Annotated in this window: 109 protein-coding genes and 4 tRNA genes (2 of these 113 cut by a window edge); 76 read left to right on the top strand and 37 right to left on the bottom strand. The window is 61.6% G+C overall.

The genetic code is table 11. The features are described from left to right. The 10 genes from RAS12_RS14440 to RAS12_RS14395 form a co-directional block, all read left to right on the top strand. Nucleotides 1-363: the 3' portion of a peroxiredoxin gene (locus RAS12_RS14440; protein WP_306951052.1), read on the top strand. It extends 279 nt beyond the left edge of the window; 363 of the gene's 642 nt are visible here — the last part of the coding sequence; the start codon falls outside the window, past its left edge; it ends in the stop codon at nt 361-363. A gap of 211 nt (nt 364-574) precedes the next feature. Continuing rightward, the gene (locus RAS12_RS14435; protein ID WP_306951050.1) at nt 575-1603 is read left to right on the top strand and encodes a sulfate ABC transporter substrate-binding protein; all 1029 of its coding nucleotides are present in this window, start codon (nt 575-577) and stop codon (nt 1601-1603) included. Between the two features lie 24 nt (nt 1604-1627). Then, nucleotides 1628-2518: a sulfate ABC transporter permease subunit CysT gene (gene cysT, locus RAS12_RS14430; protein ID WP_306951048.1), complete on the top strand. Its 891-nt coding sequence runs from the start codon at nt 1628-1630 to the stop codon at nt 2516-2518. Continuing rightward, nucleotides 2515-3417: a sulfate ABC transporter permease subunit CysW gene (gene cysW, locus RAS12_RS14425; protein WP_306951047.1), complete on the top strand. Its 903-nt coding sequence runs from the start codon at nt 2515-2517 to the stop codon at nt 3415-3417. The genes cysT and cysW overlap by 4 nt, the downstream gene beginning before the upstream one ends. Before the next feature lie 26 nt (nt 3418-3443). Beyond that, nucleotides 3444-4508, top strand: a complete 1065-nt coding sequence (locus RAS12_RS14420) for a sulfate/molybdate ABC transporter ATP-binding protein (protein WP_306951045.1) — start codon at nt 3444-3446, stop codon at nt 4506-4508. Beyond that, the gene (locus RAS12_RS14415; RefSeq protein WP_306951043.1) at nt 4505-5245 is read left to right on the top strand and encodes a phosphoadenylyl-sulfate reductase; all 741 of its coding nucleotides are present in this window, start codon (nt 4505-4507) and stop codon (nt 5243-5245) included. Before RAS12_RS14420 ends, RAS12_RS14415 begins: the two co-directional genes overlap by 4 nt. Before the next feature lie 40 nt (nt 5246-5285). Beyond that, on the top strand, nt 5286-6194 hold the full coding sequence (gene cysD, locus RAS12_RS14410; protein WP_306951041.1) for a sulfate adenylyltransferase subunit CysD: 909 nt from the start codon (nt 5286-5288) through the stop codon (nt 6192-6194). Nucleotides 6195-6235: 41 nt separating this feature from the next. Further along, entirely contained in the window at nt 6236-7534 is a 1299-nt protein-coding gene (locus RAS12_RS14405; protein ID WP_306951039.1) for a sulfate adenylyltransferase subunit 1, read from the top strand. A gap of 224 nt (nt 7535-7758) precedes the next feature. Further along, nucleotides 7759-9123 (top strand): PA0069 family radical SAM protein, encoded by a 1365-nt coding sequence (locus RAS12_RS14400; RefSeq protein ID WP_306951038.1) that lies wholly within the window; start codon nt 7759-7761, stop codon nt 9121-9123. Between the two features lie 104 nt (nt 9124-9227). After that, complete coding sequence (locus RAS12_RS14395) at nt 9228-9707, top strand: hypothetical protein (RefSeq protein ID WP_306951037.1); 480 nt, start codon at nt 9228-9230, stop codon at nt 9705-9707. Nucleotides 9708-9739: 32 nt separating this feature from the next. On the opposite strand, the gene RAS12_RS14390 is transcribed toward RAS12_RS14395, so the two are convergent. Continuing rightward, nucleotides 9740-10612, bottom strand: coding sequence for an EamA family transporter (locus RAS12_RS14390; RefSeq protein ID WP_306951036.1), 873 nt, complete (start codon nt 10610-10612; stop codon nt 9740-9742). A 330-nt stretch (nt 10613-10942) separates the two neighbouring features. Between RAS12_RS14390 and rplS the strand changes: the two genes are divergently transcribed. Both rplS and RAS12_RS14380 read left to right on the top strand, forming a co-directional pair. Further along, nucleotides 10943-11323 (top strand): 50S ribosomal protein L19, encoded by a 381-nt coding sequence (gene rplS, locus RAS12_RS14385; RefSeq protein ID WP_057284957.1) that lies wholly within the window; start codon nt 10943-10945, stop codon nt 11321-11323. Between the two features lie 123 nt (nt 11324-11446). Then, nucleotides 11447-12178, top strand: a complete 732-nt coding sequence (locus RAS12_RS14380) for a CoA pyrophosphatase (protein WP_306951031.1) — start codon at nt 11447-11449, stop codon at nt 12176-12178. A 72-nt stretch (nt 12179-12250) separates the two neighbouring features. Here the strand turns inward: RAS12_RS14380 and rsgA are convergent, their stop codons facing one another. Both rsgA and RAS12_RS14370 read right to left on the bottom strand, forming a co-directional pair. Beyond that, the gene (rsgA, locus tag RAS12_RS14375; RefSeq protein ID WP_306951029.1) at nt 12251-13201 is read right to left on the bottom strand and encodes a ribosome small subunit-dependent GTPase A; all 951 of its coding nucleotides are present in this window, start codon (nt 13199-13201) and stop codon (nt 12251-12253) included. Next, nucleotides 13198-14448 carry a M48 family metallopeptidase gene (locus RAS12_RS14370; RefSeq protein ID WP_306951027.1) on the bottom strand — a complete coding sequence of 417 codons (1251 nt, stop codon included), beginning with the start codon at nt 14446-14448 and terminating at the stop codon, nt 13198-13200. Before RAS12_RS14370 ends, rsgA begins: the two co-directional genes overlap by 4 nt. Nucleotides 14449-14509: 61 nt before the next feature. Between RAS12_RS14370 and orn the strand changes: the two genes are divergently transcribed. Continuing rightward, entirely contained in the window at nt 14510-15055 is a 546-nt protein-coding gene (gene orn, locus RAS12_RS14365; protein WP_306951026.1) for an oligoribonuclease, read from the top strand. A 73-nt stretch (nt 15056-15128) separates the two neighbouring features. Then, on the top strand, nt 15129-15767 hold the full coding sequence (locus RAS12_RS14360) for an NAD(P)H-hydrate epimerase (protein ID WP_306951024.1): 639 nt from the start codon (nt 15129-15131) through the stop codon (nt 15765-15767). A gap of 27 nt (nt 15768-15794) precedes the next feature. Here RAS12_RS14360 and paaX read toward each other — a convergent pair whose 3' ends face one another. Beyond that, the gene (paaX, locus tag RAS12_RS14355; RefSeq protein ID WP_306951022.1) at nt 15795-16727 is read right to left on the bottom strand and encodes a phenylacetic acid degradation operon negative regulatory protein PaaX; all 933 of its coding nucleotides are present in this window, start codon (nt 16725-16727) and stop codon (nt 15795-15797) included. A 171-nt stretch (nt 16728-16898) separates the two neighbouring features. Here paaX and paaA point away from each other — a divergent pair, with 171 nt between their 5' ends. From paaA to paaK, 9 genes are all read left to right on the top strand, one after another. Further along, on the top strand, nt 16899-17888 hold the full coding sequence (gene paaA, locus RAS12_RS14350) for a 1,2-phenylacetyl-CoA epoxidase subunit PaaA (protein ID WP_306951020.1): 990 nt from the start codon (nt 16899-16901) through the stop codon (nt 17886-17888). An 82-nt stretch (nt 17889-17970) separates the two neighbouring features. Then, entirely contained in the window at nt 17971-18255 is a 285-nt protein-coding gene (gene paaB, locus RAS12_RS14345; RefSeq protein WP_025140200.1) for a 1,2-phenylacetyl-CoA epoxidase subunit PaaB, read from the top strand. A gap of 15 nt (nt 18256-18270) precedes the next feature. Continuing rightward, nucleotides 18271-19035: a 1,2-phenylacetyl-CoA epoxidase subunit PaaC gene (gene paaC, locus RAS12_RS14340; RefSeq protein ID WP_306951018.1), complete on the top strand. Its 765-nt coding sequence runs from the start codon at nt 18271-18273 to the stop codon at nt 19033-19035. Next, nucleotides 19032-19538: a 1,2-phenylacetyl-CoA epoxidase subunit PaaD gene (gene paaD, locus RAS12_RS14335; RefSeq protein WP_306951015.1), complete on the top strand. Its 507-nt coding sequence runs from the start codon at nt 19032-19034 to the stop codon at nt 19536-19538. Before paaC ends, paaD begins: the two co-directional genes overlap by 4 nt. A 13-nt stretch (nt 19539-19551) precedes the next feature. Continuing rightward, complete coding sequence (paaE, locus tag RAS12_RS14330; protein WP_306951013.1) at nt 19552-20640, top strand: 1,2-phenylacetyl-CoA epoxidase subunit PaaE; 1089 nt, start codon at nt 19552-19554, stop codon at nt 20638-20640. 46 nt (nt 20641-20686) lie between these two features. Continuing rightward, nucleotides 20687-22351: a phenylacetic acid degradation protein PaaN gene (gene paaN, locus RAS12_RS14325; protein WP_306951012.1), complete on the top strand. Its 1665-nt coding sequence runs from the start codon at nt 20687-20689 to the stop codon at nt 22349-22351. Nucleotides 22352-22364: 13 nt separating this feature from the next. Then, on the top strand, nt 22365-23153 hold the full coding sequence (paaG, locus tag RAS12_RS14320; RefSeq protein ID WP_306951011.1) for a 2-(1,2-epoxy-1,2-dihydrophenyl)acetyl-CoA isomerase PaaG: 789 nt from the start codon (nt 22365-22367) through the stop codon (nt 23151-23153). Then, entirely contained in the window at nt 23153-23623 is a 471-nt protein-coding gene (gene paaI / locus RAS12_RS14315; RefSeq protein ID WP_306951009.1) for a hydroxyphenylacetyl-CoA thioesterase PaaI, read from the top strand. Before paaG ends, paaI begins: the two co-directional genes overlap by 1 nt. Nucleotides 23624-23755: 132 nt before the next feature. Then, on the top strand, nt 23756-25075 hold the full coding sequence (paaK, locus tag RAS12_RS14310) for a phenylacetate--CoA ligase PaaK (RefSeq protein WP_306951007.1): 1320 nt from the start codon (nt 23756-23758) through the stop codon (nt 25073-25075). A gap of 61 nt (nt 25076-25136) precedes the next feature. Here paaK and RAS12_RS14305 read toward each other — a convergent pair whose 3' ends face one another. The 6 genes from RAS12_RS14305 to radC all read right to left on the bottom strand — a co-directional run bounded on the left by RAS12_RS14305 (nt 25137) and on the right by radC (nt 31285). Further along, nucleotides 25137-26549: an MATE family efflux transporter gene (locus RAS12_RS14305; RefSeq protein ID WP_306951005.1), complete on the bottom strand. Its 1413-nt coding sequence runs from the start codon at nt 26547-26549 to the stop codon at nt 25137-25139. Next, nucleotides 26546-28276 carry an ArnT family glycosyltransferase gene (locus tag RAS12_RS14300; RefSeq protein ID WP_306951002.1) on the bottom strand — a complete coding sequence of 577 codons (1731 nt, stop codon included), beginning with the start codon at nt 28274-28276 and terminating at the stop codon, nt 26546-26548. Before RAS12_RS14300 ends, RAS12_RS14305 begins: the two co-directional genes overlap by 4 nt. A gap of 123 nt (nt 28277-28399) precedes the next feature. Further along, complete coding sequence (locus tag RAS12_RS14295) at nt 28400-28666, bottom strand: type B 50S ribosomal protein L31 (RefSeq protein ID WP_306951000.1); 267 nt, start codon at nt 28664-28666, stop codon at nt 28400-28402. Between the two features lie 190 nt (nt 28667-28856). Beyond that, on the bottom strand, nt 28857-29705 hold the full coding sequence (gene kynA, locus RAS12_RS14290; protein WP_306950998.1) for a tryptophan 2,3-dioxygenase: 849 nt from the start codon (nt 29703-29705) through the stop codon (nt 28857-28859). A 181-nt stretch (nt 29706-29886) separates the two neighbouring features. Further along, complete coding sequence (gene kynB, locus RAS12_RS14285) at nt 29887-30513, bottom strand: arylformamidase (protein ID WP_306950997.1); 627 nt, start codon at nt 30511-30513, stop codon at nt 29887-29889. A gap of 94 nt (nt 30514-30607) precedes the next feature. Beyond that, nucleotides 30608-31285 carry a RadC family protein gene (gene radC, locus RAS12_RS14280; RefSeq protein ID WP_306950994.1) on the bottom strand — a complete coding sequence of 226 codons (678 nt, stop codon included), beginning with the start codon at nt 31283-31285 and terminating at the stop codon, nt 30608-30610. Between the two features lie 49 nt (nt 31286-31334). Between radC and RAS12_RS14275 the strand changes: the two genes are divergently transcribed. Genes RAS12_RS14275 through maiA form a run of 3 tightly spaced genes read left to right on the top strand, consistent with a single transcriptional unit; the run spans nt 31335 to nt 33476 of the window. Then, a complete protein-coding gene (locus RAS12_RS14275) occupies nt 31335-31811 on the top strand; it encodes an FKBP-type peptidyl-prolyl cis-trans isomerase (protein ID WP_306950993.1) in 477 nt (158 codons plus the stop codon). After that, on the top strand, nt 31811-32788 hold the full coding sequence (ispH, locus tag RAS12_RS14270; RefSeq protein ID WP_306950990.1) for a 4-hydroxy-3-methylbut-2-enyl diphosphate reductase: 978 nt from the start codon (nt 31811-31813) through the stop codon (nt 32786-32788). Before RAS12_RS14275 ends, ispH begins: the two co-directional genes overlap by 1 nt. Nucleotides 32789-32831: 43 nt before the next feature. Beyond that, the gene (maiA, locus tag RAS12_RS14265; protein ID WP_306950988.1) at nt 32832-33476 is read left to right on the top strand and encodes a maleylacetoacetate isomerase; all 645 of its coding nucleotides are present in this window, start codon (nt 32832-32834) and stop codon (nt 33474-33476) included. A gap of 16 nt (nt 33477-33492) precedes the next feature. Here maiA and RAS12_RS14260 read toward each other — a convergent pair whose 3' ends face one another. The 4 genes from RAS12_RS14260 to RAS12_RS14245 form a co-directional block, all read right to left on the bottom strand. Beyond that, entirely contained in the window at nt 33493-34935 is a 1443-nt protein-coding gene (locus RAS12_RS14260) for a DegQ family serine endoprotease (RefSeq protein WP_306950987.1), read from the bottom strand. A 97-nt stretch (nt 34936-35032) separates the two neighbouring features. After that, a complete protein-coding gene (locus RAS12_RS14255) occupies nt 35033-36373 on the bottom strand; it encodes an ATP-binding protein (RefSeq protein WP_306950986.1) in 1341 nt (446 codons plus the stop codon). After that, complete coding sequence (locus RAS12_RS14250; protein WP_306950984.1) at nt 36370-37029, bottom strand: response regulator; 660 nt, start codon at nt 37027-37029, stop codon at nt 36370-36372. Before RAS12_RS14250 ends, RAS12_RS14255 begins: the two co-directional genes overlap by 4 nt. A 154-nt stretch (nt 37030-37183) precedes the next feature. Next, nucleotides 37184-37259 (bottom strand) — tRNA-Thr (locus RAS12_RS14245). A gap of 221 nt (nt 37260-37480) precedes the next feature. Between RAS12_RS14245 and RAS12_RS14240 the strand changes: the two genes are divergently transcribed. The 4 genes from RAS12_RS14240 to RAS12_RS14225 all read left to right on the top strand — a co-directional run bounded on the left by RAS12_RS14240 (nt 37481) and on the right by RAS12_RS14225 (nt 41006). Beyond that, nucleotides 37481-37556: transfer RNA gene (locus RAS12_RS14240), tRNA-Asn, on the top strand. A gap of 161 nt (nt 37557-37717) precedes the next feature. After that, the gene (gene zigA / locus RAS12_RS14235; RefSeq protein ID WP_306950982.1) at nt 37718-38950 is read left to right on the top strand and encodes a zinc metallochaperone GTPase ZigA; all 1233 of its coding nucleotides are present in this window, start codon (nt 37718-37720) and stop codon (nt 38948-38950) included. A gap of 25 nt (nt 38951-38975) precedes the next feature. Next, nucleotides 38976-39977 carry a CobW family GTP-binding protein gene (locus tag RAS12_RS14230; RefSeq protein ID WP_306950980.1) on the top strand — a complete coding sequence of 334 codons (1002 nt, stop codon included), beginning with the start codon at nt 38976-38978 and terminating at the stop codon, nt 39975-39977. Nucleotides 39978-40100: 123 nt separating this feature from the next. Next, nucleotides 40101-41006 carry a LysR family transcriptional regulator gene (locus RAS12_RS14225; protein WP_306950978.1) on the top strand — a complete coding sequence of 302 codons (906 nt, stop codon included), beginning with the start codon at nt 40101-40103 and terminating at the stop codon, nt 41004-41006. Nucleotides 41007-41651: 645 nt separating this feature from the next. Here the strand turns inward: RAS12_RS14225 and RAS12_RS14220 are convergent. Next, nucleotides 41652-41728: transfer RNA gene (locus RAS12_RS14220), tRNA-Met, on the bottom strand. 62 nt (nt 41729-41790) lie between these two features. Here RAS12_RS14220 and scpB point away from each other — a divergent pair. The 8 genes from scpB to typA all read left to right on the top strand — a co-directional run bounded on the left by scpB (nt 41791) and on the right by typA (nt 53577). Then, nucleotides 41791-42996, top strand: coding sequence for an SMC-Scp complex subunit ScpB (gene scpB / locus RAS12_RS14215; RefSeq protein WP_371321281.1), 1206 nt, complete (start codon nt 41791-41793; stop codon nt 42994-42996). Nucleotides 42997-43031: 35 nt separating this feature from the next. Further along, nucleotides 43032-44858 carry a pseudouridine synthase gene (locus tag RAS12_RS14210; RefSeq protein WP_306950976.1) on the top strand — a complete coding sequence of 609 codons (1827 nt, stop codon included), beginning with the start codon at nt 43032-43034 and terminating at the stop codon, nt 44856-44858. 556 nt (nt 44859-45414) lie between these two features. Continuing rightward, the gene (gene rimP / locus RAS12_RS14205; protein ID WP_306950974.1) at nt 45415-45915 is read left to right on the top strand and encodes a ribosome maturation factor RimP; all 501 of its coding nucleotides are present in this window, start codon (nt 45415-45417) and stop codon (nt 45913-45915) included. Then, nucleotides 45912-47390 (top strand): transcription termination factor NusA, encoded by a 1479-nt coding sequence (nusA, locus tag RAS12_RS14200; protein WP_306950972.1) that lies wholly within the window; start codon nt 45912-45914, stop codon nt 47388-47390. Before rimP ends, nusA begins: the two co-directional genes overlap by 4 nt. A 95-nt stretch (nt 47391-47485) precedes the next feature. Continuing rightward, the gene (infB, locus tag RAS12_RS14195) at nt 47486-50539 is read left to right on the top strand and encodes a translation initiation factor IF-2 (protein WP_306950970.1); all 3054 of its coding nucleotides are present in this window, start codon (nt 47486-47488) and stop codon (nt 50537-50539) included. 24 nt (nt 50540-50563) lie between these two features. Beyond that, entirely contained in the window at nt 50564-50965 is a 402-nt protein-coding gene (rbfA, locus tag RAS12_RS14190; RefSeq protein ID WP_306950968.1) for a 30S ribosome-binding factor RbfA, read from the top strand. A gap of 39 nt (nt 50966-51004) precedes the next feature. Beyond that, nucleotides 51005-51757: a tRNA pseudouridine(55) synthase TruB gene (gene truB / locus RAS12_RS14185; RefSeq protein ID WP_306950967.1), complete on the top strand. Its 753-nt coding sequence runs from the start codon at nt 51005-51007 to the stop codon at nt 51755-51757. Then, complete coding sequence (gene typA, locus RAS12_RS14180) at nt 51754-53577, top strand: translational GTPase TypA (protein WP_306950966.1); 1824 nt, start codon at nt 51754-51756, stop codon at nt 53575-53577. Before truB ends, typA begins: the two co-directional genes overlap by 4 nt. Before the next feature lie 91 nt (nt 53578-53668). On the opposite strand, the gene RAS12_RS14175 is transcribed toward typA, so the two are convergent. Beyond that, nucleotides 53669-54067, bottom strand: a complete 399-nt coding sequence (locus RAS12_RS14175) for a tautomerase family protein (protein WP_306950965.1) — start codon at nt 54065-54067, stop codon at nt 53669-53671. A gap of 106 nt (nt 54068-54173) precedes the next feature. On the opposite strand from RAS12_RS14175, the gene RAS12_RS14170 reads away from it, so the two are divergent. Together RAS12_RS14170 and RAS12_RS14165 are read left to right on the top strand one after the other, a co-directional pair. Beyond that, nucleotides 54174-55037 (top strand): LysR family transcriptional regulator, encoded by an 864-nt coding sequence (locus tag RAS12_RS14170; RefSeq protein ID WP_306950963.1) that lies wholly within the window; start codon nt 54174-54176, stop codon nt 55035-55037. Nucleotides 55038-55076: 39 nt separating this feature from the next. Next, complete coding sequence (locus tag RAS12_RS14165) at nt 55077-56501, top strand: M20 family metallopeptidase (RefSeq protein ID WP_306950961.1); 1425 nt, start codon at nt 55077-55079, stop codon at nt 56499-56501. 24 nt (nt 56502-56525) lie between these two features. Here the strand turns inward: RAS12_RS14165 and RAS12_RS14160 are convergent, their stop codons facing one another. Next, complete coding sequence (locus RAS12_RS14160; RefSeq protein WP_503366821.1) at nt 56526-57218, bottom strand: LOG family protein; 693 nt, start codon at nt 57216-57218, stop codon at nt 56526-56528. Here RAS12_RS14160 and polA point away from each other — a divergent pair. From polA to RAS12_RS14145, 3 genes are all read left to right on the top strand, one after another. Continuing rightward, nucleotides 57217-59934 (top strand): DNA polymerase I, encoded by a 2718-nt coding sequence (gene polA, locus RAS12_RS14155; protein WP_306950959.1) that lies wholly within the window; start codon nt 57217-57219, stop codon nt 59932-59934. The two genes, RAS12_RS14160 and polA, sit on opposite strands and share 2 nt — an antisense overlap. A 119-nt stretch (nt 59935-60053) precedes the next feature. Beyond that, nucleotides 60054-60893: a ZIP family metal transporter gene (locus RAS12_RS14150; protein ID WP_306950957.1), complete on the top strand. Its 840-nt coding sequence runs from the start codon at nt 60054-60056 to the stop codon at nt 60891-60893. Nucleotides 60894-60948: 55 nt separating this feature from the next. Next, entirely contained in the window at nt 60949-61737 is a 789-nt protein-coding gene (locus tag RAS12_RS14145; RefSeq protein WP_306950955.1) for a dienelactone hydrolase family protein, read from the top strand. Between the two features lie 75 nt (nt 61738-61812). Here the strand turns inward: RAS12_RS14145 and RAS12_RS14140 are convergent, their stop codons facing one another. Then, nucleotides 61813-63474, bottom strand: coding sequence for a Na/Pi cotransporter family protein (locus tag RAS12_RS14140; RefSeq protein ID WP_306950954.1), 1662 nt, complete (start codon nt 63472-63474; stop codon nt 61813-61815). A 175-nt stretch (nt 63475-63649) separates the two neighbouring features. Between RAS12_RS14140 and RAS12_RS14135 the strand changes: the two genes are divergently transcribed. Next, the gene (locus tag RAS12_RS14135; protein ID WP_306950952.1) at nt 63650-65041 is read left to right on the top strand and encodes an L-serine ammonia-lyase; all 1392 of its coding nucleotides are present in this window, start codon (nt 63650-63652) and stop codon (nt 65039-65041) included. Between the two features lie 77 nt (nt 65042-65118). Here the strand turns inward: RAS12_RS14135 and htpX are convergent, their stop codons facing one another. Then, nucleotides 65119-66000: a protease HtpX gene (gene htpX / locus RAS12_RS14130; RefSeq protein ID WP_306950950.1), complete on the bottom strand. Its 882-nt coding sequence runs from the start codon at nt 65998-66000 to the stop codon at nt 65119-65121. A 154-nt stretch (nt 66001-66154) separates the two neighbouring features. Here htpX and RAS12_RS14125 point away from each other — a divergent pair, with 154 nt between their 5' ends. Further along, entirely contained in the window at nt 66155-67009 is an 855-nt protein-coding gene (locus tag RAS12_RS14125; protein WP_306950949.1) for a DMT family transporter, read from the top strand. Between the two features lie 30 nt (nt 67010-67039). Continuing rightward, nucleotides 67040-67891 (top strand): sulfurtransferase, encoded by an 852-nt coding sequence (locus RAS12_RS14120; protein WP_306950947.1) that lies wholly within the window; start codon nt 67040-67042, stop codon nt 67889-67891. Between the two features lie 63 nt (nt 67892-67954). Here the strand turns inward: RAS12_RS14120 and RAS12_RS14115 are convergent, their stop codons facing one another. Both RAS12_RS14115 and RAS12_RS14110 read right to left on the bottom strand, forming a co-directional pair. Beyond that, nucleotides 67955-68524, bottom strand: a complete 570-nt coding sequence (locus tag RAS12_RS14115; protein ID WP_306950945.1) for a phosphonate degradation HD-domain oxygenase — start codon at nt 68522-68524, stop codon at nt 67955-67957. A gap of 53 nt (nt 68525-68577) precedes the next feature. Continuing rightward, nucleotides 68578-69441, bottom strand: coding sequence for a LysR family transcriptional regulator (locus RAS12_RS14110; RefSeq protein WP_306950944.1), 864 nt, complete (start codon nt 69439-69441; stop codon nt 68578-68580). A 148-nt stretch (nt 69442-69589) separates the two neighbouring features. Here RAS12_RS14110 and RAS12_RS14105 point away from each other — a divergent pair, with 148 nt between their 5' ends. From RAS12_RS14105 to RAS12_RS14085, 5 genes are all read left to right on the top strand, one after another. After that, nucleotides 69590-70663 (top strand): putative 2-aminoethylphosphonate ABC transporter ATP-binding protein, encoded by a 1074-nt coding sequence (locus tag RAS12_RS14105; protein ID WP_306950941.1) that lies wholly within the window; start codon nt 69590-69592, stop codon nt 70661-70663. Further along, nucleotides 70641-72431, top strand: coding sequence for a putative 2-aminoethylphosphonate ABC transporter permease subunit (locus RAS12_RS14100; protein WP_306950939.1), 1791 nt, complete (start codon nt 70641-70643; stop codon nt 72429-72431). Before RAS12_RS14105 ends, RAS12_RS14100 begins: the two co-directional genes overlap by 23 nt. Nucleotides 72432-72446: 15 nt before the next feature. Next, nucleotides 72447-73277 carry a phosphonoacetaldehyde hydrolase gene (gene phnX / locus RAS12_RS14095; protein WP_306950937.1) on the top strand — a complete coding sequence of 277 codons (831 nt, stop codon included), beginning with the start codon at nt 72447-72449 and terminating at the stop codon, nt 73275-73277. Between the two features lie 125 nt (nt 73278-73402). Then, nucleotides 73403-74425: a putative 2-aminoethylphosphonate ABC transporter substrate-binding protein gene (locus tag RAS12_RS14090; protein WP_306950935.1), complete on the top strand. Its 1023-nt coding sequence runs from the start codon at nt 73403-73405 to the stop codon at nt 74423-74425. A gap of 96 nt (nt 74426-74521) precedes the next feature. Continuing rightward, entirely contained in the window at nt 74522-75652 is a 1131-nt protein-coding gene (locus RAS12_RS14085; protein ID WP_306950933.1) for a TIGR03364 family FAD-dependent oxidoreductase, read from the top strand. A 77-nt stretch (nt 75653-75729) separates the two neighbouring features. On the opposite strand, the gene RAS12_RS14080 is transcribed toward RAS12_RS14085, so the two are convergent. The 3 genes from RAS12_RS14080 to RAS12_RS14070 form a co-directional block, all read right to left on the bottom strand. Next, nucleotides 75730-76875 carry an aromatic ring-hydroxylating oxygenase subunit alpha gene (locus RAS12_RS14080; RefSeq protein WP_306950931.1) on the bottom strand — a complete coding sequence of 382 codons (1146 nt, stop codon included), beginning with the start codon at nt 76873-76875 and terminating at the stop codon, nt 75730-75732. A gap of 288 nt (nt 76876-77163) precedes the next feature. Continuing rightward, complete coding sequence (locus RAS12_RS14075) at nt 77164-78174, bottom strand: acyltransferase (protein ID WP_306950929.1); 1011 nt, start codon at nt 78172-78174, stop codon at nt 77164-77166. A gap of 215 nt (nt 78175-78389) precedes the next feature. Then, entirely contained in the window at nt 78390-79358 is a 969-nt protein-coding gene (locus RAS12_RS14070) for a Bug family tripartite tricarboxylate transporter substrate binding protein (RefSeq protein ID WP_306950927.1), read from the bottom strand. A 168-nt stretch (nt 79359-79526) separates the two neighbouring features. Here RAS12_RS14070 and RAS12_RS14065 point away from each other — a divergent pair, with 168 nt between their 5' ends. From RAS12_RS14065 to RAS12_RS14010, 12 genes are all read left to right on the top strand, one after another. Beyond that, nucleotides 79527-80381, top strand: coding sequence for an IclR family transcriptional regulator (locus RAS12_RS14065; protein ID WP_306950925.1), 855 nt, complete (start codon nt 79527-79529; stop codon nt 80379-80381). 82 nt (nt 80382-80463) lie between these two features. After that, a complete protein-coding gene (locus RAS12_RS14060) occupies nt 80464-80730 on the top strand; it encodes an exodeoxyribonuclease VII small subunit (protein WP_105554896.1) in 267 nt (88 codons plus the stop codon). Between the two features lie 7 nt (nt 80731-80737). Beyond that, nucleotides 80738-81649 carry a polyprenyl synthetase family protein gene (locus RAS12_RS14055; protein ID WP_306950924.1) on the top strand — a complete coding sequence of 304 codons (912 nt, stop codon included), beginning with the start codon at nt 80738-80740 and terminating at the stop codon, nt 81647-81649. Nucleotides 81650-81702: 53 nt separating this feature from the next. After that, the gene (dxs, locus tag RAS12_RS14050) at nt 81703-83565 is read left to right on the top strand and encodes a 1-deoxy-D-xylulose-5-phosphate synthase (RefSeq protein ID WP_306950922.1); all 1863 of its coding nucleotides are present in this window, start codon (nt 81703-81705) and stop codon (nt 83563-83565) included. A gap of 186 nt (nt 83566-83751) precedes the next feature. Further along, nucleotides 83752-84549 carry a GTP cyclohydrolase FolE2 gene (folE2, locus tag RAS12_RS14045; protein WP_306950921.1) on the top strand — a complete coding sequence of 266 codons (798 nt, stop codon included), beginning with the start codon at nt 83752-83754 and terminating at the stop codon, nt 84547-84549. A 7-nt stretch (nt 84550-84556) separates the two neighbouring features. Beyond that, nucleotides 84557-85480 carry a DUF817 domain-containing protein gene (locus tag RAS12_RS14040; protein WP_306950919.1) on the top strand — a complete coding sequence of 308 codons (924 nt, stop codon included), beginning with the start codon at nt 84557-84559 and terminating at the stop codon, nt 85478-85480. Nucleotides 85481-85693: 213 nt separating this feature from the next. After that, entirely contained in the window at nt 85694-86068 is a 375-nt protein-coding gene (gene rpsF, locus RAS12_RS14035; RefSeq protein ID WP_183016189.1) for a 30S ribosomal protein S6, read from the top strand. 51 nt (nt 86069-86119) lie between these two features. Next, nucleotides 86120-86443 carry a primosomal replication protein N gene (priB, locus tag RAS12_RS14030; protein ID WP_306950918.1) on the top strand — a complete coding sequence of 108 codons (324 nt, stop codon included), beginning with the start codon at nt 86120-86122 and terminating at the stop codon, nt 86441-86443. 99 nt (nt 86444-86542) lie between these two features. After that, nucleotides 86543-86815 carry a 30S ribosomal protein S18 gene (gene rpsR, locus RAS12_RS14025; RefSeq protein WP_006218308.1) on the top strand — a complete coding sequence of 91 codons (273 nt, stop codon included), beginning with the start codon at nt 86543-86545 and terminating at the stop codon, nt 86813-86815. A 15-nt stretch (nt 86816-86830) separates the two neighbouring features. Continuing rightward, nucleotides 86831-87286 (top strand): 50S ribosomal protein L9, encoded by a 456-nt coding sequence (rplI, locus tag RAS12_RS14020; protein WP_306950883.1) that lies wholly within the window; start codon nt 86831-86833, stop codon nt 87284-87286. Nucleotides 87287-87412: 126 nt separating this feature from the next. Next, a complete protein-coding gene (locus RAS12_RS14015) occupies nt 87413-88252 on the top strand; it encodes a BUD32 family EKC/KEOPS complex subunit (protein WP_306950881.1) in 840 nt (279 codons plus the stop codon). After that, complete coding sequence (locus tag RAS12_RS14010; RefSeq protein WP_306950878.1) at nt 88249-89631, top strand: replicative DNA helicase; 1383 nt, start codon at nt 88249-88251, stop codon at nt 89629-89631. The genes RAS12_RS14015 and RAS12_RS14010 overlap by 4 nt, the downstream gene beginning before the upstream one ends. 68 nt (nt 89632-89699) lie before the next feature. Here the strand turns inward: RAS12_RS14010 and RAS12_RS14005 are convergent, their stop codons facing one another. From RAS12_RS14005 to RAS12_RS13985, 5 genes are all read right to left on the bottom strand, one after another. Further along, nucleotides 89700-90677, bottom strand: a complete 978-nt coding sequence (locus tag RAS12_RS14005) for a bile acid:sodium symporter family protein (RefSeq protein WP_306950876.1) — start codon at nt 90675-90677, stop codon at nt 89700-89702. Nucleotides 90678-90827: 150 nt separating this feature from the next. Then, nucleotides 90828-91808, bottom strand: a complete 981-nt coding sequence (gene pdxA / locus RAS12_RS14000) for a 4-hydroxythreonine-4-phosphate dehydrogenase PdxA (protein WP_306950874.1) — start codon at nt 91806-91808, stop codon at nt 90828-90830. Nucleotides 91809-91881: 73 nt separating this feature from the next. Then, a complete protein-coding gene (locus RAS12_RS13995; protein ID WP_306950872.1) occupies nt 91882-92190 on the bottom strand; it encodes a hypothetical protein in 309 nt (102 codons plus the stop codon). An 83-nt stretch (nt 92191-92273) separates the two neighbouring features. Continuing rightward, nucleotides 92274-92732 (bottom strand): Lrp/AsnC family transcriptional regulator, encoded by a 459-nt coding sequence (locus RAS12_RS13990; RefSeq protein ID WP_306950871.1) that lies wholly within the window; start codon nt 92730-92732, stop codon nt 92274-92276. Between the two features lie 77 nt (nt 92733-92809). Next, nucleotides 92810-93415 carry a hypothetical protein gene (locus tag RAS12_RS13985; RefSeq protein ID WP_306950869.1) on the bottom strand — a complete coding sequence of 202 codons (606 nt, stop codon included), beginning with the start codon at nt 93413-93415 and terminating at the stop codon, nt 92810-92812. A 172-nt stretch (nt 93416-93587) separates the two neighbouring features. Here RAS12_RS13985 and RAS12_RS13980 point away from each other — a divergent pair, with 172 nt between their 5' ends. Continuing rightward, nucleotides 93588-93833, top strand: coding sequence for a hypothetical protein (locus RAS12_RS13980; RefSeq protein ID WP_306950867.1), 246 nt, complete (start codon nt 93588-93590; stop codon nt 93831-93833). Between the two features lie 255 nt (nt 93834-94088). Beyond that, nucleotides 94089-94322 carry a hypothetical protein gene (locus tag RAS12_RS13975; RefSeq protein WP_306950866.1) on the top strand — a complete coding sequence of 78 codons (234 nt, stop codon included), beginning with the start codon at nt 94089-94091 and terminating at the stop codon, nt 94320-94322. 8 nt (nt 94323-94330) lie between these two features. Here the strand turns inward: RAS12_RS13975 and RAS12_RS13970 are convergent, their stop codons facing one another. Both RAS12_RS13970 and RAS12_RS13965 read right to left on the bottom strand, forming a co-directional pair. Continuing rightward, a complete protein-coding gene (locus RAS12_RS13970; RefSeq protein WP_306950864.1) occupies nt 94331-94894 on the bottom strand; it encodes a DedA family protein in 564 nt (187 codons plus the stop codon). After that, entirely contained in the window at nt 94891-96330 is a 1440-nt protein-coding gene (locus tag RAS12_RS13965) for an aminotransferase-like domain-containing protein (protein ID WP_306950862.1), read from the bottom strand. Before RAS12_RS13965 ends, RAS12_RS13970 begins: the two co-directional genes overlap by 4 nt. 169 nt (nt 96331-96499) lie before the next feature. Here RAS12_RS13965 and RAS12_RS13960 point away from each other — a divergent pair, with 169 nt between their 5' ends. The 4 genes from RAS12_RS13960 to RAS12_RS13945 all read left to right on the top strand — a co-directional run bounded on the left by RAS12_RS13960 (nt 96500) and on the right by RAS12_RS13945 (nt 99099). Continuing rightward, nucleotides 96500-96874 (top strand): hypothetical protein, encoded by a 375-nt coding sequence (locus RAS12_RS13960; protein ID WP_306950860.1) that lies wholly within the window; start codon nt 96500-96502, stop codon nt 96872-96874. Between the two features lie 26 nt (nt 96875-96900). Further along, nucleotides 96901-96977 (top strand) — tRNA-Met (locus RAS12_RS13955). Nucleotides 96978-97204: 227 nt separating this feature from the next. Beyond that, nucleotides 97205-97549, top strand: a complete 345-nt coding sequence (locus RAS12_RS13950) for a hypothetical protein (RefSeq protein WP_306950858.1) — start codon at nt 97205-97207, stop codon at nt 97547-97549. A gap of 296 nt (nt 97550-97845) precedes the next feature. Beyond that, entirely contained in the window at nt 97846-99099 is a 1254-nt protein-coding gene (locus RAS12_RS13945; protein WP_306950856.1) for a TIGR03862 family flavoprotein, read from the top strand. Between the two features lie 37 nt (nt 99100-99136). On the opposite strand, the gene RAS12_RS13940 is transcribed toward RAS12_RS13945, so the two are convergent. Then, on the bottom strand, nt 99137-99541 hold the full coding sequence (locus tag RAS12_RS13940) for a hypothetical protein (protein ID WP_306950855.1): 405 nt from the start codon (nt 99539-99541) through the stop codon (nt 99137-99139). Between the two features lie 65 nt (nt 99542-99606). After that, nucleotides 99607-99966, bottom strand: a complete 360-nt coding sequence (locus tag RAS12_RS13935) for a hypothetical protein (RefSeq protein ID WP_306950853.1) — start codon at nt 99964-99966, stop codon at nt 99607-99609. A 421-nt stretch (nt 99967-100387) separates the two neighbouring features. On the opposite strand from RAS12_RS13935, the gene RAS12_RS13930 reads away from it, so the two are divergent. The 5 genes from RAS12_RS13930 (at nt 100388) to RAS12_RS13910 (ending at nt 104488) form a co-directional block, all read left to right on the top strand. Further along, the gene (locus RAS12_RS13930; protein ID WP_306950852.1) at nt 100388-100525 is read left to right on the top strand and encodes an entericidin A/B family lipoprotein; all 138 of its coding nucleotides are present in this window, start codon (nt 100388-100390) and stop codon (nt 100523-100525) included. 126 nt (nt 100526-100651) lie between these two features. After that, a complete protein-coding gene (locus tag RAS12_RS13925) occupies nt 100652-101086 on the top strand; it encodes a BPTD_2524 family lipoprotein (RefSeq protein WP_306950850.1) in 435 nt (144 codons plus the stop codon). A gap of 3 nt (nt 101087-101089) precedes the next feature. Next, on the top strand, nt 101090-101503 hold the full coding sequence (locus tag RAS12_RS13920) for a hypothetical protein (RefSeq protein WP_306950847.1): 414 nt from the start codon (nt 101090-101092) through the stop codon (nt 101501-101503). 99 nt (nt 101504-101602) lie between these two features. Continuing rightward, entirely contained in the window at nt 101603-102895 is a 1293-nt protein-coding gene (locus tag RAS12_RS13915; RefSeq protein WP_306950845.1) for an aspartate carbamoyltransferase, read from the top strand. Between the two features lie 171 nt (nt 102896-103066). Next, nucleotides 103067-104488, top strand: coding sequence for a diguanylate cyclase (locus RAS12_RS13910; protein WP_306950842.1), 1422 nt, complete (start codon nt 103067-103069; stop codon nt 104486-104488). Nucleotides 104489-104559: 71 nt separating this feature from the next. On the opposite strand, the gene RAS12_RS13905 is transcribed toward RAS12_RS13910, so the two are convergent. Continuing rightward, entirely contained in the window at nt 104560-105459 is a 900-nt protein-coding gene (locus RAS12_RS13905) for a recombination-associated protein RdgC (protein WP_306950841.1), read from the bottom strand. 151 nt (nt 105460-105610) lie between these two features. On the opposite strand from RAS12_RS13905, the gene RAS12_RS13900 reads away from it, so the two are divergent. Continuing rightward, complete coding sequence (locus RAS12_RS13900; RefSeq protein ID WP_306950840.1) at nt 105611-105820, top strand: hypothetical protein; 210 nt, start codon at nt 105611-105613, stop codon at nt 105818-105820. 572 nt (nt 105821-106392) lie between these two features. On the opposite strand, the gene RAS12_RS13895 is transcribed toward RAS12_RS13900, so the two are convergent. The 3 genes from RAS12_RS13895 to RAS12_RS13885 form a co-directional block, all read right to left on the bottom strand. Next, nucleotides 106393-108054: an MFS transporter gene (locus RAS12_RS13895; protein ID WP_371321300.1), complete on the bottom strand. Its 1662-nt coding sequence runs from the start codon at nt 108052-108054 to the stop codon at nt 106393-106395. A gap of 219 nt (nt 108055-108273) precedes the next feature. Then, nucleotides 108274-109650, bottom strand: coding sequence for a sensor histidine kinase (locus RAS12_RS13890; protein ID WP_306951446.1), 1377 nt, complete (start codon nt 109648-109650; stop codon nt 108274-108276). 115 nt (nt 109651-109765) lie between these two features. Then, nucleotides 109766-110455: a response regulator transcription factor gene (locus RAS12_RS13885; RefSeq protein WP_006225021.1), complete on the bottom strand. Its 690-nt coding sequence runs from the start codon at nt 110453-110455 to the stop codon at nt 109766-109768. A 347-nt stretch (nt 110456-110802) separates the two neighbouring features. Here RAS12_RS13885 and recA point away from each other — a divergent pair, with 347 nt between their 5' ends. Then, nucleotides 110803-111241, top strand: partial view of a recombinase RecA gene (gene recA / locus RAS12_RS13880; protein WP_306950829.1) — the 5' end (the start) only. The gene runs 623 nt beyond the window's last position; only the first 439 of its 1062 coding nucleotides appear in the window; its start codon is at nt 110803-110805; its stop codon lies beyond the right edge, outside the window.

Here is a 111241-nt window from a genome sequence, read left to right as displayed (position 1 = left end):
AACTTTCCGATCCTGGCCGACAAGGACCGCAAGGTTTCCGAGCTCTACGACATGATTCACCCGAATGCCAACGCCACCCTGACGGTGCGCTCGGTATTCATCGTGGACCCGAACAAGAAAGTCCGTCTGATCATCACGTATCCGGCCAGCACGGGCCGCAACTTCAACGAAATTCTGCGCGTCATCGACTCCCTGCAATTGACTGACAGCCACAGCGTGGCGACTCCGGTCAATTGGGAAGATGGCGATGATGTGATCATCGTTCCGTCCCTGCAAGACGAAGCCCTGATCAAGCAGAAATTCCCGAAGGGCTACAAGGCCGTGCGTCCCTACCTGCGTATTACGCCGCAACCGAATAAGTAAATTCGAAAAACGGGGATAGCTCCCCGTCGTGCCGGCGGTATTTCCGCCTTGCCAGCCGCCGCTTTCCCATAGGGGAATGCGGCGGTTTTTCGTTGTTGGGACGCCTGTCCTATATGCCTGAGAGCGATGAGCAATCAAAAAATGATTCGTTCCGTTCAGAATGCCTAGCCAGCACACTTGCTTCCACATTGCCAAACAACAGGGAGCAGGGATGTCTTTCAGGAAAAACGGTTGGTGGGCCGCTCTGGCGGCCGTGACAGTTTCGCTGGCGGCAATCGCCCCGGCTCACGCTCAGCAAAAGCAGACCCTGCTGAACGTGTCGTACGACCCGACGCGTGAACTGTATCGCGCCATCGATGACGCCTTCATCAAGCAATACAAGGAAAAGGCGAATGTCGATCTGACGATCCGCCAATCGCACGGCGGTTCCGGCCGCCAGGCGCGTTCGGTCATCGATGGGCTGGAAGCCGATGTGGTCACGCTGGCGCTGGCCTATGACATCGACGCTGTGGCTGACCGAGGCCTGCTCCCCGAAAACTGGCAGACCCGCCTGCCGCAGAACAGCTCGCCCTATACCTCCACCATTGTGTTCCTGGTGCGCAAGGGCAATCCCAAGCAGATCAAAGACTGGGACGACCTGATCAAAGACGGCGTGCAGATCATCACCCCGAACCCGAAGACCTCGGGCGGCGCGCGCTGGAACTACCTGGCCGCCTGGGCCTATGCGCTGGAGAAAAACGGCGGCAGCGAAGAGAAGGCCCGCGCCTTTGTCGGCGACCTGCTCAAGCATGTGCCGGTGCTGGATACCGGCGCACGCGGCGCCACCACCACGTTTGTTGAACGCGGCGTAGGCGACGTCCTGCTGGCCTGGGAAAACGAGGCATTCCTGGCGCAAGAAGAGCTGGGTCCGGACAAGTTCGACATCGTGGTCCCGTCGTTGTCCATCCTGGCTGAACCCCCCGTTGCCGTGGTCGATAAGGTCGTAGACAAGAAGGGGACTCGCGCTGCGGCGCAAGCCTATCTGGAATTCCTTTACACGCCGGCGGCCCAGGAAATCATCGCGAAGAACTACTACCGGCCCATCGACAAGACGGTGGCCGCCAAGTACGAAAGCAAATTCCCCAAGGTCAAGCTTGTCACCATCGACGACAAGATCTTCGGCGGCTGGCGCAAGGCGCAGAAAGATCACTTCAGTGATGGCGGCACCTTCGACCAGATCTATCAGCCGCAGAAGAAGTAATCAGACAACGATCGGACGACGGCCATGACTACTGCCTCCAATCCGACGGCAAACGGCGCGCAAGCGCCTTTTGCCGTTCGGCGCAACAGCCCGGGCGTGCTGCCCGGATTTGGCATCTCCATGGGCTACGCAGTGCTGTACCTGAGCGTGCTCGTGTTGATTCCGCTGGCTGCTTTGCCCATCAAAAGCGCAGAGCTGGGATGGCAAGGTTTCTGGGACGCGGTCACCGCGCCCCGGGTACTGGCGTCTTACCAGCTGACCTTTGGCGCATCGTTGATCGCAGCGCTGGTAAACCTGGTGTTCGGGTCTATCGTCGCCTGGGTGCTGGTGCGCTACCGCTTTCCCGGAAAGAAGATTCTGGACGCGCTGGTGGACTTGCCTTTCGCGCTGCCGACAGCGGTGGCAGGTATTGCGCTGACCGCGCTTTATTCGCAAAAGGGCTGGCTGGGCGCGCCGCTTTCCGAATGGTTTGGTTTGAAGGTGGCGTTCACCCCGCTGGGCATTGTGATTGCGCTGATCTTTATCGGCGTGCCCTTTGTGGTGCGGACCGTGCAGCCCGTGCTGGAAGACGTGGAACGCGAGATCGAGGAAGCCGCAGCCAGCCTGGGCGCCGACCGCTGGCAGACCATACGCCGGGTGTTGCTGCCGACCATCCTGCCCGCGTTGATGACCGGTTTCGCGCTGGCATTCGCGCGTGCCATCGGTGAATACGGATCGGTGGTGTTTATCGCCGGCAACATGCCTATGGTGTCGGAGATCACGCCGCTGCTGATCATTTCCAAGCTGGAGCAGTTTGATTACGCCGGCGCCGCCGCTATCGCGACCGTGATGCTGGTGCTGTCGTTTGTCATGCTGCTTGTCATCAATCTGTTGCAAGGCTGGCAGGCGCGCCGCAACTCGGGGAGGCTCGCATGAGCGCATCGGATCGTCCGGCCCATCTTACCGAGCCGCGCTGGGTGCGCGGCGTACTGCTGTTTATCGCGCTGGCATTCCTGGCGCTGTTCCTGTTGATTCCGCTGGCGGCGGTATTCGCCGAGGCGTTCAAAAAGGGATGGGAAGTGTATGTGGCCGCCATCGTCGAACCGGATGCGATGTCGGCTATCCGGCTGACGCTGCTGGTGGCCGCGATCGCGCTGCCGGTGAATCTGGTATTTGGCGTTGCCGCAGCGTGGGCCATCACCAAATTCCAATTCCGCGGCAAACAGTTCTTGATCACGTTGATCGACTTGCCATTTTCCGTGTCGCCCGTTGTGGCAGGCCTGGTGTTCATCCTGCTGTTTGGTACGCAGGGATGGATGGGCGGTTGGCTGCAAGATCACGATTGGAAGATCGTCTACGCGGTGCCCGGGATCATTCTGGCGACGCTTTTCGTGACCTTTCCCTTCGTGGCGCGCGAGCTGATTCCGCTGATGCAGGCGCAAGGCAGTGAAGAAGAGCAGGCGGCGCTGACACTAGGCGCCAATGGGTGGCAGATCTTCTGGCGTGTGACGCTGCCCAATATCAAGTGGGGCTTGCTGTATGGCGCCATCCTGAGCAATGCGCGCGCCATGGGCGAGTTCGGCGCGGTGTCGGTGGTGTCGGGCCAGGTCCGGGGCTTAACCAACACGATGACCCTGCACGTGGAAATTCTCTACAACGAATATCAGTATTCCGCGGCGTTCGCCGTTGCGTCGCTATTGGCCTTGCTGGCCCTGGTGACTTTGGTGGCGAAGAACGTGGTCGAGTGGCGCAATGCGCGCATGCTGCGGGCCTCTGATCTGCCAGTCGAATATCCCGGTCCGGCAGTCGTGACCATCAAACCGGCTGTCGCTTGACGCGGCCGGTTCAGACGGAGACAAGCATGAGTATCGAAGTTCGCAATCTATCCAAGCAGTTCGGCCAGTTCCGCGCGCTGAACGACGTGTCGCTGCATATCGAAACGGGCGAGCTGGTGGCGCTGTTGGGGCCTTCCGGCTGCGGCAAGACCACGCTGCTGCGCATTATTGCCGGGCTGGAATCGGCCGATACCGGCAGCGTGCTGTTCGGCGGCGAGGACGCGACCGCCGTGGATGTACGGCAGCGCCAGGTCGGTTTCGTGTTCCAGCACTACGCGCTGTTCAAGCACATGACGGTATTTGAGAACGTGGCCTTCGGCTTGCGCGTCAAGCACCGTTCGCAGCGTCCGTCCGAAGATCAGATCCAGCGCAAGGTGCACGATCTGTTGAGTCTGGTGCAACTGGACTGGCTGGCAGACCGCTATCCGGCTCAGCTGTCCGGCGGGCAGCGTCAGCGTATTGCCCTGGCGCGCGCATTGGCCGTGGAACCCCGCGTGCTGTTGCTGGACGAGCCGTTCGGTGCGCTGGATGCCAAGGTGCGCAAAGAACTGCGCCGCTGGCTGCGCCGGCTGCATGATGAATTGAATGTGGCCAGTGTGTTCGTGACGCACGATCAGGAAGAAGCGCTGGAAGTGTCGGATCGCGTGGTTCTGATGAATGCCGGTCAGATCGAGCAGGTAGGCACGCCGCGTGAAGTGTGGGAAGGCCCCGCCACGCCGTTTGTCTATGGCTTCCTGGGGGATGTGAATCAGCTTCAAGGCGTGGCGACGCGCGGCATCTGGGAAGGGGCCGGCCTGTCTCTGCCGGCGCCGGACCTGGCCCAGGCGGATGCCCAGCACGCCACTGCTTATGTGCGTCCGCACGAATTCGATATTGAGCGCTACCGGGCGGGCGGAGAGGGGATTCCTGTGCGTTTGGCGCATGCCTATCTGGCTGGCCCCAGCGCGTATCTGGAACTGTCTCGTCAGGATTCCGACGCCATCATTGAAGCCGAAGTGCCCGAGTATCTGTATCGGGAGTTGAACCTGCGCGATGGCGAAACGCTGTTGGCCCGGCCCCGCCGCGCGCGCATCTTCGCGGTGCAATCATGACGGCGGCGGTGTCATCTGAGTTGAATGCAGCCTTGGCCTTGCGCTGGCGCGAGCTGACAGCCCGCCTGGCCGAGATTCAGCGCCGCTATCCCGATGCTGCGCTGGCCTCGTCCTTGGCCGCCGAAGACATGGTCTTGACCCATGCCATCTATGACTCGGGTCTGGATCTGGAAGTGTTTTCGCTGGATACGGGCCGGCTGCATGCCGAGACGCTGGGTGTGTTGGATGCGGTAAGCGCTCGCTATGGACGTGATGTCACGATCTACCACCCGGACGCCGGTGCAGTTGAACGGCACGTAGCCGAGCATGGCGCCTTCGCGTTCTACGAAAGCGTAGACCTGCGCAAAGCCTGTTGCCAGATCCGCAAAGTCGAGCCGCTAAAACGTGCCTTGTCCGGCCGCGGCGCGTGGATCACCGGACAGCGGCGCGCGCAGTCCACCACGCGTGGCGAATTGCCGCTGGAAGAGCAGGACTCGACCTTTGGCCTATACAAATTCAATCCGCTGGCCGAATGGAGCGAAGACGACGTCTGGGCCGCGATTCGCGCGCTGGGCATTCCTTACAACCCGCTGCATGACCAGGGCTACCCGTCCATCGGGTGCGAACCCTGTACGCGCGCAATCCGGCCAGGAGAAGACCTGCGGGCGGGACGCTGGTGGTGGGAGTCGTCTGATTCCAAGGAATGCGGACTGCATGCGGGCAACCGGGTCATCAGTGTAGTGACGCGCGGCGGCTGACGCCGGCGACGAATTCGAAATCTGTTTTAAGGGAATAACTATGTCTGCTGTGATCCAACGCAGCCACTTGGATTGGCTGGAGTCCGAAGCGATATTCATCATGCGCGAAGTCGCCGCGGAAAGTGAAAAGCCTGTGCTGCTGTTTTCCGGCGGAAAAGATTCGGTCGTGTTGTTGCGTCTGGCTGAAAAGGCCTTCCGGCCGGGACGGTTTCCGTTTCCGCTGATGCATATCGACACCGGCCACAATTTCGACGAGGTGATCGCGTTTCGCGACCGCCGCGCGGCAGAGCTGGGCGAGACGCTGATCGTCCGCAGTGTCGAAGACTCGATCAAACGCGGTTCCGTGGTGCTGCGTCGCGAGACCGATTCGCGTAATGCGGCTCAGGCCGTGACGCTGCTGGAAGCCATCGAGGAATTCGGTTTTGACGCCTGCATTGGCGGCGCCCGGCGCGACGAAGAGAAAGCGCGCGCGAAGGAACGCATTTTTTCCTTTCGCGACGAATTCGGCCAGTGGGACCCCAAGGCGCAGCGCCCGGAGTTGTGGAGCCTGTTCAACACCCGCGTGCATCGCGGCGAGAACATGCGCGTCTTTCCGATTTCCAACTGGACCGAACTGGACGTCTGGCAGTACATCCAGCGTGAGCAGCTGGCGCTGCCGTCCATCTATTACAGCCACGAGCGCGAAGTGGTGCGGCGCAAGGGCTTGCTGGTTCCGGTCACGCGCCTGACGCCGCCGCAAGATGGCGAGCAGGTGGAACGTCTGCCGGTGCGTTTTCGCACCGTGGGCGATATCTCGTGCACGTGCCCCGTGGCGTCCGACGCGGCCGATACCTACGCCATCATCGCCGAGACGGCGGTAACCGATATCACCGAGCGCGGCGCCACGCGCATGGACGACCAGACTTCCGAGGCCTCGATGGAGCGCCGCAAGAAAGAAGGCTATTTCTGAATGCACGATACGCTGGCCACGGCCAGCGGCAGGGGACGCACATGAATGCAGTGAACGATTCTTTTCTTTCCGGCGCCGGTACCGGCTTGCTGCGCCTGATCACAGCGGGTTCCGTTGATGACGGCAAATCCACGCTGATCGGGCGCTTGCTTTACGACAGCAAGGGCGTGTTTGCGGATCAGCTGGATGCAATCTCGCGCGCCAAGCACAAGCGCGTGGCGGGCGACGGCATTGACTTTGCGCTGCTGACCGACGGGTTGGAAGCCGAGCGGGAGCAGGGCATTACGATCGATGTGGCGTATCGCTACTTCTCGACGCCTGCCCGCAAATTCATCATCGCCGACGCACCGGGCCACGAGCAGTACACGCGCAACATGGTCACGGGCGCATCGACGGCGGATGTCGCGGTGATCCTGATCGACGCTACGCGCGCGGCCGACGGCAAGCTGCTGGCGCAAACCAAGCGGCACAGCACCATCGCGCGTCTGCTCGGTATTCGCCATATCGTGGTGGCCGTCAACAAGATGGATCTGGTGGATTGGGACCGCGCGGTGTTCGAGCGCATCCGCGAAGCCTACGCGGACTTGGCCGGCAAACTGGGCATCGAGCATTTCGATGCGCTGCCGCTGTCCGCATTGAATGGCGACAACGTGGTCACGCTGTCGCCCAAGACGCCGTGGTACGAAGGACAGCCTTTGCTGGCACTGCTCGAATCGCTGGACCTGGCAAGCGACGGACGCGCATTGCCGCTGCGTTTTCCGGTGCAGTGGGTGGCGCGTCATGATGGCGATCGCAAAGAAGATTTTCGAGGGTATGCCGGACGTGTGGCCAGCGGCGTGCTGCGGCCGGGGGACGAAGTCACCGTGCAGCCGTCGGGTGTGCCGGCGGTGGTGCGCGAAGTGCGCTCGTTTGACCGCGTGCTGGATGAAGCGGTGGCGGGCGATTCAATCACGCTGGTGTTGGATCGCGATGTGGACGTGTCGCGCGGTGATGTGATCGTGCATACCGAAGCGCCTGCGCAAGTGACGCGTGAGTTCGAAGCGGAGCTGTGCTGGTTGGATACGCAAGCGTTGAATCCTGCGCGCAAATATTTGTTGAAGGCCGGCACGCGCCTGACCTCCGCGAAGATCCGCACGGTGCTCACGCATCGCGACATCCATGAATTGCAAGAGGTGGAGAACACGGAAGGCACGTTGCGCATGAACGATATCGGACGCGTAACGTTGACGACACGCGAGGCCTTGGCGGTCGATCGATACACCGATGTGCCTGCCACTGGCTCATTCATTTTGATCGATGAAGTCACGCATCAGACGGCTGCGGCGGGCATGTTGCGTTAAGCCACGGCCGCATCACGAAGGGGCCGGAAAACAACGGGTTTCCGGCCCCTTTTTTCTCTGTTGTTTTTCTTCCAAATCCAATACTGGCGCGGCTCTCCAGTCGATATCACCTGGTGAAAACGATTTGTTCAGACGGGGCTCGCGTCTTGCGGTAAAGTGGGGCTGTCTTACGAAAAGGCTTTTGGTGCTTGTCAAAACCACTGTGTTTTTGTACAGTAGTTTTTATGGCACGCACCGATCATTCTTTTCCCGCCGGTTCTGGGTCCCCGGCTGCCGCCCCCGCCGCCTTGCGCGGTCGGGGTGCGGTTACTAATGTTCGGCATCGCTTTGAACGCGATGCTCGCGAACAGATCGATGACGGCTGGTCAGCTTCAGGTCTACCAGCAGATTTTGTCGAATCTGTCCCCAATAGTTCGAAAATCATTCCAATCCTGCCGGATTCTCGGGTAGCGCCTGCCGCACCCAAGACTACCGTCACGGCGGAAGAAGCGCGCAAGATGTTGTCGCGCAACGATTCACCCGATATTCCCTTCGATGTGGCAGTCAACCCTTACCGGGGTTGCGAACACGGCTGCGTCTATTGCTATGCCCGTCCCACGCATTCGTATCTGGGGCTGTCTCCCGGGCTGGACTTCGAAACCCGGCTGGTGGCCAAGGCGAACGCCGTACAAGCGCTGCGGGCCGAACTCAGCCGCCCGGGGTATAAGCCGTCGCCCATCAATATCGGTTCCGCCACAGACGCCTATCAGCCTATTGAGCGCGATTGGCGGCTGACGCGCGGCATGTTGGAACTGATGCTGGAAACCCGGCATCCGCTCACCATCGTCACCAAGAACGCGCTGGTCGCCCGAGATCTGGACTTGCTGGCGGCGTTGGCTGAACAAAAGCTGGTCGTGGTCTACATGAGCATCACCACGCTGGACGCCGGCATGGCGCGCACGATGGAACCGCGCGCTTCAGCCCCCTGGCGCCGTCTGGAAGCCGTGCGCAGCCTGACCGATGCGGGTGTGCCGGTGGGAGTGCTGGTGGCCCCGGTCATCCCGTTCATCAACGATGAATCCATGGAACATATCCTCCAGGAGTCCAAGGCGGCAGGCGCGCATTACGCCAGCTACACCGTCGTGCGCCTTCCCTGGGAGGTCAAAACCCTGTTCGAAGATTGGCTGAACGCCCATTTTCCGGACCGCGCCCAGCGCGTGCTCCACCGTATTGAAGACCTGCGCAATGGCCGCCGCAACGACCCTGATTTCGGCACTCGCATGCGCGGCACTGGCATCTGGGCCGACTTGCTGCGTCAGCGCTTCGGCGTGGCTACGCGCAAGCTGGGGCTGAACCGCCACCGGCTGGCGCTGGACTGCGACCATTTCCAGCCGCCCCGGGCGCCCAATGCCACGCAGTCGCTTTTCGTTGAACGGGCCGCCGGCTTGTCCGATGCGCCTGATTCCCCCGCTTTCCCATCCTCGGTTGGCGCGAAAGCGTCTTCTGGGGTCCCTCTTTCCGATGGTTTGCCCGCAGTCAGCGGCGCCTATGGCCGCGGTGCGCGGCAGTTGCGCGCACTGGCAGCAGGACAGTTGTCTTTGTTTGATTGACCCATGGCTCAAGCTGGGCGCGGTCCTTGCCGCGCCAACTGATGCTGCGGGTACATGCCAAGACGCGTTGTCACGGCATGGGATCATCTATCCAAGGAGTTCTTATGAACACCGCTGATTTTTCCGTTTTGTCGGATGACCTGGTCGTTTCGCTGAATCCGCTGCGCCGCAGCGCCCATCGTGCTCGGGCGGTCTGCACCAAATTGGTGGGGCTGGCCATGCCTTGGAACAGTTCAACGGCCAATGTGCAGCAGCGTCCACGTGTACGCGCTGTTACGGGCCCGGCAAGGTGGCCGTTCCCGCCTGTGCCGGTAGAAGAGGGCACGCTGACCGGCCAAACGGGCATTGTTCCCGTAGCCGTGCCTGCTCCTACTCTGGCTCCCTCAGCCGTTCCGCAGTTGGCGCCCAGCGCCCCGATCGCCGCTGCGCCCGCCTGGAGCGAGCGCAGTTTGGGGAACGCCACGGTGGAACCGGTTTCGGCTCAGGTCAGCATGAAGTCCATGGTGATTGATGTGGTGATGGTGTTGTCCTGGGGCGCCATCATTCCCGCGCTGATGTGGCTGGGTGCAGCTGCCGGCTTTTAAGCGGGCAGTTCTCGGCCCCTCCGTTGCGCGGTTTAGCTGGAGCCCAACAGTATTACGCCCGCCAAGATCGACAGGCAGCCGGCCAGACGGCCCGGACCCACTTTTTCACGCAGCAGAAACATGCCGGCCAAGGTGCCCAGCATCATAGACATCTCGCGTGCTGGGGCCACCAGACTCAGCGGCGCTCCATTGCGCAAGGCATATAGCACCAAGATGTAGCCCAGCGGCGATAGCAGCCCGACGGCCAGCGCCAGATGCCAATGCCCCCGCATGGCCTCCCACGCCTGAGCGCGGCGCTTGAGCATGTGCGGGGTCATCATGGTGGTACGGGTCACGCAAGTGAACCAGTCGAACAGCACCGGGCTGATCAGCAGCACCTTGACGCCATAGGCATCCACGACCGTATAGGCGGCAATAAACAGGCCAATCACCATGCCCCACCGCACGCCTATCCAGGCTTGGGGGTTCTTGAAGATAGCGAGCCGCCCCTGGGTGGCGATCAGCAACACGCCGACCACCACGCACAGCATGCCGATGATTCCGGTGCTGGTGGCAGGTTCGCCCAACAACAGAAAGGCGCCGGTTGTGGATAGCAGGGGGCCGGTGCCCCGCGCGATGGGGTAGACCACCGACAGGTCCGCGACCTGATACCCGCGTTGCAGGCATAAGCTGTAGCCCAGATGCAACAGGCTGGAAGTCAGAATCGCCCCTGCCACTGGCCACGTCCACGTCATGCCGTCGTGCAGCAGCACCCAGATTACCCAGGGCGCATAGAGCACCGAGGCGCACAGGCCGTAGGCAAATACAAAGGGAGCGCCCACCATGGCCGCGCGTTTGGCAAGCAGATTCCACGTGGCGTGGGCCATCGCCGCCAGGACGACCAATATCAGGGACGTATACGACATGAGGGAACAGCGTCGTCAGATGACGTGTTTGTTACAAGGGAGGCTAGCGTACAGCAAAGCCGTTGGAAGAGCGCCATTTTACCTGAGGGGTTGGCCAATTTTTGGTGTAGAATCATTGGTTTGCCAAATCTCATCCTCTGCTTGCGGTACGAGCATCGCTTACCAATCCACCGGGTTGCGCGGGCATGCACATGCAGATTGAAGCGGGCGCATCTGATCTTGGTGGTGTTTCTACCCCATGAACCAGAAGTGATTTCGTCTGAAGCTACATGAACAACATCGAACGGCAAAAGTTTTAGTCCGCAAAGACACGATGATCTAGGAAATCTAATGAACCTTATCGCTATCCTGGAACAGGAAGAAATTGCCCGTCTGACCGGCGGCCAAGCCAAGCCTGAATTTGCTCCTGGTGACACCGTCATCGTGAGCGTGAACGTCGTTGAAGGCACCCGCAAGCGCGTGCAGGCTTTCGAAGGCGTTGTTATCGCCAAGCGCAACCGCGGCCTGAACTCCGCGTTCACCGTGCGCAAGATTTCGTCGGGTGAAGCCGTGGAACGTACGTTCCAGCTGTACTCGCCGCAAATCGCCGGCATCGAAGTTAAGCGCCGCGGCGACGTGCGCCGCGCCAAGCTGTACTACCTGCGCTTCCGCTCGGGCAAGTCGGCACGTATCAAGGAAAAGCTGGTCAGCAAGCAAGCCTCGGCGGCTTGATCGCTTATCGGCACACGGCCCTACCAGTGTCGGACGTCCGCGCCATCAAGCGTTTTCGTCCGGCACAGGTTTCCGGGTTAAAAAGGCACCTGCGAGGGTGCCTTTTTCTTTTTGCAAAGCCGAATGTCTGATTCCTCGTATTCCGCGCGGCCCCGACGGCCGCTCGCTCGCCCCGGCTTTGATCCGGCGACGCAACCGTGGGTGGTCGCCAACGAATCTTTGCCGGCCGTGCCCGCCACATTGTTGACCCCGGATTCCCTGCGGGGCACGCTCAGCCAGCCGTCCACCTGGACGCTGGAGCTTTCTCGCGACAACGATCTGCGCTATCCCGGGCGAGAAGGCACGCCTGTGCCGGCCGCAGTGCTGATTCCGCTGGTGGCCCGTGATAACGGCGTGCACATCATGCTGACTCAGCGCGCTGCCCATCTGCACGACCACGCGGGTCAGATCAGCTTTCCGGGCGGGCGCATCGAAACCAGCGATTCAACGCCGGTGGCTGCCGCCTTGCGAGAAGCCGAGGAAGAAACGGGGCTGCCATCCAATCATGTGGAAGTGCTGGGAAGCATGCCGCCATACCTGACGGCGACGGGTTTTTCGATCATTCCCGTGGTGTCATTGGTGCGGCCGGGTTTTGATCTGGCGCCCGACGCATTTGAAGTGGCGGAAGTATTTGAAGTGCCGCTGTCTTTTTTGATGGATCCAGCCAACCATCGCCTGTATGAAGCGCGGCTGGATGATGGCCGCGTACGCAACTACTACGGCATGCCCTATGGCAATCACTTCATCTGGGGCGCTACGGCCGGCATGCTGCGCAATCTGTACCATCTATTGCGCAACGGGTTGCAGCCGCGCTGAAGGCAAAACCCATAAGCACTATCCAAAAAAAACGGCCCATCAGGGCCGTTTTGCATGAAGGTTCAACAGGGCTCAATAGCGCTGTTGACCCGCCAGATTCTCGTCCAGAATGCGTTCGTACAAGGCGTAGCGGAACGGATCGATCTTGCCGTCTTTCAGCGCCGCCAACACCCCGCAGCCCGGTTCTTGCCGGTGCGTGCAGTTGTAGAAGCGGCATTGTTCGATGGGCTGCGTGAATTCCGGGAAGCCCCGGATGATGTCTTCGCGCGTCAGATGCTGCAAACCAAAGGCCTGGAATCCGGGGGAGTCGATTAGATCGCCGCCCGGGCCAGGCAGGTGGTAAAGCTTGGTGCTGGTGGTGGTGTGCTTGCCCATGTCCAGCGCGGTGGAATGCTCGCGGGTAGGGGCGGCCGCGCCAGGCACCAGTACATTGAGCAGCGTCGATTTGCCCATGCCGCTTTGGCCCAGCAGCAGGTTGGTGCGTCCGGCTAGTCTTGGCGCGAGCAAGGTGTGGACCTTTTCGGGCTCCAGAGCGCTGAGTTCGATAACGGGCACACCCAAAGCGGCGATGGGCGCCAGGCGCGCGCGCGCCGCTGGCAACTCGTCTGCCAGATCGGTCTTGTTCAGCACAATCAGCGGCGAAATGCCCGCGCTCCAGGCGCCCGCCAGCGCGCGGCCGGTCAGGTCGTCTGAGAAGGTCGGCCGCACGGCGATCACGATGAGCAACTGATCTACGTTGGAGGCGAACTGCTTGGAGCGCATTTCGTCCGAGCGGAACAGCAGGTTGCGCCGCGGCAGAATGGTGTCGAGCGCGCCTTCGTCTTTGCCTTGGGGCGTAATGTGCACATAATCGCCCACGGCCGCGCCGGCCTTCTTGCCGCGCGGGAAGCACTTACGCACGGTGCCATCCGCAAACTCCACGGTGTAGTGACGGCCATGGGCGGCAATGATGCGGCCTTCAAGCGGCGCGTCGGCAGGCAACGCGCCCGGAGCGGTTTTTTTGGGGGTGCGCGGCACGCTCATGCGGCGGGCGCCATCAGGTGGCGGATGCGCACGGCGGCGGGGGGATGGCTATCGTAGAAGGCGGAATGCACAGGGTCGGGAGTCAGCGTTGCGGCGTTGTCGTCATAGAGTTTGACCAGGGCGGAAACCAGGCGGTCGGGCGAACTCTGCTCGGCCGCATAGCGGTCCGCTTCGAATTCGTCGCGGCGCGAGTACCAACTGGCCAACGGCGTAAAGATGAAGGTGAATACGGGGATGACCAGGAAGAACAGCAGCAATGCCATGGCGTCGTTGCGTCCGCCCAATTGCGGCATGACGCCCAGTCCCACATAGAACCACGGCTGTTGGGCGATCCAGCCCAGGATGGCGAAGAATACCAGCGCAGCGGCAAAACTGAAGACAATGCGCTTGATGATGTGGCGCTTGGCGAAATGCCCCAATTCGTGCGCCAGCACGGCTTCGATCTCGTCGCCGTTCAGGCGGGCAAGCAAGGTGTCAAAAAACACAATGCGGCGCGACCGGCCAAAACCCGTGAAATACGCATTGCCATGGGCAGAGCGGCGCGAGCCGTCCATCACGAACAGGCCATTGAGCGCAAAACCGCAGCGTTGGGCCAGGCGCTGGATGCGTCCGGCGAGTTCGGGGTCGGACAGCGGCGTGAACTTGTTGAAGAGCGGGGCGATGAACATCGGGTAGATGATCAGCAGCGCCAGGTTGAATACGGTCCATAGCGCCCAGGCCCAAACCCACCAGTACACGCCAGCGCTACCCATCAGCCACAGCACGGCGGCGGCAAGAGGCAGGCCCAGTACGGCAGCCACCAGCAGGCCCTTGACCGCATCAGCGATGAAGAGCTCGGGCGTCATCCGATTGAACCCGAAGCGCGCCTCCAGCTTGAATTGCCGCCACAGCGTGAAGGGCAGCCCCAGCACGCCAAGAAGCAAGGCGACCGTCACCAGCAACAGCATCTGCCGCAGAAAATCGTTGCTGGTAAGCTGGCCTACCATCAAGTCTATGTATTGCAGCCCGCCCATCAGGGTCAGGCACACCAGCAGGATCGCGTCGTAGGTGCGCTCCAGCATGCCAAGCTTGACGCGCGCTACGGTGTAGTCTGCCGCGCGCTGATGGCTTGCCAGCCCGATACGGTGCGAGAATTCGGGTGGCACCTCGCCACGATTGCGCGCAACATGGCGAATCTGGCGCGAAGCCAGCCACAGGCGTACAGCAACGTCAGTCAGCAGGAAAGCAACGAACAGCAGTGTGAACATGGGCGAAGCAGTTTGCTCAAGTAGGGATGTGCGAAAATCGCGTGTTTTATAGGCAAATTATATGGCTGTGAACGAAAACCGCTTGGTCTGGCTCGACATGGAAATGACCGGGCTCGACCCTGAGAAAGAGCGCATCATCGAGGTCGCCGTCGTGGTGACCGAACCCGACCTGACGGTTGTGGCCGAAGGCCCCGTGCTGGTGGTTCACCAGTCCGACAGCTTGCTCGACGCCATGGACAGCTGGAACAAATCCACCCACGGCAAGAGCGGCCTGATCGACAAGGTCAAGGCATCGACGGTGTCCGAGGCGCAGGCAGAGGATACGCTGTTGGCGTTTCTTGCGCAGCATGTGCCGGCAGGCAAATCGCCCTTGTGCGGCAACACCATCAGCCAAGACCGCCGGTTCATGTTTGCTTACATGCCGCGGTTGGAACAGTTCTTCCATTACCGCAACCTGGATGTCAGCACGCTGAAGGAATTGGCGCGCCGCTGGGCGCCGGCCGTGTACAAGGGCTTTGAAAAGAAGAGCCGTCACGAAGCGCTGGCCGACATCTACGAATCGATCGACGAACTCAAGTATTACCGCGAACACTTCCTGAAAGTGTAAACAGGCGGGCGGTGCAGCGGCGTAAACTGGGCGGACCCATCCTCGGGCTGAACCCATACGCCGCGCACCCTACATGCCGTCCTATTCAGTTGCCCAGATCCGTCAAGCTGAACAATTGGCATTGGCCAGCGGCCGGGCGCTGATGCCGCTCGCGGGCGCTGCCGCCGCCGATTTCATCGCCGCGCGCTATCCCGCATCAATTTCCCTGCTTGCCCTGGCTGGCCCCGGTAATAACGGCGGCGACGCATTGATTGCCGCTGCACTCCTGCTGGAGCAGGGTTATGACATTGCGGTCTATTTGCCATCCGGCCCCGAAAAGCTGCCGCCAGACGCGGCGGCCGCGTGGGCTGCATGGCGCGCAGCGCAGGGCCGCACCTTGACTGAACTGCCGCCGCCCAATGCCTGCGATGTGGTGATCGACGGATTGTTCGGCATCGGACTGAACCGGCCTTTGGATGCTACCTGGCAATCTTTGATTGATCAGATCAATGCCTGGCAGTTGCCGGTGCTGGCGTTGGATGTGCCTAGCGGCGTTGACGCGGATACTGGCGCGGCGCTGGGGCGTCCGATACAGGCGCGCTGGACCTTGTCTTTTATTGGCAGGCCGCAAGGCCTGGCGCTGCCTGGTCCAGGCCGAGATGCGGCCGGCGAGTGTTATGTGGAGTCATTGGGCATCGATATGCCGGAGTCGGATGGCCGGCAAGCCGGCTGACCCCTGCGTGTGCGAGGCGCAAAGGCGTCAAACGACAGGCCGTCCCCCAAAGCGGGATTCAACTTCTGGTATCAAGGGCGTATAGCGTTCGTTGTCCTGCCCGGCCAGCGCGTCCAGATGGATCTCGGACGCGTCAAAGACCTTCCAATAGATACGTCCGCACAATTCGCGCGCGGCATGGCCGGGCCAGTTGTCGGGCAACATCGGCCCGGGTAGCTGGGGATCGTGCAAGACGATCCGGCGCCAGTTATGCAGCAGCATGACCCGCACCGTGAATGCCTCGGTGGGCGAGGGCGGGTCTTCCAGCAATTTTTCCAGCGGGCCGAAGTTCTTGGAGAACAGACGGTACTGCTCGGCCACATCGTCCAGATTCCAGCATTGTGAGGCCAGGCTTGCGATGGGCAGACCGCCGGCGCCGGCCAAGTCACGGGCCGACAGCACCAACGCCCGATCCGGGATGCCGAGTTTTTCCAGAATGTCGTGGGCCGCGCGCGCTTCGGTATGCGGATGGGCGAACAGGCCCGGCGCGATCATGCCAAAACCTTCCCAGACCAACTCGCGGCGCAGTTCTGCGCGTTCGGCCAGTCCGTTGCCCGTGCGGGGCAGCGCGACCAGGGTCCATTCCCCGTTCCAGTCGCGCGATGCGCCTTCGTAAATGCGCTGCGACGCATGCGAGGTGTGCCGTATGCCTTGGTCGGAGATCAGGTACAGGCTGCGCCGTCCGTGCCGCTCCGATTGCAGCCAATTCTGCGCGACCAAGCGGAAGACGCTGGTGCGCAACAACCGTTCATTGATGCCGAGCGGCGCCAGCAGTTCGATCAGGCTTCCCAGCCAGATGGCGCCGCCGTGTGGCGCCAGCGCGTCCCCCAGCAAGCTGACGCATAGCGATTTTGCGCGGGGCGGGTCGCTCTTTAACAAGCGGGACAGAAAGCGGTCCAGGGGCGACTGAGGGTTTGCCATAGGTAGGGACGAGGCGTCCGATATCGGGATCTGCAATATGATACATAAATCCAATGTGATACAGATTTGAGTTTGACAATGGTTTTTTTGTATTAAATAATCGTCCTATGACATGACGGCACTGCGCAACGTTTGCTTTGCGTTTTCGCAAACCGTCTCAAGGAGACAAATATGTACGCTCAACTCGTCGAAACCGGCGTCAAGCAGGTCAAGACCGCAGACCAGCTTGAAGGCCGCGAACAGACGTTCCAGCGCCGCATCGACGATGGTGTGCGCATCGAGGCCAAGGACTGGATGCCCGATGCCTATCGCAAGACGCTGGTGCGCCAGATCTCGCAGCACGCGCATTCGGAAATTGTCGGCATGCTGCCCGAGGGCAACTGGATCACCCGCGCCCCGTCGCTCAAGCGCAAGGCCATTCTGCTGGCCAAGGTGCAAGACGAAGCCGGACACGGTCTTTATCTGTACAGCGCAGCGGAAACGCTGGGCGTGTCCCGCGACGATTTGATCGATGACCTGCATGCTGGCCGTGCCAAGTACTCCAGCATCTTCAACTACCCCACGCTCAGCTGGGCCGATATCGGCATGATCGGCTGGCTGGTTGACGGCTCCGCAATCATCAACCAGATCCCGCTGTGCCGTTGTTCTTACGGTCCGTACGCGCGGGCCATGGTGCGCGTCTGTAAGGAAGAGTCCTTCCACCAGCGCCAGGGCTACGACCTGCTGATGCAGATGTGCCTGCATGGCACGCCCGAACAGAAAGCGATGGTGCAAGATTCCCTGAACCGCTGGTGGTGGCCCGCGCTGATGATGTTTGGCCCGTCGGATGCCGACTCGCCCAATAGCGCCCAGTCCATGGCCTGGAAGATCAAGCTCTTCTCCAATGACGAGCTGCGCCAGAAGATGGTGGACCAGACCGTGCCGCAGGCCGAATACCTGGGCCTGACCGTGCCCGATCCCGACCTCAAGTGGAACGCCGAGCGCGGCCACTACGACTTTGGCGAGATCGACTGGAGCGAGTTCTACGCGGTGCTCAAGGGCAATGGTCCTTGCAACCGGGAACGTCTGGCCGCGCGCGTCAAGGCGCACGAGGACGGCGCCTGGGTGCGTGACGCACTGGTGGCCTACGCCGACAAGCGGGCAGCGCGCAAGGCCGCCTGAGCGGTCCACCTGCCTCACTCTCCTTCTTCATCATTGCAGACCGGACGCGCGCGGCGCGTCCGGCATTCCAAGGATATCCATCATGAGCAAAGACTGGCCTTTGTGGGAAGTGTTCATCCGCAGCCAGCACGGCCTGGCGCATAAACACGTCGGCAGCCTGCACGCATCCGATGCGGAAATGGCGATCAACCATGCGCGCGACGTCTACACCCGCCGCAATGAAGGCTTGAGCATCTGGGTGGTGCGCGCCGCGGACATCTCCGCCAGCAGCCCCGGCGACAAAGATCCTTTGTTCGAACCGGCCAACAGCAAGGTTTATCGGCATCCCACGTTTTTCCCGATGCCCGAAGAAATCAAGCACATGTAAGGCGGCGGGGGAGACATGGATAAGACTTTGTTTGAATACCTGCTGCGCCTGGGCGATTCGTCGCTCATCCTGTCGCAGCGTCTGGGCGCCTGGACAGGCCACGGCCCCATTCTTGAAGAAGATCTGGCACTGACGAATACCGCGCTGGATCTGCTGGGGCAGGCCCGGATGTGGCTGACGCTGGCCGGGGAAGTCGAAGGCGCTGGACGCGACGAAGACGCGCTGGCGTATCACCGCGACACGCATCAGTTCCACAACGCGCTGCTGGTCGAGCGCGCTAACGGCAACTACGCGGACACCATGGCGCGCCAGTTCCTGTTCGATGTGTGGCATTACTTCTTGCTGCAACGCTTGGAACAGTCCTCGGACGAACGGGTTGCCGCCATCGCGGCCAAATCGATCAAGGAAGTCACCTATCACGTGCGCCGTTCGTCGGACATGGTGGTGCGCCTGGGTGACGGCACGGCCGAAAGCCACGCCAAGATGCAAGCCGCCGTGGACGATGCCTGGCGCTTTACGGGCGAATTGTTCGCCGACGACGCCATTGATCAAGACGTGGCGGCGCGCGGCATCGGCTGTGAGCTGTCCGCATTGCGTCAGCCTTGGCTGGCCCACGTGCGGGAAGTGCTTGAAGAGGCCACGCTGACAGTACCGGACGAGGCCGCAGCCGATCACCTGGCGTACCGTGGCGGCCGGCAAGGCCGGCATACGGAAGAACTGGGTTACGTGCTGGCCGAGATGCAATACCTGCCGCGCGCCTATCCGGGAGCCACGTGGTGAACGCGCTTGCGCCCATTTCCGCCGACCAGGTCTACGCCTGGCTGCAAGAGGTTCCCGATCCGGAGATCCCCGTGCTGTCCGTGGTGGATCTCGGCGTGGTGCGGGACGTGTCCTGGGATGGCGAAGCCTGTGTTGTCGTCATCACGCCCACGTATTCCGGCTGCCCCGCCATGCGCGAGATCACGCAGGATATCCAGCAGACGCTGGCCCGGCACGGCATTGACGACGTCCGCGTGGAAACCCGCTTGGCGCCCGCCTGGACGACGGATTGGATGAGCGAGAAGGGGCGCGAAGCGCTTAAGGGCTACGGCATTGCCGCGCCCGCCCAACGCGCCATCGACATCTCCGGCATCAGCCGCCGCGCAACCGGGCCTGCCATCGCATGTCCGCGCTGCGGTTCGAGCGACACGCGCCTGGTCAGCAATTTTGGGTCCACATCGTGCAAGGCGCTGTATCGCTGCGTGTCTTGCCGCGAGCCCTTCGATTATTTCAAGACTCACTAAGAGTGGTTTCGAGATGAGCCAGAACCAATTTCATTCTTTGAAGGTGGCCTCGGTGGCGCGCAATACGCGCGATGCCGTCGTCGTGACCTTTGATCTGCCCGAGACGCTGGCTGGCGAATTCGCCTTTCTGCCCGGCCAATACCTGACCTTGCGTACGCAATTGAACGGCGAAGAACTGCGCCGGTCCTATTCGATCTGTTCCGCGCCCCACGATAAGCTGCTGCGCGTGGCGATCAAGAAGGTGGACGAAGGCACATTCTCCAGCTGGGCCAATCAGGAACTACAGCCTGGCCAAACGCTGGAAGTCATGGCGCCCGCCGGCAACTTCACCGTCGATTTCTCTGCCGAAAACCAGCGCCACTACGTGGCGTTTGCCGTTGGCAGCGGCATTACGCCGGTGTTCTCGCTGGTCAAGACCGCGCTGTCCACGGAGCCGAATAGCAAGTTCACGTTGTTCTTTGGCAATCGCGCGTCGTCGGCGGTGTTGTTTCGCGAAGAGATCGAAGACCTGAAGAACCAGTACATGGAGCGCTTCTCGCTTGTGTACGTCATGAGCCGCGAATCCCAGGACATCGAACTGTTCAACGGCCGCCTGGATGGCGACAAAGTCGACCAGCTGATGTCGGCCTGGATGAGCCCTGAAGATATCGATTACGCTTTTGTCTGTGGCCCGCAGACCATGACGGAAAGCGTCGTCGAGCGCTTGCAGGCCCGTGGTATTCCGAAAGCGAACATCAAGTTTGAATTGTTCGGCGCACCCAAGGGGCCGCGCGCGTTGCGCACCGGTCACGATGCTCCGCAGGCGCCCGGCAAAGGGCAGTGCGAAGTCACCGTGGTGCAAGACGGGCACAGCCGTATGTTCGTCATTGAAAAGAATAAAGATAGCGTGCTGGACTCCGCGCTGGCGCAAGGGATCGAGCTGCCGTATTCGTGCAAGGGCGGGGTGTGTTCCACCTGCCGTTGCAAGGTGATCGAAGGCGAAGTGGATATGGATGCCAACTTTGCTCTTGAAGACTACGAAGTGGCGCGCGGTTTCGTCCTGAGCTGCCAGAGCTTCCCGGTCAGCGACCGCCTGGTCATCGACTTCGATCAGGAAACCTGACCCGGCCCGCGCCAGGCAGAAATTCATATCTATTTGGAGAGACACAGTGTCCCAGAAATTCTTTGAACGTCACCAGCCCTTGCTGGAACAAGCCATGGCTGCCGCTGCACTGCGCGGCTACTGGAGCCCGTTTGCAGAGTCGCCCAGCCCGCGCAACTATGGCGAAACCGCCAACGACGACGGCCGCGCCGCGTTCGAAGCCTTGCGTGGCAAGGCTTTTCCGCTGAATCTGCATGACGCCGACGGCACCGTGGGCGGTGAAAAGTCTCCCTTTGGTTTCGACCTGGGCATCACGTACCCGCACGTTCCCGTCGATAAGCTGATCGCGGCATCCAAGCGCGCCCTGGAAGATTGGCGCCGAGCCGGTCCGCAAGCCTGGGTGGGGGTGTCGTTGGAGATCCTGGCGCGTCTGAACAAGTTGAGCTTCGAGATCGCTTACGCGGTTCAACACACCACCGGTCAAGGCTTCATGATGGCCTTCCAGGCGGGCGGCCCGCACGCGCAGGATCGCGGCTTTGAAGCCGTGACCTATGCGTGGCAGGAAATGTCCCGCATTCCCGGCGTGTCCATCTGGGAAAAGCCGCAGGGCAAGAACGACCCGATCCGCATGGAAAAGCAATTCACCGTCGTGCCGCGTGGCGTCGCGCTCGTGATTGGCTGCTCGACATTCCCGACGTGGAATGGCTACCCCGGCCTGTTCGCCAGCCTGGCGACCGGCAACACCGTGATCGTCAAGCCGCACCCTGGCGCCATCTTGCCGTTGGCCATCACCGTGAAGGTCGCGCGCGAAGTGCTGCAAGAAGCAGGCTTTGACCCCGACGTTGTGTTGCTGGCCGCGCACGAAGCAGGCGACGATACGGCGCAGAAACTGGCCTTGGACCCGGCAGTCAAGATTGTCGACTTCACCGGCAGCACCGCCAACGGCGACTGGCTGGAAAATAATGCCCGCCAGGCGCTGGTCTACACCGAAAAGGCTGGCGTCAACCAGGTCATCATTGACTCGACGGCTGACTTGAAGGGCGTGGCCCGTAATCTGGCGTTCTCGCTGGCGCTGTACTCGGGCCAGATGTGCACGGCGCCGCAAAACATCTATGTGCCGCGCGATGGTATCAATACGCCAGAGGGCCGTGTCAGTTTTGATGACGTTGCCGCTGCTTTGGGAGTTGCGCTGGAAAAAGTCAGCGCCGATGCCGCGAAGGCTGTCGAACTGACCGGCGCCATTCAGAACGAAGGCATCGTCGAACGAATCGAAAAGGCCCGTGCATTGGGTCTGCCTGTGGTGGCCGATAGCAAGACGCTGACGCACCCGCAGTTTGAAAATGCCCGCGTCCGCACGCCGCTGCTGTTGCGCACGGAAGCCGGCAACGCGGCCATCAGCCAGGAATGGTTCGGCCCCATCGCATTTGTCGTAGCCACCGACTCCACCGCTCACAGCATCAAGCTGGCCCGCGACAGCGTCATCCAGCATGGCGCGTTGTCGCTGTCTGCCTACACGACCGACGCGCAAGTGGCCGAGCAGGTGCAGGATGCGGCTGAAGTGTCCGGCGTGTCGCTGTCGTTGAACCTGACGGGCGCGGTGTTCGTCAACCAGACGGCAGCCTTCAGCGATTTCCACGGCACCGGCGCCAACCCGGCCGCCAATGCGGCGCTGTCCGACGCGGCTTTCGTGTCGAACCGCTTCCGCGTGGTGCAAACCCGCCGTCACGTCTGATCGGGGCGATCGAATGAGCTATCAAGATATTCAATTCGATCTGTCCAACGGCATCGCGCGTCTGACGCTGAATCGCCCAGACAAGCTGAATAGCTTCACGGCCAACATGCACGGCGAAGTGGCTGATGCGCTGACGCGCGTGGAAACCGAAGGCGCGCGCGTGCTGGTCTTGACCGGCGCTGGCCGCGGCTTTTGCGCCGGCCAGGATCTCAGCGAACGCAAACCGGCTGCGGACGGCACGCCGCCCGACCTGGGCGAAACCGTCGACAAGTTCTACGCGCCGTTGGTGCGCCGCTTGAATGCCTTGGCTATGCCTGTTGTGGTGGGCGTGAACGGCGTGGCAGCAGGGGCAGGCGCCAATCTGGCATTTGCTGGCGACATCGTGATTGCCAAGGCTTCCGCAAACTTCATCCAGTCCTTCTGCCGTCTGGGTCTGATTCCCGACACCGGCGGCACGTTTGTGCTGCCGCGTTTGGTCGGCCGCGCCCGTGCGATGGGCCTGGCCCTGCTGGGCGACAAACTCAGCGCCAAGCAGGCGGAAGAGTGGGGCTTGATCTGGCAGTGTGTGGCGGATGAGGAGTTCGACGCCGCGTTGGAACGTCTGGCCCAGCATTTTTCGACGGCGCCGACCAAGGGCCTGGCATTTACCAAGCGTGCCTTGCAGGCCAGCCTGGGCAATGACCTGTCAACGCAGCTGGATCTGGAACGCGACATGATGCGCGAGCTGGGCCGCAGCGCCGACTACGCAGAAGGCGTTGCCGCCTTCCTGGGCAAGCGCGATCCACAATTCAAGGGGCAATGATGAACGCACACGTTCCCGCCGTTGAGGTGCCGACTGATCCCCAAGAGCTCGCGCAAGCCGTGGGCACCGTCATGTATGCAGGCGACGCCGCGTCGCAGGGCCTGGACATGAAGGTCGAGGAAATTGCACCGGGTTATGCGCGCCTGACGATGCGTGTGCGGGCCGACATGCTCAATGGGCACAAGACCTGCCACGGCGGCTTCATTTTTGCGCTGGCGGACAGCGCGTTTGCATTTTCCTGCAATTCGCGCAATGTGAGCACCGTGGCCTCTGGATGCACCATCGACTATCTGGCGCCGGGATTTGAAGGCGATCAGCTGACCGCAGTGGCGCAAGAGCGGTCGTTGGCGGGCCGCACCGGGGTTTACGACGTGACCGTCACGAATCAGGATGGCCGTAACGTGGCGCTGTTTCGCGGACGCTCGTATCGCATCAAAGGGCAGGTCGTAGGCGTGCCGGTGGAAGCCTGAAACGCGGGTTTGAATTTGTCACACAACCAAAGATAAGACCGCTGGCCGGGCGGCGCGAAACAGGGTTAGCCGCCTATTGCGTCCGTTGCGCCGACTGTGCCAGCAGAGAGAGATTTCAGGAGAGAGATAACCATGTCCAACACCATGAGCAAGCCGGGGCTGGACCCCATCGAGCATGCCAGTCAGGATGAACTGCGCGCGTTGCAGCTGGAGCGCCTGAAGTGGTCGCTCAAGCACGCGTACGAAAACGTCCCGCATTACAAGAAGGCCTTCGACGAGGCCGGCGTGCATCCGGATGATTTGAAACAGCTGTCGGATATCTCGAAGTTCCCCTTCACGACGAAGAAGGAACTGCGCGAAAACTATCCTTTCGGCATGTTCGCGGTGCCGCGCGAGCGGATCTCGCGCATTCACGCCTCCAGCGGCACGACGGGCAAACCGACGGTCGTGGGCTACACCAAGAACGACCTGGATAACTGGGCCAATCTGGTGGCGCGCTCGATTCGTGCAGCGGGCGGCAAGCCGGGCGATACGGTGCACATCGCCTACGGATATGGCCTGTTCACGGGCGGCCTGGGCGCCCACTACGGCGCGGAACGTCTGGGCTGCACGGTCATTCCGATGTCTGGCGGACAGACGGAAAAGCAAGTGCAGCTGATCAACGATTTCCGTCCGGACATCATCATGGTCACGCCCTCCTACTTCTGCAATATTCTGGAGGAACAGCGCCGCCAAGGGATTGATCCGCGTCAAAGTTCGTTGCGTATCGGTATCTTCGGCGCCGAGCCGTGGACGGGCCAGATGCGCGCCGACATCGAAACCGAAGCCGGTATCGATGCCGTGGATATCTATGGCCTGTCCGAAGTGATGGGGCCAGGTGTCGCCAGCGAATGTGTCGAGACCAAGGACGGTCCGGTGGTCTGGGAAGATCACTTCTACGCCGAGATCATCAACCCGGACACCGGTGAGCCCGTGGCCGACGGTGAAGCGGGTGAGCTGGTGTTTACGTCGCTGACCAAAGAAGCGATGCCGATCGTGCGCTATCGCACGCGCGACCTGACGCGCCTGTTGCCGCCCACCGCACGCAGCATGCGCCGCATAGGCAAGATTACTGGCCGCAGTGATGACATGCTGATTGTGCGGGGCGTGAACATGTTCCCGACGCAGGTCGAAGAACTGGTGCTGAAGATTGCCCAATTGGCGCCGCACTATCAACTGGTGCTGTCTCGTTCCGGCAATATGGACGAATTGGAAATTCTGACCGAAGTGCGGGCCGAGTTTTCCGGATTGTCCGATGCTGAACGCAACAACCTGGGCAAGCAGCTGCAACACGCAGTCAAGACGCATATCGGCGTCAGCGCGCGTATCCAGGTGTCTGATGCCGGCCATGTGGAGCGCACGTTGACGGGCAAGGCGCGCCGCGTGATCGATAAGCGGCCGAAGGTGGTGTAGGCCTCGCGTGAGCACAAAAAAAGCAGCCGAAAGGCTGCTTTTTTTGTGATCTGCGGCATTGTTAGCGGGACATCTGCTGCGCCATCGTCTTCACAATCCGCCGGTACCAGAAGTGCAGCAGGGCGGCGGACAACGCCAACCCGACCATGGCCATCAGCCACATGCTGCCTGCGCCTTCGGGTGATCCAGGCACCAGAACATTGCGTATGCCGTCCAATCCGCCGCGGCCAGGGCCGAAACCGAACCACCAGCCGCCAACCAGCCCAACGCCCGCCAGGGCAACCATTTGCAGCAGCAGCGGTACCACGGCCACCTTGTAGGCGCGCAACAGGTAAGAGTTGATGCACTGCATCGAATCGAACAAGTGGAATAGCGGCAGGACCGCAAGCAGGGTGGTCGCGACGGCGGCGACGCTGGCATCGTCGGTGTAGGCCGCCAGGATGAGCGGCCGTCCCGCCAGCAGCACGGCCGCCGTCAGCAAGGCGCCGATCAAGCCGAGCGCCAGGCCCGCCATACCAGTGCGGTGCGCGTGGGCAAAATTGCCTGCGCCGATGGCTTGCGCGGTCAGGGCGGCGGTAGCTACGCCCAGAGCCATGGGCATCATGTAGCACAGCGCCGCCAGGTTCGACATGATCTGATGGCCGCCCGTCACGAAGGTGCCTTCGCGTGCCACCAGCAATGCCATAAACGTAAAGGCCGAGACTTCAACCAGATACGAGCCGCCCATTGGAATACCCAGGCGCAGCAGTTCTTTCAGTTTGGCCCAGTCGGGCTTGCCCACGCGCAATTGGAAGCGCCGGTAAAAGCGGTCATGCGTGATCACCCAAAGGCCCAGTCCCAGGCTCATCCATGACACGATGGCGGTGGCAAGCCCGGCACCGGTCGCACCCATGGCGGGCAGGCCCAGATTGCCGTAGATCAGCAGCCAATTGAAGAACGCCTTGAAGCCGATGGCTGACAGATTGATCGCCATGACCAGCTTGGGGCGCGACACCGAGGTGCCCAACGCATAAATCGTGCGGAACACCAGCGCGGCGGGCAAGGCCAGCACCAGCGCTTGCAGGTACGACCCGATGCGCTCGCGCACGCCAGGCGCCACATTGCCGGACATGGATAGCCAGACGTCGGGGAACAGCATCAGAATGGCGCCGACCGCGGACAGGCCCAGCGCCAGCCAGACGCCCTGGCCCCAGCTGCGCCCGACTTCAAGATTCTGGCCTGCGCCGAACTGTTGGGCCAGGATGGGAATCAGCGCATGCACCACGCCCATCAGACCGACAAACACGGTGATGTAGATAGACGCCGACAAGGCCATGGCGGCCAAGTCGTCGGCGCTGGAGTGCCCCGTCATGGCGGTGTCCAGCACCCCAAACGAGATACCTGCCCACTGGCTGATCAGAACTGGCCAGGCTTGCTTGGCAATACCGCGCAGAGTGGCGCCGAACGATAGCGGCGCCGGAATCGCCGCAGTCATCGGTTGGAGCCGACCCGCAGCAACCGGAACACTTCCTGGCGGTCAGCGCGACGGCCGCCTTGCCAGAGCACCGTGGCGCCGTCGCTGTAAGCGGCGGTGCTATCTCGCAGACTTTGATTCGTCGTCTGTTGCAGAATCAGCGTGCATTTAGCGTCGAACGTGAAAGTCAGATTATTGAAAATCAGGAACGAAGCCCGCTGGCCGCTGCCCAGGCTCAGTCCGCGCACGCATTCTCCGGGCCGGCGGTTTTGTTCCAGCGCCTGGGCAAGTTGCCCCGATACCGTGCGATAGCTTCGGGCATAGTCAACCGGCGGCTGCCACAACAGCACCAGCAGAATCCACGTTACGGTCAATCCGCTTGCAGACAACACAGTGCCGCGCCAAAGCGCCTGCGGCCGGACGCGCAAGCGCCACACGACCAGCGCGATCCACGCCAGGGTGAACAGCAGCGCCAGGGCAAAGGCAAACCACGAAATGACGGGCTCGTACCCGGCAGTCTGGCGGGCGATATTGCGCGAAATCTGCGCCGGCCAATTGAAGTGCAGTGCTACCCAGCCCAGCCACGCTGTGGCGGCTGTCAGCGAAAAGCACATGACGGCAAACCAATCCAGCGTGTTGACCACGCCGCGGCGCAGGGTGGGCAGTGAGAATGCCGCTAGTACCGCGCAAGGCACGGCCAACAGCACGTATTCGGAATCCGAGGCTTCTTCCAGCCCGAACAGGGCCAGTGCCGAGCACGCGAGCATCGCCAGCGGCAGCCAAATATGGGGGGCGTAGAGCCAGGCGCGCCAGCGCCAGATCGCAAGCAGTGCCAGCGGCCACGTGGGCCACAGATACCAGGGCAGGTCTCGTAGCGTGCGGCCTATGTCATGCACGGTCGGCACGGCAAAGGACGACAGGTTCCAGGTCTTCCAGTTGCGTATCCAGTATTCGCTGCTTTGGCTGGCGGGAATCCACCAGGCAAGGATCAGCACTGCCGTCAGCACAATGGCCCACGTCAGCCAGCGCTTGCGTTTCCACAACTGACTACGGGGATAGAAGGCCAGCAATGCGCCGGCCATGATTGGCAATGCGCCTACCCAGCCCCGCGTCAGGAAACTGGCGGCCAGAGCGATGCCCAGGGTCGTGGTGCCCGTGGCGGGGCGGTCGACGCTGCGCGCCAGCGAATAGAAAGCCAATGCTTGCCACGCCATGATGGCGGGTACGACCGTGGTTTCGTGCGTGCGCTGCAAGATGCCCACGGTGGCCAGCAGCAACAGCAGCGCGGCATCCGCCAGCATGCGGCCGTAGTCGCGCGGTTCGGGTTCGCCGCCAAAAGGCAAGGCCAGTGGTTGTGCTTCGGCTCGCCGGCCGAGCAGGTATGTGCCATACCAGACGCTCATGGCGGTAATACCGAACCACAACAGGTTGGGCAGCCGTCCGGCAGTAATGTCGCCGATGAACGGGCCAAACAGCCAGATGCAGATCGCGCCCACCCAGGTGATCAGCGGGCCTTCCTCGGCGTGGGCCAAATGCCCAACCTGCGGCAGCAGCCAAGTGATTCCGCCCTCGCGAATCGCCGTGATCATGGTCGCCAATCCGACCGCATCGTCCGTCTTCCACGGGTCGCGCATGAACAGGCCAGCCACGATATAGGCCAGTGCCAGGCCTAAGAGAATCAGCCGGGGTAGTTTCGCGGTGGCAACCGACGTGAGCCGGGCCGGAGTGGAGAGAGAAAGTGGGGACACGGGCGTTAATGTAACCGAGTGGTCTGGATGCGCCAGCCCTAACGTGTAATAAGCCGGTTAGGGGGGAAAAAAAAGCAGCCCGAAGGCTGCCTTTTTGCTGTGACTCCCGTGGGAGCAACAGGATCAGGAAGCGGACTTGACCGTGCCGGCGGTACGGGCGAAACGGGCGCGGAACTTTTCCACACGGCCGGTTTCGACGATACGCGTTTGCGCGCCCGTGTAGAACGGGTGCGATTCGGAAGTCACGTCGCACTTGAAGAGCGGGTACGTCTTGCCGTCGATTTCGACGGTTTCGCGCGTGTGCAGGGTGGAACGAGTGATGAACTTGTTGCCCGTTTGCAGATCGGCGAAAACGACTTCGCGGTATTCGGGGTGAATGCCTTCTTTCATGGTGCTTTCCTAGGACTCGCGAGGAGTCTTTCTCAAGTTGTTAGGGTCGCCAGCCAGGACGCAAAAATAACGAACCTCTGGCCACGTATCCAAAAAGTAACCCCAGATTCTAGCATGGGGAATTGGCCCTAGGCTAGCGGCGCAAAGCCAGCCTGCGGCGGACCACCTTGCGCTGCAAAAGGGGACGGGCTTACAGCTCTGTGCGCAGTTTCCAGATCTCTGGAAATAGCACGACATCCAGCATGCGCCGCAGGTAATCCACGCCCGAAGTGCCCCCGGTGCCGCGTTTGAATCCGATCACGCGTTCGACGGTCGTGACGTGGCGGAATCGCCACAAGCGGAAGGCATCCTCAAGGTCGGTCAGCTTTTCGCCCAGCTGATACAGATCCCAGTACTGATCCGTATCGCGATAAACCGTGAGCCAGGCCGCCTGGACACCTTCGGAGGATTCGTACGGCTGCGTCCAGTCTCGCGACAGGCGATCTGCGGGGACGTCCACGCCGTGGCGGGCCAGAAGTTGAAGCGCTTCGTCATAAAGCGACGGCGCTTCATAGGCGCTGCGCACCTGGGCCAGCAGGTCTTCACGGTGCGCATGCGGCTTGAGCATGGCCGCATTCTTGTTGCCCAGCAGGAATTCCACCTGGCGGTACTGATAGCTCTGGAAACCGCTGGACCGGGCCAGATACGGGCGCAGCGCTGAATACTCGGGCGGCGTCATCGTGGCCAGCACGTCCCAGGCATGAACCAGCTGTTCCATGATCTTGCTGACGCGCGCCAGCATCTTGAAGGCGGGTTGCAGGCGGTCGGCGGCCACATTGGCGATCGCGGCGCGCAGTTCGTGCAGCATCAGCTTCATCCAGAGTTCACTGGTCTGGTGCTGGATGATGAACAGCATTTCGTTGTGCTCGGGCGACAGCGGATGCTGGGCGCCCAGCAGTTCGTCCAGATGCAGGTAATCGCCATAGGTCATGTCGCGCGTGAAATCCAGCTGCGCTTTTTCCTCGTGGACGATGTCTTCAGGGCGGTGCGGGCAGCTCATGCTTGGCCTCCCTGGCAAGGGGGCGCGGCGCGCCGGGCGGATGCGGGCAGTGCGCGCCAGTCAGGCGCGTTGCGGCGGGCGCGGGCGAGCGCCGCACAAGGGTCGAGAAGAGTTCTCATGGTCGTGCTTCATCGAAAGCGAGCGGCCGGGGAAGTCGGCCGCTCAAGGCCAGCGGACCAGCCTACAGTTCGCGCAAGATGGCGCGAACCGGGCTGGCATCTGCCTGGACCAAAGCCAACGGCAGGGCGATCAACTCGTAATCGCCTTCCGGCACATCATCAAGCACCAGATTTTCCAGTACCCGCATGTCGTGCCGCAAGATCGTGTGGTGGCTGTCCAGGGTCTTGCTGGACGCGGGGTCGATGCTGGCGGTATCCAACCCGATCAGCATAACGCCGCGCTCAGCCAGCCACTCGATGGTTTGGGGCGCGTATGCAGAGAAATCGTCAGTCCACCACTCTTGCGCCGCATGCTTGGCGGTACGCACGAGCACGCGGGGCGGAAGATTCAGGGCGGCATGGGCCAGATGATCGGTGGTGATCAACGGGCCGCAATCAATGGCGTGAATGACGCGGCAGGGGCCCAAAAACGGTTCAAGCGAGACCGCCCCGATGGCGGCAGCGCCATTTTGGTAGTGCAGGGGCGCATCTGCATGGGCGCCGATGTGCGGCGACAGCGTGATTTCGCTGACATTGACCGGACAGCCGGGCGTGAGCGACCACTTCCATTGCTGGCGGTACGGCGTATCGCCGGGAAAAACTGGCGAAGCCGTGGAGACGGGCGGGGAAATATCCCACAAGCGTTTCATGTCGGGCGGATTGGGTCGCGTGATGCCGGAATAGGTTAAAGCCTAAAGCAATAGGCGCTGGTAGTCTAACGAATTCCGGAGCGGGGCGCACCCGCTACATGCTGCCCATTTCGGCCATGGAGATCACGGCTGCGCCCGCCACGATCACATGGTCCACCAGCTTGATGTCGACCAGCGCCAGCGCTTGCTTCAGTTGCCGTGTAAAGCCGCGGTCGGCGGCACTGGGTTCCGCCAGCCCCGACGGGTGGTTGTGCGCGACGATCAGGGCGGCCGCATGGTGGCGCAGCGCCTCGCGGACGACTTCCCGGGGGTAGACGGAAGCCTGCGCGAGCGTTCCGCGGGCCAATTCACCGGTGGCGATCAGGCGCAACTGGTTGTCCAGGTAAAGCGCAATGCAGTGCTCAATCTTGCGATGCCCCAGCGCGGTCATGCAATATTGTTTAACCAGGGACGGATGCTGTAGCGTTTCGGTGCGCGTCAGGTCTTCCTCGACTGCCCGGCGTGCCAGTTCCAGTAGCGCCGCCAGCGTGCAGGCTTTGGCCGCGCCCAGGCCGGACACGGTCATCAGTTCTTCGGGTGTGGCGCCCAGCAGGCCCCGTAAACCCGAAAACCGATCCAGCAAACCGTTGCAAAGATCCACCACATTCAGCCCGGGAATACCGGTGCGCAGGGCGATGGCAAGCAGCTCTGCATCCTGGAGCGCGCCCGCCCCATGCCGCAGTAGCCGCTCTCGGGGACGCTCATGTTTTGCCAGCCGGACAGACAATTTCATAAGAAGCTCTAAAATCAAGGTTTACACAATATCTATACGGTGGCAGATCTTGAGCATCGCCTCTAACGAAGTGAACGTTTTTGTCCGTCAGGATTCCTACCTAACGCTGCATTACCGGATCACCCTGGCTTCGGGCCCTGGCAAGGATTCCATCTTCGCCGACACCTTCGACGGCCGTCCCGGCACGCTGCAAATGGGCAGTGGCCAGTGGGCGCCCGGCATGGAGGCAGCGCTGGTGGGCCACGCCGAAGGCGAGAAGTTCAGCGTCACGCTGGAACCGGCCGACGCCTATGGCGACCGCAACCCCGAACTCATCCAGCGCGTGACGCGCGCGATGCTCTCTGAGCACGCGGGCGCCGATGCCACGTTTGAGCCGGGCGATATGGTCGAATTTGCTGCGCCCAATGGCGGCCGCTATTCGGGCGTCCTGAAAGAAATCAATGATCAGTCGGCGCTGTTCGACTTTAACCACCCGCTTGCGGGCATCAGCTTGCGCGTGGATGTGGCGCTGCTGGGAGTTCTCTGATGAGCCAGGCCGTGACCGCCTCCGACGCCGAAGTCCTGCTCGCGCAACCGCGCGGCTTCTGTGCCGGTGTGGACCGCGCCATCGACATCGTCGAACGGGCGCTTGAACTTCATGGCGCGCCGATCTACGTGCGTCATGAGATCGTCCACAACCGTTATGTGGTGGAGGATTTGCGCGCAAAGGGCGCGATCTTCATCGACGAACTGGATGATGCGCCCACGGGTTCCATCGTCGTGTTCTCGGCCCATGGCGTGTCCAAGGCGGTGCGTGCCGAAGCGGAATCGCGCGGCCTGCAAGTTTTCGACGCCACCTGCCCGCTGGTCACGAAAGTGCACATCGAAGTGGCCCGGATGCGTGCGGCTGGCCGCGAGATCATCATGATCGGCCACAAGGGGCATCCCGAAGTCGAAGGCACCCTGGGTCAGGCCCAGGGCGGCATGTATTTGGTGGAAACGGTGGAAGACGTGGCGGGTCTGCAGGTGACCAACCCGGACAACCTGGCCTACGTGACGCAGACGACCTTGTCCGTGGATGACGCAGCGGCGGTGTCGCAGGCGTTGAAGGCCCGCTTTCCCAGCATTGCCGAACCCAAGAAAAGTGATATCTGCTACGCCACGCAGAACCGTCAGGACGCGGTCAAGGTGCTGGCGCCGGATTGCGATCTGGTGCTGGTCGTCGGCAGCCCGAACAGTTCCAATTCGAACCGGCTGCGCGAAGTGGCCGAACGCAAAGGGGTTGCGTCCTACCTGATTGATGGCGCGCATTCCATTGATCCCGCCTGGCTGGTGGATCGCAAGCGCATCGGCGTCACTGCCGGCGCTTCGGCCCCAGAGATCCTCGTGCAACAAGTGATTGCGCGCGTCAAGGAATTGGGCGCGGTGTCGGTGCGCACCATGCCGGGCCTGGAAGAAAACGTGGCATTCCCGTTGCCCAAGGGCCTGTCCCGCAAGGCAGCCCAGACGGAATCGCTGGAATAAGCAGGCGCCAAGGCGCCGCGTAGAACAATATCAAGGAGACTTCATGCAGTTGTACAGCTACTTCCGCAGTTCGGCCGCGTACCGGGTGCGCATTGCCCTGAATCTGAAGGGCCTGCCGTATGAATATCTGCCTGTGCATCTGGTGAAGGATGGCGGCCAACAGCTGTCGGATGCCTATCGCAAGGTGAATCCGACGGCGCTGGTGCCCACGCTGATCGATGGCGATGCGGTCATTGGCCAGTCATTGGCAATCATCGAATACCTGGAAGAAACGCATCCCGAGACGCCGCTGCTGCCGGCGGATGCGATCGGCCGCGCCCGCGTGCGTGATCTGGCGTTGGGTATTGCTTGCGATACTCATCCGCTGAACAATCTGCGCGTGCTGAAGTATCTGAAGCATCAGTTGGGGGTGGACGAGGCTGCGAAAAACGCCTGGTACCAACATTGGGTGCATCAGGGGCTGGAAGCGCTGGAAGCCCAACTGGCGCGGTCCAGCGCTACCGGGCAATTCTGCCACGGAGATACGCCCACCATGGCTGATCTGTGCCTGGTGCCGCAAGTGGCCAATGCGCAGCGATTTGAGTGCGATCTGTCGGCCATGCCCAATGTGGTGCGCATTGATGCCGCTTGCCGGGCGTTGCCGGCGTTTGCGGACGCCGCGCCGGGCAAGCAGCCCGACGCGGAGTAAAGCAGCGCGGATCGGTTTAGCCGATCTGCACCGGCACGAAGATCTTGTCTTCGCCCCGTTGCACCAGCAGGGCAACGGTCTTGCCCGCTTTCGACAGTGCTTCCTTGACCTGCCCGACGTTATGCACGGGCACGCCATTCAAGGACAGCAGTACGTCGCCCGGCTCAATGCCTGCCTTGGCGGCCGGACCCGCGGAGCGTTCGATCAGCAGGCCTTCAGTGCCCGATGCCTGTTGCTCTTGCGGACTCAGCGGACGCAGCGCCAGACCCAACTGACCGCGTTGCACGTCCTGGTCGTCCGCCGACGCTTGCGACTTGTCCTTGGGAACGCCGCCTAATGTGGCAACCAGTTCCTTGGGGGCGCCAGCACGCCAGACATCCAGCTTGATCTTCTCGCCGGGCGAGGCCAGCGTGATCATCGATGCCAGGTCGCCGGAAGACACAATCGTCTTGCCGTTGATCTGACGGACCACGTCGCCGGGTTGCAAACCGGCCTTCTCGGCGGCGCTGCCTTTCTCAATACTCGACACCAGGGCGCCCGACGGCGAATCCAGCTTGAACGAGTTGGCCAGATCCTGATTCACTTCTTGAACCGTTACGCCCAGGCGCGCATGCTGCACCTTGCCGTGTTCCAGAATCTGGTCCTTGATCTTGTAGGCCACGTCGATGGGAATCGAGAACGACAGGCCCTGGAATCCGCCGGTGCGGCTGTAGATCTGGGAGTTGATGCCCACGACTTCACCGCGATCGTTAAACAGCGGGCCGCCCGAGTTACCAGGGTTGACGGCAACGTCGGTCTGGATAAAGGGCACCGAGGTGTCGTCGGGCAGCGAGCGGCCCTTCGCGCTGACGATGCCAGCGGTCGCCGTGTTCTCCAGGCCGTAGGGCGAGCCAATGGCCAGTACCCATTCACCCACTTGCAGCTGGTTGACGTCCCCTACCTTCACCACCGGCAGGTTCTTGGCGTCAATCTTGAGCACAGCCACGTCAGTCTGCGGGTCAGCGCCCAGCACCTTGGCTTTGTATTCGCGGCGGTCAGTCATCTTGACGGTGACTTCCTTGGCGTCTTGCACAACGTGGGCATTGGTCAGGATGATGCCGTCATTGCTGACGATAAAGCCAGAGCCTTCGCCGCGCATTGGAACTTCTCGCGCAGGCGCACGGCCACGGGAGCCCGGGATCTGCCCGAAGAATTGGGCGAAAGGATCGCCGTCATCGGCCGACACCTTGCGGGTGCCGCTGACGCTGATGTTGACGACAGCCGGTCCGAAGTCGCGCGTGATCTGCACAAAATTCGGGGGGCTTGCCGTGCTGATCGCCTGGGGGGCGGTGGCAGCGGTCGGGGCGTTGGCCGCCACCGACACGCCGCCCATCATGGCGGAGGCGCCAGCGCCGCCAATGGCGCCAGCGGCCAGCAGCGCCAGCATCAGGCGCGAGGGTTTGAGTTGCGAGGTCTTCATGTCGGCTCCTGCGTTCATGTTTAAGGACATGGCGCTATCTTCGGGCCTGACACTTAGGTGAAACTTAAGCGCTCAGATTGAATGCCTGGAACTTGCTTTAAGCGGATGGTGCCAAGGTGAAGTCCACCCGGGCGCGCAGTCCTGGGTGGCTGGGCGGCTCTTCCAGCGTGATCGTCGCGCCATGCCGGTCCGCGATGGCTCGGGCAATCGCCAGCCCCAGTCCGCTGCCGTGCTGGGTGTTGCCTTCGGCGCGGTAAAAGCGGTCGAACACGCGCTCGCGTTCAGCGATCGGGATACCTGGCCCCTCGTCGTCGATCATGAACACCGCCTTGCCTGGTCCCCGCTCCAGACGCAGACGAATCTGTTTGCCTTCTGGCGTGTGCTTGATGGCGTTATCCAGCAGATTGCGGGCCAGCAGCACGAGCGCGTCGCGGTTTCCCTGCACCCAGGCTTCGTGCGCGCCGTCCATGTCAATCGTGATCGACTTGGCATTGGCTTGCGGCAACGTCTCGGAAAGTGCCTGCCTCAAGACGTCGGCCAGGTCCACGGGCTGCGACGAGGTTTGCTCTGTCGTGCCCTCGTAGCGGGCCATGGACAAGAGTTGCTCAACCAGGCGCGTGGCGCGATCAATGCCGGCGGCGAGGCGCTGCTCGGCCACCAGGCGGGTATCAGCGTCGCCTGCACGTTGCAAAGCCTGCAATTGCAGCCTCAGCGCGGCTAGCGGCGACCGCAATTCATGCGCCGCATCGCCTACGAATTGCTTTTGTTGGGCAAATGCGCCGCGCATGCGTTCCAGCAGCAGGTTCAGCTCCTGGATCAGCGGGCGGATCTCGTCGGGCAGGCCTTGCACATTGACGGGGGAAAGATCTTCGGGTTGGCGCGCAGCCACCTGGGCGCGCGCGCGTTTGACGGGCCGCAATGACCAGCTGACCACGCACCAGATGATCAGCATGAGCAGCGGCGCCGCCGCGGCAATGGGGGCGATGGTGCGCAGGGCGAGGGCGCGGGCCATGTTCTTACGCACGTCCATGTCTTGCGCGACCTGGATGACCTGAAAGGGCGTCGCCAGCGAATAGACGCGATAGGTGATGCCTTCCATTTTCACGTCGGAAAACCCAAGCACGATCTGATCGGGCAGCGGCCGTCGCGAACGCGAATTGAAAACGCGTACGCCGTCGGGCGTCCATATCTGGATGATCAGGTCGTCTGCGACCGGCGAACCTGCCCCCAGGGCATGGCGCGGGCCGGTGCTGAGCAGCCCGTCGCCCGTACCGAGCGATAGGGCAGTGCGTTGCAACAGCGAATCAAAAATATCGTCGGCTTGCGCGAGTGTGCTGCGGTAGGCAATTGCGCCTTGCACCAGCGCGCCGACCGCGATGGCGGCCAACAGAAAGAAAAGCAGCCGGGCTCTCAGTGAATAACTAAGCCGGATGCTCATGTTTTGGGAATGACATAGCCGACGCCTCTGACGTTCTGAATCAGGTCCTGACCCAGTTTCTTGCGCAGGCCATGAATATAAACCTCAACCGCGTTACTGCTGACGCTGTCTTTCCAGCTATAGAGTTTTTCTTCCAGCTGGGCGCGAGAAAAGATCATGCCCGGGCGGGCGATCAAAGGTTCCAGCACGGCCCATTCACGCGCCGTCAGCGCAACCGGCGTGCCGTCGACCATTGCAGCATGCGATTGCGGGTCTATGGTGATGCCGTCATGTTCAAACACCGGTTCGGCACGGCCCGCGCTACGGCGAATCAGCGCCCGCATGCGCGCCAGTAATTCGTCTACGTCGTAAGGTTTGACAATGTAATCATCGGCGCCCGCGTCCAGCCCGGCGATGCGGTCGCTGACGGCGTCGCGCGCGGTTGCAATCAGAACCGGGGTCCGGTCTTTGCGTGTGCGTAAATCGCGCAACAAAGCCAGGCCGTCGCGTTTGGGCAGGCCCAGATCCAGCAAGATCAGGTCATACGTGTCGGTGCGCAGCGCAAGTTCCGCCGCGTTGCCGTCCTTCACCCAATCGACGGCATAGTGCTCCGCGCGCAGGCAGTCCAATACGCTTTCACCGATCATGACGTCGTCTTCGACGAGTAGGATGCGCATGGCGATCTTCCCTTGGGGTGGTCCAGGGTGTTGGACGCATGCTGAGCGGCCGGAGTTCCCTGTATAGGGCCGGCGGAGCCAAGCTGAAGAGGGGGCGAGGGGAAAAATGCGCGGAAATGAAAAAAGCAGCCCGAAAGGGCTGCTTTTTGGAATTTGGTGCCGGCAATAGGAGTCGAACCTACGACCTTCGCATTACGAATGCGCTGCTCTACCAACTGAGCTATGCCGGCAAGACCATTTGCTTTCGTCCTGGGGGTTTTACTCCGCCGTTCTGTACGCAAAACATCTTTGATTTCTTCCAGTTCGCTGCCCTGTTTATGGGGCCTGATCTGGAAAGACCGAAATCATATCAGAGTTTTTTCCTGATGGGAAACAAGAGGTGCAAAACATTCAAAAAAAAGCGTGATTTGCATCCCAGAAAATTTTCGTTCATAATTACGTTCTTGGCAGTTCCCCGATAGCTCAGCCGGTAGAGCGACGGACTGTTAATCCGCAGGTCGCTGGTTCGAGCCCAGCTCGGGGAGCCAAAAAAGTTTTCAGGGCCATTCACGCAAGTGAATGGCCCTTTTGGCTTTTGCGGTTCTTTTTCTGCTTCATCCGCCCTGGCATTCCCTATTTGCAGAAATCTTTTGCCTTGCGGCTTGTGCTGATATTGTTATGTAATAACATTTCAATTTCGGAGCGAGCCATGATTCAGCTGGAAGGCGCGGCGCAGCCGTGCGATGGGCGTTTGCCTGTCACGGTATTGTCGGGATTTTTGGGGGCGGGCAAGACCACCCTGCTCAACCACGTGCTGAACAACCGGGAGGGCAGGCGGGTGGCGGTCATCGTCAACGATATGTCTGAGGTGAATATCGATGCGCGGCTGGTGCGCGAGGGCGGCGCAGCGCTGTCCCGCGCCGACGAGAAGCTGGTCGAGATGAGTAATGGATGCATCTGTTGTACGCTGCGCGAGGATTTGCTTGTCGAGATTCGACGGCTTGCTGGCGAGGGCCGCTTTGACTATCTGCTGATTGAGTCAACCGGCATTTCCGAGCCCCTGCCCGTGGCGGAGACGTTCACCTTTCGCGATGAGGATGGTGTCAGCCTGGCTGACGTCGCCCGCCTGGACACGATGGTCACGGTGGTGGATGCTTTTAACTTCTTGCGGGACTATTCCAGCGAAGACAGCTTGTCTGAGCGGGGCGAGGTCTTGGGGGATGACGACACGCGCACAGTGGTGGACCTGCTGGTTGAACAGGTGGAATTCTGTGATGTCATGGTGTTGAACAAGACGGATCTGATCTCCCCTGAGGACTTGGCCCGATTAGAGGCAATCTTGCATCGGCTAAATCCGCGTGCTGATATCGTGCGCAGCGAGTTTGGGCGAGTGCCGATGGGACGGGTGTTGGACACGGGGCGGTTTGATTTCGAGGCGGCTGCGCAAGCGCCGGGCTGGCTCAAAGAGCTGCGTGGCGAGCACGTGCCTGAAAGCCAGGAATACGGAATCGGCAGTTTTGTGTTTCGGGCCAAGCGGCCATTCCATCCTCAGCGTTTCTGGGAATGCCTGCATCAGGAGTGGCCTGGCGTGGTGCGGTCCAAAGGATTTTTCTGGCTGGTGACTCGGCCCGCGTTCGCGGCATCCTGGTCGCAGGCGGGTCCGGTCACGCGGTATGGCGCTGCGGGATATTGGTGGGCGGCGTTGCCTCGTGAGCAGTGGCCGGCAGATGCGCAATCCCGAGCCGAGGTCGTAGCAGATTGGGACCCGGTCTACGGCGACCGGTGTCAGGAGCTGGTGCTGATTGGTATGGGTATGGATGAGCCGGCGCTGCGCGCACGCTTGCAAGCATGTCTGATGACGCAGGAAGAAATGACGCGGCCTGCTGCCGAACTGGCAAATATCAGCGACCCGTTCCCGGTTTGGGGGCCGCAGCAAGATTAAAACCGGTCGGGTGCAAAGGGTAGGTATGGAAGACGACAAGCGGATTGGCGTAACGGTGATTTCCGGGTTTCTGGGCAGTGGCAAGACCACCTTGCTCAATCGTTTGCTGCACGAGCCTGCTTACTCCGACGCCCTCGTCATCGTCAATGAATATGGCGATATTGGTGTTGACCATCACCTGGTCCGTTTGGCGCCTGACAATGTGGTGCTGGTCGAAGGCGGTTGCCTTTGTTGTGTGGTTAGCGGGGCGGTCGTGGATACCTTGCGCGATCTCTTCATGCTGGCTGTCAGCCGCCGGATCAAGCCGTTTCGCCGTGTGCTGATCGAGACGAGCGGGTTGGCGGACCCCGCCCCGATTCTATTTACGCTTAAGCACGATCGATTCTTGGCCGAGCGTTATGCCTATCGCGGCGCGATTGTCGTGGTGGATGCGCGCAACGGCGAGGCTGACCTGGTGGCGCAGCCCGAGGCGTCGCGGCAGCTTGCCTTGGCTGATGCCGTGGTAATGAGCAAGTCTGACCTGGTGGACGCAGCGCAGCTGCGTTGCGTGGAGCGTGCGGTGATTGCCGTGAATCCAGGGGCCCAGCGCTGTGTGCAGCGGCAGGATGCGCCGCTGGCGGGTGTGCTGCGCGATGGGCTGGACGGGCAAATCCGGCGCGACGGTGTCGCCATGTCGAATTGGTTGCAAGCGTTTGCTCAACCCGCTGCCGCCAGGCATGCAGCGGTTGCCAGTTTCTCGCTGGTCCTGTCGTCGCCTTTGAGCCGCGCCGCATTTCTCGCGGGGGTCTCGCGCATCCAGGAGCGCTTTGGGCAGAGCCTGTTGCGTATGAAGGGTTTGGTCTGTTTCGAGGGTGAAGCTCTGCCTTGCGAGGTGCATGGGGTGCACGGCGAGCTCTATCCCATCCGGCCGCTCACGCAATGGCCGGGCGACGACCGTGCATCGCGGCTTGTATATATCGTGCGGGGCGAAGACGTGGCCGTGGTGCGTGCAGCAGTGTGCGAGGCGCTGGGCCAACTTCCCGCCTGATGCTGGCGGATGGGCGGCGGTCTGCTTGCCCGGTTCGATAGGCAAAAAGTCGCGATTTAGGTGCGGATGTTGCACAGAAATACGGTATAACCGGTACGGTCTGGTGCAAAAATCGAGACAATCATGGATCGTCTGAAAGCCATGCAGGTGTTCGTAGAGGTCGCTGACAGGGGGAGTTTGTCGGCGGCGGCGATTCATCTGGACATGTCGCGCGCCATGGTGTCGCGCTATCTGGCCGAAATGGAGCAGTGGGTGGGAGTGCGATTGCTGCACCGCACGACCCGTCGCTTGAGTTTGACGCCCGCTGGGGCGGAAACCCTGCCTCGCTGCCGGCAAATGCTGGATATGGTTGGAGACCTGCGCAACGCGGTTTCAACGCCTGAAGATACGCCGCGTGGCCTGCTGCGCATCACGACATCAATGTCGTTCGGATCGCGCCATCTGGCCAGCGCCGTCACTGACTACGTCAAACAGCATCCAGGCACATCGGTGGATCTGATGCTGGTCGAGCGGGCGGTCAATCTGGTTGAAGAGCGGGTCGATCTGGCTGTGCGCATCACCAACGACCTGGACCCTAATCTGATAGCCCGTAAGCTGGCTGTCTGCCGTTCTGTCGTTTGCGCGTCGCCGGATTACCTGGCGCGTGAAGGCGCGCCGGCCAGGATTGAAGACCTGTCCTTACGCAACTGCCTGACGCATTCTTATTTTGGTAAAAGCTTGTGGCGTTTTGAGCGGGAGGGCGAACCCGTGGATGTGCCTGTCAGCGGCAATATCTCCGCTAATGAAGTGTCTGTCCTGCTGAGTGCGGCGCTGGAAGGGGCGGGGATTGCCATGTTGCCTACGTACTACGCTGCTGAGTATGTCGCCGCAGGCCGGCTGAAGGCCATTTTGCCGCAATACAAACCGCAAGAATTGGGTATTTATGGCGTGTATGTCTCGCGCCGTCAGATGCCATTGATATTGCGCTCGATGCTGGATTTTCTTGTGGACAGGCTGGGTTCCACGCCCTGGGATAAGGCCGGAACGTAGTTTTCGCGCACGGCTTGCGGTCTCCCGCGCTTGAGGGTGGGGTATATAACGGTATAATTTCGACGTTGCTCCGACAGGCTTGGCGCGAGTGGCCCGGTGTTGTTTCCGGTAAGCCGTTTTGCGTAAAGCCAATGTTCGCTAGCTCTCTAAGAATCGCAAGTCCGGCCAGTGGTGGCTGCTAGCCACGCCGCTTCGTCCGATGCCTGGTGTTCCAGGTTCTTGATATCGATTGCCGCAGGAAGATGGCGCCGGGTTGCCGGCGTGTTCCATAGGCCCGTTGGCGGGTAATGCCAGCTTTTCCAGAATTTATTCAAGGCGTCTGCCGCGATAGACATTGCGGCACGCATTCCGCCCTTTCATGATCGGCGCGGCCGCTTCGCCGCAAGTCCGTCATTGATGGCAGTAAACACAAGGATTTCGTGAACACTTCGCAAACCAACGCCGTCAGCTCTTGGCCCGCACGTTTGGGTGGGGCTGTTCTTGTGCGTGGATTGGGTGTTGGGTCGGTAGTTGGGTCGGCAGTTGGCGCCACGTCTGCCGCCGTTGCTGCCCGCTCGGCCCTGGGGAATGCGGCTGCTTCGAAATCTTCCGAATTGCAGGCACAAATGAAAAAGGCCTGGCGAATTCGCCAGGCCTTCATCAATTTGGTTGCGGGGACAGGATTTGAACCTGTGACCTTCGGGTTATGAGCCCGACGAGCTGCCAGACTGCTCCACCCCGCGTCTGAGAAAAGAATATTAACCCTATTTTCAACCTAGCGCAAGTTAGCCCTTTTTGAATTTGAATGTCGATGAACGATAGCGAGGCAATACTCGTGCTGGAAACCGCGTTGTTATGCGCGGTGCAGCCGATGCAACTGTCCGATATGCGCAAGCTATTCGGTGACGATGAACAATTCGACAACAGCAAGCTTCGCGGGCTGTTGGAGACGCTGCAAAGTAATTGGGCCGATGGCGGTCTGGAGCTTGTGCAGCTTGCAAGCGGGTGGCGTTTTCAGAGCCGCCCGCACATGCAGCGCTACCTGGAAAGACTGAGCCCGGAAAAACCGCCCAAGTATTCCCGTGCGGTAATGGAAACGCTGGCGATCGTGGCCTGGCGCCAGCCGGTGACGCGTGGCGATATTGAAGATATTCGCGGCGTCACGGTGTCTTCCCAGATCGTGAAGGCGTTAGAGGATCGGGGCTGGATCGAGGTCATTGGGCATCGCGACGCCCCTGGCCGTCCGGCGTTGTTCGGCACGACGCGCCAATTCCTGGATGATTTGGGCCTGCGTGCGCTGGACGAACTGCCCCCGTTGGAATCCACTCATGCCGCCGCCGCGCTGGCGGGCCTGGATCTGGGTGAAGTGCAGCAATTGACAGGCGAGGGCGTTGATCCGGCAACTGCGGGCAACGAAGAAGAGGCCTCCGAGACGGATATTGCTTCCGATGAGCAGGCTCCCGCAGGTGAAGAGGCCGGAATTCAGCACGAAATGGCTATCGGGGCCGAGTCGGATAACGTTGAAAATGGCGATATCCCAGTTGCGGAATTGTCTGTTTCGGCACACGATGCAACCATAGACCCGATCGATAGCGTAGAATCCGACGTTTCGCGCACAGAAGAAGGCGCGGATCCCGCCGACGAACCTACCGTCCGGGAGCAAGCCGAAGGCTTGTCCAATTTGCCGACCATGTCCGGTTTACCCGGCGACATGGACGGTAGCGATACTTCCGATATAGCCGCCGACGTCACAGAGGCCGGTGCTGCAAAGGAAAGTGTCGAGAACGCAAAACACGCGGAACAGACCGACCCGATTGACGAGACCGATAGTGCAGCGCCTGGCGCCGCTGGGCATGAGCCCGTCTTTGGTCTTGACGAACGGATTCGGCCCGATCCTGGCGCCGCTTCCGTGGCGCTGGATGAAGCGGACCCGGAACGGCCTGTCGCCGACCGAGAGTCGGCGTCCCCTGATGATGACGAGCCTGCCCCCGGCAGGCCTACCCAAGTTTGAAATTCGGAGCTGTCCCAGTGACAACGAATACAGCAATGCAGGACGATAATCCCCGTTCGGATGACACCGTTTCCAACGGTCAGCCGGAATCCTCCGCCGCTCGCGAGCCGGCAGCCGAAGGTGAGGCTGGTGCGCGTGGGCGTGGCCGCAAGCTAAGGACGCCGTTTCGCCGCCGTCGTGGCGATGCCGCTGCCGAGCAGGCGCCTGCGGCTGAAGCGCAGCCCGTTGCCGCTGCTCCGGTCGAGTCCGATGACTCCCGTGGCGGAGAGCAAGAGGCCGAACAGGCTTTGTCCTATCTGGATACGGCAGACCGCATGGAACAGCGTCTGGGCAAGTACCTGAACAGCGAGGCAGTCATGCCCAAGCTGCACAAGGTGCTGGCCGATGCTGGTATCGGTTCCCGCCGCGAAATGGAAGAGCTGATTGTTGCGGGCCGCGTGTCGGTCAACGGCGAACCGGCTCATATCGGTCAGCGTGTGGGGCCCAATGATCAAGTGCGCGTGAACGGCAAGCCGATCATGCGCCTGAACACCAAGAAGCCGCCGCGCGTGATTCTTTATCACAAGCCTGCTGGCGAAATCGTCAGTCATGATGATCCGGGTGGCCGCGCCAGCGTGTTCGCGCGCCTGCCCAAGCTGCGTACCGGCAAGTGGTTGTCGGTCGGCCGTCTGGATCTGAACACCGAAGGTCTGCTGATTTTCACGACCTCGGGCGATATGGCCAACCGGATCATGCATCCCCGCTACGGCACCGAGCGCGAATACGCGGTGCGCGTGCTGGGCGAGATGGATGAGGCGCAACGCCAGTCGCTGGTCGACGGCATTGAGCTGGAAGATGGTCTGGCCGCTTTTGGCGCGTTGGACTACCTGGGCGGCGACGGCAGCAACCGCTGGTATCGCGTGACCTTGCAAGAAGGCCGTAACCGCGAAGTTCGCCGCATGTTCGAAGCGGTTGGCGTAACGGTAAGCCGGCTGATCCGCACCCGCTTTGGCGACGTGGTTTTGCCGCGCACGCTGCGCCGCGGCCGTTGGGAAGAATTGGATGGCTCGCTGGTCACTGCATTGATGGTCCAGCTGGGACTGTTGCGCGAAGACGACGAATCGGGTGGCAATCGCCGCCGCTCCAAGCAGCCGGCATCCCATGACAGCGCCTTGCCCCCGGGCTTTGGCACCATGGATCGCAACGGCATGAATGGCGCTCGCATCGGGCGCCGCGGCAAGCTGCAAGGCGGCCGTCAAGGTAGCGCGGGTCAAGCTGCGGCATGCCCGTCCGATCCGTTTGGCACCGGTTTGATGATCGCTGGCGGTTATGCCAATGGCCATCCGCTGGCTGCGGAAAGCGCAGGCGGCAATCGTAAGGGCGGCAAGCCGGCGGGCGGCCGTTCTGCGACGGGTGGCGGTGGCAGGCCAAATGGCAAGCCGGGCGGCAAACCGGGTGGCAAGCCCGGCGGCAAGCCGCGCGGCCCTCGTGCAGCTGCGGTCAATGGTCCGTCGGGTAATGCGGTATCGAGCGACGTGCCGATGGGTAATGCAGCCGACGCGCCTGTGGGCGGCGGCGGTCGCAAGCCTTCTGGCGGCAAACCCTCTGGCGGCAAGCCGGCAGGTGCGCGCGGCGGCAATGCCAGCCGCGGCGGCAAGCCGGCGGCTGGTGGCGGTCGTGGTGGTAATAAAGCTGATGGTCCGCGTAATGGCGGTGGCGGCACCGCTGGTGGTAAGGGGCCGGGCGCAGGCGGTAAGCCCCGTGCTCCGCGTAGCGCGTCGGCCTCGTCCTCGCCCCGTGGCGATGATTGGCAGCCGCGAGGCGCGTCGGCGCACGAGTCTCGCCTGGGTGTGATGGGCGGGCGCGGCCGTCAGGGCCGTTGATCGTTGCTGGGCGGCGCGTAGTGCGCCGCCAGCTCTGATGTGTCCCATATATCTGTAAGCCCGTGACGAATCAGGCGTTTTTCCAGTTTATCTGGTAAAATCAGTGGCTTTCATGGCTTCGCGTCTTTGCTTTTTGCCAGCCGCCAGTGTTTGTTAACACGGTTTGGTGCTCCGAATTTGGGGTGCGGCAGGGCCGGTTGGGCTTTGCAGTGGAAATAAACCACAGCAAAATCTCAAGGCGGCAACCCAATGCGGAAACCCAAAGCAGGCAGGGCGCAGCAAGCTGGAAGCTGCAGGCATGAAGTTACAGGTATGGAAGTTACAGCGGATTATGCGGTAACGAAGGCACTGTAAGTATTTTGCAGTTGGCATCGGATTTGCGCCAAGTGCCGCCGGACTCAGATTGATGGGTCGGGACGGACAAGGTGGCGGCAAACCAAAATTTAGGTCGCAATAGAGGGCGCTGCCCAGCATTGCTCCTTACGTGCAGTAGGGAAGCGGCTGGGCTTTGCGCAATATCGGTGGGCTGGGCGTACAGCCCATTTTTTTTGAGTATATGGCTGATTTATTCGCATTGACCGAAGAGGCTCTGGCCGGCATGGACGTTGAACTCGTGGACGTCGAGCGTGCCGCCCTGGGCCTCTTACGCGTAACGATCGATCGGGTCGGCGGTGTGCGCATCGAAGACTGTGAACAAGTTTCCCGCCAATTGTCGCGGGTGTATGAGGTCGAGAACATCGACTACAAGCGCATGGAAGTCGGTTCGCCGGGCATAGACCGCCCGTTGCGCAATGAGGCCGAGTTCCGTCGCTTTGCAGGCGAGCGCATCGAAATCAAGCTGCGCGAGGCATTAGACGGACGTAAGGTTTTCTCAGGCACGCTGACCGTGCAGGAAGACGCCGCCGCCTCGGATGCCGCTGCTGGGATGAAACAGACCGTGTTCGGTCTCGAATTTGAGGCAAAAAAGAACGAAGTCCAGCTGTTGAATTTCACGATCGATGATATCGAACGTGCAAAACTGGATCCCGTTCTGGATTTCAAGGGCAAAAAGCGATGAGTCGCGAAATTCTTCTGTTGGTCGATGCCTTGGCGCGTGAAAAGAACGTCACGCGTGACGTCGTGTTCGGTGCGCTGGAAAGTGCGCTGGCCTCGGCCATGAAAAAGCGCTTCAAGGATGATGCGGACATTCGTGTCGCCATCGATAGGGATACGGGCGATCACGAGGGCTTCCGCCGTTGGCTGGTTGTGCCGGACGAGGCAGGCTTGCAAGAGCCCGACAAGCAAGAAATGTTGTCGGATGCGCAGGAAATCGTTCCTGATATCCAGGAAGGCGAATACATCGAAGAGCCGTTGGAGCCCATCGAATTCGGTCGTATCGGTGCGCAGGCAGCCAAACAGGCCATTCTGCAAAAGATCCGTGACGCCGAGCGCGAACAGGTGCTGAATGACTTCCTGGACCGTGGCGAAACCATTGTGTCCGGAACGATCAAGCGCATGGATAAGGGCGACGCCATCGTCGAGACGGGCAAAATCGAAGCGCGACTGCCGCGTTCCGAAATGATCCCGAAGGAAAACCTGCGGGTTGCTGACCGTGTTCGCGCCTTTGTGTTGCGTGTTGACCACGCTGCGCGTGGTCAACAAGTGATTCTGTCGCGCACCTCGCCTGAGTTCATTCGCCAGCTGTTCGAGAACGAAGTTCCCGAGATCGAACAAGGTCTGCTGGAGATCAAGGCCGCTGCCCGTGATGCGGGTGTGCGTGCGAAGATCGCCGTGGTGGCTTACGATAAGCGCATCGACCCCATCGGTACGTGTGTCGGCATGCGCGGTTCGCGCGTTACCGCAGTCCGCAATGAGCTGGGCGGCGAACAAGTCGATATCGTGTTGTGGTCGGAAGATCCCGCGCAGTTTGTCATTGGCGCCCTGGCGCCGGCCAACGTCGAATCGATCGTCGTTGATGAAGACAAGCATGCGATGGACGTCGTTGTCGACGAAGAAAACCTGCCCAAGGCCATCGGCGCCAAGGGTCAGAACGTGCGCCTGGCGTCCGAACTGACTGGCTGGCAGATCAATATCATGACGCCGGAAGAAAGCCTGAACCGTCAGGAAGTCGAGCGCTCTGGTCTGCGCACCACGTTCATGAACAAGCTGGACGTTGATGAGGAAGTTGCTGACATCCTGATCGACGAAGGTTTTACCGGTATCGAGGAAATCGCTTACGTGCCCATGCAGGAACTGCTGGAAATCGAAGCGTTTGACGAAGACACCATTAATGAATTGCGCGCCCGTGCCCGCAATGCGCTGCTGACTGAGGCAATTGCCCAGGAAGAGCGTCTTGAGACCGCACAGGATTTGCTTGAACTCGAAGGCGTGACGCAAGAGCTGGCTGCCAAGCTGGCCGAGCGTCAAGTGCATACGCGTGATGATCTGGCCGAATTGGCTACGGACGAATTGGCGGAAATCGCCGGTTTGACCGAGCAGGAAGCCAGCGACCTCATCATGCGTGCCCGTGCCCATTGGTTCGACGAAGAATAACCATAAGGACACGGGTCTGCGGTGGGTAGTGCTTTATGTATCCACCGCAAGTTCACGTTGTTTGTAATTGCTGCCTATAGGGAAGAGAGAGCCTAATGTCGAGTAATACCGTCGCCCAGTTCGCTACCGAGCTGAAAATGCCTGCCAATGTGCTGCTGGATCAGCTGCGCTCGGCTGGTGTTGACCTCAAATCGGTTGACGATTCCGTCACCGACAGCGACAAGGCGAAATTGCTCGAATCGCTGCGTCGCGCTCATGGCGCGACCGAAGGCAAGAAGATCACTTTGACGCGCCGCCAGACGTCCGAGATCCGGCAGGCTGACGCCACCGGCCGCTCGCGCACGATTCAAGTGGAAGTTCGCAAGAAGCGCGTGTTCGTCAAGCGTGATCCCTCCGAAATCGCCCAGGAACATGCCGCGTCCGCGCGTGCTGAAGACGAAGTTTCCGTCGAAGAAGAGCAGCAGGTGTCCGTGCCGGCTGCATCCGAGGCTCCTGACGTGGTTGAGCAACTTGAAACCACGACTGTTCAGGCAGAGGCTGCGGCCCCGGTCGAACAGCAAGAGCCCGTTGCTGTAGAAGCGCCCGCGCCGGTTGAAGCGCCCGCGCCTGTTGAATCCGTCGCGGCCGAAGCGCCCGCCCCCGTCGAGGCGCAAGCCCCCGAGGTCCAGGCCCAGCCTGAACCCGAAGCGACGACGGCGCCTGCTCCTGCCGAGCCCGTGGCCGAAGAGGCCAAGCCCGAAGTCAAGACTGAATCTACCGAGCCCACGGCTGAAGAAGCCAAGCCGGAACCCGTTGTGCTAGCTAATAAGTCCGAAACATCTACCCCCCAGGCCAACGCGCCTGTCGCCCAGGCCCAGCCTGCTGCGAAAATCGAATCCGTTAAAACCGCTGCGCCGACGCCCGCTGCGCCTGCCGTCAAGGTTGGCAACCGCGCGGACAATCGCCGCGCCGGACCTCCGCTTGCTGCCTCCGCTACGTCGGGTGGCCGTGACGAGGCTCGTCGCGCTGCCGAGGCTGAAGCCGCTGCACTGCGCGAGATGCTTAACCGTCCGCGCAAGGTGCTGCGCGCCCCTGAGCCGGAGGCGCCTGCCGCCCCCGCTGCTCCGATTTCGGGCACGTTGCACAAGCCGGCCGGCAAACCGGGCGCTACGCCTGGCGCCAAGAAAGACGCCAAGCCGGCCGCACCCGGCGCGAAGAAGACCATCAAGACGGCCGAAGTCGCTTCGACCTGGTCTGATGACGCGTCGCGCAAGAAGCCCGCTGACAAACCGGCAGCCCCGGCCAGCCGTGATGGCTGGCGCGCAGGCGGCAAGGGCGGCGGCAAGAGCAGTGGCGGCCGTGGCGGTCGCAACCAGCAAAATGACCGCCGTAACGAACCGGCACCGCAGGAATTCATCGCCCGTGAAGTTCACGTGCCGGAAACCATCAGCGTGGCCGACCTGGCTCACAAGATGTCCGTCAAGGCCGCAGAAGTCATCAAGCATTTGATGAAGCTGGGCCAGATGGTCACCATCAACCAGGTGCTGGACCAGGAAACGGCAATGATCGTGGTCGAAGAACTCGGTCACGTGGCGATTGCCGCCAAGCTGGATGATCCGGAAGCCTTCCTGGACGAAACCGCAACCGTGTCGGAAGCCGAAGCGCTGCCGCGCGCTCCGGTCGTGACCGTGATGGGCCACGTTGACCACGGCAAGACCTCGCTGCTGGATTACATCCGCCGCGCCAAGGTTGCCGCGGGCGAAGCCGGCGGTATTACGCAGCACATCGGCGCCTACCACGTTCAAACCGAGCGCGGCATGGTGACCTTCCTTGACACCCCGGGCCACGAAGCGTTTACCGCTATGCGTGCCCGTGGCGCCAAGGCAACCGACATCGTGATCTTGGTGGTTGCTTCCGACGACGGCGTGATGCCGCAAACGCGTGAAGCCATCCACCACGCCAAGGCTGCGGGCGTGCCCATGGTTGTGGCCGTGACCAAGATCGACAAGCCGTCGGCCAACCCGGACCGCGTGAAGCAGGAACTGGTTGCCGAACAAGTGGTGCCGGAAGAATACGGTGGTGACGTGCCGTTCGTGGGTGTTTCCGCCAAGACCGGCGAAGGCATCGACGACCTGCTCGAAAACGTGCTGTTGCAAGCCGAAGTGCTGGAACTGAAGGCTCCGGTCGAAGCGCCCGCCAAGGGCCTGGTCATCGAAGCCCGTCTGGACAAGGGCCGCGGCCCGGTCGCGACGATTCTGGTGCAGAGCGGCACGCTCAAGCGCGGCGATGTGGTGCTGGCTGGCGCAAGCTTTGGCCGCGTCCGCGCCATGCTGGACGAAAACGGCAAGCCGATTCAATCGGCCGGCCCGTCGATCCCGGTGGAAATTCAGGGTCTGACCGAAGTGCCCGCAGCCGGCGACGAGCTGATGGCGCTGACCGACGAACGCAAGGCGCGCGAAATCGCGTTGTTCCGTCAAGGCAAGTTCCGCGACGTCAAGCTGGCCCGCCAACAGGCTGCCAAGCTGGAATCGATGTTCGACAACCTGGGCGAGGGCACGCAAACGCTTACCCTTATCGTCAAGACCGACGTGCAAGGTTCGCAGGAAGCGCTGGTTCAGTCGCTGGTCAAGCTGTCGACCGACGAAGTCCGTGTGCAAGTGGTGCACGCGGCCGTGGGCGGCATCTCGGAAACCGACATCAACCTGGCTATCGCCTCGAACGCTGTCGTGATCGGCTTTAACGTGCGTGCGGAAGCTAGCGCCAAGAAGCTGGCCGAGAACAACGGCATCGACGTGCGCTACTACAACATCATCTATGACGCTGTGGATGAAGTTAAGGCAGCCATGTCGGGCATGTTGGCGCCCGAGAAGAAAGAAGAGATCATCGGCCTGGTCGAGATTCGTGAGGTCTACAGCATCTCGCGTCTCGGTAACATCGCCGGTTGTATGGTGCTTGATGGCATCGTGCGCCGCGACTCCCAGGTACGCCTGCTGCGCAACAACGTGGTTCAATGGACGGGGCATCTCGAATCGCTGCGCCGCTTCAAGGACGACGTCAAGGAAGTCAAGTCCGGCTTCGATTGCGGTCTTACGCTGCGCGGCAACAACGACATCCAAGTGGGCGACCAACTGGAAGTCTTTGAAATCAAGGAAATCGCGCGTACGCTGTAAGGCGTCTGCGAGGCATTATTTCTAATGAGCCGTCACAAGTCCAAAGCCATCCCCGGTCGCAATTTGCGGCTGGCCGACCAGATCCAACAGGATCTGGCCGGGATCATTCAGCGCGAAATCGATATGAGTCGCGCTGGATTGATCACGCTCTCTGGTGTGGAACTGTCGGCCGACTACGCGCATGCCAAGGTGTATTTCACGGTTTTGGGCGCTGAGCCCGAAGCCGCGACTGCCTTGCTGAACGAGAAGGCCGGCTGGCTGCATTCGCAGCTCTATAAGCTGTTGCACATTCACACTGTCCCCACTTTGCGTTTTTTCCACGACGAGCAAATCGTCCGTGGTATCGAAATGTCGATCCTTATCGACCGCGCAAACCGGCCCGGCCCGCACTCGGGCGTGCCCGACGAACCAGAAGACCAGTCCTGATCGGGCTGTCGTCACTGATTTAATTTCCGGATTCCGACGATGGCTAAACGACGCGGGCTTGTGCTCGACGGTGTGCTGTTGCTCGACAAACCCGTAGGTTTGTCGAGTAATCACGCTTTGCAGCGCGCCAAACGTGCCATGGATGCGGCGAAAGCCGGTCACACGGGCACGCTGGACCCCTTTGCCACCGGCTTGCTGGTGTGCTGCATGGGACGAGCCACTAAAATTGCTGGCGCGATGTTGAATGCCGACAAGGCATATCGCGCTACGCTGCAATTTGGCAGCGAAACTGATTCAGGCGACCTGACCGGCAATGTCGTATCGACCGCCGAACCAGGTTTTACCGTAGAGGAACAAGCACTGCGCGACGCGCTGTCACGTTTCTCGGGCACGATCGAGCAGATTCCGCCGATGTACTCCGCGCTCAAGCGCGACGGCAAGCCGTTGTACGAGTACGCGCGCGCTGGCATTGAGCTGGAACGCGCGCCTCGCCAGATCACGATTCACCGCATCGAACTGTTGTCCTTTAACGGGACGCAGGCAGAGATCGATGTGGCATGTAGTAAAGGCACATACATCCGAACACTGGCCCAGGACATCGGGCGCGTGCTGGGCTGTTTCGCCCACCTGACGGCGCTGCGGCGCACGCATGTCGGGCCATTTTCTCTGGAACGCGCCGTTGAACTGGAGGCCTTGCAGGCTATGCCAGACCCTAAGCAGGCATTGCTTGCACTGAACGAATTGCCGGAGGGCTTGCTGCCCTCCACCCTGACCTTAAAGGACTCGCTATGACTCGCGCCTTGCGCAACGTCGCCATCATCGCCCACGTGGACCACGGTAAAACAACCCTGGTCGACCAGCTGCTGCGCCAATCCGGCACCTTCCGCGAAAACCAGGCGCTGACCGAACGGGTCATGGACTCGAACGATCTGGAAAAAGAACGCGGCATTACGATTCTGGCCAAGAACTGTGCCGTTGAATACGAAGGCACGCACATCAACATCGTCGATACCCCGGGACACGCGGACTTCGGCGGCGAAGTCGAACGCGTGCTGTCGATGGTTGACGGCGTGCTGCTGCTGGTGGACGCCGTTGAAGGCCCCATGCCGCAGACCATTTTCGTGACCCGCAAGGCGCTGGCCCTGGGCTTGAAGCCGATCGTCGTGGTCAACAAGGTGGATCGTCCGGGCGCTCGCACGGACTTCGTCATCAACGCCACTTTCGACTTGTTCGACAAGTTGGGCGCAACCGAAGAGCAGTTGGACTTCCCGGTGATTTACGCATCGGGTCTGTCGGGCTACGCCGGTTTGACCCCCGACGTGCGCGAAGGCAACATGCGCCCGTTGTTCGATGCCATTCTGGAACACGTGCCGCAGCGTGACGATGATCCCAATGGTCCGCTGCAAATGCAGATCATCTCGTTGGATTACAACAGCTACGTCGGCAAGATCGGCGTGGGCCGTATCAACCGTGGCCGCATGCGTGCGGGTATGGAAGTGGCCTACAAGTTCGGTCCTGATGGCCAAGGCGGCCGCGGCCGTATCAACCAGGTCCAGAAGTTCCATGGCCTGGAACGTGTTGTGGTGGAAGAAGCCGAAGCCGGCGACATCGTGCTGATCAACGGCATCGAAGAACTCGGCATTGGCTGCACCGTGACCGATGTGGCAACGCAAGAACCGCTGCCGATGCTGCGCATCGACGAGCCGACGCTGACCATGAACTTCATGGTGAACACGTCGCCGTTGGCCGGCCGTGAAGGCAAGTTCGTGACCAGCCGCCAAGTGCGCGATCGTCTGGACCGCGAACTGAAGTCCAACGTGGCGCTGCGTGTGCGCGACACGGGCGATGACACCGTGTTTGAAGTGTCGGGCCGCGGCGAACTGCACTTGACGATTCTGCTGGAAACGATGCGTCGCGAAGGCTACGAGCTGGCCGTGTCGCGTCCGCGTGTGGTGTTCAAGGACATCGACGGCGTGAAGTGCGAGCCGTTTGAGTCGCTGACCGTTGACGTGGAAGATGCTCACCAGGGCGGCGTCATGGAAGAGCTGGGCCGCCGTAAGGGCGACCTGCAAGACATGCAGCCGGACGGCCGTGGCCGTACGCGTCTGGAATACCTGATCCCGGCCCGTGGCCTGATCGGTTTCCAAAACGAGTTCCTGACGCTGACGCGCGGCACGGGCTTGGTCAGCCACATCTTCCACGAATACGCCCCCATCAAGGAAGGCGCCATCGGCGAACGCCGTAACGGCGTGCTGATCAGCCAGGACAACGGCGATGCCGTGGCCTACGCGCTGTGGAAGCTGCAAGATCGCGGCCGCATGTTCGTGAGCCCGGGTGATGCGCTGTATGAAGGCATGATCATTGGTATTCACAGCCGCGACAACGACCTGGTCGTGAACCCGATCAAGGGCAAGCAGCTGACCAACGTTCGCGCTTCGGGTACTGACGAAGCCGTGCGCCTGGTTCCGCCGATTCAGATGTCGCTGGAATACGCTGTGGAATTCATCGACGACGACGAACTCGTGGAAATCACGCCGAAGTCGATCCGTCTGCGTAAGCGTCACCTGCTGGAAAACGAGCGCAAGCGCGCTTCGCGCGAATCCGCTATCTAAGCGGACCCAAGGGGCCATGCCCCTTGCGCGTTCAGCAATGAAAATAGCCGCACACCTTCGGGTGCGCGGCTATTTTTTTGGTGCAGGAAATTCACAGGCCATTCTTCTGATGGCGGAACTCCTGGGTTTCGCCGCCATACCCGTAAGCGGCAGCCCGCGCGTCAATCACATGAACGTAAGAGCACTCATGCAGTTCGCCCAGGATGTCCTGAAAGGCGGTGTAGATCTGCTTGATGAATCGCGCTTTCTCGGCCTTGGTATTGGTTTCGTCCGTGACGCTGATGTCCAGGTGGAACGCGTTTTTGCCAAGTTCCGACAGCGGCCGGCCGCCAATGAACCATTGATCATGCGGGATGTGTTGCAAGGTAATGGCGATAACGGGCAGCTTTTTACCCAACACGGACTGCGTCAAGCCAGCAACGGATTCGACGACGCGGCGATTGATGGCGGCATTGGACTGACCGGACAGATGAACGACGATGTGAGGCATGGTTGGCTCCAGAAAAATGGGGTGTAGAGGCAGTGTAGGAAGCCGATTGACAATGGAAAAGCGGGAAATTACGATCTTATCCATCGATTAATCCGTTGGATAAGCCATGTCAGGATTTGATCTGGACCAGCTGCGCACGCTGGTTGCCGTGCTGGATTCCGGCAGTCTGACGGCGGCAGCGCCCAAGGTGTTTTTGTCGCAATCGTCCGTTAGTGAGCAGATGCGCAAACTGGAAGACCGTGCGGGCCAGCCCTTGCTGCTGCGCGGCAAGTCGGGCGTGACGGCGACGCCTGCAGGCGAAAGGCTGTCCACCCATGCGCGGGCGATCCTGGCATTGAGCGACGAGGCCTATCGCGACCTGCGGGGCGTGGCCTTGCGCGGCGAATTGCGGCTTTTCATCACGGATTACTTTCGGCCCGGCGATGTCGCGCGCATGTTGCGCCGCCTGAACGAGCAGTACCCGCAGGTGCGTTTGCACGTGACCATCATGAAAAGCGGCGCCATTGAAGCGGCCTACGAGCGCGGCGAGATCGACGTGGGCATTTCGATGATCATCCAAGAACGCGGCGCAGCGCGCGGACGGCCCCAAGGAGAGTTGTTGCGGCGCGAACCGCTGTTGTGGATGGCGGCGGATGGGCACGATGCCTCGCGGGATGGGCCCTTGCCGCTGCTGGTGCTGCCTGAGACCTGCGCGTTGCGTCAGTACGTGGAGCGCCTGCTGTCGCGCCGCGGCGTGCCGTATTCGGTGGCGCACGTGGCGTCTGGCGTGGCGGGGCTGCAACTTGCCATTTCTGCGGGACTGGGGGTAGCTTGCCTGAATGAATCCGCGCTGGGTCCAGGCATCAGCCGATTGAACGCACCCGGTCTGCCGGTATTGCCAGCAGTCGAGTTTCGTCTGCTGCCCGCGAGGCCCGGGGAAAGTGAATTCATTGGTCTGGCCCGCGAGGCGATCATCAAGGCTATGAGTTAGATCCGAACCAGAAAAACTAGCTTAACCACTGGAGATGCAATGGGTGCCATCGACACACTCGCGCCGTTTATCGACGCGCGCAGCGAGCGTTACGCAGAACTGAGTGACCGCATCTGGAGCCTGGCCGAACTGCGGTACGACGAGCACAAATCGGCTGAACTGCATATCGCGATGCTGGAGGAGGCGGGGTTTCGCATTACGCGGGACGCTGCCGGCATACCTACCGCCTTCGTGGCGGAGGCGGGAGAGGGCGGGCCAGTCATTGCGATTCTGGGCGAATACGATGCGCTGTCCGGCTTGAGCCAGGAAAGCGGTGCTTACGCTTGCCAGCCGTCGCCGGAAACGCCCAACGGCAATGGACATGGCTGCGGCCATCACCTGTTGGGCACTGCCGCGCATTTTGCTGCGGTGGCCGTGAAGGAGTTCTTGGCGTCCAACGGACTGCCCGGCACCATCCGCTTCTATGGCTGTCCCGCGGAAGAGGGCGGCTCGGGCAAGACCTTCATGGCGCGGGCCGGATTGTTTGATGACGTGGATGCTGCACTGACCTGGCACCCGGCGTCCCACACTGGAATTTTTCATCAGTCGTCGCTGGCCAATATTCAGGCGTATTTCCGCTTTCGCGGGATTGCCGCGCATGCCGCGAACTCGCCGCATTTGGGCCGCAGCGCGTTGGACGCAGTGGAATTGATGAATGTGGGCGTGAATTATCTGCGCGAGCACATGGTGCCGGATGCGCGGGTGCATTACGCCGTGACCAACAGCGGCGGCATTTCGCCCAACGTGGTGCAGGCGCGCGCAGAGGTCTTGTACCTGGTGCGGGCGCCCATCAATTCGCAAGCAGCCGAGCTCTATGAACGCGTCAAGAATGTGGCGCGTGGCGCGGCCTTGATGACGGACTGCCAGCTCGATATCGTTTTCGACAAGGCGTGTTCCAACTACATGCCCAACAGCGAGTTGAACAAGGTCATGTACGCCAATATGGTGGCGCTGGAAGGCCCGGCTTATACCGCGGGTGAAGAGCAGACGGCACGCCGCATGTGGGACGTGATCAGCGAAGACGATATCGATAACGCAGGCAAGAATCTGGGCGCCGTGTTGCGCAACCCGACGCCGCTGTTCTCAGGCGTGGCGGCTTTTGACGCCAGCAAGACGGAAATCACTTACGGATCGACGGACGTGGGTGACGTCAGTTGGGTGACGCCCACCGCGCAATGCTGGGGCGCATGTTACGCCTACGGCACACCGTTCCATTCATGGCAGATGGTGGCGCAAGGCAAGATGTCCATGGCGCACAAGGGCATGGTGCACGCGGCCAAGGTCATCGCGGCCACCGCCGCTGACCTGTATACGCAGCCCGAGGCGCTGGCCCGCGCCAGGCAAGAGCTGCTGGAGGCGCGCCGGGGGCAACCTTATGTGTGCCCGATTCCCGCAGACGTGGTGCCGTCATTCATGCGTAAATGAGGCCCCACGCCGCGTTTACCGCATTCAGGCGGGCATGGCCGGAGCGTACTGCGCGTCTGAATTGACCTTTTCGTGGAATTCCACGACACGGCGCACGACCTTGATGGGGTCGTCCTCGATGATGAAAAGATCGAGGTCGTGCGCGCCAATCATGCCATTGGCCAAAACCTGGCCACCCAGCCATTCCACCAGGCCAGACCAATATTCGCTGCCTACCAGCACGATGGGCGCGGGCGGCACCTTGCCGGTCTGGATCAGCGTCAACGCTTCGAAGAGCTCGTCCAGGGTGCCAAAACCGCCCGGCATCGCCACATAGGCGAAGCTGTGCATGAAGAATGTGGCCTTGCGCGAAAAGAAATATTCGAACGACAGGCTGATGGTTTGGTATTCGTTGTTGTGCGCTTCGTGCGGCAGGCTGATGTTCAGCCCGATGCTGGTGCCGCCTGCCTCGAACGCGCCTTTATTGGCGGCCTCCATGATGCCCGGGCCGCCTCCTGCAATCACCGCAAAACCGGCGCCGGCCAACGCGGCCGAAATGGCGACGGTGGTTTCATAGTGGGGGGAGTTCCGGCTGACTCGTGCACTGCCAAAGACGCTGACCGCGGGCCCGATGTGTGCGAGCTCGTCTGCCGCCGTCCGTATCTCTGACATAATCAGCGGAATTTGTTTGTTGGCGGGTGTTTCCGCAGTTATTGCCATATCTGCCTTTGTAACCATGAAAAAAACCTTATTACTGGTCGACGGGTCAAGTTACTTGTACCGCGCTTTCCACGCTATGCCTGATTTGCGCAACGCGCAAGGCGAACCCACGGGTGCGCTCTACGGCGTGGTGAATATGTTGCGCAAGCTGGTATCTGACCATAAGGCAGAGTATGCCGCATGTATATTCGATGCTCGCGGCAAGACGTTTCGGGACGATTTGTATCCGGAATATAAATCGCACCGCCCCCCCATGCCGGAAGACCTGGCAGCACAAATCGAGCCCATCCATCGCGCCGTGCGGGCGCTGGGCTGGCCGGTGCTGGCGATCGAAGGCGTAGAAGCTGATGACGTGATCGGCACGCTGGCCAAGCGGGCTGCCGAGCAGGACGTGCACACCATCGTCTCGACAGGCGACAAGGATCTGGCCCAGTTGGTCAACAGCCATGTCACGCTCGTCAACACCATGACAGGCGAAGTGCTGGACGAGCCCGGCGTCGTCAACAAATTCGGCGTGCCGCCCGACCGCATCGTGGACTACCTGATGCTGGTGGGCGATACCGTGGATAACGTACCCGGCGTAACCAAGGTCGGTCCCAAGACGGCGGTTAAATGGCTGTCGGAATTCGGTTCGATCGACAAGCTTGTCGAAAACGCCGACGGGATCAAGGGCGTGGCCGGCAGCAATCTGCGTGAAGCCATGCCGAATTTTCCGCTGACGCGCCAACTGCTGACAGTGAAGTACGACTGCGATCTGGCCGGCCACGTGGAAACCGTGGACGATCTGACGCCGCGTGAACGCGACGACGCCACGCTGACTGAACTGTATGAACGTTACGGGTTCCGCACCTGGCTGCGTGACCTGACGGGCGACACTGAGCGCGTGCCCACGGGCGATGCGCGAATCGCTGCCGAGGCGCCCGCGGCCCCGACCGAAGTGGACTACCGCATCATTTCCGACTGGACCGAATTCGACGCCTGGGTCGAGCGACTGAAGGACGCGCCGCTCGCGGCGCTGGATACCGAGACCACATCGCTTGATCAGATGCAGGCCAAGCTGGTGGGCCTGTCGCTGTCGGTAAAACCTGGCGTCGCCTGCTATATCCCGGTAGCCCATCGTGGTCCGGACAACGCCCCGCAATTGCCCAAGGCCGAGGTGCTGGCCCGCCTGAAGCCGTGGCTGGAAGACGCCTCCCGCGCCAAGCTGCTACATCACGCCAAATACGACACGCATGTGTTCGCCAACGAAGGCATCAAGCTGGCGGGCGTGACTGACGACACGATGCTGCAAGCCTACGTGTTGGAGTCGCATCGCGGCGTGGGCCTGACCGAGCTGGCGCAGCGCTATCTGGGCCGCAGCGGAGTGTCCTACGAGGACCTTTGCGGCAAGGGCGCCAAGCAGATCGGCTTTGATGAAGTCGCCGTCGACAAGGCGGGGCACTACGCCGCGGAAGACGCAGACTTCACCTTGCAGCTGCATCAGGTGCTGCGCCCGATGGTGTCGGCGGACGAAGGGTTAAATCGCATCTATCTGCTTGAGATGCAGGTCTCGGCAGTGCTGACCACCATCGAGCGCAACGGCGTCAAGGTGGACGCAGCGGAATTGGGGCGCCAGAGCCACAAGCTGGGCCAGGAAATGCTGCTGCTGGAACAGAAGGCCTATGAACTGGCCGGGCAGCCCTTCAATCTGAATTCGCCCAAGCAATTGGGTGAAATCCTGTTCGGGCGTATGCAGTTGCCGGTGGTCCGCAAGACCGCAAGCGGCGCGCCGTCTACCGACGAAGACGTATTGAGCAAGCTGGCGCTGGACTATCCGCTGCCCCAGGTGCTGCTGGAATACCGCGGCCTGTCCAAGCTGAAGTCCACCTACACGGACAAGCTGCCGCGCATGATCAACCCCGATACGGGGCGTGTGCATACGCGTTATGCGCAAGCCGCGGTCATCACCGGCCGCTTGGCATCGTCGGACCCCAATCTGCAGAACATCCCGGTGCGCACCGAGGCCGGACGGCGCGTGCGCGAGGCGTTCATCGCCGAGCAGGGCTTGCTGCTGTCGGCGGACTATTCGCAGATCGAACTGCGCATCATGGCGCACGTGTCCGATGACGCCAACCTGCAACGCGCTTTTGCCGCAGGCGAGGACATTCACCGGGCGACCGCGTCGGAAGTGTTTGGGGTGTCTCTGGAAAACGTGACGTCTGAACAGCGCCGTGCCGCCAAGGCCATCAATTTCGGTCTGATCTACGGCATGGGCGTGTTTGGACTGGCGTCTAACCTGGGCATCACGCGTGATGCGGCGCAGGCCTATATCGACCGCTATTTCGCCCGTTATCCCGGCGTGGCGATGTATATGGACGATACCCGCCGCTTGGCGCGCGAACAGGGTTACGTGGAAACCGTTTTCGGACGCCGGCTGCAACTGCCGGAGATCCGCGGCGCCTCGGGTCCGCGCCGGCAAGGCGCCGAACGCGCGGCCATCAATGCGCCTATGCAGGGCACGGCGGCCGACTTGATCAAGATGGCGATGGTGGCGGTGCAGGATTGGCTGGAAGCCGAGAAACTGCAAACCCGCATGATCATGCAGGTCCACGATGAACTGGTGCTGGAAACGCCTGACGCCGAGCTTGAACTGGTCAAGGAAGCCCTGCCGCGCTTGATGTGCAACGTGGCTGAACTGCGCGTGCCGCTGGTGGCCGAGGTAGGCATGGGCAAAAACTGGGAACAGGCTCACTGAAACCGGACAGGCTCGCTCCGCTGTCGTACTGATGGGCCGCCGCTGCGCGGCCCATTTCCGCTTTTTGGATTGCAACAATATAATGTTGCACTTCACTCCGCCTATATTGCGTCCCCAACATGTTGCTGCTCTGGGTCTTGCTTGCCACCGTTACCGGTGGCCTTATCGCCGTCTTTGTCGCCAGTTGGCTGGCCTACAAGGTGTTCGCCCAATATCTGCATCACATGGTGAGCCTGTCCGTGGGGGTGTTGCTGTCGGTGGCGCTGCTGCACTTGCTGCCCGAGGCCTTTGAAGGCGGGGTGGCCGATGCGCATACGCTCTTTGCGCTGATGCTGGCGTCCCTGATCGGATTCTTTGTTCTGGAGAAGATCGCTCTGCTGCGCCACAGCCATCACCATGAAGGCGACGGGCATCATCATCACAAGGGCCATGATCATCATGAGGCGGGCCGGGGCGGCATGCTGATTCTGGTGGGCAGTTCACTGCACAACCTCTGCGACGGTGTGCTGGTGGCCGCCGCCTTCCTGACGGACCCGTTATTGGGCGTGCTGACTGCGGCATCGATCATCGTGCATGAAGTGCCCCACAAATTGAGCGATTTTGTCGTGCTGCTCAATGCAGGCCTGGCGCGCCGCCGCGCTTTTTCACTGATCCTGTTTACCAGCTTGTGTTCAGCCGTGGGCGGCATAATAGGGTACTTCGTGCTCCAGCAGGCGCAGGACTGGGTGCCGTATATCTTGGTGGTGGCTGCCAGCAGCTTCCTCTACATTTCGGTGGCCGACCTGATGCCGCAGATGCATGAACGGGTATCTCTTTCCGATGCTGTCCCCCAATTGCTGCTGGTGGGTGTTGGCGTCGCGCTGATCTACAGCGTGACGACGCTGATGCATCATGGGCATGAGCATGAGGCCGAAGCCGGCCACGGCGCGGCCCATGTGGAACATTCCCACTCGCACTAGGGCGGGGGAGCTGGCGGGATACCTGGCCGTAGTTGATCCCACACAGGAGTTCTCCATGAGTTTTTCCGCCGCCGCCGGTAACGTCGCTCCCACTGTCATCCATACCGATACGCAAGGCCTCGTCCACGGGGATTTCAAGCTTCCCGTGGCTGATGGCTCGATTGATGCCTATTTCGCCGCGCCAGAAGGCCGCCGCGACTTGCCGATCGTGCTGGTGGTGCAGGAAATCTTTGGCATCCATGAGCACATCAAGGATATCTGCCGCCGGGTTGCCAAAGCCGGCTATCTGGCCGTTGCCGCCAATCTGTACGAACGCCAGGGCGACGCTTCGGTCTACACCGATATTCCCAAACTCATCTCTGAATTGGTCAGCAAAGTGCCGGACGAACAGGTCTTTTCCGATCTGGACGCCAGCGTAGCTTGGGCTGCGCAGAACGGCGGCGACGCCAAGCGCGTGGCGGTAACTGGCTTTTGCTGGGGCGGACGCCTGACCTGGATGTATGCCGCGCACAATCCGAATGTGCGGGCTGCCGTGGCGTGGTACGGCAAGCTCAGCGTGGGTCATGGCCCGCTGATCAAGCGCGTGGCTTATGACGTGGTCAATGAGTTGAACGGGCCGGTGTTGGGCCTGTACGGCGCCAAGGATGGCAGTATCCCTGTGGCCGACATTGAAATAATGAAGACCAAGCTGGCCGCTGGCAACGCCGCAGCCAAGCAATCGGAATTTGTTGTGTATCCCGAGGCCGACCATGCGTTTATGGCGGACTACCGGGCCAGCTACAAGCCCGAAGCGGCGCAGGATGGCTGGCGCCGGATGCTGGAGTGGTTCAAGCGCTATTTGTGATGGAAGGCGTAGCGTTCTTCGTACGAGCGCACTAGAAAAAAAACTGGACCCTTGGGTCCAGTTTTTCGTTTCAGCTCAATTCCCGGCTTCGCGCAGGCGGCTGGGCAGGAGTTCGCCGTGGCGGGCTAGCAGCGGATAGGCGGCGGCACCCACGAGATGGGAGTTGATGCCCTTCATGTCGCGCAGGATGTCCAAGTACAGCGCGCCCACTTCGGCGGCGTCGACTTGGCCGGCCTTGATCTTTTGCAGGTGTGTGTCGGCAGCTTGGGTCTCGATTGTGCGGAAACGCGCTTTTTCGCCTGCCAGCGCGCGAGCCTGACGCAAGTCGTCATTCACGAAGAGCGCGGCGGCAGTACGCTGGTTGGAGATCAGTTGGCCCAAGGTGTCGTCCAGGCTGGAACGTTGTTCGGGCGAAAAGGTCCAGCCTTGCTTGCGCAGCTTGGCGACATGGCTGAGCAAGCCGTGATGGGCGATGTCGCCCGCGTGGCCGATATTGCTTGTGAAAGCCAGAATGTCGTCCATCCGCTGGATATCGTCGCGCGTCATGTTTTCCTGGTCCAGCGTGGCCAGGTAGGTCGTGATCGCGTTCTCCAGCTTGTCCAGAGCCGCATCCAGCTGACGCGCCTGCACCATGCGATGGCGGTTGTCGCGCTTGAAACCCGCCCGCGCGTACAGCAACAGGGTCTGCACCATATCGGCCATGCGCAGGGCTTCGCGAGCGGCGTTACCCAGGGCGACGGCCGGCACATCGTGCGCCCATTCGTCCAGATATTGGGGGCGGGATGGATCGTTCGGGTCGGCGCGTTTGGGCAGCCAGCGCGTAAGCAACGCCGCATAGGGTGTCAATATGGGCAGGAAGACCAGGGCAATGACCGCGTTGAACAGCGTGTGGAAGTTAGCGACGGCGCGCGCCGGGTCGCTGGCCATGTCGCTCATCAGGGGTTGCAGCACCGGCAAAAGCACCAGGCCGGCCAGCACACCCAGCACCCGGGTCAGCAAATTGCCCAAGGGCAGCCTGCGGGCGGCCGGGTCGTCGCCGGTTACACCTTCGATCATGGGGTTGATGGCGGTGCCCAGGTTTGCGCCCAGCACCAGCGCAAAGGCGACGTGCGGCGCCACCATATGGTGGCTGGCCAAGGACATCACCAGCACGACCACTGCTACGCTGGAGTGCGCCGCCCAGGTAAAGGCGGCTGACAACAGCACGGCGGCCACCGGCTGGGTGGCCAGCGCGTCCAGGATCATGCCCAGCATCGGCGCGGTTTGGAATGGCTCGAAAAGCTCGACCAACTGGTGGAGCGACAGCAGCAGCAGCCCCAGGCCGATAAACACCCGGCCCAAGTCGCGCGTGCGGCCCGGCGGGTAGCGGCGGAACATCCAGACGCCCGCCAGGATCAAAATGGGGGCGAGCGAGGTCAGATCGAACGACAGCAATTGCACGATCAGCGTCGTGCCGACGTTGGCGCCCAGCATCGCGGCCAGGGCTGGAACCAGGGCAACCACGCCGCCAGCCGCGAAGCCGGTGATCATCAGGCCCGTGGCGGTGCTGCTTTGCAGTGCGGCGGTGATGCCCAGGCCGGCGGCAAAGGCGCGTAAGCGGGTGCCCAGCGCTTTGCCCAGCGCCGCCCCGAGCGCCGCGCCAAATGCGCGTTGGACGCCGGTTTGGACCATATGCACGCCCCACAACAGGAGCGCGACGTAGCCGGCGAAGTCAAGCAGGGTAATAAGTCCGGACATCCTAGGGTGTTTCCATTCTTTTTATGACAAGAAATAATTCTGTAATGATCGCATGCCTGACCTGAGCGTGAAACCCGTTGCCGCGATACAGGATACGCCCCGGGGGTCTTTACTGCGGGCGGCTTGGGCTGCGCGTATCATTGCCTGACTATTCTTTGATGTTCTGGAGTTTTGCGTGGCCGTTTCTGTATTTGATCTGTTTAAAGTAGGCATAGGCCCGTCGAGCTCCCATACGGTGGGGCCCATGCGGGCCGCTCTGTTGTTTGCGCAAGGCCTGGAGCGTGATGGCCTGATCCCCAGCGTTGCCCACGTCCGCGCCGAGCTTTATGGCTCGTTGGGCGCCACGGGCAAAGGGCACGGCACCGACAAGGGCGTGCTGCTGGGCTTGATGGGTGAAGCCCCCGACACGGTGGACCCGGCCGCCATCGCCGGCATGGTCGCGTCAGTGCGTGCCAGCCGCCTGCTGCCGCTGCTGGGCAAGTATTCCGTTCCCTTCGTGGAAAAAGAGCACATGGTGTTCTACCGCCGCGAGGCGATGGCTGAACACCCTAACGGCATGAAGTTTCACGCCTATGACGCCAACGGCGAGTCGCTGCGCGAAGCCCGCTACCTGTCCGTGGGCGGCGGCTTCGTGGTGACGGCCGGCGCGTCCAATAGCCAGGTCATCGCCGCCCATAATCAACTGCCGTATCCGTTCCGCATGGGCCGCGAATTGCTGACGATGTGCCGCGAGAGCGGGTTGTCGGTGGCGCAATTGATGATGCAAAACGAGTTGACCTGGCGCGATGCCTCCGAAGTGGCGGGTGGCCTGGATCGCATCTGGCAAGTGATGCAGGACTGCGTGGCCCGAGGTTGCGGCATCAACTACCCCGAGGCGGATGGCGAGTTGCCCGGCCCGTTGCGGGTGCGCCGCCGTGCGCCAGAGCTATATCGCAACCTGACACAGCGCGCCGAACGTACGCTGTCGGACCCGTTGTCCGTCATGGACTGGGTCAACCTGTATGCCATGGCGGTCAACGAAGAAAACGCGGCTGGCGGCCGGGTTGTCACCGCGCCGACCAATGGCGCGGCGGGCATCATTCCAGCCGTGCTGCACTATTACGACCGTTTCATTCCAGGGTCCAACCGCGAGGGCGTGCGCGACTTTTTGCTGACGGCTGCCGCCATCGGGCTGCTCTACAAGTACAACGCGTCGCTTTCCGGCGCCGAGGTCGGCTGTCAGGGCGAAGTGGGCGTGGCGTGTTCCATGGCGGCAGGCGGCTTGGCTGCGGCGCTGGGCGGCACGGTCGAGCAGGTTGAGAACGCGGCCGAAATCGGCATGGAGCATAATCTGGGCCTGACCTGCGACCCGGTGGGCGGCTTGGTGCAGATCCCCTGTATCGAGCGCAATGCCATGGCCTCTATCAAGGCCGTGAATGCGGCCCGGATGGCGCTGCGGGGCGATGGCCAGCACTATGTGTCGCTGGATTCCGTCATTAAGACCATGCGCGAAACGGGCGCTGACATGAAGACCAAGTACAAGGAAACCGCCCGTGGCGGCCTGGCGGTGAACATCGTCGAGTGCTGATCGTCCGGGACCGTACTTAGCGGCAAAAAAAAGCCCTTCGAATAATTTCGAAGGGCTTTTTGCTGCGGAAGCGGTGTTTAGATCACGCGGGCATTTTGCAGCGCGGCGATGCGGGCCGGAATTGGCGGGTGCGAGGCAAACATGGCGGACAGGCCACCCTTGCCAGTGATGCCCGAGGCTTCAAAGGACTTGGGCAGGTCGCCCGGTTCCAGACCGCCCAGGCGGGCCAGGGCACGCATCATCGGTTCGCGGGCGCCCATCAGGTGGGCGGAACCGGCGTCGGCACGGTATTCGCGCTGGCGCGAGAACCAGGCCACGATGATCGAGGCCAGGATGCCGAAAATGATCTCACAGACCAGCACGGTGACGTAGTAACCCGGGCCGATGCCGCGTTCATTCTTGAACACGACGCGGTCGATGAAGTAGCCGACGACGCGAGCCAGGAACACGACAAAGGTGTTCACGACGCCCTGGATCAGGGTCAGGGTGATCATGTCGCCGTTGGCGATGTGGGCAACTTCATGCGCCAGCACCGCAGCGACTTCTTCTTCGGTCATGCTTTCCAGCAGTCCCGTCGACACCGCAACCAGCGAGTCGTTCTTGAATGCGCCGGTGGCAAATGCGTTGGGCGCGCCTTCATAGATGGCGACTTCCGGGCGGCCGATGCCGGCGCGGTCGGCCAACTGGTGCACGGTTTCAACCAGCCAGGCTTCCCGCTGGCTGCGGGGGGCGTTCGGGTCCAGCACTTGCGCGCCGGTGCTCCATTTGGCCATGGGCTTGCTGATCAGGAGCGAGATGATCGCGCCCGTGAAACCCACGACAACCGAGAAAATCAGCAGGGCATTCAAGTTCAGGCCATTGGCCGTGATGTAGCGGTCTACGCCCAGAATGCGCAGCGTGGCCGACAGCACGAGCATGACGGCCAGGTTGGTGATGACGAACAGGACAATGCGTTTCATGTTTTTTATGTTCCTCTGCGAGCGGAAAATACCCCGGTTGGACTAGGCGGCGGCCCGCCAGTTCCCCGACTCGCCGGCACCGCTCCCGGTGACGGAGAGTATAGTATCGCTTTCCCTTATTCCACCCCACTTTTCCCTTAGCGTAGACCCCCAAATGCAGGCACTTTGGATGTTGCTGGCGTCCGCCATGTTCGCCATCATGGGGTCGTTCGTGAAGCTCGGCACCGAGCACGGCGCGTCGCTGCCGCAGATCGTGCTCTTCCGCGGCCTCCCTTCCGTCATCCTGCTGCTGATGTGGGCCCGCGCCGGCCGCCAATCCATCATTCCGACCAGCTGGAAGCTCCATATCTGGCGCAACGTGTCGGGTGTGACGTCGATGTGGCTGGGGTTTTTCGCCATCTCGCATCTGCCGCTGGCTACTGCGACCAGCTTGAACTACACCGCACCGCTGTTCATTGCCTGTTGGATGCTGGGCTGGGGCGGCGCGCAGCGCGATCCGGTACGTATTGCGGCGGTGGCGCTGGGTTTCCTGGGCGTGATCGCCGTGTTGCGGCCCAGTATCAATGAAGACCAATGGCTGGCCGCGGTGATGGGCATGGGCGCTGGCGCCATGTCGGCCATTGCCATGATGCAGATCCGCGAACTGGGCCGCATCGGCGAACCCGAGTGGCGCACCGTGCTGTTCTTTTCCGTGGCGGTTTGTGCGTCGAGCTTTGCAGGACTGGCTTTTGAAGGCTGGGGCCAGGCCGACTGGCAGGGTTATGCGTCACTTTTCGGCGTTGGCGTGGCGGGCATGTTCGGCCAGTTGGCCATGACCCGCGCCTTTGGCATGGGATCGGCGCTGCTGACGGCCGCGCTGCAATACAGCACCATTATTTTCGCAGCCCTGCTGGGCATGGGTTTCTGGGGCGACCATCTGGACGGTCTGGCCTGGGCCGGCATGGGTTTGATCATTTCCGCGGGCCTCTTGTCGGTATGGCGCACGATGCGCGATCCGAAATCAGGCTGACCCGCGCCTCTCGCACCAGGAGCACACCGAATGACGATGACACTGATTTCCGCCGCGGATCTGGCGGCTCGCCTTGATGCGCCCGATGTGCGGGTGTTCGATGTGAGGCACGATCTGACGAATCACGCGGCCGGCCGTCAGGCGTATGACGCCGGCCACATCCCGGGCGCGCGTCACCTGGACCACGAGACTGAACTGGCTGCGCCGCGTACCGGCAAGAACGGCAGACACCCCTTGCCGTCCCGTGCCGAATTTGGCGCGCTGATGGCGGCGCACGGCGTGACGCCGCAAACCCTGGTGGTGGCGTATGACGCCAGCGGCGGCATGTATGGCGCGCACTTGTGGTGGATGCTGCGGTGGCTGGGCCATGACCGGGTGGCCGTGTTGGATGGCGGCTGGCAGGCGTGGGTGGCCGCTGGCTTGCCTGCATCGCAAGACGCAGCGCCCGCTGTGCAGGCAGGCAAGCCGGTAGAACCCGGTGCCTCTCTGGCCGGTTCGGTGGACGCCCGCGCGGTGCTGGACAATATCGCCCAGCCTGCTTTCACGGTGATCGACGCGCGCGCAGCCAACCGGTATCGCGGCGAAGTCGAACCCATGGACCCCGTGGCGGGCCACATCCCGGGCGCCTTGAATCGACCCAACGGCGAAAACCTGCAAGCCGATGGCCGCTTCAAGACCGCAGAGCAACTGCGTGCGGAATTCTCCAGCCTGCTGGACGGGCGCGACCCCGCTTCCATCGTGCACCAGTGTGGCTCGGGCATTACTGCCTGCCACAACCTGCTGTCCATGGAAATCGCGGGTTTGCCGGGTTCGCGCCTGTATCCGGGGTCGTGGAGCGAGTGGTGCAGCGACCCGTCGCGTCCGGTAGCCAAGGGCGCTTAGTACGGCTGGCCTGATGCCGGTGACAAAAAAGCCAGGGCACATGCCCTGGCTTTTGACTTTTTATTACCAGACCGCCGCCAGCTTCACCCGGCTGGAGACGCCTTCGGCGATCTCCAGAAAATGGTCCAACGGCGGTGTAGCCAGCCCCGGCACTTTGGCCATGTCATCCCAGCGCCTCAGACGAATCGCATCCGGCGCGCCCGGCATGCTCGCAAAGTCGACTGCCTGGCCCGCATCGAAACTGCCGCCTTGCAAGGCAAGACTGCGCTTGGAATCCTCCGACAGAGACGCTTCATATTGCGGTTCCACGTAGCAGAGGTAGCGTTTGGCCTCCACATGCAAACGGATCGGGTCCAGCACGGCGGAGCTGAACAGGCCGCGCAGAAAGGGCAGCACAAAGTACTGGTGCTTGTCGTCAACGCCGCGCAGCGTGGGCGTGCCTGGACCGTCGGCGATCAAGTGGCCCAGGTCATGCAGCAGGCAGGCGGTAATAAGTTGGGCATTGGCGCCGTGGCGCTCGGCGAGTGCCGCCGTTTGCAGCGCATGGCGCAAATGACTGACGGATTCGCCATGATAGGAACGGTGCCCCCGTTCCAGGAAAAGCAGCTCAATATCTTGCAAGGTCAAGGCCATGGTTGTCTCCTGAGTGGCCGCAAGGGGGAGGGGCGGGCAGTGACCGCTAGCGGTCAGCCGGCTGCCGGCGCCATCTCCAGAAAGCGCGCGATAAGCTGCACCGGTTGGCGCTCGCGCAGGCAATACAGGTATTCGTTCATCACAATGTCGGCGCCGTGGATGTCCAGAGCGGCCAGATCGGGATGGGACGGGATTTCACGCGAAGGAATCAGGCTGATACCCAAATCGCACAGAATGGCCTGCCGGATGGATTCCCGGCTGCCGATCTCCAAGGTGCGGCGCACTGTGACGCCAGCCGCCTGCAAGGCGTCTTCGGTCAGTTGCCGTGTCATGGAACCCGGTTCGCGCAACAGCACGGCATGGTCGGCCAGGTCGGCTAGCCGGACGTGATTGCGGCGTGCCAATGGGTGATCCCGGTGCGTGACGACGCGGATGGGGTCCGCCGCGATCATCCGGCGAAACAGATGTTTGTCATCCATTAGAAAAGATGACGTGGCAATCTCAATGCGGTAGTCGTGCAGCGCTTGCAGCATGGTCTGCGAGTTGCCTATCGTCAGCGTCAGATCAATGCCGGGATAACGCTGGTTGTAACGGCGCACGGTGTCCATGATGTAGAAGGGGCCGGTGGCGCCGATACGCAGGTTGCCTTCGCGCAGGTCGCTGGCGTCGCGCAGCCGGAAATCGATCTCGGTTTCCTGTTGCACCAGTTTTTCGACCATGGGCATCAAACTGTGGCCTGCATCCGACAGCCGCATGCCGCGGCCCTGCCGGTGGAACAGTTCGACGCCGTAACGGGACTCCAACTGGCGCAGTTGCCCAGTCACCGTGGGCTGGCTGACTCCGAGTTGGGCGGCAGCCTTGGTGACGGTGCCGCAGCGAGCCACGGCGTAGAAGGATTTGAGTTCGGCGACAAGCACGATGATGGGGGGCAGGAAATGGACGCAATGCGCAAGACCGCCAGTACACCAAAATAATTTGATGTTTTTATTACTGCATTTGCGCGAAGTGTCATAAACGCTCAATACGCGGCTTCCATACTGCCTTCGTTCCCAGACCGGAGGCACCATGCCCCAACCCGATACCGCCTTTCTATCAGTGCAGAATCTTGTGAAGCGATTTGGCAGCCACACTGCGCTGTCCGACGTTTCGCTCGACATTCGCGCCGGAGAGCTGGTGTGCCTGCTGGGCCCGTCCGGTTGCGGCAAGACCACGTTGCTGCGCGCCATTGCCGGCCTGGAACGCCAGGACAGCGGCACCATCGTCCTGTCTGGCCGCGATATTTCGCACGCCGAGCCGCAAGAGCGCGATTACGGCATTTTGTTCCAGTCCTATGCCTTGTTTCCCAATCTGACCGTGGCCCAGAACGTGGCCTACGGCCTGAGCGGCAAGCGCGCCCATCGCAAGCACGTTGCCAACCGGGTCGAAGAGATGCTGACTTTGGTCGGGCTGGCAGGTGCGTCCGAAAAGTACCCGGGACAGCTCTCTGGCGGCCAGCAGCAGCGCGTGGCCTTGGCGCGCGCTTTAGCGCCGTCGCCGTCCCTATTGTTGCTGGATGAACCCATGTCGGCGCTGGACGCCCGCGTGCGTGAACACCTGCGAATCGAATTGCGGGCTCTCCAAAAGCGCCTGTCCATCACCACGTTGATGGTGACGCATGATCAGGAAGAAGCCATGGTCATGGCCGACCGTATCGCCGTCATGAACGGCGGCATCATTGAGCAGTACGGCACGCCGCGCGAACTGTACCGTCAGCCGGGCTCCGCCTTTATCGCCGATTTCGTGGGTGAAGCGAACTGGCTGCCGTTCGAACGCATCGACACCCACCGGGCCCGCGTCGGCCGCCAGGAGTTGGGGGTGGATGCGCCGCTGGGCACGCAGGCCGGCAAGCTCTTCGTGCGGCCAGAGGCCGTGCGGGTCAGCATGACGCGCCCCGAAGAACCCAATTCCATGCTGGCCGACGTGCTGGATGGCGTGTTCCTGGGCCGGGGCTACCGTTTGGCCTTGCGTCTGGAAGGCGTGCCCGGTTCGACCGTGCATTCCATCGTATCTCCTGAAATCGGGGACGCCCTGTTGGGCCCTCACGCTGCCGGCCGTTGCTGGGTGGAGCTGCCGCGCCATGCGATTCGTACCTACGCTTGATTCGGCCATGACCCGTACGTCTACCGCAGGGGAGCCTGTGTCCGCACCCATAGCCGCCCCGGCGCTTGTTCTGGGCCGCCGCCCGCTGCCCGGCTGGATTGGATCATTGGGCCTGACCGTTGGGCAGGGCGCTCTGGTGCTGGGCTTGTTGCTGTTTCTGGCGTTGCCGCTGGCGGCGATCCTGGCCAAGTCCGTGACAGACTCCGACGGAGCTTGGGCGGGCTTGTCGGTCATCAGCGCCATCATCGGCGCGGATGGGTTTCTAAGCATGGTCGGGCGCAGCCTGACCGTGGGTATCGTGACGACGTTGCTCGTCGTGCCGTGCGCCTACGGATTTGCCTACGGCTTGACGCGTACGCGTCTGCCGGGCAAGGGCTTGTTGCGCACGATTGCCTTGCTGCCGTTGCTGGCGCCGTCGCTGCTGCCGGGGATTGCGCTGGTGTACCTGCTGGGTAATCAAGGCTTGCTGAAAGGGCTGATGGGCGGCACGACCATCTACGGTTTCTGGGGCATTGTTGTGGGCGAAGCCTTCTATACGTTTCCCCATGCGCTCATGATCCTGTTGACGGGCCTGACGCTGGCGGACGGGCGCTTGTATGACGCCGCACGCGCCATGGGCGCAAACTCCTGGCGCACGTTTTTGACCGTCACCCTGCCTGGCACGCGTTATGCCGTGTTCTCGGCTTGCTGCGTCGTGTTCACGTTGACGGTCACGGACTTTGGCGTGCCCAAGGTGGTGGGCGGCGATTACAACGTGCTGGCCATGGAAGCGTACAAGGCTGTTGTCGGCCAGCAGAATTTTCCCAAGGGCGCGGCAATTGGCATCTTGCTGCTGCTGCCGGCCTTGCTGACGTTCGTGCTGGACCGCCGCCTGCGCGCCCGTCAGGGCGCTCAGATGAGCGGCCGCGCCCAGCCGTATGCCGCAGGCGAAAACCGCCGTCGCGACGCTGCTTTTCTGACGCTGGCCGGGGTGCTGGCCGCGTTCCTGCTGCTGATCATTGGCGTGGCGGTGTGGGCCTCATTCGTGAAGATGTGGCCGTACAACTTGTCGATGTCGCTGCGTTCGTATGACTTCGACAATATGGACGGGGGCGGCTGGCTGGCCTGGCGCAATAGCCTGCAACTGGCTTTCTGCACGGCATTGATCGGCACGCTGGTGGTTTTTGTGGGCGCCTGGATGATGGAGAAAGTGCCGGCACGCGGTGCGGTGGCGCGAGGCTTGCGCGGAATGGTCAGCATGCTGGCGTTGATGCCGATGGCGGTGCCTGGCCTGGTATTGGGCTTGGGCTACATCTTCTTTTTCAACAGCCTCATGAACCCGCTGAACATGCTGTACGGAACGATGCCGCTGCTGGTTCTGTGCACCGTCGTCCACTTCTACACCAGCGCACATTTGACGGCGGCAACGGCGCTAAACGCACTCGACCCTGAATTCGAGGCTGCTTCGGCATCGCTGAAGGTGCCGCGCATGACGACGTTTCTGCGCGTGACGCTGCCGATGTGCCTGCCCGCTGCACTGGACGTTGCCCGCTACCTCTTTGTTTCCGCGATGACGACCGTGTCGGCCGTGGTGTTTCTGTACAGCCCGTCCACGGTGCTGGCTGCGGTTGCGGTGCTGAATATGGATGACGCCGGCTTTATCGGCCCCGCCGCCGCCATGTGCACGGTGATCATGGCCAGTTCCGCCGTCGCGTCGCTGCTCCTGCACTTGGCCAGCCGTGCGTTGGTGGCGCGCAGCCAGGCATGGCGCCGCCCCGCAGTGCTTTGAACGAATATTTCTAGGATGACTGTCATGACTGTTTCTCCCTTGCCCGTCCAGCTGGAAGCGGTGATCTTTGATTGGGCCGGCACGCTGGTCGATTTCGGCTCGTTCGCACCCACCAAGGTTTTCGTGGATGCGTTCTCGCAGTTCGGTATGGATGTCTCGCTGAAGGAAGCGCGCGGCCCCATGGGCATGGGCAAGTGGGACCATATCCGCGCCTTGTGTGATCAGCCCGCCATTGCCAGTCAATACGAAGCGCAATTTGGCCGCTTGCCTACCGACGACGATGTCACCGCTATCTATGACCGTTTCCTGCCGATGCAGCTGGAGAAAGTCGCGCAATATTCCGCGGCCATTCCCGGCGCAGCGGAACTGCTGCGCGCCTTGCGCCAGCGCGGTTTGAAGATCGGTTCCTGCTCCGGGTATCCAGACAGCGTCATGCGCCGCGTCGTAGAACGCGCCGCCTCGGAAGGTCTGGAGCCAGACTGCATTGTTGCCAGCGATGACGTGCCGCGCGCCCGTCCCGCGCCCGCCATGGCCTTGAAAAATGTGGTGGAGCTGGGGCTGTCCGACGTGGCTGCATGTATCAAGGTTGACGACACCGCCCCCGGCATCGAGGAAGGGCGCCGCGCCGGCATGTGGACGGTGGGCCTGTTGCTGTCCGGCAATGCCGCCGGCCTGACGCTGGATGAATATCTGAGCCTGAACGAAGCGGGCCGCGAACGGGCCCGCGAACAGGCTGGCCAGGAACTGTCGCCTGCCGCGCCGCATTACCTGATCGACACGGTGGCCGACCTGCCCGACGTAATCGTTGACATTGAAGCTCGTCTGGCGCGAGGTCAACGCCCTTGATTTAAGCCTTTCGCTCCCGGCACCTCGCCGGATCAACTCTTTTTGCACCGCGCACCGCGGTTGGCATCCGCCAGCCGTGGGGACCTTGTTCACCCTTTTTTTTCCGCTCACCCACGGAGTTCCTCATGAATCGCTACAAGCTGCTTGCACTGGCCGCCGCCCTGACGGGCGTGATGGGCGCCGCCTCCGCCGAGACCACGCTGACGGTCTACACCGCGCTCGAAGCCGACCAGATCAAGGCCTATCAGGCTGCGTTCGAGAAGGCCAACCCCGACATCAAGATCCAGTGGGTTCGCGACTCCACCGGCATCATCGCTGCCAAGCTGCTGGCCGAAAAAAGCAACCCCAAGGCGGACGTGATCTGGGGCCTGGCTGGTACGGCGCTGGGCCTGATGGACAAGGAAGGCATGTTGCAGCCCTACGCCCCCAAGGGCCTGGACCAGATCTCGGCGAACATGCGCGACGCCAAGGCTGAACCGTCGTGGGTCGGCATGGACGGCTTCGCCGCTGCCATCTGCTTCAACACCATCGAAGCTGAAAAGCAAAAGCTGCCCAAGCCCACGTCGTGGCAAGACCTGACCAAACCGGTGTACGCCGGCAAGATCGTCATGCCGAACCCGGCTTCGTCTGGCACGGGTTTCCTGGACGTCAGCGCCTGGTTGCAGATTTTTGGTGAAGAGAAGGGCTGGGCTTACATGGACGCCCTGCACAAGAATATCGGTTCGTACACGCACTCGGGTTCCAAGCCTTGCAATATGGCTGCGGCAGGTGAGTTCCCGATTGGCGTGTCGTTTGACTACCGCGCCGCCAAGCTGAAGGCCGATGGCGCGCCGGTCGAAGCCGTGTTCCCGTCCGAAGGTCTGGGCTGGGAAGTGGAAGCGACCGCCATCATGAAGGGCACGAAGAACCTGGAAGCCGCGCGCAAACTGGCTGACTTCTCTGCCAGCCGTGAAGCCAACGAGCTGTACAAGGCAAACTTCGCCGTGCTGGCGATTCCGTCCATCGCCACGGTCAACCCGAATCTGCCGGCTGACCTGACCACGCGCATGATCAAGAACGACTTCGTGTGGGCCGCCACGAATCGTGAACGCATCATCGCCGAATGGACCAAGCGCTACGACGGCAAGTCCGAGCCCAAGAAGAAGTAAGCCTGTGCCGGCGCGGCGGAGCTTTGTGGCTTCGCCGCAAATCGGGAAGCGTCCCGGGGGCGCTTTCCCTGCTATCCCTCTTGCTGTGTTTCTGAGATGAAAACTTACGACGTAATCGTGGTGGGCGCGGGCATGCTAGGCATCGCGCACGCCTGGGCAGCCGCCAAACGCGGCCTGTCGGTAGCCGTGATCGAGCGCAGCCGTCAGGCGCATGGCGCCACGATCCGCAACTTTGGTCAGGTGATTGTGACGGGCCAGGCGCCCGGCATGATGCTGTCGCATGCGCAGCAGGCGCGTGAACTGTGGCTGGACCTGGCTGGCAAGGCGGGCTTCCATGTGCGCGCAAACGGCGCGCTGGTGCTGGCTCGCAATGCGGACGAGGCCGAGGTGTTGCAGGAGTTCGCAGACACGCGTTTGCAGCAGGAAGGCTATCGCGCCGAACTGCTCTCGGCGCGCGGCGTGGCCGGTCTGTACGATGGCAGGCTGGCGCATCATTGCATGGCTTTGCGTGGGCACGACGACTTGCAGATCTACTCCCGCGAAGCCTTGCCGGCCATCACCGCGTACCTGGCAGAATCGCTGGGGGTCACCTTCATCACCGGTACGCTTGCGCGCGCCGTGGAAAACGGTCTGGTCGGCACCACGGCAGGAGACTTCCAAGGCAAGCATGTCTTCGTCTGCCCAGGGCATGACTATCTGACCTTGTTGCCCGAGCGTTTTGCGCCGCTGAATCTGGAAGTCACCCGCTTGCAGATGCTGCGCGCGGCATTCGAGAGCGACTCCATTGCGCTCGACTGCCCGCTGCTGACAGGGCTGTCTTGCGTGCATTACGGCGCGTTTTCAGATCTGCCATCGGCGCAAGCTTTGCGTGACGTGATTCAGGCGCGTACCCCCATGCTGCTGGATAACGGTATCCATCTGCTGATCAGTCCCACGCCTTATGGCGAGCTGATCATTGGCGATTCGCATCGCTACGGGCAAGATGCCTTTCCGTTCAATGATGAAGCCGTCGACAACGCTATGCTGGATCTCGCGTCGCAGGCGCTGGGTGCGCGCTTGCGTGTGCTGGAACGCTGGCAGGGCGTCTACGGCACGCATGGCCCAGCGCCGTTCTCGGTGATGCCCGTGGATGCCGCGACGACGGTGGCGGTGATGCACTCTGGCGTAGGCATGACCGTGGGCCTGGCGATTGGTGAACGCACCGTGGCGGGCGCTCTGGGCGGCTGAACGTTGGTCTTATCAATGAAAAGGGCCTCGCGATGTTGCGCGAGGCCCTTTGTTTTGAGAGACCAGGCAAGGCAGGTTCAGAGTTCCTGCATGATCCGGCGATACCACTCGTGGAAGTGCTGCATGCCATCTTCCATCGGCGACTGGTAGGGACCGGTCTCGTTCACGCCACGCAACATGAGCGCCTTGCGGCCCGCGTCCATGCGTTCGGCGATCTCGTCGTCTTCGATGGCCGTTTCCATGTAAGCCGCGCGTTGCGCTTCAACGAATTCGCGTTCAAACGCCGAGATTTCCTCGGGGTAGTAGAACTCGACAACGTTGATCGTTTCTTGCGGACTCTTTGGGTACAGCGTAGACAACACCAGCACGTGCGGATACAGCTCGATCATGTGGGTCGGGAAATACGTGACCCAGACCGCGCCAAACTCCGGCGCGTCGCCGTCGCGGAACGACAGCAAGCGATCATGCCATTGCTTGTACACATCCGAACCCGGCTGCGCCAGCGCATTGTGCACGCCCACTTTTTGCAGGCTGTACCAGTCGTTGAATTCCCAGGTCAGGTCGTCGCACGTGACGAAGCGGCCCAGTCCGGGATGGAACGGCCCGACGTGGTAGTCCTCAAGGTAGACCTCGATAAAGGTCTTCCAGTTGTAGTTGCACTGGTGCACCTCGACGTGGTCCAGCACATAGTCGCCGAAGTTGAATTCGGGCCGCGAGAACAGCGGCGCCATGTCGGACGCCGGATCACGAGGGCCTTCAAAGAGCAAGCCGTGGCAATCGCGCAGGCGGAATTTTTGCAAGTTCATGCAAGGCGTGGTCTCGAACTGAGGCGCGCCCAACAACTCGCCTTGGTTGTTGTACGTCCAACGGTGCAGCGGACATACGATGTTGCCCCCGCTTGCCTTCAGATTGCCTTGCGTATTGCAGTTGCCGGCCACATTGCCAGCTTCGCCGCCCAGCATCAGTGCCTGACGGTGACGGCAGACATTTGAGATGAGTTCAACGCCTTGCTGGTTGCGAACCAGCACGCGGCCCGAGTTTTCTTGGACCAACGTACGCCAATCCCCGATTTCAGGCACCAATTTCTGGTGGCCGACATATTGCGAGGATTGCTTGAAAATGAGTTCTTGCTCGCGGGCAAAGAGGGCTTCGTCAAAATATGCACTGACGGGTAGCTGGGTGCGAGCTGGCACGACATGTGCCATCCGACCGATGTCGGTCATGATTCCCTCCGCTCGGATAAAAAAGCCACGACGGTTTGAGCTTTGCCAAGCGCTTTTGTTCAAGCCAAGGTTTTGTTCAAGGCTTGTTCAAGGCTTTCAAGGCCTTGGGGCCTGGCTAAATCCGTTCTGGCGCGAAGAAAAATCGGTGTCTGGCCGATCAAATTAGCCGTGAATTGTACCCCAAGGGCTTTCCCCCCGCCCGTGAAGATCGGTGAAGCTTGGTGAAGTTATGGGGGGGCGTATTTGACCTGTCGCAAAACCTGATTAACCCTACGCGGCCTAGGTCTTTCAGACGAGCTTGCGGGTTGCAGGATGGCGCCTGAGCAACCAGCTGCTGGCGGCCGACAATGCGAACACCGCCAGAGTCAGCAGCGGCACGGTCCAGGCATCGCGCTGCCCGCCAGAAAAGGCGCCAGCGCGGTGCGCCACATCCAAAAAGACCGGGTGGATCAGATAAACGCCGAAGGTCAGCGGTGCAAGCGCAGCCAGCCTGGGCAGGCGGGGCGACGACACAATCCATTGGAACGCCGCTAGCGACATGAACGGCACCGTCAGGCTGAAGTAGTCGTAGAAGTAGGTGTCCAGCGCATGGCCGTTGGACATGATGGTGACGCCCAAGGCGGTGATGGCCACACTTGCCAACAGTATCAGGCCGGGCCGCGGAATGCGCATTTCGCCATCGAAAATCTGACGGCCCGCGACGAAATAACCCAGGTAGGGCAGGAACCAGGTCAGAAAGAACCCGTGCGGCGCGCCCAATGCGCGGCGGTACAGCGCATCCAGGATTGCGACGCCCAGAATTCCAACCACCCATAGCGAGCGGCCCCGCGGCGTGCTGCGCGTATAGAGCATCCGGGCAAGCGGGGCGAACAGATAAAGCCCCACGATCATGTAGAGGTACCAAAGGTGGTAGTACGGTTCGCCCTGGGCAACCTTGCGCGGCCAGAATGAAAAATCGACGCGGCCGTCATCCCACCAGTCCAGTCCGGTGCGCCACAACAGATAGAACAGTGTCCAAAACAGCAACGGCGCGCAGATGCGGGCCATGCGGCGGCTGTAGAATTTTTTTGCGTCCTGCGGTTTGGCGGGGTCTAGCAGCAAGGCCCCACTGACCATGACGAAAACCGGCACGCACCAGCGCGCCGCCGAATCGTAAAGATTCGCAGCCAGCCACGCGCCGCCTCCATACGCGGCAGGATCGCTGACGATTACCGCCGCGCTATGCAGCAGCACGACTGCCACGGCCGCCAGCCAACGGGCGGCATCCAGTCGGGCGTATCGGTCTTCGGTGTAAGGCATCGGGCTCCCGCTGGGTGTTTGCTTTTCCACCTTAGCAGCGGCAGGCGCCCGGTTTCTGTATCCAGCGGTTAGTCCAAGCGTAAAAAACCGACAGAAGCCGCAACGGCGCTGTCGGTGGGAAGGGTGGCGAATCGCTCTGAGCGGACTGCCTGATTGCGGGTGGGCGGCGTCACGAACGTTTTGTCACGAAACCGCCTGGACCGCGATCGCGGTATTTACTGCAAAACGATATTGGCCTGCTTGATCAACTGCGACACGATGGGCTGTTCAGTCTTGATCTGCTTGTCGAGTTCGGCAGCCGAGCCCGAGCGCGGATCGATGCCCATATCCAGCATGCGTTTTTTCACGGCGTCGTCTTTCAATGTTTCGGTCAATGCGGCTTGCAGTTTTTCCAGCACGGGTGCCGGGGTGCCCTTGGGCGCCACAAAGCTGAACCAGGCGGTCATGTCGAAGGCCGGGTAGCCCTCTTCGGCCAGCGTTGCCAGCTTGGGTTGCGTCGCCAGCCGCGTCGGGCTGGTGATGGCAAAGACTTTGACCTTGCCGGCGTCGGCTTGCGGCATGCCTGTCGCGACCATGTCGAAGAACAGGTCCACGTCGCCGCTGATCAGCGCGGGCAGGGCCTGGGTCGCGCCCTTGAAAGGCACGTGCAGGATGTCGATGCCGGCGCGCTCTTTGAACAATTCCCCCGCCAGATGCGAAGAGGTGCCCGGACCGAAGGTCGCAAACGTCAGCTTGCCCGGATTTTGCTTGGCGTACGCCACCACATCTTGCGTGTTGTTGAACGGCCGCTTCGGGCTGGACAGCAATACCAGCGGACCGACGCCCACCATGCCGATGTGCGCAAAGCTGTCCGGATCGTAAGGCAGCTCCTTGTACAGATAACGGTTCGTGACGAGGGTGGAGTTGGTCGCCATCAGGATGGTGTAGCCATCAGGCTGTTCGCGGGACACGAATGCCGCGCCGATGGATGTGCCTGCGCCCGCCTTGTTTTCCACGATCATGGGCTGGCCCAGGGTCTTGGCCATGCGTTCGGCCAGGATGCGGGTCAGCACGTCGGTTGCGCCGCCAGCCGGGAACGGCGAGACGACCTTGATGGGCCGGGCGGGATAAGTGTCTGCCTGCGCGCCCAGAGCGGCGGCGCTGAGCAACAGGGTGGCCAGCAGTTTGTAGCTTGTGCGAATCATGTTTTCCCCTTGAAGTCGCGTGCTTGAGTGGATCGCCGGGTCTGGCGGTACGTTCGCAATGCCGGGGCATCGTGGCCGCTTGCCAGGTCACCAGGGATCATTTAAATTCCGATATATGGAATTTAGTTTTGTTATTCGAAATAAACTATAAAAACGAAGTGAATCGGAATGCAATCTTTTTCTGACACAAAGCGAATCATTCATCCGCCAAGCAAACCGGATGAGACCCTGGAATTGAGCCTGCCTGCGCGCCGTAAACGTACGGCGGGGCCGGGCGGCGGCGCCACTTCGCCGGATTTCATTACGGCGTTGGCGCGGGGGCTGGATGTGTTGCGTTGCTTTCGGCATGGGGTTACCGCCCTGGGCAATCTGGACCTGGCCCGCCTGACCGGACTGCCTAAACCGACCATCAGCCGCATCACCTACACCCTGACCGAGCTCGGATACCTGCGCTACCACCCGGACACCGGTAAATATTCGCCGGGTTACGGCGTGCTGGCGCTGGGCTTTGGTCTGCTGGCGGGCCTTGAGGTGCGCGAACTGGCCAAGGCGTCGATGACCGAGCTGGCCCGGGATACGGGGGGCGCGGTTGCGCTTGGCGCTTTCGATGGGGACGCAATGACCTATGTCGAAGCCATCCATGGTTCGTCCGCGCTTTATCTGCGTCTGCCCGTGGGCTATCGCGCCAGCCTGGATAGCGCCATGGGGCGGGCGTATCTGGCAAGCCTGCCGGAAGCGGCCTGTGACGAGATCCTGGGGCGCCTGGGGCAGTCGGCGCCCTCGGCGGATGCCGTCCTCCGTGCCCGGGCGGAATTGCAGGAATCGGGCTGTTGCTTTGCCATCGGTGAATGGCAGTCGGGGATCAACGCGGTCGCGGTTCCGTTTACTTCCATCACCGGCGAAGGTGTCTTCGTCATGAGTTGCGGGGGGCCCGCCAGTCTGTTGCCCGAGTCCGACTTGCGCACGCGGGTGGCGCCGGTTTTACAGGCTGCGATCGCGGGCTTGGCCGGCGCATCGGGCTAAGCGCCGGGGGGCATCAAGGTCTGGTGTGGCTATCTCGTACAATTCACGAATTGATTCACCCCTCGCGCCCTCGGAGACCCGTTTGGCCAAACCCACACAAGCCGATCCGCAGATCGATGATCGTCCCTTGCCCCAGGATTTCGAAACGGCCTTAGCCGAGTTGGAATCGTTGGTTGCGGCGATGGAAGACGGCTCATTGCCGCTTGAGCAATCGCTGGCCGCTTACCGGCGCGGCGTCGCACTCACGCGTGTCTGTCAGGACCGCTTGGCGCAGGCCGAACAGCAGGTCAAAGTGCTGGAGGGCGACTTGTTGCGCCCTCTGGACCCGGCGGCGCTGGACGACGAATAAGAACCTGATGAAGCAAACTCAACTCGCTTTCCCGGAGTGGCTGCAGGGTCGCGCACGGCACGTCGAAGACGTCCTGGACGACCTGATGCCCCCCGCGGATGTACTGCCTACGCGCCTGCATGAAGCCATGCGCTACGCCGTGCTGGGCGGTGGCAAGCGCGTCCGCGCCGCCATGGTCTATGCCGCCGGCCAAGCTTGCCCGGTCAGCGGCAGCGTGCTGGCGATCGAGACCTCGCTGGACCGCGCCGCCGCAGCCGTGGAACTGATCCACGGGTATTCGCTGGTGCATGACGATCTGCCTTGCATGGATGACGACACGCTGCGCCGTGGCCGGCCCACCACGCACGTGCAATTCGACGAAGCCACGGCCATGCTCGCGGGCGACGCCTTGCAGCCGCTGGCTTTTGACCTGCTGGCATCGATGCCGATCGCGCCTGCGCTGATCGTGCAAGCCACCCAGTCGCTGGCGCGCGCAGCTGGCAGCCAGGGCATGGCGGGCGGACAGGCCATCGACCTGTTCAGCGTCGGCCATTCGCTGTCGCGCGACCAGCTGCAACAGATGCACAGCATGAAGACGGGCGCTATGCTCGCTTGCAGCGTGGCTCTGGGCGGCATTGTCGCGGGCGCCAGTTCGGCCTCGCGTCAGGCGCTGGACGCCTACGCGCAAGCAATGGGACTGGCTTTCCAGGTGGTAGACGATATTCTTGACGTGACGGCCGACTCGGCCAGCCTGGGCAAGACGCCGGGCAAGGACGCCGCAGAGAACAAGCCGACCTACGTGTCGCTGCTGGGTTTGTCCGAGGCGCGCACGTTTGCCGGGCAACTGCGTGAAGCTGCACTCGCTGCGCTTGAGCCTTTGGGCGATGCTGGCGCGCGGTTGGCGCAGTTGGCTGACTACATCGTCCTTCGAGACCGCTGATCCGTGAACAGCCCGGTCTGAATTCAGGCCGGGTCAACGAACCACATAAAAGCATGACGACAGATTTATTGGACCGCATTCAATCGCCGGCAGACCTCAAGCGCCTGGATCGCCGCGAGCTGAAAAAGCTTGCAGACGAACTGCGCGGCTTTGTGCTGGAGTCGGTATCGAAAACGGGCGGTCACCTGTCGTCCAACCTGGGTACGGTCGAGCTGACGCTGGCGCTGCATCAGGTGTTTGATACCCCGCACGACCGTATCGTCTGGGACGTGGGGCACCAGTCTTATCCGCACAAGATCCTGACCGGACGCCGCGCGGGCATGGCCCAATTGCGCCAGCAAGGCGGAATTTCGGGTTTCCCCAAGCGCAGCGAATCCGAATACGACGCCTTTGGCACCGCGCATTCGTCCACGTCGATTTCGGCCGCGCTGGGTATGGCGGTGGCGTCGCGCAATGCTGGCGTGCAACGCCAGCACATCGCCGTTATCGGCGACGGCGCCATGTCGGCGGGCATGGCCTTCGAGGCCATGAACAATGCAGGCGTCACGCCCAACATCAATCTGCTGGTGATCCTGAACGACAACGACATGTCGATCTCGCCGCCAGTGGGGGCGCTGAACCGCTACCTCGCGCGTCTGATGTCGGGCCGCTTCTATGCAACCGCCAAGAACGTGGGCCGCGCTGTCTTGCAGCACGTGCCGCCCGTACTTGAATTGGCGCGCCGCTTTGAAGAGCATGCCAAGGGCATGGTCACGCCCGCCACCCTGTTCGAAGAATTCGGCTTCAATTACGTCGGCCCCATCGACGGCCACGATATGGACGCGCTGGTGCCCACGCTGCAGAATCTGAAGGCCCTGCAAGGCCTGCAGTTCCTGCACGTGGTGACAAAGAAAGGGCAGGGCTACAAGCTGGCCGAAGCCGATCCGGTGCTGTATCACGGGCCGGGTAAGTTCGATCCTGCCGTGGGCATCCAGCAATCGAAGGCGCCAGGCAAGCGGAGCTTTACGCAGGTCTTCGGCCAGTGGTTGTGCGACACGGCCGATCAGGATTCGCGTCTGGTTGCTGTCACCCCTGCCATGCGTGAAGGCAGCGGGCTGGTTGAATTCGAAAAGCGCTTTCCGCTGCGCTATTTCGATGTGGGCATTGCCGAGCAGCACGCCGTGACGTTCGCCGGCGGTATTGCTTGCGAGGGGCAAAAGCCTGTTGTCGCCATCTACTCCACGTTCTTGCAACGCGGCTATGACCAGCTGATCCACGACGTCGCCCTGCAAAATCTGGATGTGACATTTGCGCTGGACCGTGCCGGTCTGGTGGGCGCCGATGGCGCGACTCATGCGGGCAATTACGACACCGCCTTCCTGCGTTGCGTGCCTAACATGGTGGTCGCCACGCCGTCCGACGAAAGCGAAACGCGTCTGTTGCTGTCGACCTGTTATCAGTACCCGGGTCCGGCGTCGGTGCGCTATCCGCGCGGCGCAGGTTGCGGCGCCAAGGAAGATGCAGGCTTGGGCACGGTTGAACTGGGCCGTGGCCTGGTGCGCCGCGAGGGCAAGAAGATCGCCATTCTGGGTTTTGGCACCTTGGTTCAGGCAGCGCTCACCGCGGCCGGCAAGCTCGATGCCACCGTGGCTGACATGCGCTTCGTGAAGCCTATCGACCGCGAGTTGATTCTGGATCTGGCCAGCCGCCATGATGCGCTGGTGACGCTGGAAGATGCGTCCATCATGGGCGGCGCGGGCAGCGCCGTCCTGGAAGTGCTTAGTGCAGCAGGAGTGCTGATTCCGGTGCTGCAATTAGGTTTGCCGGATGCCTTTATTGATCACGGCGAGCAGTCGGCGCTGTTGGCGGGCGTTGGCCTGGATGCTGCTGGTATCGAGCAATCGATCCGTGACCGTTACGCGGATCTGCTTGCCTGAATTCGTTTTCCGGATGAAGGGCCACTTTCATCCGGAAAAACAGAACACACTGTTCCGGCCCCGCCAACCTACGAATAGAAGGGTTTTCCCTGGCGGTTCCCGGCGTTTGGGCGATAATGGCCCCCTCTCAAGATTCCTAGGCCAGTGCGTTTTAGCCACTATCGTTGCCTAGACAGGTAAGCTGAAATGAATTCTTCGATCGACCCCGCCATCGTGATGCCCGACGTCCAGAGCTCGGCGGACACCCGGCACATCCCGATTCAGCGTGTGGGAATCCGTGGCGTGCGCCACCCCATGCTGATTGAAAGCGGTGATGGCTCGCCCCAGGGCACCGTCGCCAACTGGACGCTGACCGTCGCGCTGCCGCCTGAAGAAAAGGGGACGCATATGTCCCGCTTCGTGGCCTTGCTGGAAAAGTACCGCAGCACCCCCATGACGCCCGCGCTGTTCCGCGCCATGGCGGCCGACATGCTGCCCTTGCTGCACGCGGAACGCGGCGACATTACTGCGTCTTTCCCTTACTTCATCAACAAGTCCGCCCCGATTTCCGGCGTGCAAAGCCTGCTGGACTATGAAGTCCAGTGGATCGCCCGCGCCCAGAACGATGGCGTCGAATTCGAACTGATTGTGCAGGTGCCCGTCACCAGCCTCTGTCCGTGTTCGAAGGCCATCTCCGAATACGGCGCGCACAACCAGCGCTCGCACGTGACGGTGTCGGCCATTCTGAATGGCGACATCAGCATGGACGGCGTCATCCGCCTGATCGAAGAAGAAGGTTCGTGCGAACTCTGGGGTCTGCTCAAGCGCCCGGACGAAAAGTACGTGACCGAACGCGCCTACGACAATCCCAAGTTTGTCGAAGACCTGGTGCGCGACGTGGCAGCTCGCCTGAACGCGCATCCTGGTATCGCCCGCTATCGCGTCGAAGCCGAAAACTTCGAATCGATTCACAACCACTCGGCCTACGCCGTCGTGGAAGGGTGAGCGTTTCGTGAGCCATCCGGCGGCCAGTGATTGGCCGCTTATTGCGCGGCTGCAGGAATGGGAATCGCGGCTGGCCGGCAACTTGGCCGGCCGCGGCCGTTTTGGCGTCGCGCTTTATGAGTTCTTCCGTTTTGGCGTCAAGCAGGCTTGGGCGTGTCTGTTTGGCGGGTTGATGTGCGCGCTGTTGCTTGGCACCCACTGGTGGTATCCCAAGGACGCGCTGCTGGCCCGCTACGACTTTCTGACCCTCTCCGCGCTCGGCATACAGGCTTTGTTGCTGGCCCTGCGTATGGAAACCTGGTCCGAAGCTCGTGTGATCCTGATGTTTCATGTGGTCGGTACCGGCATGGAGATCTTCAAGACGGCGGCGGGCTCCTGGATCTATCCAGAGGCCAATGTGTTGCGCATTGGCGGCGTGCCGTTGTTCACGGGTTTTATGTATGCAGCGGTGGGTAGCTACCTGGCGCGCGTGTGGCGCCTGTTCGACTTCCGTTTTCGCGCGCACCCGCCTCTCGCTGCCACTGTGGCGCTGTCGGTGCTGATCTACGTGAATTTCTTCGCGCATCACTTCATCATGGATATTCGATGGGTGCTGTTTGCGCTGACGGCCGTCTTGTTTGCCCGGACCTGGGTGTACTTCCGTATCTGGCGTGTGTATCGCCGCATGCCCTTGCTGCTGGGTTTTGTATTGGTTGCCTTGTTCATCTGGTTCGCCGAAAACATCGGCACCTTTGCCAATGCCTGGCGCTATCCCAATCAGGCGCAGGGCTGGGAAATGGTGTCCATTACCAAGCTGGGCTCTTGGTTCCTGCTGATGATCATCAGCTATGTCATGGTCAGCGTGGTCAACCGGCCTCAGCAAATTACTGTGGCGGATCTGCCGCGCACAGCCGGGAAGGGGCTTGTCAGTAGCCCGTCCCCTATTTCGTAGCCACCTTGCGGCTTGCGTCACCCGCCTCAATCGGTAATAATCGAGGGCTTTCTTGCTCGACCGCCCATGGTTTTTGGGTAGCGGGCTGCCCCTTGCGGGCTGATGTCGACGATATGTGTTCAGGGATGGTTTCTTTCCGAATGCATACACCCATGATGGAAAGCGCGGGTGCAAGACGATCAGCCAGCGAGACATCCTCAAGGAGTTTTACTCATGCGTCACTACGAAGTAGTGTTTATCGTTCACCCCGACCAAAGCGAGCAAGTGCCCGCCATGGTCGAACGTTACCAAGCGCTGGTCACGGGCCAAGGCGGCTCGGTTCACCGCCTGGAAGACTGGGGTCGCCGTCAACTGGCCTACCCGATCCAGAAGCTCGTCAAGGCTCACTACGTTTGCCTGAACATCGAGTGCGGCCAAGCCACGCTGGATGAGCTGGAACACTCGTTCCGCTACAACGACGCCGTTTTGCGCCACCTGGTCATCAAGACCAAGAAGGCTCAAGCCACGCCCTCGATCATGATGAAGTCGGTTGAGCGCGAAGAAGCCCGTAAGGCTTCGGCTGAAGCAGCGCCGGCTCAGGCCGAGTAAGCAGGGCTCACGCAGAGCTCATCCCATGAAGTCCCCTCGGTGCCTGGCAGGATGAATAAGCTGGAACTCAGCGCCCGCGTTCTTGAATGCGAGCCTTTGCGCCACACTCCCGCCGGTTTGCCTGCACTGGAAATGGTGCTGGCACACGAGTCGGAGGTCATCGAGGCCGGCCACCCGCGCCGCGTCGAATTGACGATCACCGCCGTGGCATTGGGCGATCTGGCATTGCTGTTGAGAAACACCGCGTTAGGGTCCGAATTGCTGGTGCAGGGGTTTTTGGCTCCCGCGCGCAAGGACTCGGTGAAGATCAAGCTGCATCTGCAGCAGGCACGCAAGATCAGCGGTAGCGCTGGACGCGATCCGCAGGTGGCTTGAAGGGAATGAGCAAAAGGTGCGAGAGCGCCTTCTGGACACGGATAGGTTATGGGGCGTAGGGGTTAAAACCCGCTCCCCTCAAACATAGAGGCACATATCATGGCTTTCTTCGGAAAACGCAAAGAAAAACGCAAATTCACGCAGCAGAACCCGCTTTTCAAGCGTCGTAAGTTCTGCCGCTTTACCGCAGCCGGCGTCGAAGAGATCGACTACAAGGATCTGGACACCCTGCGCGACTTCGTGCAAGAAAACGGCAAGATCATCCCGGCTCGTCTGACCGGCACCAAGGCAATCTACCAGCGTCAGCTGGACACCGCCATCAAGCGCGCGCGCTTCCTGGCTCTGTTGCCTTACACCGATAACCACAACTAATCCGGGGCACTGAAAATGCAAGTTATTCTGCTCGAAAAAGTCGTCAACCTGGGCAACCTGGGTGAAGTCGTTCGCGTGCGTGATGGTTACGCCCGCAACTTCCTGATTCCCCAGCGCAAGGCTCGTCGTGCAACCGACGCCGCCCTGAAGGAATTCGAAGCCCGCCGCGCCGAGCTGGAAAAGGTCCAGGCTGAAAAGCTGGCCGCTTCCCAAGCTCTGGGCGAGCGCCTGTCCGGCTTCCAACTGAAGATCGCTCAGAAGGCTGGTATCGACGGCCGTCTGTTCGGCTCGGTCACCAATGCTGACATCGCTGAAGGTCTGAAGAAGGCCGGTTTCGAAGGCGTTGAAAAGGCGCAAGTGCGTCTGCCCAACGGCCAGCTGAAGGCGGTCGGCGAGTACCCGGTTCAGGTTGCTCTGCACGCTGACGTCGTTGTTGACGTTACGGTTCTGGTCGAAGGCGAATTGTCCTAAGCCGGTACCCGCAGTAAAGAAAAGCCGGCCCGCGCGCCGGCTTTTTTTCTTTTTTGCCTAGCGCTCATTGCGTGTAGTCTTTCGGCTGCACTGTTTCTGCTCTACGCTGTTTTTACAGAGAACCCATTGAATCAGCCGCCCGTTCACCACAACGCGCCGCCTGGCCTGCGTGCCTGGCTCGACAGCCTGGACGCCTCGCGTGAACCGTCCGTGCGGGATGTGACGATCGATGGCGTGCGCTGCATCATCAAGCGCCGCCGCCCCAGCATTGGCCGGGGTGTGAGTTATGCGCTGCGCTATGTGCGCGCCGCGGTGCTGGGAGCGGGCTGCAAGCTGTTCCTGGGCGAGTTTCCCAGGCCGGGCGTGCTGCTGCACAACGGGCTGGCGCACGAGGCAGAACGCTTGTCGGAGCTGCTGAAGGCAGGTTGCCGCGTGCCCGAAGTCTGGTGGCAGGAGCAGGGGCTGCTGGTGCTGGAATATGTGGGCGATGATCTGGCAGACCTGATCCGCAACGAAGACTCGACCTCGCAGCTGTGGCTGACACGCGCCGCTGCGTCGGACCTGGCAGCCTTTCATGCGCGTGGCATGTGGCATGGCGGCGCACAGATCCGCAACGTGACGCGGCAAGATGGCGAGCTATGGCGCATCGATTTCGAAGAGAACATCGGTTCGGCCCTGTCGCGGCCGTTGGCTCAGGCCTATGATCTGTTCCAGATGCTGGCGTCGCTCGTGTCTTTGCGTAAATTGCCGGACGATGTGGCCCGAACGCTGGGTAAACTGGCGCTGGATGTCTATCTTGAGTGCAATCCCGACCCCGAGGTCATCACGCGCTTGACGCGCCTGGCGCGCGTGCTTTGCACCATTGCCACTCTTCTGCGCCCCTTGCTGGGCCGTATGCCTTGGCGCGATGTCCAAGGCTTTTTCCGCGTTGCGGATATCCTGCAGCCGTTACTATTGAAGTCATGAATACACCCGCCGATCCCCAGCTTGAATACCTGCGCGTTCCTCCCCATTCCATCGAGGCGGAGCAGTCGGTTCTGGGCGGCCTGCTGCTGGACAACACCGCGTGGGACCGTATTGCCGACGTGTTGGTCGAAGAAGACTTCTACCGCCACGATCACCGGCTGATCTGGCACCACATTGCCCGCCTGATCGGGCTGGCGCGTCCCGCGGACGTGATCACTGTCAACGAATCACTGGTCAGCGCCGGCAAGGCCGAAGATGCCGGTGGTCTGGCTTATCTGAACGCGCTGGCGCACAACACGCCGTCCGCCGCCAACATCCGCCGCTACGGCGAAATCGTGCGCGAGCGCGCGATGTTGCGCAAACTGGTGTCGATTGCCGATGAAATTTCCTCGGCCGCGCTGAACCCACAGGGCAAGGAAGCCCGCCAGTTGCTGGACGAGGCGGAATCCAAGGTTTTCAAGATCGCGCAGGAAGGCTCGCGTGGCGCCGCCGGTTTCCAGGAAATCCAGCCGCTGCTGACTCAGGTGGTCGAACGTATCGACGAGCTCTATCACCGCGAAGGCAGCTCCGACGTGACCGGGGTGCCCACGGGCTTTACCGACCTGGACAAGATGACCTCCGGCATGCACGGCGGTGACTTGATCATCGTGGCCGGCCGTCCGTCCATGGGCAAGACCTCGTTCTCGATGAACATCGGCGAACACGTGGCCATCGAGCAGGGGTTGCCCGTCGCCGTGTTCTCCATGGAAATGGGCGCGGTGCAGTTGGCGATGCGTATGCTGGGTTCGGTGGGGCTGCTGGACCAGCACCGTATGCGGACCGGCAAGCTGATCGCCGATGACTGGCCCCGCGTGACGCACGCGGTGCAGCTCATGCAGGATGCACAGGTCTACATCGACGAAACCCCCGCGCTCAGCCCCATGGAAGTGCGCGCTCGCACGCGGCGTCTGGCTCGCCAGTGCGGTCAGCTGGGCCTGATCATCATCGACTACCTGCAACTGATGTCGGGTAACGGCTCAGGGGAAAACCGGGCCACCGAAGTGTCGGAAATCAGCCGCTCGCTAAAGGGTCTGGCCAAGGAACTGAACTGCCCCTTGATCGCCCTGTCGCAGCTGAACCGAAGCTTGGAACAGCGCCCCAACAAGCGTCCCGTGATGAGCGACTTGCGCGAATCCGGCGCAATCGAACAGGATGCCGACGTTATTCTGTTTATCTATCGCGACGAGGTCTACAACCCGGATTCCCCGGACAAGGGCACCGCCGAGATCATTATCGGCAAGCAGCGTAACGGGCCTATCGGAACCGTGCGCCTGACGTTCCAGGGTTCCAGCACGCGCTTCCTGAACTTCTCGGGCGCGCAGCGCCCGGATATGTACTGATCACAGTCTGGCACCAACAAAAAACGCGCTACTAGCGCGTTTTTTGTTGGTAGCCGAGATGGGCGCAATCAGCCTTCGGATTCCGGCCGTTTGCCATAGCGGGCGGCCAGCACGCCGCACACCATCAACTGGATCTGGTGGAACAGCATCAGCGGCAGCACAATCGCGCCAACAGCATGGCCGGCAAACAGCACCTGGGCCATCGGGATGCCGCTGGCCAGGCTTTTCTTCGAACCGCAGAACAGCAAAGTGATGCGGTCTTCCACGCTAAAGCCAAACATCCTGCCGGCCAGGGCGGACAGACCCAGCGCCAAGGCCAGGATCACCGCGCAGCACACGACCAGGCCAACCAGCGCCGGGATGGGCGTGCTGCTCCACAGCCCTTCGTTGATGGCTTCCGAAAACGCCGTGTACACCACGAGCAGGATGGAACCCTGATCAACGAATTTCAGCATGGCCTTGCGCTTGTGTACCCAGGCTCCGATCCAGCGGCGGGCGAACTGGCCCAGCACGAACGGCAGCAGCAGTTGCAGCATGATCTTGCCGACCGCATCAAACGAGATCGGCGCGCTGCCGGCATTGGCCACGACCGTACCCACCAGCAGCGGGGTCAGGAAGATTCCCAACAGGCTGGACGCAGACGCGCTGCACACGGCGGCAGGTACGTTGCCGCGCGCCATCGACGTAAAGGCGATAGCCGATTGCACGGTGGCTGGCAGGCAGCACAGGAACAAGATGCCCAGGTACAGCTCAGGCGTAACCAGCGGCTCCAGTACCGGCTTGAGCGCGAGGCCCAGCAGCGGGAACATCAGGAAGGTGGCGGAAAAAATCGTCAGGTGCAGCTTCCAATGCGTCAGGCCGGCAACGATGGCCTCTCGGGACAGGCGCGCCCCATGCAGGAAGAACAGCAGACCGACCGCGATGTTGGTGATCCACCCAAACACGACCACGCCTTGCCCGTGCGCGGGCACGATGCTGGCAATGATGACGGTGCAGATGAGATAGAGCGTGAAGCGGTCAGGAAGGAGGCGGGCAAGGCGTGACATGGAGGGCTAGGGGCAGAGACGGAAAGCGGCGGCGCGCAACGGGCGCCGGAATCGGGGCGTATTGTAGACCCGGGACCGTTTGGGACCGTTTGGGGCCGTGAATGCAGGGTTTCAGTGTCCGTGCGCTGAGGCGTCAGCCGCAGACTGCGATCAGGGCGTCATGGCCAGTGCCAGGTCGAAGGCTGCCACCAGCGAGGCATGGTCCGCGACGCCCCGCCCGGCGATATCGAAAGCCGTGCCGTGGTCGACGCTGGTGCGCACGAAGGGCAGGCCCACCGTCACGTTCACGCCGTGATCCAGGCCCAGATACTTGACGGGAATCAGACCCTGGTCATGGTATTGGGCCACTACGATGTCGAATTCGCCACGGCGGGCACGCATGAAAATCGTGTCGCCGGGCCATGGCCCGGTGGCGTCTATGCCCTCGGCGCGCGCACGCGCAATAGCCGGTTCGATGATGTCGATATCTTCGCGGCCAAACTTTCCGCCTTCGCCTGCGTGCGGGTTCAGGCCCGCTACTGCCACGCGCGGGTGCGCGATGCCCATTTGGCGGCAGGCATGGTCGGCCAGGCGCATCGCGGTCAATTCGGCTTGCGGTGTGACGCGAGCGATGACATCCGCCAGCGCCACGTGAATGGTCACCAGCAGCACGCGCAGTTCGTCATTGGCCAGCATCATGGCGAAATTCTGTGTGCCGGACCGCTCTGCCAGGATTTCGGTATGGCCGGGGTAGTCAATGCCGCCCTCGTGCATGGATTTCTTGTTCAGCGGCGCCGTGACTATCGCGCGAATCCGGCCGGCCTGCGCGTCATCGATTGCGGCGCAGACATAGTCGTAGGCGGCGCGCCCGGCGGCCGCGCTGATGTGGCCGGCTGGCAGATCGGCGGGCAGGGCAGGGCTACAGGCGATGACATTGATATGGCTGGCGCCGGGCGCGGCCTGCCCGACATCGGCGACTTCGACGATATCCAGGCGCGCGCCCAACTGGGCCGCGGCGCGGCGCAGCGCGCCCGCGTCGCCATACACCACGCAGGGCGCATTCAGGCCCTGAGCGTAGGCCTTGATGACAATCTCGGGACCGATGCCGGCGGCATCGCCCATGGTGATTCCCACGGGCAAAGAGGTGTTCACGATGCGTAGAGTAGGGATTGCGATGCCGATAATGCTACACCTGATCGCTGGCGTTGCCCGCGATGGCAGCCGCTTACTTCGCAGAATCCTTGGGCGGTTCGACGGCACCGCATTCAAACGTCACGGTGGCGCGCTTGGAACCCAGGCCGGTCGCATGATTGGACGTGACCTTCGGTTTTTGCAGCTTGCGGCCGATGGACTGACAGTATTGGTCCGCACGTTGCAGCGTCTGGTTCTTGAGTTCTACCCAAGTCAGCAATTGCGTGCCTGAGCTGTAAGTGACGCTGTAGGTGTTCTTGTCGACAGACGTGACTTCGCTCATGCTGGAACAGGCGGCCAGCAAGGTGAGCAAGGCGGCGGCGGGGGCAAGGCGTGCGAGCATGGGGCATCCAGAAATCACGGTAAACGTCATTACAACATTATGCAGGAGCGCAAGGGAAGGCGAGGCGCCCGGCTTGCCGCAGGTCAGGGGGCCGCGACGGCGCTGCGGCGGTCTACCTTGCGGCTGAGTACGATGGATGTCTGCGTCTGTTTGACGCCATCGATCAGGCCAATGCGGTCCAGCAGCTCGTCCAACTGCTCATGGGTTTCGCAGCGCAGGAAGATCAGATAGTCATACGGCCCGCTGACGGAAGAGACTTCTTCCACTTCGGGCATCCGCTCCAGTTCGCGTATGACCGCCGCCGGGGTCTTGGGTAGCACGCTGATAAAACAATACGCGCGCACCGCGGCTTCTTCCAGAAGGCGTCCCAGCCGTACGCCGTACCCCGAGACAATGCTCTCGCGTTCCAGCCGGGCGATGCGGGCCACCACCGTGGTGCGGGCCAGCCCCAGCTTGCGCGCCAGGATGGCGGCGGGTTCGCGCGCGTTGGCTTGCAGCAGGCTGAGCAGTTGCCGGTCGATGGCGTCGAGACGTTCGTTCATGCGTAGGGGCGAGGGCGGAAAGGAGAGTGCCGACGGTACAGGCGCAAAGCGGGCCGCGTCAATGCGCAGGTTCTTGTCTAGCCGTCGGACTCCGGCGGAATGCCGCCATGATAAATGCGTCCGTCGAACTCGAAACGTGTGATGGTTTTTTGAGCCGCATCGAATATGCGATCCCGGCTAGAGGCGTCCAGGCCGTCGTGGTCAGCGAAGCTGAAGCGGCACAAATCAATGTCGCTGTCGTAGAACACCGTGTGTACGAAGCGGCTGACGTTGGCTTCGTGTGCGAAATGGGCGAACTCGCGCAATTGCTCCATTTCGTGGAAAGCGCCGTTGCGGCTGACCAGCAGCATGCCGAACTTGTGTTCTTCGTCCGCGACGAGTTCCGGCGAAGGCGGAGCGCCGCCGGTAAGGGGGTCTTCGTAATCGAAACGGGCGCCAGCGTCGTGCATGGCGGCCAGCACTTTTTGCCATTCCTGTTCGTCCAGCGTCAGCCGGGCCACCATGTAAAACAATCGCTGCCGTCCTAACGCCCGGGGTTCGGGGCCGCCGACAAAGCTGGGCCAGGGGGTGGCTGCGTCCAGGCCGGCCAGTTCCGCCATGCGGGCGTCGCTGTAGCCGAGCTTGTCCTGCAAGCGTTGCAGCGACTGGGCGTCTGGTGGGGCGTAATGTTGGATCGTCTTCATAGCGCGCTCCGTTGGCCCCCGGATGCCAAAGATGGCGCTGGCGGCATGCGCCGCGGTGCCCTTGCGGCTACGCTTCATGCTAGCGCGGCAGGTGCCGCTTGCCTAGCACCGGCAGGATCGCGCGGACGTCATGCTAGGATTTGCGCCGACTATCAATGCCAGGAGGCTACACATGGATATCCAGGAACAAATCGCCGTCATCGTTCACACCATCTCGCATCAGGGCGGCCGTATCGACGCGCTGAATTCGACCTTGTTGTCGATGCTGCATCTGGTCAAGGCCTCGCCTGGCCTGCGCGAAGCTATTGAAGCGCAACTGGAACAGAACTACGCCAGCCTGTTGGCTCGTTCCGAAAACCCGCAATATGTTGCGGGTTTCGAGAGCGTGCGTGACATGATCAACGCCGCACTGAAGTAAAGCACCTCCGAAAAGGGGCTTTGATTTGGTGGCGGTCCGGCCAAAGTTACCCACAGCTTCTGTGGACAAGCCTTGGGATAGTGCGGGCATAGCTGCTTATTTTCCTTTAATTACAAGGGCTTGCGCGGGGCGGTCAAAGGTGGCTCCTTTTGCGTGTTTTGGAGCTTTGCCGGATCATCCGGCACGGGGCCCTTACTACGGGTAATATGCGGCCCCATGCGGAATCAGTATCCATTGAATCACCGGGGCGCAGCGATGTTGGCTCGCGTCTCGGAAGCGGCAAAGCTGGCGGCGTTCGACCCCGGCAAACTTACCCCCGAGGCGCGCGAGAGCTGGGAGCGCATGGGGCATGGCTTCAAGGCCTGGCACGACTTCGACCAGCGCCACCCCATTTTGCGCCGTCTGGCGCTGCTGCCGCTTATTGGCGGCTGGTATCGCAAGGCGCGCCGCCGCCATGTGTTGCGCGCGAGCGGCCGGCTGGTGTTCTGACCGTACCGTCAGCGCCTGCGGCGCGCATACAGGTGATAGGCCAGCCAGATCGCCAAGCCAATCGCGGCGGCGACCGCCAGTTTGGTTTCCACGCCATGCAAACGTCCGAGTAGTGATTCAATCGTCTGGCCGAACGCATAACCCAGCAAGCTGAAGCACACGGCCCAGATGGCGGCAGCAATGGCATTGAGCACAAGGAATCGCAACGGCGATACGCGCGATACGCCGAGCGCCACCGGGCCAACCGTGCGCAAGCCATAGAGAAAGCGCAGGCTCAGGATGAAGCCGTGCGGATACCGGTCGATGGCGGACAGCGCCTTTTCGAATGCCGGTTTTTCGCGGATACGCTGCACAAACCGGTGGTCGCGATAGCGGCGCCCCAAATAGAACAGCAGCTGGTCCGCCACAAAGGACCCGGCAAATGCGCACAGCATCACATACGGCAAGTGCAACAAGTGCTGATGCGCCAGGAATCCCGCGAACACCACGACGCTTTCACCTTCCAGGAAAGTGCCGCCCAACACTGCCCATAAGCCGTAGTCGGTAATGAATTGGTGCAGGGACGGATTCATGCCGCGCGTTCACTGACAATGTGCGCCAGACTCAGCAGGGCCCGCGAAATCTCGGGCGTGGTGCGCTGGCCGCAACTGATGCGCAGGAAATGGTTGTAGCGGGTGCCGTTGGAAAACATGGCTCCGGGGGCAACCCGTATGCCTTGTTGCAGCGCGGCCTCGAAGACCTCCATGCCCGAGCAGCCATTGGGCATTTCCACCCAGAGCAACATGCCGCCTTGCGGCACGCTCAACCTTGTGCCGCGGGGGAAGTGCGCGGCAATGGCTTCTGCTGTTTGGTCGCGCTGAATCTTCAATTGCCGGCGCAAACGAGCCAGGTGACGGTCATACGCGCGCGACCCCATGAATTCGGCTACCGCGATCTGCGCCAGCGGTTCGTTGGGACGGCTTTGGGCGAATTTCAGCATGGCGATGCGGGCTTTCCAGCGCCCGCCCAGCAGCCAGCCCAGACGCATGCCTGGCGCCAGGGTCTTGTGCATGGACGAACAATAGATAACGTTCCCGGTCGCATCCCAGGACTTGGCCGCGGCCAAAGGCGTGTCGTCGTCAGTCAGCGCTCCATACGTGTCGTCTTCGATCAGCGGCACTTGCTGGCGCTCGCATAGCGCGACAAGGCGTGCCTTTTCAGCGTCAGGCATGACGCAACCCAGGGGGTTCTGAAAGTTGGGCACCACGACCACTGCGCGGATATTTCCATGCGTCTGAAACGCCAGGTCCAGCGCTTCGATCGACAGGCCGTGCTGCGGGCTGGTGGGAATCTCAAGCGCCCGCATGCCCAGGCTCTCCAGGATCTGCAACAGGCCAAAGTAGGTGGGGGACTCGACGGCAATCGTGTCGCCCGGACGAGCCACTGCGCGCAGGGCCAGGTTCAGGGCTTCAATACAGCCATGCGTCACGATGACATCGTCAGGCGTCGCGTTGATGCCATTGGCCAACGCACGCCGCGCCAAAACCGTACGCAACTCGGGGTGGCCCTGTGGGGGAACGGGGCTGACCAGCACTTGCGGCGACTGGCGCAGCGCGCGCGTCATCGCCTGTTTAAGTTCTTCCATCGGGTAGGCTTCAGGCACTGCCGCCGCTAGCGCAAAATTGGCGCTAACCGTATGGGCTTCGCACTTAGCGATAAAGTCCGAGACGCGGTCGTGGATGCCCACGTACTGCGCCGCGCCCAGCGTCTGACGGATGTCGGGTTCTTTTACCGGCGGAATGCTGTTGCGGCGAGGCTGTAGGACGAAGTAGCCCGAACGGGGCCGGGCTTCGATCAGTCCGTCGTCTTCCAGCTGGCGGCAGGCTTGCAGCGCCGTGGACAGGCTGACGTGATGGGTGCGTACCAGCGTGCGAACGGATGGCATGCGCTGGGCGGGAGCCAGGACGCCGGTTTGAATGGCGCGCCGATAGTGGTTCGCCAAGCGGAGGTATAGCGGTTGTGGGTCCATGCGCCGATCATGCTCCCTGAGATTGGAATGAGGGTAGGCACAGATTTACGCAAAGTACACCATAACAGCGCTGAAATCGAGCATCTGCATCGATGCAGATTGTGCGTGGGTGTGTCTGTTGCGCAGAGCAGGGCGCGCGTAGCCTGTCACTGTCCGTTTGGAGATGATCATGCACACCAAGTCCTACCCCGAATCGTTGCAACACCGCCTTGAAATTCCTTCGGGCGCATGCCAGCAATTGGCGCTGCGCGTTGGCGCTACCGTGATTTGCGTCTCTGGCAGCGTACGCGTCGAAGAGCGTGCGATCGGCCCGGAAGCCGCGGGTGGCCTGCCTTTCACGGTGGCAGCGCGCGTCAACGCGGGCGAAGCGCATGGGGTGGCCTACGGCGGTGCGGTGCGTGTCACAGCGCTTGGGGCAGCCCAGGTGATTTGCCTGGATGTTTCCGGCCCATTCGGACGAGCTTTGCGAGGTGTGGCGAAAATTTTTCGTGGAAATAAGGCCGAAAACACGAATATTGGCCTGGGTGCGCTGCACAAGATTTAAATTTGGTGTATAGTTCACACATCAGACGCGGGGTGGAGCAGTCTGGCAGCTCGTCGGGCTCATAACCCGAAGGTCACAGGTTCAAATCCTGTCCCCGCAACCAGTTTCAAGCAGGTCCGGATGTCCCGGAAATAGATTCAAATCTGTTTCCGCCACGTCCCTCCTTAAAAAAGCCGCGATGCTCATCGCGGCTTTTTTTCGTCTGCGGCTTGCCTTGGGTCAAACCTTTGCTCCAGTCCGTAGTTTCCCGAGTATCCGCTAGCGCACAGGGCCGCAGCCCTGAGCTACCATGGGTCACGCGCGCTAGTTCGCCGCACTCGAGGAGGGTCCATGGGCACAGCAAAATACGATCATCCCGGCTATGTCGCCGATACCGGCGCAGAAGGTAAGTACCACGTGGGCATCTGGTGCCCTCACGGTTATCCCGCTCATATCCATATTGGCCGGCCCGCGGAACGCGGAGATCCCCAAGCGCTGCTGCGCCTGCGTATTCCAGATGGCGTGTTCCAATCGTTGCCGGATGATCCGGAAACGCTATGCCGACGCGCGTTGGGTCAGGCATTGGATGCTGGCTTGCTGCCGTCCGTCTCGGTGGATGGCGAATTCCAGGAGCTCCGGTTTCAGCTTGATGCCGAGCCGTGGTCGGGTCCTATGCAGGCGGCAAGGAACGCCTGACGCGTAAAGTTACCCACAGGGACTGTGGACAAGCCTTGGGATAGCCTCTGCGCATGTCTGATTTGTCCCGTAATAACAATGGCTTGGCGAAGGCGCTCAATAAGTGGCCGGAGCCAGGCTTTTTTTGCGCCAGGCGGAGCCCGCCGGGCGCTGGACTCGGGGGCAGATCGTCATGCGACAATCTTTCCCCCTGGCGCCGAGCCATGTCGCTTGCGCTGTGCTTGTCCTCTCTCTGATTTGTCTTCCATGCATTGCCTGATCTCCCTACCTGTTAACGCCCGCATGGCGCTGGCGTCGTGAACGCATCCGCGAAGCGTGTTGCCGTGATTGGCGGCGGTCCGGCCGGGTTGATGGCTGCCGAAGGCTTGAGCGCGCGTGGCGTAGCGGTCGATGTGTACGATGCGATGCCTTCGGTCGGGCGCAAATTTCTCATGGCGGGCAGGGGCGGGCTGAATCTGACGCACAGCGAGCCAGCAGCGCCTTTTCTGGCGCGCTATGGCGCTCGTGCGGCTGAGATAGCGCCTTGGCTTCAAACGATGGATGCAGCCGCGTTGCGTGACTGGGCGCATCAGCTGGGTATTCAAACGTTCGTAGGATCGTCGGGGCGCGTGTTCCCGCAGGAAATGAAGGCAGCGCCCTTGCTGCGAGCCTGGCTTGCGCGCTTGCGTGCGAGCGGCGTGCGCTTTCATATGCGGCACCGCTGGCTGGGGTGGCCTCCGGGCACGCCGCCGGCTGCGAGCGCCCTTCGGTTTGAGACGCCTGATGGCGAGCAGGCTTGTGCGGCGGATGCTGTGGTGCTGGCGTTGGGTGGCGGCAGCTGGGCCAAGCTGGGATCGGACGGCGCGTGGGCGGCGGGCTTGCAGGCCCACGGCATTGCCGTGGCGCCGCTGCGTCCTGCCAACTGCGGTTTTGATGTGGCCTGGTCGGATCATTTTCGCGAGCGTTACGCGGGGCAGCCCGTCAAGTCAGTGGCCATGGCCTGCACATTGGATTCGGGCGAGACGCTTGCGCGGCAGGGCGAGTTCGTGGTGTCCGAAACGGGAATCGAGGGCAGCCTGGTCTACGCGCTTTCCGCCCCGTTGCGTGATCGTATCGATGTTGAAGGCAAAGCGGTTGCGCTGCTGGATCTGGCGCCCGGCTGGACACTAGAGAAAGTGATGGCCGCAGTAAACCATCCACGCGGGGCGCGATCCATGTCCAGTCATTTGCAAAGCCGGCTGGGGCTGACGGGCGTCAAGGCTGGGTTGTTGCGCGAATGTGCGTCGGCCGAGGATTTCCGCGACGAGGACCGCTTGAGTCTGAGAATCAAGGCCTTGCCGTTGACGCTCGCTCGCGCGCGTCCGATCGACGAGGCAATCAGTACGGCGGGGGGCGTGTCGTTTGATGCCTTGAGCCCGAGCCTGATGCTACGCGCCGCGCCGGGTGTGTTCTGCGTGGGTGAAATGCTGGATTGGGAAGCGCCGACGGGCGGGTACTTGCTGACCGCCTGCATGGCCAGCGGGGCGGCCGCCGCATCTGGAGTCGTCGAGTATCTGGGCCAGCCGGCCTAGGGCCGAGGCCCTGGCGGCGTCAGGCCTCAGTGGCGGGTCAGGAACCCGACGGGTAAGGCGCCATACCCAAAGGCGTACGCGGCGCAAGGTCGCCTACCACATGGCCCACCACTGGCGGACCGCCATCTGGCTGAGTAATGATGCCAATGACGCGAGTTATGGCGCTGGCGGGAATGGCCGTGCCGTGCGCGGGATCTTGCACCAGTTGCCAGATGATGGCGCCGGTGGGGCTGGCATCAGTATCGGTGTCTTCCGGAGTGTCCAGGCAGCTGCGAGCAAAAAAGGACCAGTCTGAAGCATTACAAGGCAAGCCGTGCGCGGTGGCCAACCGGGCCAGCGCTAGAGGCGCATCCGCTTGGCTCGCGGCGTGTTGGGCGGCAGCGCCCAGCGACACATCCAGCGACAGCAAGCGGAGAAACTCTACGACATTGTCAGTATTCATTATGGGATCTCCTTTCGGGCTGTTCTGGTCCAGGATTGGCGGCGTTGCGGCCAAACGCAAGTGTGTCAGCGGGGGGCTTGTCCCAGCATCGATACGAGCGATTGCTTCAGACGTGCGGAAAAAATAGGTACGGTATGAGACACGCCGTTGCGATCCGTGCCTTCTTTTAGTTCGACCGATTGCCCAAGAAAAATATCCGGTGCTGCATTGATTTCGTTATAGCGCGCCAGCAACTCATCAACTTGCGCTTGCGCGTCAGCCAGTGTGCTGCTGTCTGCGAGCTTGCCCGCGGCATGGGCTTGCAGAATACGGTGCAGATCGTCGATAAACAGCGCCAAAGCTGCTTGTCCGCGGCACTGAGGCTGCTCCCAGCCCCAACCCTGGTGGGCGGAACCGGCGTTCTGCGATACATGTTTCGAGTTCATTTGCGCATCCTAATCCATTGCCGGCAATTACGCGACAGGCGCACGTGAGCCGGTGTGTGACCGTCAAGTAAGGGCGGTTACGGGGTTTCGTCGAAGTTGTAACAACCATTTTAACGATGGGCGTGCGAGAGGCTGCGTCACAGCGCTTGCAAGCCCCCACCGCTGAAGTTCATGTGTCCCCAAACGGGCGCGAGCGGACTCATTCGGTCCTTCAACCGCAACCCGTTTTCGCTGGGGGCTGCATTGTAGGGCTTCGTTTTCCGGGATGAGGTTGCGGCTTGGATTGGGCAGGATTCCCTGATCCGATACGCCGCCAAGCCAGAGCGGCAGTGCGCCGGCGCATTGTCACAGCCGGTCATGCGCAAATTAGGGCCTTTGGAGTATGCTGGTTTCGGTTTCCACGCCCAGACAGGAGATATCTATGAAGAACAAAGTCTTTCTCGTCATGTTGCTTTCGATCGCCGCACTTTCGGCGGGATGCAATACCGTATCAGGCGCCGGCAAGGACATCCAACGAGGCGGAGAAAAGATCGAGGGCGCTGCGGAGAGCAAAAAGTAGCAGGGTGGTACCGCTGCCGCTCGCTCGGCCCGAGGCCACGCAAGAAATGTTTCGGCATTTCAGGCGTGGCCTTTTTGTTGCCGCTGGCATAATCGCGGAAGTCCGAATTTCAATGCGGGAAGAATCATGCGCAAGTCAGTATGGGTAGGTGTCACCTTGGTGGCGGCGTTGTTAGCCGGCTGCGCGAGCAAAGGGGTCTATGAGTCCGACTCCGTGCAGAAGGAAACATTTAGCGTTGATACCAACTATCAGGCGGCCTTCCGACGGGCGGGCGAATATGTGCGTGCCTGCCATGTCAATGTGCCGCATCCCTATGGCGCTGCCTATGCGTGGCGCCACTCGCTGGGCGAGAAGGGCGCTCCCGACGAGATCCAGCTCTACAAAGTTGGCGAGCCGGCTACCGTGCTGGAGCTGATTTCCGCTGAATCCGACGGCCCGGCCAAGTCCAAGGTGACCGTGACGGTGTTGGGCACTGGCCGCTGGGACGCGGCCGAGATAGCGGCTGTTCGCGCCTCCATCCAGAGCGCCACTCCGGCCTGCCGTAGCGCCACCGGCGGCTAACACATGGACCCGCGCACGCAGCAGATCCGTTCCTCTGGCGTGTCGTTTGCGTTGTTCGCGGGCGCAACGCGCCTGACGGGATGGCTAAATGGGGGCGCGGCTTTGCTCCTGGTGGGTTTTTCACTGGGCATCGTGGGCGGGGATATCGCCGCACCCGACCTCCAACTGCCCCTCGCCCTGTTTTTGGCCGGCCTGCTGGCCTCATGCCTGGGGCTGTTGTTTGCGTATCTGGCGCAGGTCAGTTTGTTGCGCCAAGGCTACACGGGCCATCTGACACGGGGGCACTGGCCAACGCAGTTACTGGCGATGGTTTGTTATCTGCTCAGTGCCATGGCGTTCTGTGCGGCGTGCTGGTTCTCTCTGGGACAGGCTGTGCCAGACACTCAGCAGATGACATCCTACGCAATTCGCTCGTGAATTCAGGGTAAACCCCTGTGCGCAAAAAAGTTGGACTTGAATTTGCGTTGGGAATAATATGCGCAGTGCGTATATAAATCCTCTTTCTCGGGGCCTGTCATGACCATCTCCCAGCAAGCTTTCCTGCGTGACGCCATGCGTCGCCTGAACCTCACGCGCGACGTGTTCGCCACCCGGATCGGCGTCAAACGCCGTGCGTTAGACACCTGGTTGCTACCCGAGGGATCGCAGGAATTTCGGGCGATGCCGGAAGTAGTGCAGCGTTTTGTCAGCGAAATCGTTCAAAACGGGGTCTTGCTGGAAAAGTATACGCAAAGCGTACAAGAGGGGCCGCTGCGCGAGCGTATTGCCGTGGAAGGCAAGCATCAACTGCTGTCGGTTGATCAGTTCACCCGTGAATCTGTCGAAGACCTGTTCCGCGTGGCCGACATGATGCAGCCCATCGCCCGCCGCCAGAAAGTGTCTCGCGTGCTGGAAGGCGCTGTCCTGGGCAACCTGTTTTTCGAGGCCAGCACCCGCACACGCGTCAGCTTCGGTTCCGCATTTTGCCGCCTGGGCGGTTCGGTGTGCGACACCACGGGTTTCACTTTTTCGTCCATGGCCAAGGGCGAATCCATCTATGACACCAGCCGCGTCATGAGCGGCTATGTGGATGCCATGGTGATCCGCCACCCGGATCAGGGATCGGTTGCCGAATTTGCGCGGGCCACGAACATCCCGGTCGTCAACGGCGGCGACGGCCCTGGCGAACACCCCAGCCAGGCGTTGCTGGACCTGTATACGATCCTGACCGAGTTCTCGCGCCTGGGCAAATTGCTGGATGGCGCCCATATCGCCATGGTTGGCGACTTGAAGTACGGCCGGACCGTGCACTCGTTGATCAAGCTGATGGCGCTGTACAAGAACGTGAAGTTCTCGCTGGTGTCGCCCAAGGGGCTGGAAATGCCCAGCTACATCATCGAGCAGGCCAGCCGCAACGGCAATGTGATCGAGCAGAAGACGTCGCTGGCTGAAGGCCTGGCCGGCGCTGACGTCATCTACGCAACGCGCGTGCAGAAAGAGCGTTTCGCCAACGAAGAAAATGAAGGCTACACGCCGGACTTCCAGATCAGCCGCGCCATCATCGACGCGTATTGCAGCCCCGAAACCATCGTGATGCACCCGCTGCCGCGCGACAGCCGTCCGGGCGCCAATGACCTGAGCGTGGACCTGAACCACGACCCGCGCCTGGCCATCTTCCGCCAGACGGACAACGGCATTCCCATCCGCATGGCGATTTTTGCGGTCCTGCTGGGCGTGGAAGGCCTGGTGCAGCATTCGCTGCGCGATGTCACGTGGCAGCATCCGTCGCACGTCGGACCTGACGATTCTGTCTTCCACGGTCTGGAGTAAGCCTGGGCTGGCCCTGCCGCCAGGCGGGTGACAGAGCTGCTTGCGGGGCCACATCATCCAATGCGAAGCCGCTGCTGCGGCTCCGCAGGCGATTTCAAGCATAATCCGCGCTAGTTTTTTCTGTCGCGTGTCGTTCCGAGACACGCGCAGAGTCTTTGGGCGGATGATCTTATGTCTTCAAGTCTTAGCGCGGCTGCGTCTTCTTCCGGCGCCGCCGGGCAGGCGTGCTACCTGAGCGCATCGAATGCGCAGGCCTGGGAAGCGGTGTATCAATCGGTGGACGCGTATACGCGTGGCCAGGTTGCCGCCGTGGTGGCCGATAGCGCCAAAGAACTGGTGGATGCGTTCTACTCCACCTTGCTTTCCGATGCCGAGGCAGGGCCGCGCCTCTCCCACGAAATCGTCTCGACCCGTCTGCATAGCGGGATGAAGCATTGGCTCAAGGGCTTGCTCTGTGTGCGCGATCAAGGCGATGTCGCCGCGCTGATGGCCACACAGAAAAAAGTGGGCGAAGTCCATGCCCGCGTCCACATCCCGATCCATTTGGTGATGGCGGGCGCGCGCATTCTGAAGAATGAAATTGCGCAGCGGTTGCGCGCAAGCGATCTGGATGGCGACGCCGCATCCGTCGCGACTCAGTACGTATGCAATCTGTTTGATCTCGCCATTGAGCAGATGAGCCGCGCCTTCATGCGGGATATCAATCGTGGCGCCCGCAATGACGAGGCCTACCGTTTGTTCGCCCTGGGGCAGAACATTTCCACGGAACGCGAACGTCAGCGCGCTGCCTTGCTGGAATGGAGCCAGGCGGTGCTCATCGGTTTGCATTACCGGGCGCCGGAGCAGGCGTTGCCGCGTCTGGCCGCATCCGAGTTCGGCCTGTGGTTGCAGCACAAGGGCGGCGTCATGTTTGAAAGCGCACCGGCGCTGCGGCAGATCACCGAGGCCGTCTGTCGTTTGGATGATGTGGTGTTGCCGCAGCTGATGCAGGGCGAGCGGGAAGGGCAGCGTTCGCTGCCGGATCAGGTGCGCGAGTTGCAGGAATTGGTCGCACGCATCAAGCATTTGCTCAACGGCCTGTTCGACATGGTGGCCGAAATAGAAAGCGGCAGCGATCCCCTGACCAACGTGCTCAACCGGCGTTTTTTGCCGTCAGTGATCGGGCGCGAGATCTCGATCTCCACCCGCCAGAACAGCCGGTTTTCCGTCCTTTTGCTGGATATCGATCACTTCAAGGCGATTAACGACGAGCACGGCCATTCGGGGGGCGATCAGGTGTTGCGCCAGTTTGCCGAGGTGGTGCATCAAGCCTGCCGGTCCAGCGATTTCGTGTTCCGTTATGGCGGCGAGGAATTCCTGGTCGTGCTGGTGGATACGGCGCAAGACGCCGCGCTGGCCGCTGCCGAAAAGCTGGGGGCCGAGATTCGCCGCCACGATTTCAACATTCCCGAAGCCGGCGTCAAGCACATCACGGCGAGCATCGGCGTGGCGACCTTCGATGGCCACCCGGACTACGCGTATCTGATCGACCGCGCCGACAAGGCCTTGTACCGTGCCAAGCAGGCCGGCCGTGATCGCAGTGTTGCGGCGTAATGGCCACAGCATGAAAAAGGCCGCCCGGTGATGGGCGGCCTGATGGTTCCAAGCGCTGCGGCAGGCGCGGCTTAGATCTTCTTTTCGCCGCCCAGAGCGTCGACCAGTTCGGCCATCATCTTGGCCAATTCGCCCGTCATCAGCATCATGTCGGAATCGAACTTTTCGTCGTCGTTGGTGGCGACGCCCTCGTTGCCTTCCTTCAGCACATCCAGCGGGGAAACGCGCTTCACGTCCAGGCCTTCGGTCAGCACGAACGAAATGCGGTCGGCCCAGGTCATGGCCAGACGGGTGCACTGCTTGCCCGACTGAATGTGGCGGCGCACGTCGTCGGCGTCGATGGAGTGCTTGACGTAGCGGATCGCGGCGCCGCTTTCGCCGGAGGAACGCAGCTCGGTGTCCTGATCGATGCTGAAGTTGGCGGGAGCTTCGTCTTCAGCCAGCCAGCCGGTCATTGCGGACGCGGGCGATTGCGTCACATACAGATTTTCCAGCGGGAACGGATCAACGCACTTGGCCAGCAAGCCGATGACTTCGTCCGCCTTGGCCGATGCAGCGGCGTCGATGACCAGCCAGTGGTTCTGCGGGTCAATCCAGACGCGGGTGTCGCGATACACGCTGAAGGCGCGCGGCAGGAGCTCGTCGGTGACGCGCTCTTTGATTTCCTTCATCTGCTTGCGGCCCGGCTTGTAGCCTTGCTGCTCTTCGATCTCCTGGGCGCGCGCTTTGGCGACCTGGTTCACGACGGTGCCGGGCAAAAGCTTTTTCTCGGCGCGCAGGGACAGCAGGATCTGACCGTTCACGACGTGCGCAAGCCCGCCGTTCTCGCGCGGGGGAACCCAGCCCAGGCTTTGCATTTCGAGGTTGTTGCCCGCTTGATAGGCGTGCCGCGCAAGCGTTTCTTCAAGCTGATCGCCAATGAGGGTCCACGGCGAGGAGAGGCGGTAAATCTTGAGGTTTTTGAACCACATGAGCGTCGGCCAAAAGGGTTGATTCTATACGACGCAGGCCCTTTGCCTAAAGCATTGCAATACGGGTGTGACAGGCGACACGTTCTGTCACTGACACGTTCAGGGCGTTGCGGTAACTTTCGCGCAGCAACATGGAATCGGAGAGGAACATATGAAAATCATTGGCGCCATCCTGATCGTCCTGGGCATCGCTGCCTTGGCTTATAAGGGCTTTAACTACAAGTCTGAAGAAACCGTATTGCAGGTCGGCTCGGTGAAGGCTACGGCCGAAACCGAAAAGTCCGTACCTATCCCGGCTTGGGCCGGCATTGCCGCCATCGTGGCGGGTGTGCTTGCGATCGGTGCAGGCATGCGTCGTTGATTACGGCTGGCCCTAGTGGCCGGCGTTGACCGCAATGAAGGACGGCCGCATGTGAATTGCGGCCGTCTTTTTTTGTATTCGGGTAGTGCGTGATGCAAATAAACGCCCGCACAAAAAAAAGCGGCCCGGCTCAATAAAGGCCGGGCCGGTACGGGAGCACACAATACCGCGTCTTAAAAGGCTCGCGGGGAACGCGGTATCGGTGTCAGAACACTAGCCCTGCAATCGTCTGACAGGGGGATCAATCGTCAGCCGATCTGGCGCAAGGCCGTAATCTGAGGCGCCAGTCTAAGCGGGAGGGTCTGACATCGTCCTGAAAGCAGCGCCGCGTTCAGCAAAGACTTCATGCACGCAACAAATTTGGAGCCTGTGCGGCATCGTCAATGCAGCCTCAATCGTCAAAAAAATAGCCCTTTCCCCGCCGGGCCGCCCCAAGGGGAAAGCGCCCCCTCGGGGGGCAGCAAGCGCGAAGCGCGCGGCGTGGGGGCATCACCTTGCAAAAAAAAAGCTCCCTAAGGAGCTTTTGAAAGGCCGGGCAGGCGCAGCAGTCCCACCCGGCGGGGGATGGCCGGTTATGCGTTGATGTCGTTGTCCTTGGATTCGCGCACGAACAGCGTGCCGATGACCAGGGTCATGACTGCGATGATGATCGGGTACCACAGACCGTCGTAGATGTTGCCAGTGGCAGCCACCACAGCGAAGGCGACCGGGGGCAGGAAGCCGCCGAACCAGCCGTTGCCGATGTGATAGGGCAAGCTCATCGAGGTGTAGCGGATGCGGGTCGGGAACATTTCCACCAGCATGGCGGCGATCGGACCGTAAACCATGGTCACGTAGAGCACCAGGATCGCCAGCAGCACGACAACCATGACGTTATTGCTTTGCGCCGGATCTGCCTTGGCGGGGTAGCCGTGGCTGCGGATTGCGGTGGTCAGCGCCTTGTCCAGCTCGGCTGCCTTGGCCTTGAAATCAGCCGGGGCCATCGCCTTGCCGTCGAAGGAGACGAACTCGTCGTTGCCGATCTTGACCTTGGCGACCGAGCCAGCCGGGGCGGCCTCGTTCTTGTAGTTCACCGAGTTGCGAGCCATGAAGGACTTCACAACGTCGCAAGAGCTGGTGAACGCGGATGTGCCCACCGGGTTGAACTGGAACGAGCAGGTGCCCGGGTCTGCAATCACCGTGACCGGGGCGGTGGCCTGGGCCTTTTCCAGCGCCGGGTTGGCGAAGTGGGTGATGCCTTGGAAGATCGGGAAGTACGTGGCCGCCGCGATCAGGCAACCGGCCATGATGATGGGCTTGCGGCCAATCTTGTCTGACAGGGCGCCGAAGACGACAAAGAACGGGGTGCCGACCAAGAGCGCGATCGCGATCATGATGTTGGCGGTGTTGGGATCGACCTTCAACGTCTGCGTCAGGAAGAACAGGGCGTAGAACTGGCCGGTGTACCAGACCACGGCTTGGCCAGCGGTCAGGCCCAGCAGCGCCAGAATCACGACCTTCAGGTTCTTCCACTGGCCGAACGATTCAGCGATGGGAGCCTTCGAACCCTTGCCTTCTTCCTTCATGCGCTTGAAGGTGGGCGATTCGCTCAGTTGCAGACGGATCCACACCGAGATGCCCAGCAGCACGACCGAGATCAGGAACGGAATGCGCCAGCCCCAGGCTTTGAAGTCGTCTTCGCCCATGACCGTGCGGATGCCCAGGATGACCAGCAGCGACAGGAACAGGCCCAGCGTTGCAGTCGTCTGAATCCACGATGTGTAGAAGCCGCGGCGGCCATGGGGCGCGTGTTCGGCCACATAGGTCGCAGCGCCGCCGTACTCGCCACCCAGCGCCAAGCCTTGCAGCAAGCGCAGGATGATCAGGATGGCCGGAGCGGCCATGCCGATGCTGGCGTAGCTGGGCAGCACGCCGACCAGGAACGTCGACAGGCCCATGATCACAATGGTGACCAGGAAGGTGTATTTGCGTCCGACCAGATCGCCCAACCGGCCAAACACCAAGGCGCCGAACGGACGCACGGCGAAACCGGCGGCAAACGCCAGCAGCGCGAAGATGAAGCCGGCTGTGGGGTTCACGCCCGAGAAAAAGTGCTGCGCGATGATGGCGGCAAGGGAGCCGTAGAGGTAAAAGTCGTACCACTCAAACACCGTGCCCAGCGAAGACGCGAAGATGACGCGGCGCTCATCCTTGGTCATTGGGCGACGGTCCGCGGATGGACCGCGGCCTGCCATGGTAGTTGTGCTCATGATGTCTCCTCGTTTTTTTGGCCAGCGGTTGTCCGCCGTGCTTTGGCCCTACGCCGGCGAGACCGACATCGAGCTAGACGCAACATTGGGCCGTGAGGCTGACGAGGTTCTGACGGGACCCTTACCCGAATCTTAAAATTGAAACAAAAAGTAAGTATTGCGTGGGGAGCTAGGGATAGTCCTTACGCGGCAAGAGGGCGCCGCCTAGCTGTCCAGCGGGTCCGAATGCTCTGCGTAAAGCGGAAACACAACACGGATGCGCGTGCCCGGCAGATCGGAGTGCGCCGTGGGGTGATCGCTGATTACGACGGTGGCCTGATGTTTCTGTGCGATCTCGCGAACGATCGCCAGGCCCAGGCCGCTGCCGTCTGACGTCGTGCCTAGCACTCGATAGAAGCGGTCAAAGACGCGTTCGCGCTCTTCGGGCGGGATGCCCGGCCCGGAGTCTTCCACTTCGAGCACGCCTTGATCGCCGTCGCGCAGGACTCGCACGGTGATGTGGCCACTACGTGGGGTATAGCGCAGCGCGTTATCCACCAGGTTGTTCAGCAGTTCCGCCAACAACAGCGGATTGCCGCTGATTTCGACGGGTTCGTCCGAGCCTTCGAAGCCCAGATCTGTGTTGAGCGACAGCGCATGGGGCACCCAATGCATGGCCTGTTCGTACGCGATGGTGTTGATGTCGGTGCGTGTCAGGCCGATGGCGCTTGGATTCTCGGCGCGGGCCAGCAGCAACAACTGGTTGACCAGACGTGTTGCCCGTTCAGAACCCGTCACAAGTTGGCGCAGGCTGGACTGCATTTCCTCGGGGCTGGCGTCGCGCAGGGCCAGCTCTGCCTGGGTGCGCAGCCCGGCCAGCGGCGTCTTTAGTTGATGCGCGGCGTCGGCCACGAACCTTCGCTGCGCCTGCACGTTGGCAGACAAACGGTCCAGCAAGTCGTTCATGGCTGCGACCAGCGGCGCGATTTCTGACGGCGCCGCGCGCTCATCGATGGGGGAAAGATCGTCCGGCCGGCGGGCGCGCAAGCGCTGCTGCAAGGCATTGAGCGGAGCTACGCCGCGCGACAGCCCGAACCACACCAGCAGCACCGCGATGGGCAGCACGACAAATTGCGGAATGATCACGCCCTTGATGATGTCGTTGGCCAACTGCGTGCGCTTTTCGCCCGTCTCGGCCACGATCAGCAGCGCGGGCTGCGTATTGGGCAGGTTCAGATCGACCCAGGTGTATGCCAGCCGGATGCCGAAGCCGCGCATCGTGTCGTCTTCGTACTGAACCTCGCCGGGTCGAGGTTGACCCACAGTGGCGGGCAGCGGCAGGGCGCGGTCGCCGCCCAGGTATTCACCACGGCTGCCGAGCGCCAGCCAGAACACACTGTCGGTTTCGTCGGCGCGCAGCACATCGCGCGCGGGGTCTGTCATCTTCAGCACGGCGCGGCCGTCTTGCGCGTGAACCTGCCGCGTCAGGACGTGCAGATTATTGGCAAGCGCGCGGTCGTAGGGCACGTTGGCGATGTTTTGCGCGACCACATAGGTGATGGCAACGCTCATGGGCCACAGCAGGAACAGCGGGGCTAGCATCCAATCCAGGATCTCGCCCAGCAACGAACGCTGGGGCGGCGCAAAGCTCGGGCCTTTGGACCCGGCTTGCATGACATCCAGCGCTTCCTGGTTGAGCGGCTCTGGAGACGCCGGCTCAGCTTGCGAGGTACGCGGCACCCTGGTCACGCTCCAAGCAATAGCCCAGGCCACGCACCGTCACGATCTTCACGCCGCTGGGCTCAAGTTTCTTGCGCAGGCGATGCACGTAGACCTCGATGGCGTTGGTGCTGACTTCTTCACCCCATTCACACAGGTGGTCAACCAATTGGGTTTTGCTGACCATACGGCCGCTGCGCGTCAGCAGAATTTCCAGCAAGCTGACTTCACGCGCGGACAGGTCCAGGGTTTGATCGTCCACGATGGCGACGCGGCCGGTCTGGTCGAACAGCAGCCGGCCGTGCTTGATCATCGTCGCGCCGCCGCCCGCGCCGCGCCGGGTCAGCGCCCGCACGCGCGCCTCTAGCTCGGACAGAGCAAAGGGCTTGGCCATGTAATCGTCGGCGCCCAGATCCAGGCCCTTGACCCGCTGCTCGATGCTGTCTGCGGCAGTCAGGATCAGGACGGGCAGGGCGGAATTGCGGGCGCGCAGCCGGCGCAGCACCTCAAGGCCCGCCAACTGCGGCAGGCCAAGGTCCAGGATGAGCAGGTCGAATGCTTGAGCGGCCAATGCGGAATCGGCGGCCAGGCCATCCCGCACGGCATCGACGGCATAGCCGTTGTGGCGCAATGAACGTGACAGGCCGTCGGCAAGAATGCTGTCGTCTTCGGCGATCAGAATACGCATTGGTTTGCTAAGGAATAGGACCCCTGTGCCGCCAGCGCTTTGCACGCTTGCTACCCCTCTTTGGGAGGCTTTCCACCTTGTGAGTGGCCCGGCGGCGGTCAGGGGACGAAACGCCGGTTTCGTTTGGGATTCTGTCATACGGCGACAAGCTTGCCCACCCAGGGTATACGTGCAAAATACTGGCACACTGTTTTTATATACAGTACAATCCGATGCCATAATCTGATCCGTAGCTAAAAGCTCGGCTGATCAAAGTAGCCGATCAAAAGTAGCTGATCAAATACAGACACCCGCTAGACCCTGCGGCACTCCCTAAGACACCAGATACGTTACAGACAGGACTCTACATGGACGACAAAACCACCAAGGCCGCCGCATCGGAAAAGGCTAAGGCGCTTGCCGCCGCGCTTTCGCAGATCGAAAAGCAGTTCGGCAAGGGCTCGATCATGCGCTACGGCGACAACGAGGTCTCGCACGACATCCAGGTGGTTTCCACGGGCTCCCTGGGGCTGGATATCGCACTGGGCGTTGGCGGCCTGCCGCGCGGCCGTGTGGTCGAAGTCTACGGCCCGGAATCGTCGGGTAAGACCACGCTGACGCTGCAAGTCATTGCTGAAATGCAAAAAATTGGCGGCACCTGCGCTTTCGTCGACGCGGAACATGCGCTGGACGTGCAGTACGCCAGCAAGCTGGGCGTCAACCTGACCGACCTTCTGATCTCGCAGCCGGACACGGGCGAACAAGCGCTGGAAATCACTGACGCGCTCGTGCGTTCGGGTTCCGTCG

Origin of the sequence: Achromobacter seleniivolatilans, assembly GCF_030864005.1 — a bacterium.
Lineage (GTDB): Bacteria > Pseudomonadota > Gammaproteobacteria > Burkholderiales > Burkholderiaceae_B > Achromobacter > Achromobacter seleniivolatilans.
This window is presented reverse-complemented; position numbering and strand designations above follow the sequence as displayed.

Excerpts from the sequence above, each read along its gene's own strand:
- RAS12_RS14435 (WP_306951050.1), top strand. The coding sequence starts at position 575 with ATGTCTTTCAGGAAAAACGGTTGGTGGGCCGCTCTGGCGGCCGTGACA.
- cysT (WP_306951048.1), top strand. The coding sequence starts at position 1,628 with ATGACTACTGCCTCCAATCCGACGGCAAACGGCGCGCAAGCGCCTTTT.
- cysW (WP_306951047.1), top strand. The coding sequence starts at position 2,515 with ATGAGCGCATCGGATCGTCCGGCCCATCTTACCGAGCCGCGCTGGGTG.
- RAS12_RS14420 (WP_306951045.1), top strand. The coding sequence starts at position 3,444 with ATGAGTATCGAAGTTCGCAATCTATCCAAGCAGTTCGGCCAGTTCCGC.
- RAS12_RS14415 (WP_306951043.1), top strand. The coding sequence starts at position 4,505 with ATGACGGCGGCGGTGTCATCTGAGTTGAATGCAGCCTTGGCCTTGCGC.
- cysD (WP_306951041.1), top strand. The coding sequence starts at position 5,286 with ATGTCTGCTGTGATCCAACGCAGCCACTTGGATTGGCTGGAGTCCGAA.
- RAS12_RS14405 (WP_306951039.1), top strand. The coding sequence starts at position 6,236 with ATGAATGCAGTGAACGATTCTTTTCTTTCCGGCGCCGGTACCGGCTTG.
- RAS12_RS14400 (WP_306951038.1), top strand. The coding sequence starts at position 7,759 with ATGGCACGCACCGATCATTCTTTTCCCGCCGGTTCTGGGTCCCCGGCT.
- RAS12_RS14395 (WP_306951037.1), top strand. The coding sequence starts at position 9,228 with ATGAACACCGCTGATTTTTCCGTTTTGTCGGATGACCTGGTCGTTTCG.
- RAS12_RS14390 (WP_306951036.1), bottom strand. The coding sequence starts at position 10,612 with ATGTCGTATACGTCCCTGATATTGGTCGTCCTGGCGGCGATGGCCCAC.
- rplS (WP_057284957.1), top strand. The coding sequence starts at position 10,943 with ATGAACCTTATCGCTATCCTGGAACAGGAAGAAATTGCCCGTCTGACC.
- RAS12_RS14380 (WP_306951031.1), top strand. The coding sequence starts at position 11,447 with ATGTCTGATTCCTCGTATTCCGCGCGGCCCCGACGGCCGCTCGCTCGC.
- rsgA (WP_306951029.1), bottom strand. The coding sequence starts at position 13,201 with ATGAGCGTGCCGCGCACCCCCAAAAAAACCGCTCCGGGCGCGTTGCCT.
- RAS12_RS14370 (WP_306951027.1), bottom strand. The coding sequence starts at position 14,448 with ATGTTCACACTGCTGTTCGTTGCTTTCCTGCTGACTGACGTTGCTGTA.
- orn (WP_306951026.1), top strand. The coding sequence starts at position 14,510 with ATGGCTGTGAACGAAAACCGCTTGGTCTGGCTCGACATGGAAATGACC.
- RAS12_RS14360 (WP_306951024.1), top strand. The coding sequence starts at position 15,129 with ATGCCGTCCTATTCAGTTGCCCAGATCCGTCAAGCTGAACAATTGGCA.
- paaX (WP_306951022.1), bottom strand. The coding sequence starts at position 16,727 with ATGGCAAACCCTCAGTCGCCCCTGGACCGCTTTCTGTCCCGCTTGTTA.
- paaA (WP_306951020.1), top strand. The coding sequence starts at position 16,899 with ATGTACGCTCAACTCGTCGAAACCGGCGTCAAGCAGGTCAAGACCGCA.
- paaB (WP_025140200.1), top strand. The coding sequence starts at position 17,971 with ATGAGCAAAGACTGGCCTTTGTGGGAAGTGTTCATCCGCAGCCAGCAC.
- paaC (WP_306951018.1), top strand. The coding sequence starts at position 18,271 with ATGGATAAGACTTTGTTTGAATACCTGCTGCGCCTGGGCGATTCGTCG.
- paaE (WP_306951013.1), top strand. The coding sequence starts at position 19,552 with ATGAGCCAGAACCAATTTCATTCTTTGAAGGTGGCCTCGGTGGCGCGC.
- paaG (WP_306951011.1), top strand. The coding sequence starts at position 22,365 with ATGAGCTATCAAGATATTCAATTCGATCTGTCCAACGGCATCGCGCGT.
- paaI (WP_306951009.1), top strand. The coding sequence starts at position 23,153 with ATGAACGCACACGTTCCCGCCGTTGAGGTGCCGACTGATCCCCAAGAG.
- paaK (WP_306951007.1), top strand. The coding sequence starts at position 23,756 with ATGTCCAACACCATGAGCAAGCCGGGGCTGGACCCCATCGAGCATGCC.
- RAS12_RS14305 (WP_306951005.1), bottom strand. The coding sequence starts at position 26,549 with ATGACTGCGGCGATTCCGGCGCCGCTATCGTTCGGCGCCACTCTGCGC.
- RAS12_RS14295 (WP_306951000.1), bottom strand. The coding sequence starts at position 28,666 with ATGAAAGAAGGCATTCACCCCGAATACCGCGAAGTCGTTTTCGCCGAT.
- kynA (WP_306950998.1), bottom strand. The coding sequence starts at position 29,705 with ATGAGCTGCCCGCACCGCCCTGAAGACATCGTCCACGAGGAAAAAGCG.
- kynB (WP_306950997.1), bottom strand. The coding sequence starts at position 30,513 with ATGAAACGCTTGTGGGATATTTCCCCGCCCGTCTCCACGGCTTCGCCA.
- radC (WP_306950994.1), bottom strand. The coding sequence starts at position 31,285 with ATGAAATTGTCTGTCCGGCTGGCAAAACATGAGCGTCCCCGAGAGCGG.
- ispH (WP_306950990.1), top strand. The coding sequence starts at position 31,811 with ATGAGCCAGGCCGTGACCGCCTCCGACGCCGAAGTCCTGCTCGCGCAA.
- maiA (WP_306950988.1), top strand. The coding sequence starts at position 32,832 with ATGCAGTTGTACAGCTACTTCCGCAGTTCGGCCGCGTACCGGGTGCGC.
- RAS12_RS14260 (WP_306950987.1), bottom strand. The coding sequence starts at position 34,935 with ATGAAGACCTCGCAACTCAAACCCTCGCGCCTGATGCTGGCGCTGCTG.
- RAS12_RS14255 (WP_306950986.1), bottom strand. The coding sequence starts at position 36,373 with ATGAGCATCCGGCTTAGTTATTCACTGAGAGCCCGGCTGCTTTTCTTT.
- RAS12_RS14250 (WP_306950984.1), bottom strand. The coding sequence starts at position 37,029 with ATGCGCATCCTACTCGTCGAAGACGACGTCATGATCGGTGAAAGCGTA.
- zigA (WP_306950982.1), top strand. The coding sequence starts at position 37,718 with ATGATTCAGCTGGAAGGCGCGGCGCAGCCGTGCGATGGGCGTTTGCCT.
- RAS12_RS14230 (WP_306950980.1), top strand. The coding sequence starts at position 38,976 with ATGGAAGACGACAAGCGGATTGGCGTAACGGTGATTTCCGGGTTTCTG.
- RAS12_RS14225 (WP_306950978.1), top strand. The coding sequence starts at position 40,101 with ATGGATCGTCTGAAAGCCATGCAGGTGTTCGTAGAGGTCGCTGACAGG.
- scpB (WP_371321281.1), top strand. The coding sequence starts at position 41,791 with ATGTCGATGAACGATAGCGAGGCAATACTCGTGCTGGAAACCGCGTTG.
- RAS12_RS14210 (WP_306950976.1), top strand. The coding sequence starts at position 43,032 with ATGCAGGACGATAATCCCCGTTCGGATGACACCGTTTCCAACGGTCAG.
- rimP (WP_306950974.1), top strand. The coding sequence starts at position 45,415 with ATGGCTGATTTATTCGCATTGACCGAAGAGGCTCTGGCCGGCATGGAC.
- nusA (WP_306950972.1), top strand. The coding sequence starts at position 45,912 with ATGAGTCGCGAAATTCTTCTGTTGGTCGATGCCTTGGCGCGTGAAAAG.
- infB (WP_306950970.1), top strand. The coding sequence starts at position 47,486 with ATGTCGAGTAATACCGTCGCCCAGTTCGCTACCGAGCTGAAAATGCCT.
- rbfA (WP_306950968.1), top strand. The coding sequence starts at position 50,564 with ATGAGCCGTCACAAGTCCAAAGCCATCCCCGGTCGCAATTTGCGGCTG.
- truB (WP_306950967.1), top strand. The coding sequence starts at position 51,005 with ATGGCTAAACGACGCGGGCTTGTGCTCGACGGTGTGCTGTTGCTCGAC.
- typA (WP_306950966.1), top strand. The coding sequence starts at position 51,754 with ATGACTCGCGCCTTGCGCAACGTCGCCATCATCGCCCACGTGGACCAC.
- RAS12_RS14175 (WP_306950965.1), bottom strand. The coding sequence starts at position 54,067 with ATGCCTCACATCGTCGTTCATCTGTCCGGTCAGTCCAATGCCGCCATC.
- RAS12_RS14170 (WP_306950963.1), top strand. The coding sequence starts at position 54,174 with ATGTCAGGATTTGATCTGGACCAGCTGCGCACGCTGGTTGCCGTGCTG.
- RAS12_RS14165 (WP_306950961.1), top strand. The coding sequence starts at position 55,077 with ATGGGTGCCATCGACACACTCGCGCCGTTTATCGACGCGCGCAGCGAG.
- polA (WP_306950959.1), top strand. The coding sequence starts at position 57,217 with ATGAAAAAAACCTTATTACTGGTCGACGGGTCAAGTTACTTGTACCGC.
- RAS12_RS14160 (WP_503366821.1), bottom strand. The coding sequence starts at position 57,218 with ATGGTTACAAAGGCAGATATGGCAATAACTGCGGAAACACCCGCCAAC.
- RAS12_RS14150 (WP_306950957.1), top strand. The coding sequence starts at position 60,054 with ATGTTGCTGCTCTGGGTCTTGCTTGCCACCGTTACCGGTGGCCTTATC.
- RAS12_RS14145 (WP_306950955.1), top strand. The coding sequence starts at position 60,949 with ATGAGTTTTTCCGCCGCCGCCGGTAACGTCGCTCCCACTGTCATCCAT.
- RAS12_RS14140 (WP_306950954.1), bottom strand. The coding sequence starts at position 63,474 with ATGTCCGGACTTATTACCCTGCTTGACTTCGCCGGCTACGTCGCGCTC.
- htpX (WP_306950950.1), bottom strand. The coding sequence starts at position 66,000 with ATGAAACGCATTGTCCTGTTCGTCATCACCAACCTGGCCGTCATGCTC.
- RAS12_RS14125 (WP_306950949.1), top strand. The coding sequence starts at position 66,155 with ATGCAGGCACTTTGGATGTTGCTGGCGTCCGCCATGTTCGCCATCATG.
- RAS12_RS14120 (WP_306950947.1), top strand. The coding sequence starts at position 67,040 with ATGACGATGACACTGATTTCCGCCGCGGATCTGGCGGCTCGCCTTGAT.
- RAS12_RS14115 (WP_306950945.1), bottom strand. The coding sequence starts at position 68,524 with ATGGCCTTGACCTTGCAAGATATTGAGCTGCTTTTCCTGGAACGGGGG.
- RAS12_RS14105 (WP_306950941.1), top strand. The coding sequence starts at position 69,590 with ATGCCCCAACCCGATACCGCCTTTCTATCAGTGCAGAATCTTGTGAAG.
- RAS12_RS14100 (WP_306950939.1), top strand. The coding sequence starts at position 70,641 with ATGCGATTCGTACCTACGCTTGATTCGGCCATGACCCGTACGTCTACC.
- phnX (WP_306950937.1), top strand. The coding sequence starts at position 72,447 with ATGACTGTCATGACTGTTTCTCCCTTGCCCGTCCAGCTGGAAGCGGTG.
- RAS12_RS14090 (WP_306950935.1), top strand. The coding sequence starts at position 73,403 with ATGAATCGCTACAAGCTGCTTGCACTGGCCGCCGCCCTGACGGGCGTG.
- RAS12_RS14085 (WP_306950933.1), top strand. The coding sequence starts at position 74,522 with ATGAAAACTTACGACGTAATCGTGGTGGGCGCGGGCATGCTAGGCATC.
- RAS12_RS14080 (WP_306950931.1), bottom strand. The coding sequence starts at position 76,875 with ATGACCGACATCGGTCGGATGGCACATGTCGTGCCAGCTCGCACCCAG.
- RAS12_RS14075 (WP_306950929.1), bottom strand. The coding sequence starts at position 78,174 with ATGCCTTACACCGAAGACCGATACGCCCGACTGGATGCCGCCCGTTGG.
- RAS12_RS14070 (WP_306950927.1), bottom strand. The coding sequence starts at position 79,358 with ATGATTCGCACAAGCTACAAACTGCTGGCCACCCTGTTGCTCAGCGCC.
- RAS12_RS14065 (WP_306950925.1), top strand. The coding sequence starts at position 79,527 with ATGCAATCTTTTTCTGACACAAAGCGAATCATTCATCCGCCAAGCAAA.
- RAS12_RS14055 (WP_306950924.1), top strand. The coding sequence starts at position 80,738 with ATGAAGCAAACTCAACTCGCTTTCCCGGAGTGGCTGCAGGGTCGCGCA.
- dxs (WP_306950922.1), top strand. The coding sequence starts at position 81,703 with ATGACGACAGATTTATTGGACCGCATTCAATCGCCGGCAGACCTCAAG.
- folE2 (WP_306950921.1), top strand. The coding sequence starts at position 83,752 with ATGAATTCTTCGATCGACCCCGCCATCGTGATGCCCGACGTCCAGAGC.
- rpsF (WP_183016189.1), top strand. The coding sequence starts at position 85,694 with ATGCGTCACTACGAAGTAGTGTTTATCGTTCACCCCGACCAAAGCGAG.
- priB (WP_306950918.1), top strand. The coding sequence starts at position 86,120 with ATGAATAAGCTGGAACTCAGCGCCCGCGTTCTTGAATGCGAGCCTTTG.
- rpsR (WP_006218308.1), top strand. The coding sequence starts at position 86,543 with ATGGCTTTCTTCGGAAAACGCAAAGAAAAACGCAAATTCACGCAGCAG.
- rplI (WP_306950883.1), top strand. The coding sequence starts at position 86,831 with ATGCAAGTTATTCTGCTCGAAAAAGTCGTCAACCTGGGCAACCTGGGT.
- RAS12_RS14010 (WP_306950878.1), top strand. The coding sequence starts at position 88,249 with ATGAATACACCCGCCGATCCCCAGCTTGAATACCTGCGCGTTCCTCCC.
- RAS12_RS14005 (WP_306950876.1), bottom strand. The coding sequence starts at position 90,677 with ATGTCACGCCTTGCCCGCCTCCTTCCTGACCGCTTCACGCTCTATCTC.
- RAS12_RS13995 (WP_306950872.1), bottom strand. The coding sequence starts at position 92,190 with ATGCTCGCACGCCTTGCCCCCGCCGCCGCCTTGCTCACCTTGCTGGCC.
- RAS12_RS13990 (WP_306950871.1), bottom strand. The coding sequence starts at position 92,732 with ATGAACGAACGTCTCGACGCCATCGACCGGCAACTGCTCAGCCTGCTG.
- RAS12_RS13985 (WP_306950869.1), bottom strand. The coding sequence starts at position 93,415 with ATGAAGACGATCCAACATTACGCCCCACCAGACGCCCAGTCGCTGCAA.
- RAS12_RS13980 (WP_306950867.1), top strand. The coding sequence starts at position 93,588 with ATGGATATCCAGGAACAAATCGCCGTCATCGTTCACACCATCTCGCAT.
- RAS12_RS13975 (WP_306950866.1), top strand. The coding sequence starts at position 94,089 with ATGTTGGCTCGCGTCTCGGAAGCGGCAAAGCTGGCGGCGTTCGACCCC.
- RAS12_RS13970 (WP_306950864.1), bottom strand. The coding sequence starts at position 94,894 with ATGAATCCGTCCCTGCACCAATTCATTACCGACTACGGCTTATGGGCA.
- RAS12_RS13965 (WP_306950862.1), bottom strand. The coding sequence starts at position 96,330 with ATGGACCCACAACCGCTATACCTCCGCTTGGCGAACCACTATCGGCGC.
- RAS12_RS13960 (WP_306950860.1), top strand. The coding sequence starts at position 96,500 with ATGCACACCAAGTCCTACCCCGAATCGTTGCAACACCGCCTTGAAATT.
- RAS12_RS13950 (WP_306950858.1), top strand. The coding sequence starts at position 97,205 with ATGGGCACAGCAAAATACGATCATCCCGGCTATGTCGCCGATACCGGC.
- RAS12_RS13940 (WP_306950855.1), bottom strand. The coding sequence starts at position 99,541 with ATGAATACTGACAATGTCGTAGAGTTTCTCCGCTTGCTGTCGCTGGAT.
- RAS12_RS13935 (WP_306950853.1), bottom strand. The coding sequence starts at position 99,966 with ATGAACTCGAAACATGTATCGCAGAACGCCGGTTCCGCCCACCAGGGT.
- RAS12_RS13930 (WP_306950852.1), top strand. The coding sequence starts at position 100,388 with ATGAAGAACAAAGTCTTTCTCGTCATGTTGCTTTCGATCGCCGCACTT.
- RAS12_RS13925 (WP_306950850.1), top strand. The coding sequence starts at position 100,652 with ATGCGCAAGTCAGTATGGGTAGGTGTCACCTTGGTGGCGGCGTTGTTA.
- RAS12_RS13920 (WP_306950847.1), top strand. The coding sequence starts at position 101,090 with ATGGACCCGCGCACGCAGCAGATCCGTTCCTCTGGCGTGTCGTTTGCG.
- RAS12_RS13915 (WP_306950845.1), top strand. The coding sequence starts at position 101,603 with ATGACCATCTCCCAGCAAGCTTTCCTGCGTGACGCCATGCGTCGCCTG.
- RAS12_RS13910 (WP_306950842.1), top strand. The coding sequence starts at position 103,067 with ATGTCTTCAAGTCTTAGCGCGGCTGCGTCTTCTTCCGGCGCCGCCGGG.
- RAS12_RS13905 (WP_306950841.1), bottom strand. The coding sequence starts at position 105,459 with ATGTGGTTCAAAAACCTCAAGATTTACCGCCTCTCCTCGCCGTGGACC.
- RAS12_RS13900 (WP_306950840.1), top strand. The coding sequence starts at position 105,611 with ATGAAAATCATTGGCGCCATCCTGATCGTCCTGGGCATCGCTGCCTTG.
- RAS12_RS13895 (WP_371321300.1), bottom strand. The coding sequence starts at position 108,054 with ATGGCAGGCCGCGGTCCATCCGCGGACCGTCGCCCAATGACCAAGGAT.
- RAS12_RS13890 (WP_306951446.1), bottom strand. The coding sequence starts at position 109,650 with ATGCTAGCCCCGCTGTTCCTGCTGTGGCCCATGAGCGTTGCCATCACC.
- RAS12_RS13885 (WP_006225021.1), bottom strand. The coding sequence starts at position 110,455 with ATGCGTATTCTGATCGCCGAAGACGACAGCATTCTTGCCGACGGCCTG.